The organism is Paraburkholderia sp. GAS32, assembly GCF_050434225.1.
Lineage (GTDB): Bacteria > Pseudomonadota > Gammaproteobacteria > Burkholderiales > Burkholderiaceae > Paraburkholderia > Paraburkholderia madseniana.
This window is the reverse complement of the sequence record NZ_JBNPVS010000026.1, coordinates 1-114614: the sequence shown is the minus strand read 5'-3', so window position 1 is coordinate 114614 and position 114614 is coordinate 1. Positions and strand designations below refer to the sequence as shown.

Here is a 114614-nt window from a genome sequence, read left to right as displayed (position 1 = left end):
GTCATGTAGCCGCGCACGCCGACAGGATGGAATTTGCGCAGAAAGCGCGTGGTTTCCTCGTCCATGTCCGACTGGTCACGCACACCGTTCCAGACGAGGAAGTCGAAGTGATCCATTACCTTGTCGAACTTCATCAGGAGCGCGAGCAGCCGCATCGAGAAGCGCGAGTAGGCTTCGACTGTGATATCGAGTGAAGGCTTGGTAACGGTCGGTGCAAAGATGACGTCGCCCTGCTCGCGCATCTTCGTTTCGGTCTTTTCGCGGAAGCCTTGCGCGACGCTTACCTGTTCGTCAACATAGGCCTCAAGCTCACCCACCTGCTTTTCGAAGAAAGCCGTCACCGCGGCCTGATCGTCGGCGCCGAACGTCGAGCGCCCGAAACGCTGCATGTTGATGCTCATGCGGTTCAGGTACGGCCACCACTGCTCGAAGAGCGGCTTCAGGCGAGTATGGTTCAGACGCACCGCGGCCTGTACGACAGCCGCGCCTGACAACTGTCGGCTCATCAGTTCGCGGCCGATTTCACGACGACGCTGCACGATTGCCGCGCGCTCTTCCGGTTTCAGTTCACGAAAAAGCTTGCGCGTACGTGCCACCTGCTCGCGCTTTTCCTGCGCTTCCGACTCGCTGATCATCCCCTCTTTCTGAAGGGTGTTTGCAGAGTCTTCCATCTGCTGAAGTTCGAGCTCGATCTCGCCGCCGTCGGCGCCGTCGGTCGTCGCAGGCGCGCCCGACGTGGGCGTTGCATCAGAAGCGTGTGCCTGGGCGTCGGCACCCGTTGCAGGCTGTCCGGCGGCGATCGGTTTCGCAGCTTCGAGGTTCGTCTCTTCCGTCATCGTGGTCATGGCTTATCCCTGTTGAAAGTACGCGCGCAATCGCGCGCGGCATAACCCTATTGTTACGACGCCATCAATTCACAGCGCCCCGAAACGTGGGCAATTTCGAGTCGCTTTCGCGGGAACGACAGACGGTTAGCGTCAAATCAGAGGGATGTCGACGGGACGATCGCCGCCGCTTCGCAGGCAGGGTGGAGAGCGGCCACGACAGACGGTTGCCGTGGGCCTGAAGAGTGGGATATTTTGGGGAGGAACCGCTCGAACCGGTTTAGCCGGTTCAGACACATAACCCGGAAAGCTGCAGTATTTGTCGAGCTTTCCGGGAAAGTTGTTACTGGAAGGAGGATGCGGCCTTCCACAGCAGCGTGCCGAGAACCGCAGCGATCGCGATCCAGTACTGCGCCAGCACAGGAAACGGCGCGGCGAGGACGGCAAAGGCTACCCCAAACACGAGAAGTATTCCGTGGCCAGCCAGATGAAACGAGAGCGGGCTTGCGAACCCTGCTGCCGATGCCTTGATCTTGCGCCTCGCAGAGCCATCGACAAACGCGGCAACGCAGAAGATGAACGTGCCCAGCAACCACAGTTTCATCACGCTCGCGCGGTAAATCGCGCGGTACAGCTCAAGCCAGAAGTTGTGCACCCAATAATGGGCGAACTCCGCTGTCCCGCCGTCACCGATGTCCCCTGAAGCTGATGCGTCGAGTGTCGCACGCACCGCCCCGGTTTCCACAAACCAGCGCTTGAACCGCTCGTTGGTCAGGCGCACCACTTCATCGGACTGTTCAACGCCGACGACGTGCTGTACGGACTCCACCTCTTCGGGCGGCACCGAGAACAGGGACCGGTCCGGGAGCGCCGGCATCACAAAGATGGCGAGTAGCGGCACAAAGAAGAACCACCACTTTATGTGCGAGACGAAACGGCTACCAGCCATATCTGTGCACTCCCCATTCGATGAGGACGGTCCCGAGTCGCACCAGCATGTACAACGGGAACACGATCAGGCCGGTTAATCCGAGGTAGAAGTGGACGGGCCGGCGGATGATGAACAGTGCCATGGCGTAGGCCATCGCCCCGGGCCCACGCGAGAACTCATCGGGGCGGGGTGCGTCAACTTCGTCCTGTGCCAGCGCGGTTGATAGCGCGCGGCGCGCCACCCCGGAGTCAACTCTCGAGAGCTTCGCAATCAGGAAAAGTCTGAGCGACATCATAGTCCTCGAAGTAGAGACGGAAGTTCTCACCTGTCAATGCGCGAGCGGCCAGCTGGAAGGCCGCTGAGCGCTGGGTGATGGATTCGGGGCACCGTTCGTCGACCATCTCGGTACCGCGCGCTTCATGGCGGACCTCGAACTCGGTGATGGGCTCGAACATCGGCGACCAGACGTAATAACGCTCGCCGTCACGCGCTACATAGCGGCGTGCATACAGCAGGTGCGCGTGGCAGAACAACCCCTGCATGAAGGCGATATGCGAGTTACCCGTCTTGCGGGTCTGCTTGTAGGCGGCAATGGCGCTATCCAGCATCTCCTTGATGAGCGGTTGCGATTCGCCCATGAATTTCTCCCCGATGAAGTCGGCCACGCGTGTGCAGGCGAGCTCCAGCTCCGGCGCCAGCGTGAACACAGGGATCAGGCGGGACGACAGTTTGTGCTCGCGAATGATTTTTTTGAATACGGCAGACATGCGTAGGTTTTCAGCCTTGAAGGATTGGAATGCGGCCCTGATACACGGCGGCGCCCGAGATGCGCATGAAGTACTGCAAATTGGGCAGACTATGAATCAGGCGGGTTGGTATGAGCGGAGCCTTCTCCAGTTGCAGGGAGCGCGAGATACCACCGGAGAATTCGCCGATGTGCGACTCGCTTCCCGTATTCGTACTGCCAGTGATCGTCAGATTACGGATGGCGGTCTCGCCAACCTTGTCCGAAAACCACTGTGCTGTATCCGTGTCTTCCAGTCTAAGAATGATCTGGTTGTTCAGGTTGCCCAAAACCTGCAGCATTTTTGCGGCGTTTCCAAGTTTTGCCTCCAGATCCGCCCGCGTCTGGAAAGCGACGAACGCCTTGAAGCCCGCGCCGCGCCCCTTGTTGAGAATCTGGATCACCTGTTCGTTGATCGCCTCTGCCACCTCGTCGATGATCAGCACGACGTCTGGCGGCACGTCATAGAAGTTGTAGATCGAGCCGCACACTGCCGAGACATCCGCGAGCAGCATGGAGGCAATAGCCTTCGCAACGATGCTGTTGGACAACGAATCGAGACCGATATGCAGGATCGCCTTCTGGCGGATCACCTTCTCGATGGTCCACACCTCCCGCTCATCGTCGAAGTCGTCGACCTTCGGCGCGAGCATGAGACCCGTCTCCCCGGTCGCCAGCATCTGAAGCATCGGCAGCGCCGACGCGATGATCCGCATGTAGTGCTCGCGATCGTGCGTATGCGTCGCGATCAGCCCGTCAATGGCTTCGTGACCTCGCTCCTGCGACGCGAACCGCGCGTTGTAGAGGCCAATCATTCCGTCAACGAGCGACGCCCCATTACTGCGCTGCGCCTGGCGGGTCGTTTCAACGGCAACTTCCTCTTCCCAGTTAGTCAGGCCGTTCTCGGCGAAGAAGCGCCGCAGGGCCTTTTCCAGCAAAGTTGCGATGCCCGACTGTGCGTATTTCAGGATCGAGCGCAGGTTCGGCTTGTCGCCGATGTAGAGCTCACCATTGACCGAGCGGCTGATGAAGAGGTATGCGAAGTCCCGGAACGGCCCCTCCTCCATCAACTGGGCGATCCGCGCCGGTATTTCGGATGGCTGCGACCAGCTATCGAGCGGTTCGAGTCGTACTGACTCCGAGGGCTTTGCCTGATTGAAGTACAGGAACTTGCGCCCCGTGCGCGCGGCCTCCTTCTCGGCACGCAGCTTCCAGTCCTTGTCATTCTTCGGGTCGACGTTGATCAGCACGTCGCCCATGTGGATGACCTGCGTCGAGATCACTTCGTACGTGCGCGTCTTGCCGGAGCCTGTCGTACCGCCCACGGCCGTGTGACCGCCCATCGACTTGTAGTGAAACGGCACAAGCGCCTTCTTCGGCTCGAGCCCGTGAATCCAAGACGCGCCTTGGGGCATGCGATCGCGGATGCTGTCCTTCGGTGCGAAGATATTCTCGATGGCCGCCTCGATCTTGCGGCCCGGCTTTGTCTTGTTGAGCCAGCGCGGCAATCCGGGAATGTCGGTTGTCGGCATGCGCAGAATGTCATGGGCAATCTGACAGTGCTTCTGCGTCCACTCATAGCCGATACCCAGGTACATCGAATTGGCTTCGTCGCGCATGCGCTTCTGGATCTGCAGCAGCTTGGGGATCGGCAGCGTGGTGAGCCATTTCGTCGAAATGGCCATGCGGAACTTCAGCGCACGCCAGATCTGAAGCGATCGCAGCAACAGGAAAGCAAGCCCGACGAGCGCGAACGCCCAGCCGTATGGCATGCCCGACAGCGGTAGAACGAGGATCGCCCCAAGCCACGCAACAGCCGCGCGGAATTCGTAGATCGGGCGAAAATGGTTGATGTAGCCTGTAGTCATGTCGGGCGATCCAGAATCAGTTGGCCAGCTCGCGCGATGAGCGTGATCTGGGTCGCCTCGTCGGCCACCATCAGGCTACGCTTGCGCATGTGTTCGACGAGGGTGCTGCTGGCCACGCCATAGCTGCCGATCAGCCGCTTCTGGATGACGAGCCCCTTGTCACTCCACTTCACCCCTTCCTTGCCTGCTGCAACGTCCTCACGCATCGCCTGGAAGAGTTCTCGGATGAGGTTCGGTACGCCTTTGAGCACTTCGTCAGCGGCCTGGGCAACCGATGTTTCAGGCGGGGTAGCGCGCGCCTCGCGACTCGTGGCCACCGGCCCCGACTTCATCGCGGAGGGGTCGACCGCAGGCGGTGCAGCGACGGCTGTGGAAGATGCCGGGCTGGCAGTAATGCCGACGGCCTCGTGCAGGGACTGCGGCCCGCGCCCGGTGGCCTGCTCGACATGGGGCACGGCCGTTGGCTCGGCTTGCGGCGCCAGTGCTGCCGGCACGGACGAGACGACCGGCGCCTGAGTTTCGGTTTGCCCCTGATGCGGTGTTGCTGTCGCACCTGTTTCGGGCCCGGCGGGAGGCGCCGGCGCTGCTGGCGCAGGAGACGCAGGTGCGGGTGACGGGGTCTGCGCGGGTGTCGTGACCGGTTCGAGCTCGGCGGCGACGTGAACGGCCGATGGCACGTCGAACTGTACGGGCGCAAATACCGCCCGCTGTGCCTTACGGTCAAATTCGTCGGCCGTCCCGACTCCCTGCCGGACCACCTTGTGCAGCAGCGACTCCGCGGCGAGCGGCTGCATGGAGGGGTTAATCGCGCCGAACAGGTCCGATAGCACTTCGGCGTCCAGACCGGAAAGCAGTTCCGAGCCGATCAGGACCTGCGCGAGCATGCCGGTGCGCATACGTTCGACAGGTAGCGGCCGCGCGCGTCGCGAGACGCGGTATTTGCCGTTCGCAAGCCACGCCGCGGCTTCCCCGTGCACCGACGGGTTCCATTGCTGGCGGTCGCTGTCCCGCTCGATCTCGAAATGGCGGTAAGGCTCATCAAGGCGCGAGCAGACAGCAGCGAGGAACACCGCATAGTTGTACTGCGGCTCGATTCTGCGGCGTCTTTCGGACGGCAGGTTGGTACCGAACTTCTGACCGCCGGCGAGCCGCATCGAGTAAAACGCCGTTTCGACGGTGCAGCGAAACGCACCGCCGGGCTCGCGATACAGATCCGGGTTCAGGGGTAAAGACGAGAACCACGATGCGCAGCGTTGCAGGATCGCGCGCCACTTGCGGTCAAACTCGGGCCGGCCGGTCTCGTTGGCGCATTGCGCAATCAGATCGACACGTCGCGCGTGTTCAGCGAGCAGAGCGTCGGCGGTCTTGGGCGTGTGCAGCGTCATACCACTGCTCCAACGGCCGCCTTCGAGATCTTGCCAACTACCGCGCCGCTCGCGCTTGCGCCACCACCGAACATGCCGGCAATCTTCGGAATCTCGAATGACACGAGAAACACGAAGAATGCGAGATCGAACACCTGCGCTCCGGCTCCAGGCGTTGAGAGGCCCAGGGTCGCGGCGTCCTGCACCGCATGAATCATGTTCTGCGTGACCAGCCGCATGAGAATCGCAGCAACGACCACGTACATGCCAGCGCTGATCATCCAGTCAAGCCACGTCTTGAAGTAACCACGCGTGAATGACGAAAAGCCGAGCGCGAAGGCAATCTGCCCCATGACGGTGCCCGCCGCGAACTGCAACTGACCGATGTTGATAAAGAAGACGAAAATGATGGCCGTCACGGATAGCAGCGCCCATGCGAGCAGCAAGGGTATGACCGCCATGAGAACGTTAAAAACCGTCGAAACCGAAAATCCGACGCCTGAGAAGGCTTTCACCGCCGAATCGAACAGTTGCCCGGCCGCATTGCCCATGATGCTGAGGGCACTCGACATGTTTGCGCCACTGATGGTGTTGGCAAGCGACAGGAACCATTTATAGAAGCCCGGCGCCCATTGAGCGAAACCCACATAGCACGCCGCAAAGATCCCGAGCACGCCGAGCTCCTCGAACAGCGCAACCCAAGCCATAACCGGATCTTTGGTGGCGGCAAAGCGTACCGCAGCAAGCACGACCGTTATCACCGCAAGTCCGAAGGCAAACTTGTCCGATTCGGGCTTGATCTGGTTGCTCGCATCAACCGCAGTGTTCATGACGGAAGAGAACAGTGCCGTGATCTTATCCATCGCGCGCTGATTGCCCTGCGCGATTTCCCCGGGCTTGACGTAAGAGGAGGCGGTGGTCGTCGACGCGCTACTGGCTGAGTCATCGGCAAACGCTGCTGCAGGCGCACCGATGAGAAGCGCCGCCATCAGGAACACCCTGAGGATTGTCTTTATGATCCTAGGCATACGGCGTCCTCTCTACTTGACGCCGTACGCTGCGCGCTCGGCGTCCTGCTGGTCCAGGAAGTCCTTGGCATTCGCCGCGCGCTGCTTTTCGTCCGCGTTATTCGCCGTCTGCTGCTGCGCATCCTTCTGCGCCTTGCCTGCTGTCATCTGCAGCAGATCGCTCATCTGGCTGGACACGATGTCGAGGTAATGCGTGGTCAGCTCGGCGGTCGCCTGCGCGGTCGGTGTCAGCGACATCTGCGACTGGAGGTCCTGACGCCGCTTCGAGAGCGTCTGGATATGCTGCATGACGTTGTTGCCCGTCTGCATCAGCTGCGTGGCCTGCTTGTCGCGCTGGTTGTAGAGCGTTGCCATGTCGGCGAACCACTGCGCATTCGATTTGCCCGAGCGGGAAATCAGCGTCTGCACGTGCGAAAGCCACTGGTTGCCGTCCTGCAGGTCGCCGTACAGGTCTGTCGCCGTACTGGCCAGCTTCTTGTAGCTGTCGATATCGCCCGTGATCTGGTCGTACTGCGCCTTCATGGCCGCCGGGTCCAGATTCGTCGCCTGCAGCAGCTGATTCGCCATCATCTGGTACTGGTAGGCGATGTTGCTGTCCTGATAGACCTCGGTCTTCACTGCCTTGAGGGCCGTGATCGTGTTCTGGATCAGGTTCGACGGGTCAATGACCACCCACTGCGCGTACGCGGCGTGCGACACGCAGAAGGTCATACCCGCCATCAGGACAAGCCGCGCGAGGTTCGTTTTCATTCCATTGTTTCCTTCGGTATCAATCGAGCGTCATCATTTCAGCGAGATAGGCCTCGGCCCACCTGGCCGCGCCTGACGTGTAGTGCCTGTCGAGGACGGCCTGTGCGCGGCCGTCGGAGCGCAGAACGGCGAGCGTTTCTTTCGGGAAACTCGCCTGCAGCATGCGGGTCTGGTCAGGCGTGACCCACAGGTAGTCCCGGTTGGGTGCCGCGTCGGCGATCATCTGGATCTGATCGAGCGTCAGGCCGAACTTGTCGCGGTACAGGTGCAGGTTGTTTTTCGCGTCCGGATTGGGCAGATAGATGATGTTCGGGATGTTTTCCTTGAGCACCTCAAAATCCGCTATGCGCGCGACCTGCGCGAGCGATTGCGTCGCCATCATCAGCGTGGCATTCAGCTTCCGGATCGTCACAGCCCAGATCTCAAGACGCTTGTAGAAGCGCTCGTTCTGGAAGAAGAACCCAGCCTCCTCCACTTCGATCACGGTGTACCGTTTTCCGTCCAGCCACTGCGCGATCCGGTAGAAGGCGTAGTCCATGAACAGTGCCGCCGCAACGGGGAAGTTCTGGAACAGATCGCCCATCTCAATCGACAGGTCGTCCGACAGCGCAAACGCGTCTTCGGCGTGGTCAAAGAACCGGCCGTTCTTTTCGCCCTTGGTCCAGACCGCGAGGCGGTCCCGCAACTCGATCGGCAGCAGCGTGTTCAGATGGGAAAGCGTCCAGAGTTCAGGACCGTAGCCATCTCCGAGCGTCACCACCGCCTCAAAAATCTCGCGCTCCTGCGGCTTGGTGCAACGGAATGTGTCGTCCTCAATCGCCATCTGCACCCACTCGGCGACATACGGGTAGTGTTTGCTGTCGTGCAGAAGCGAGAGCGGATTTACCGACGTCGCCGCTTCAAAGCGGCCCGTCGCATCGATGAAGCGGCCGCCTGCCAGTACCGTGGGAATGCGCGTCGAGCGGTCCTTGTCGAAGCGCACCCGGCGCGCGCCATGGCGGCCCGTCTGCGACATCAGGAAGTTGAGCATGATCGACTTGCCCATGCCGATCGGCCCCAGCACCAGCAGGTGCGAGGCGCCGCCTGGACGGTGCAGGTTCACCCGCTGCAACGTCTTGTGACGCGTGGGCAGCAGCGTGAGCGGTCCGGTCTTCTGGCCCGACTGCTGCGTGAGCCACGCGTTGACCGCGCTGCCTTCAGCCACGCTTCGCACGGGCGCGATGTCGGACACGGCGGGCGTCTCGACAAACTGCAGCCGCTTCTGCTTGTCCCACCGGCCGGGAAGTGTCGTGTTCCATGCTGCGGCAAGATTGTCGCGCTCGAGCACGACGCCAAAGCCTGCGTTGCCAATGCGGCCGACGACTTCGCGCGTCGCATCGTCGCATTCCTGCATCGTCTCACCGTAGACGATCACCGAGATGTTCGCGAAGCCGTACTGCTGCCCCTGCGCCGTGAGTTTCGCCAGCGCATCTTCCGCTTCTTCAGCAAGCAGCATGCGGCCCTTGTCGTTCTTCTGTTCTTCCTTCGAGAAGAACGCCTTGATGATCGCCCAGGGGTTGAACGCCGCGATCTTGTAAAAGCTACGGATCTTTTCGATGTACTGCTTGGCCTTGCTCGTATCCAGGAACCGGAACATCACGCAAACGTCGAGCTCCGCATCGACCTCCGAGAGCACGTCCAGCGCCGCTTCTTGAAAGCCCATCCATTCCTTCACGGCGACGATCTTCGCGAAACGGGTGCCGTAGGCGGATTCAAACTGCAGATGCTCGGCACCGTAGGTCACGGTCGATTCCGTCAAATGGGTGTCGAGCATCGTGACGGGATAGCGAACGCGGCGCGGCGGAACCGATGGATTCGCCGTCTGGTGCAGATACGCGAGCGCGTTCTGCAACTCCAGGCGTTTCATCTTCATCCGGGTAACACCGCCCTTGAAGGCGTCGAGGATGGACTCGAAGCGTTTGATGTCCGCCGTCATACGCTCAAGGTCAAAAACAAACGCACTGCGGGCGAACATCATGTCCTTGGCCGTTTCGATGATGGCCTGGAACATTGATTTGCCGCCGACGGTCATGTGGTAGGCGATCTTGTCGAACACCTTGTTGATGCCGGTCTCAGGCGTATACGCGAGCGACAGCGAGTGCATGTTGCGGAAGTACTTGCCGCTGCTCACGTGCCGGCGGTTGATCTCGTCGACGTAAGCATCGATGTTCGCAGTGAACGCGCCGTCGATCGCGCCGCGCACGCGCCGGTGCGACAGGCGCCACCACGCCGTCACCCGGTGATCGAAGTTCTTGCAAGCGTTATCGAGGTTGGTGCGGACCGCCGAAATGTCGTCTGCATTGGGCGAGTCCGCGTCGACGCCGGCGAAGGTGAACGACGTAAGGAGCGACCCGTCCTTGTCAAGGACGAGCTCGGGCGTAACCATCGTCGCCCAGGGCGCAATTTCCTGCACCGGCCGCCGGATAAGCTTTCTTTTTAGCATGGAAGATCCTGATCGAACCCGTAGGGCCGTTTGAACCGTGCCGAAAACCGTGACGACGGTAGCGGCTCATGCATGTCCGGATAGTGGTTGTAGACGAGCATCACGTCGCGCCACCACGGATCGCGATTGCTCTTCCAGCGCAGCAGCCAGTGAACGCCGATACCAATGACGAGGAATGTCGGTGTCATGCTTGAGTAGCAGAGCAGCAGCGTCATCGTGCCGTTCAGGATCGCAAGAGCCCGGTCCGCCCCGCCCATCTGGCGAGGCAGCGACAACCCGCGGCTGACCGTGGTTTGCTTACGTGCAGACATTGGACAGGTGCATGTGATTCTTCACGATGTTCACGGCACACGCGGCGATGCCGAGGCCAACGAACACCGAAGAAATGATCTTGCCAATCGTGCTCTCCGAGTTGGCGATGGCGATTGCGCCAACGATGATCAGCACGATGCCGATGCCGTAGAGCCACGGGCCGCTGATGTAGGCCTGGATCAGACAGATAAGGTCCGTTGCCGAGCCAAGGTCCGTCAGGTCAACCGCGCTTGCGAGCGGCGCGAATGAGGCGAGGCCTGCGGCGACCAGCGTTGAGCGGATTTCCCGGCGCGACAGGAAGCGCCGGAACGCGCTCGCCGCCTTCTGGCGCATGCGCGATTGGATTGCGTTAATGGACTTCTTCAATTTCAGCTCCGGTTGCATTTAAAAAACACGGTTGAGGACGTAGTCCCCATCCTTGAACCCCTTGATCTGGATGATCTCGGAAACGTGACGCAGCTCGCCGGTACGGCGCAGATGGATGACGTAGTGGAAGCAGTCGGCGATGGCCTTGCGCATATCGGCAAGGTCCCACCGGCTGCCGGGAGGAATGCCCAGCATCGCGAGGCTTTCAAGACGGCTCAGGCCACCGCGTGCGTCGTTCGAGTGGATTGACCCGAGGCCGCCGTCGTGCCCCGTGCTCAGCGCCTGAATGAAGTGGAACGCTTCACCGCTGCGCACTTCGCCGACGATGATCCGGTCGGGACGAAAGCGCAGGCACAGCGCGACGAGCGCCTCGGTTGTCACCCCTTTGTCCGGGTTGGAAAGGAAGCGAACGAGGTTCGGCGCGCGCAGCTTCAGTTCCATCGTGTCTTCGATGGTGATCACTCGCTGATCGGCGGGAACCTGCGCGGCCAGGGCGTTAAGAAAGGTCGTTTTACCGGTCGAGGTGCCGCCGGCCACCAGCACGTTCTTGCGACGTACCACCAGCTCGCGGACGGCCTGCATCAACTCGTCGTTTTCGATGCCCGGCGCGAAGATCTGTTCGTCGTGATCCTCCTGCCGCGCATGGACCCGCGAGAACGCACCCATTGCCACGTAGTCGGTCAGATCCAGATGACGTTCGCTGTGCTTGCGGATAGACAGTGCGTGACCGTCGATGGCAGTCGGCCGCATGACTGCGGCAATACGCAGACCCTTGTGGCCCGCGTTGATGATGCCCTGTGACGTGCCGGCCCTCGCCGACTTTTCAACCGACGACGCAAGCGACAGGATTGCGCCGTTGAGCGTCGCCTGGTTGAGCGTAAGGTCGAGCCGATGCATCTCGCCGCGCCGTTCGACCCAGACATTATTGAAGTTGTTGACCATGATTTCGGCGACATCGGGCGCTTCGAAATGTGCGCGCAACGGGGCCATCGATTCAAAGAAGACCTGCACCGCGCTCTCTTCGAGCGGGCGGATCTTGAGCAGCGGATTTTCGGTAGCTTCGGACATGCAGCTATTGTTCCGGCTGTCTATGCCGGTGGCAGTCCAAAAGGAGGATCAAATCGATGAGCTTTCGCGCTCGCTCATCGTGCGCGTAGGCGGGAACATGTCCTGCCGTCGTACGCCGGGCATACGAACACCGGACGACGGTTTAGCCGGTTCAGACACCCAGCCCGGAAAGCTGCTGAAAATCAGGTAGCTTTCTGCCCAGCCCCGAGTCTGCTTCGTTGATATAGCATCTTTGTTCCGCTCTCCAGACATCATCCCCACCGCGAATGGCAAGAACAGCCCGATTTGGAAATAGCGCGCAGGCAGTGCGTGCCCGACGAAACAAGATCCTTTTGCTGCCCATGCCCCGCAACGAAGCAGACCGGCTGTGTCTGGAGGTTCATATCGCGCTCGACGCCATGCGGCGCCGGCAGGGAAACGCGCTTGCTGCGCAGACCCTTTGTCAGGCCATGATCCTGACCGGGTTGCTCGCCGAAGCTGGATACGGAGAGGCGACGTTCGAACAGATGCGCTCGGCCGAGACGGTCATCGTCGCTGCGTCGGATCGTGGCCGCGAGTGCGGTGAGTGGTCTCTGGACGATCACGGATTTGCCCAGTTCGCGGTGATTGCGACAACCTATGACGCGCAGCTTCGTCGCGCGCCCCTTGCTGCGATCGCCAACGCCCATGAGCGGCTAACGCGGTTCCGGTCAGGAGACGGGTTCCATCAGGCCTGATCGGTACGCGGAAGAACAGCGCCGGTTGGACCAGATTGTGAGGTCAAACGCTCGCTGCAATTTCGATGCTTGGTTGCCAGGTTTTTCTTAGGTTGTGCGGACTTTTCCTGGCTGATTTATTCGCACACTGCGATAAATCCGCGCTCGCGTCTGGCTTTGCGGTCTTATTCGGACATTTTTCGCAAAAGGTGTCTGAACCGGTTCAGACACCGGTGCTCCGGCCACAGTGACTTAACCCTCTGTTTTTAAACACAAGCGCCCTTTCGATATGGGATGTTTGCGCGCGCAAACTCGCAGTTCGCGCACGCCGGCTTTTCCGGTTGGTCGTATCGGCGGGGGAAAAAAAAGCCCGGCAAATGCCGGGCGTGGGTTTCAGGGAAAAAGGCGCGTGTTCCGCCATCAGCAAATCACTTCAACCGTCTCACCGAATGGCGCCTTCCTCGCCCGTTTCAGCGGCGTCGTCGACGCCCACAGGACGGGATACGACGGAGCCTCATCGGGAAAGCGGCCGTCCATGTCGGTGAGATACACAAGAAATGCCGGGTGAATGCCCTCCTCTGCGAGCCGCCTGAACGGCTCAACAAACGAAGTGCCGCCACCGCCGCGAACAGGTTGCAGTTCGAAATCGACCGCGTCGCCGCGCTCAAAGACCTGCAACTGTGTCACACACGTATCGCAATCCATCACGATCAGCCGTCGCGGCCGCACGCCGTCATTTACAGCGATTATTTCCGCTGCGAACTGTGCCTGCGTTTCGTCCCATACCGAGCCGCTTGAATCGCGGACAAACACCGCGTCGCCAACCGCCCGTTCATGCAGCGAGGGCAGATACAAACCCAGGTGCAGATAACGGCGATTCGGCATCACGTAGCTGTAGTCCGTCGGCGACGAATCCTGCGCGAAGCGATGCAGGATCGGTCGCCAGTCGACGGCAGGCTCGACCGCCTGCGCGATCATCCCCTGCAGGGCACCCGGCATGCCGCCGCGCATCTGGGCCGCCTTCGCGGCCTGATGCACGGCAACCTTCCACTCGGCCTCCTGCCTTGCACGATCATCCGCAACATACTGACGGACCTCGCCACACGAGAAAGAGCTCTCGGGAGAAGGTGGCGAAGCACCTGGGTCAGGGTTTGCGGACGGTGTGTTCGCGCCGTTCGCGGATTGCGGCGGGCTGCTGCCCCCGTTCGGGACGCCTGGCTGCGAGCCAGACTCCCCTGCCGGTGTGCCACTACCCTTCTGCCCGTTACCTTGCTGCACCTGCCGTTGCTTCTCCCTGCTCCGTTTCTCCTGCGCGAGGATGCCGTAGATCTCCTCGGCCGACTTGCCAGTAAAGCGCGCGTCAATCAACACACCCTTGGGCAACTGCATGCCCGCATCGATGATGATTGGATTGATCGCGTAGTCGCACGCGTCGTTCCAGAGATCCGGGTCACGATCGCCCTGGCGCCAGCAGTGGCCACCGGCCACGTGCAGCACTTCGTGCGCCAGAACCCCGCGCGTCTGAAGATCGTTCAGCTGCGATAGAAACGCAGGGTTGTAGCCGATCGAAACCGAGTCGGTCCAGAACGTCTTGCACGTCGGATCTTCGACCACCTTGAGCCGCAGCGCCAGTGCCCCGAAAAACGGCTGGTCCAGCACAAGCGCGGTACGCTGCTTCGAGATACGAGGGTCCATAGCCACCTCACGCGACCAGACGCAGAAGCGGCGTCTGGTCCTGAGTCGCCGGCTCCTGATCGATCATCGGCTCCGGCGTGCTGCCCATGAAGGCCGCCATCAGGCCTTCGATTTCCTGGGCCTTTGCCGCCACCTGCGAGCGCAGCACTCGCGACTCCTTCAGATCCGCTCCGGTGTGCACTGCAAGGTGCTTCTTTGCCTGCTCGAGGATGTGCGTGAGCTTCGGGTCGTTGCTGAAATTCAGCTTCGGCAGGAGCTCACACAGTTCGCGCACCTGATTGGTCACGTCCAGCCGCACATTGCCTTCCGCGTACAGCCGGTCGGCAAGCTTCGAAGTGGCTTCGTAAAGGCGACCGACCAGATCGTTGTTGGCCGTCGAGATACTGGCCAGCACGTGCTGGTCGATATCGGTGCGCAAAGCTGACAGAACGTCGTCCGGCAGGTCGATCCCAAACTGGCTCGCGTCCGGAAACGGAAGCACGGCCATCTTGATCCCGAACTTCCCGGACATCTGCGCGAGGCTCGGGTAGTCCGCCTCGTTGAACAGCCCGTTCAGCTCAGCACGTGCCTTTTCCTTCAGGTCCAGATAGTCCGTCAGGAATACGGACACGGCCAGTTCGAATTCGTCCTTCAGCTTGCGCATATGGTCCGAGAAGTCCATATAGACCATCGTCGGCAGAAGGCGCACGCCCAGCTGATCGTACTTGAGCGAGTGGTCATAGTAGTACGAGCGGATGCGGTTGCCGATCGACACCACCTCCTTGTAGCTCGGCGCATGTTCAGGCATCAGACGCTTGTTGAAACGGCCGATACCCTTCGTCTCGTGCGACTTCTCAACTTCTTCGGTCGCCTTGACGTCGAAACAGCGTGCCTGCCAGGTCGAGATCGTGACCGACGACAGCATGACTTTAGACTTGATATTGGTGATGTTCATGGAATGACTCCGACAGATAGATGAATGGATGAGGCAGAAAGAAAAAAGCCACGGCGCGCGCGAAGCGGGCCGTGGCAAGGAACAACGGATGAAGCGTGAAAAGGACGGCCGATCAGCCGCGGATGATTGATCCGAGCGGACCGCTCTGGGCACGAATGAACGCGTGAGTGTTCTGCAACGTCGGCGTGCGCCGGATGGCGTCACGCGCGAGCAGTGCGCCGAACTCGCGATGTCCGGCGTCAATGAGCCGGTCGTTGTAGGTCAGCACACGATCGAAGTTGCCTTCGGTTGCATGCGCTGCCAGCGCGGTTGTCGTTGCGAACAGCGCCGCCGGTGTTTCCGGAATGGGCGCCGTGTCAGGCGACAGCAGGATCGCGTCCGGCGAGGGCAACTCGCGATAAATGCCGAGGAATGCAAGCAGCTCCGTCGCCGCTCCCTCTCCCACCGTTCCGGCGTAGGAGGTCAACTCGAGCGACTTGGGAACCACGTTCATCGTCTTGCCGACGAATCCCCAACTGCGCGGGCTCGGCGAATTCTCGATGTCTCGCGTCGTTTTGCGCACGGACAGCAGATCCGGCCTGAACCGTAGAAACGCAATCAGCTCGGCGGGTACGTTGTGGCGCACCGCCCAGTCCGACCAGTCATGGATCGTCGGAATCAGTTGCACGACAGTCGCGAAACGCGAAATGACGGGGTCAAGAATGCCTGTCACGCCCGCGTTGTCATTGCGCCGGTTAGACGCAGCAACGAACGTGACGTGATCCGGCAGGACGTGGGTTCCGATACGCCGCGCCAGCAGCAACTGCATCTTTGCTGCCTGAACCGCGGGCGACGCCTGCCCCAGGTCATCGAGAAACCAGATCAGGGGCGTGCTGCTGTTGACGGCCACCTCAAGATCGCCAAACGGCAGGTGGCGCGCTGTCGTGCCGTCGACAGACGGAAACGGCAGCCCCTTCGAATCCGTCGGATCCTCGACCACCGGATGGCTGATGAGTAGAGCGTGACCGGTTGCTCGCGCAACCTGTTCGACGATATCGCTCTTGCCGATACCCGGACTCCCGGTAATGAGCACCGGCAACCGTTCCGGAACATAGGCCGTGAGCAGTTCGGTCAACTGCGCTGCAGTGACCTGGTTGGCAGGTGCCTGATCGGCGACTGCAATAGATGCGGCGGCGTTATTACGTGCGTTCATGGGGTTCTCGCAGAAAAGAAAAGCCCCACGAACCAGCGCCCCAGGGGACGTGGTCCCTGTGGGGCGAGTTAGATGTGCCGCTATCGCGGCGGGTCGATGCGTCGGATGACGCGAAAAAATGGGGAGTAGCTTACGTCTGCGCGCCAGCCAGAGCGGCCAGTTGCGCGTCGTTCAGTGCTTCACGGGGCACGTCGGTCTCGCGAAGGAAAATCATCCTGCCGTAGAGATTGGCAAGGCAACGTGCTTCGGCACACAGCACCAGCACATCCGTTTCGAACATCGAAGGATTGCGGTTGCGCCACACATTGATCGCGGTCTCGATCTGTGCGACCGGGATGCGAGCGGTTTCTGAATCGCTGTTCAGCACAGTCATGGGGTTCTCACTGGGAAGTGCCCCGGCTATCGCCCATAGGGATCGCGTTCCCCGGGGCAGAGTTGTTGCCCACACAGGGGCGGTTCGATGCGTCAGGGACGCGGGTGATAAGGACAGTTTATGCAGCCGTCGTTACCGGAGAGGTCCGTATGCTGCACAAAATCACCCCCCTTAGACCGCGCCCGACTCAGGTTCCATCTCAGCGCGGACGAAAAAAAACCGGCGCATAGCGCCGGTTCGTGAGAGAGAAATGTCGAATCAGGACAACAACAACGAGGACTGCGCCGACAGCATCGCATCGATGCGAGCTTTCATCGCGCGTTCGCGTTCACGAAAGACGCGCGATTTTTCTTCACCGACACCGTTGTGCTTCTCGATCACGTAGAAGAATGCGGACGGTCTTGCGGGTCCTGGCCAGCGCCTCCATTCCTCCATGATCTGCGCCCGCTGCTCCAGTGTGCACGCGAAGTACTCCCGACGCGTGCGCCGCCATTGCTGCGCGTACAGATCCCGCATTCGCTGCTCGGCCTGCAGGAACAGCCTCTCGCGACGCGCCTGCTCTTCGTCGAGCGTGCGTGCGGGCGGAAGCTCAAGCTGGTCGCTGAACAGTGGATACGCTTGCGCCAGCTTTTCGCGCTGTCGCTGCTCACGACTGAGGAACAGTGCCTGACGGCGACTCGTCCAGGAGAAACCTTCCGGTCGAGCCTGACGGTCAAATCGCATACGCCCTCCCCTTACGCAGCACGGCGTTCGAGGACCGCTCGCGCATAGGCGAGCGTGCCGTCCTTCGCCTGCAGGCGCCGTCCCTCGTTAAGCGTCGGGTTCACAAGTGCGTACTGAAGAATCGCACCGGCGCGCCAGTTGCGGATCTCGCTGAAGCCCGATGCGATCGCGTCGTCGACGTGCTTGACGCCATCGATCACCACACCGTCGTTGCGCTTGTAGCGGGCCGTAAGCGCCGCTTCCTTAGCGCGCCTAGCTTCATCCTCCCGGCGCTCTTGGAGCTCGCGATCGGCATCGGCCTTTTCCCATTGCGCCTGGGCCGGTTCGTCGAAGCCACACAACGCGAAGACAGCACGGCGCCGCGCTTTCGCTTTGGCACCGCGCAGCTTCACGCCATGAAACTCCTCGACGGCCCGCTTGCTGCTCTGGTTTCGCTCATCCGTCGTGTCCAGAATGTCCAGCAGTTTCGCGATGCCGCGTTCCTCGATGGCTGCAGCCAGGCGATTAGCCCACTCGTACGACTCGCGCCCGTGTGAGAGAACCGCTATTTCGCATTCGAGCTTGTGCCGGCGCGCACTCATCCGGCCTTGCGCGCGCTCCATGTCGGTCCGATCCACTGCCTTGTCGCGCCGCGAGTCCGCCTGCAACTGGCGCAGCCTCGCTGCGAAGTCGTTGACCGGCCGCCCGATTGCGACAGGCGTGTCGAACATTGCCGGCAACGGCTCGGCGTTCACGATCTGCGCATCGAACAAGGCATCTTCGACCTCGATATAACCTGCCGTTTCAGGCAAGCCCGCCGTCGCGGCAACGATCGTGTCGATGTTTTCCGCCGTGAGCGACTGCTTCGCGTGACCAAGGCGCCGGCGCAAGCCCCGGAGTTCAGTCCGGGGTAAGCCGGGAATTTGGTAGTTAGTGTGGGGCCTGCTGCTGCTCAATGTACTGGCGCAGGATATCCAGCGGAGCCCCGCCGCACGACGCCGCGAAGTAGGACGGAGACCAAAGCACACCGCGCCGCTTCAGCCACGGATGAAAGTCCCCAAACTGCTGCCGCAGCAATCTGCTCGACACGCCCTTGAGCGATGCGACGAGCGCTGATAGTGCGACCTTCGGCGGGTAGTTCACCAGCAGATGGACGTGGTCGTGCTCGCCGTTGAACTCCACCAACTCGGCCTCGAAGTCCTTGCATACGCTGGCAAGGATGGCCTGCATCGCCTCAAGGTGCTCCTTCCTGAACACGTTGCGCCGATATTTTGTCACGAAGACCAAGTGAACGTGCAGGGCAAAGACGCAGTGCCGTCCGTGCCGCAAATCGCTATCGTTATTGCGTGGCCGCCCCATTCTTACCTCTTGCCGTGTTTGGAAGACCAAGCGTACTATACGGGCATGGAAACCGTAAAGACACTGAAGCTGCGTATCAAGGACAAGCACGCGAAGGCGATGCTTGCGATGGCGCGCGACGTGAACACGGTTTGGAATTTCGCGAACGAGACCCAGTACCGCAGTCTCAAGCGCTACTGCAACCGGCCTAAGGTCTGGCTGTCAGGGTTCGACCTTCAGAAGCTCACCGCCGGCTTCAGCAGGTGCGAAGGCGTCCGCGTCGATTCCCGAACGGTCCAGGAGACGTGCAAGGAATTTGCGACGCGGCTCAAACAGTTCAGGCGCCAGAAGCTCAATTGGCGCGTGAGCAACCGTAAGTCGCCGAAGTATTCGCTCGGATGGGTCCCGTTCAAGGGCGAAGGCATCAGGTACAAGAACGGGCAACTGCACTTCAACGGGCTCCAGATCGGCCTGTGGGACTCCTATGGCCTGTCGGGGTACGAGCTTGGCGCGGGCAGCTTCAACGAGGACTCGCGCGGGCGCTGGTACGTCAACATCGCCGTCAAGGTGGAGGTCGAAGAAAAACGCGTGCCGGACGGTTCAGCCGTGCTCGGCATCGACCTCGGCCTGAAGACCATGGCGACTTACTGCAACGGCGAGAAGTTCGCGCCGAAGAAGTGGTATCGCGAGTCTGAGCAGGCACTTGGTATCGCGCAGCGGGCTCGCAAGAAGCGACGCGTGAAGGCAATCCACGCCAGAATCGCGAACCAGCGCAAGGACGCCATCCATAAGGAAACGTCGGCGCTGGTGAAGAAACATGCAGCAATCTTCGTAGGCAACGTGAACGCGAAAGCGCTGGTAAAAACGAGTATGGCGAAGTCCGTACACGATGCCGCGTGGACCACGTTCCGGACACAACTCAAGTACAAGGCCATCAGGCAATGTGTGGTGTTCGCAGAAGTTAACGAAGCGTTTTCAACCCAAACGTGCTCGTGCTGCGGAGTCATATCCGCGAGCAGTCCGAAAGGTAGGGCCGGACTTGGAATAAGACAGTGGACGTGCTGTTCGTGCGGGTCGTTACACGACCGCGACACGAACGCGGCCCGGAACATTGTCCGCCTGGGACTTCAGGCGCTCGCTGGAGGAATCTCCGGAGTTTAGCCCGGAGAGGAAGTCAAGAGTTCAATCAGGTCGACCCGGATAATCCAGCCTTCCGAATTGCCGCGCTCGACTGAGAGGGTCAAACGACGGTTTGACTGCTCGACAGGCCACGGCGCCGAGGGCGGCAGGCCGAACCGGTCCGGGCAGTCCGCGCCGATGAAATTCGCGTGCGCAACCCACTCCGGCTCGATCTCCGTACGCCGCAATGCACGGGAAATCTGCTCCACAACGCTGCCACCGGTCGCGCCGAGCGTTTCAAAGGGTGCGGCCGCCAATGCAACCGGCAAATCAAGGGTTTCATACATAGAAAAATGGCAATAAAAAAGGCCGCACCGAAGGTGCGGCCTTTGACGCATGTTGGATCGGAGATCCGATCCCTGGAAATATCTTTAACGTGGAACGCGAGGATGCCGCCGTTCACGCTCGTGCTTACGGCCCCGGTTGGTCATGTAACCACCATAGACCAGGATCGGTGCCATCAGCAAAAGGACGAACAATCCTAGATTCATTGTCAGTCTCCGTTCATGGAATTCATGCCTAAAAGGAAGGTTACCACAACGGCAAATATCAGCACCGCCTCCGTCAGAAGCTCGCCGGCGGACCAGGTCTTCGTCGAATGGAGAATACCCGCCGCGCCCACCAACGACACAACAGTGAACGAATGACACAACCGACCGAACTGCTGGCGTTGATCCGTGGTCCAGTCGTGCCCGAACAGCCGTTGCAACGCCGTTGGCCGACGCCCAGCATTTTCTACTTCGTTGGAGCGAAGTTCGAAATTACCGTCAATTCGCACGTCGGCGCGAACCTCCGCCCCCGCAAGTAGTATGGTGACCGTTGGGGGTGCCTCGCTTTCGGCCAGTTGTTGGAGCAGCAACGACAATCTTTCTGATGGCTGGACCTGACCGACTTCCGGAAAGTACGTGGCACGGTCGGATACGACCATACCGGAGGGAAACTCGATCAAAACCTGGACGATTTCCATCCCGCCCCCTACCGTCGTTCGCTGTCCAGACCGGCGGCAAGCCGCAAGCCTGCGAGCAGCGCGTCGTATCCTTCACGCGATGACAGCTGGTCGAGCCCAACTGCATTGTCAGCACCGCCAGACAGATCCGAGCGGCCGCGACGGGTGCGAAATGACACGGCGACCTTGTGGCGTGTCGGCGTGTCAGCGACCTCCAGCATGAGAGCCGGAGTACGGAGCGTGACGCGGCACCCGCGATTGCGCCGAGCCGATTCAGTGACGATCTCGTGGTCCGAAGGACGCAAACGCAAGTCGCGAGCCACGCGACGCAACATGCGCGTCGCGTGATCCGTTATCGCGGCGTCCGTTGCCGCGCCCGCGCTACGGCGGTCGGCATAGAACACCTTGGGAACTTTCAACATACGGACCTCAAAAAAGAAAAAGCGAGGTGCCCTTTCGGGACACCTCGCGATGAAGAATTGAGCCGGCGACTGCCGGCGCGCGAAGGAGATATGACGGGTCAGTGCGTAACGCGCAGACCCGAGTTGGTGGAGATAAGCAGAACGTGATCGCCCGGCGCAAACTGCTGGTCGTCCGGTTGGGCGACAACAATGTTGCGTCCCGTGCTCGTGCGCACGATGATTTCGAGGCCCGCGTGATGCGACAGCGCCTGCGAAACCTTCTGCGTGACGAAACCCGATGCAGCGCCAGACAATGCGCCGGCGATGTAGCGGCCGGTGCCATTGCCAATGGTGCGTGAGCCGAGGAATGCACCTACGCCTGCGCTGATGAGCGACGTCAGCCCGGAGTTATCCTGGCTGGCTTCGATCGTGATCGCGCGAGTGCGGAGAACCGTGCCCTCCTCAACCGTACCGCTGTACTGGACGTCATAACGCTGGTATGTATTCGGCGAACCGAAGTCGATACCGGCGCAGGCGGACAGCACGGAAACGAGAAAAATGCTGAAGAGAAGTTTGAGCGAAGCAACAGCGTTGTTTCGGTTTGACATGGTATGGCTCCAGAAAAAAGGGAGCCGGTCCCGTTGGGATGGCTCCCAACAGGGTGACAGACGGGTGTGGCCCGTCGTTAAGACTGGCAATGGCCAGTCAAAGATATTCACACTCCGGCAAGCCAGAGTGTTCGGTCGATGCGCAAAAGCGCGGGTGATAGAGTGAGTCTAATCGTACCCATAGCGCACGCAGCGCCGAAACATCGGGAAAACGCCCCCCCTTTCAACATTAGTTGCTGGTCCTGCGACGGCAGCAGCGACGCAAAAAAATAGCGCCGCCCCTATTGGGTGCGGCGCTGGTTACAAGCTCCTCAACGTGGCCCTTCCGGCGCCTGCGTCGTATTAACGGGCGAATCGCTGCTGGTCAAGCAGGCGAACGGAGTACGCCTGCGCGATGCTGCGTTCCATCGCGGAGACAAGTGCCGCGACAGTTTGCTCGATCTGGTCCTGAGCCATGCCCATGGGAAAGATCGCAAAGCTACCTGCCAGTACGTTTTCGCCGGCACTTGTGAAGTCGCCGTCCTTAAGCCACCAGCGATCGCACTCGCGATCAAATTTCAGCCAGATGCTCGCACGTTTTGGCGCGACCACCGTCTCAAAAGTTTTACCGAAGGCATCGACAATCCGATCCTTAAGCCAGCCATGTTGCGCGAGGCAATCAGCGATCGCATGTTTCATGATTCTCCTGTGAAAAAAGCCGCTTCCCGAAGGAAGCGGCATATCAGAGTGCGGCGGATGTTTTCCGGCTCCTGCGAGCCTTCTTTTCCACCGGTTTCGGCGCCTCGTATCCGAAGCGCGCCCATGCAGCAGTGTCGGTCGCAACCGGATTCGTTCTTCCGGTTGCCAGGTTCACAAAAACGGCCGACCAGTCCAGCGACCCGGTGCGAAACAGCGTCCACAACAGATTGAACGCCTGCACCGAAATCGCCTGGTTGATGACCAGCGACTGCTTGCGCAGTGCGTCGGCCATCGAACAGGAAGGCGTGTCGTCGCCCTTGTCATTCTTCGCATTCAGAAGGTCGGGAAACAGATCGCCCACATGGGGCAGCCTGTCATGCCGTGCCTTTCCAAACTCGCCGAGAATGACCTGACCGCGGTCCGTCTCATTGCCGCAGTCGAGGTAGTAACCGCACGAGCCACGCTTCGCAGACTGCACGATTGCATGGCGGGCACGCCGCGTGTCAACGCACCCGATTACAAGGTCCGCGTGAAGCCGGACACTGGAATCGACGCGACGCGCCTCGGCGACCCACCGCGTACCCATGAGGTTGTTCAACCGGTTCACGAGTAGCAACGCCTTGTACTGGCCAACATCGTTCGGATAGAACCCCTGCCGGCCGACATTCGTCTCGCTGACGGTGTCATCGTCGTAGACCGTGCATTCGATCCCGCCCGGATGCCCCAGCTCGATCATTGCGTGGTGAAGGCGCGCCAGGCTCGGCAGCAACGCACTGCCGGTGCCGCCAGCGCCAACGACAACCACCCGCCAGGGCTGCGTGAGCATGTGTTGCGGAATGCGGTGTTTGATGGCTGTACTCATGCCGTCACCTCCGCATCCAGCGCCGCCTGCCACGTGCCGGGGATACCGTCATGCTTCTCGAATATCCCTTTGGCGCACAGTCGAAGCGCGACCGATGGTGCACGGTCGCAATGTCCAAGCACCAATGCCAGTTTCACATCATGCCGGTCGTCGTCGTTGTCAGTACGCGAGAAATACGCGGCGCCCGCGCCATGCGAATGACAGTCCAGCACGACGCTTTCGCCGTCACGCAGCACCGGCCGCTCATACACGAGATGGCCGGGACCATGTGACAACGAAGGCAACGGCACGATCCGGAATTCCCGTGTGTGGTTGTTCCAGACGATCCACGCCCCCGCTTCGTTCGGCAAAGCAGCGCGTGCCATCCGGTAGAACGCGGCCACGTGCGCTCCCGGTACAGCGCCGCACAGCAGTTCCGTTAATTCGGCAACGCGGCCGTACGGAATCGCCGTGCGCACGTCGTAACGGGCAACGCAGCGGACCACCCGGATCCACGGACGGAACACTTCCAGCCAGATTCCGTTAGCGGCGACCAGCAGCCGCTCGCCTGCGGCCATCAGCGGCGGCACCGCCTCATTGCGCGGAACCATCACGGACGGAAACGATTTCTGCAGTACCGCGTCCAGTGCGTTCATGCTGTACCTCCGACGCGACAGCTCACCAGCGCCTGCACCGTGAATTTCGTCGGCACGAGGCACTCCAGCGGAAACGACTCGCAGAACTTCCCGTCGAGCATGTCACGCCAGAAGGCGTATTCACCGTCCGTATAGCTCAGGCGCTTGCCGCCCGCGTTCGGATGCGTGAAAGCCGATTCGAAAAACCCTGCTTCCCAGCGGGGAATCGATGCGATATCGACGCGCTTGGGCACACGCGCCGTTCCGATGCAGATACCGCCCTGATCCCACGTGTTGAAGTACGGCGGCTCGAACAGCTTCGTTCCCGCCGTGGGCCTCTCGCCGTCTGCGAGCGCGAAGACGCGAAATCCCAGATTGGACGCCTGGAATACGAGCCCCGGATGCGGCACGACGGCAGAGCGCTCGCCAAGGTTAGAGCACTTGAAGAACACCCGGCGCATGCCGCCCGGGCACCACCACGTCACTGCCGCCGGCGAGACACCTAACACCGTCGGCGGAAGGAACTCCGCCTTCGGCGCGGCGTGCTCCGCCAGTTTCGTGAGCGCAGAAATCAGCGCATCGCGTTGCAGCGGCCGACCAGCGCCGACCGTGGGGCGCCCGTTCACCAACGCGATCGGGTGCGCCGTTGCGAACACGGTGCTGTCGTCCTTCGCGCCATACAACAGCAGCGCCGACTGCAATGCAACATCTGCACCGGCGCGGCCAGTTGAAATACCAGACATAAGAAAACTCCTAGATGATGTGCGTCACCAACGCCAGCAGACGGTCAAGACGCTTCAGAATGGAAAATGCGAGCTCCCAGTCGGCGTACTGCCGACGGATCGCGCGCGCGTTGTCGCCCAATGCGATAAAGCCGTGATAAGTCGTGGCCTCACCGCTCTGGGACTCGCTATCAAAATGGGCGTCGAGAAGGTCGCCAATGATTTCGCTGCCGTCGTAGACGATTCCGCATCCTGCGTACACAGGGTTGGTCTCGTAGCACGCGTTGAAGAGCCGGCGACGCCGTGTGCCATGCATCAGGCGGTTCAACCGGAGCAGCTCAGTACACACACGACGAACCGTCCCGCTGCTTCTGGAACGCAGCACGAGCAGTTCTTCTTCCGTCAATGCCGGGCGAAGCCGCCAGCGGCCGCCCGAGAAAACAGAAGCATCAGCGTCTTGCGGAGCCAGCATGGGTCTGACGATCGACGGCAGGTAAGCCTTGCGCGCCTCCTCGTCTTCGCCAAACCGTTCCTTAAGCATCTCCTCCGCATGCGCGTCGGTGATGCTTTCGTCGCCGTCCCAGTACCAGCACGAGAACTCGTACATGAACCAGTCCGGCGTTCGCAGCCAGATCGTGCGCATGGACGCACGGTGGATAGTCGACATGAGGGTTCGCAGCAGCAGCGGATGGGCGGCGCGCAACTTCGCGGTCGTCGCCCCGAACGAACAGATCCATTCCTCCGGTGACTCCAGCGCGAAGAACAGTGGCGAAGGATCCTCGTCATTGCTTGCCGTGCCGGTGTACCGCAGGATGTCGCTCACTGCGTGGCTGTCGAACAGGCACGGCTTAACCGTGATGCGCTCCAGCCGGCCTGTGTGACGCCTTGCCCAGGCAAAGAACGCCTGCTGGAAGGCATCGCCAGCGTCGACCGGCTCGCTTACGTCTGCCGCGCGCAGCGGTCCATACAGGAAGTGCTTCGTTACGAGAGACGCGAGCGACACGTCCTCGCGCCACTTCACGCGTGCATCGACGGGGACGTCGTCCGCGACGCTGGGCAGCGTCAAAAAATCAGCGGCAGATCCACGTCGGGCAACGGCAACGCGTGGCGGTTGCCACGACCCACCGGCGCCGAGAGTGAAGTGCGAATCAGCTGTTGAAGGATCGAAGAGCATGAGCGGGCTTCCTCGTCATAAAGAAAAACCGCCCTTTCGGGCGGTGCCTGGTTGAATGCCGTGTCCGGACCGGACAAGGCTTTGAGCAAAGCGTCCTTACGCATGGGAGCCCTTGGCACCCGCTGCGCGGACGAACGTGTAGCGCATCACCGTCTCCTTGATCTCGGGCCCGTCTACGGCGGCCGTCGTCAGTTCCGGATACTGCGCGGTGTAAAGATCGCGAACCTGGTCAGGCGTGAACGCCGGCCCGGGATCGAGCAGGTTCATGCCGTTGTAGGCGAATTCGCGAATTACCGCCGAAATGGAAATCGACATGGCAAGCCCCTTATCCGAGAAGCGAAAGAAGGTCCGTGCCTTTCGGCTCGGCGGGCGCGGACGGCGCTACAGCGGGTGCGGGAGCCGATGCTTGCGCATCGTCATGCTCATCGCTGTCTTCGCTTTCCGCGGAGCCGTTCGATGCTGGCGCGGGAAGCGCCTTCTTCGAATTGCCCTGTAACGCCTTCTGCGCCTTGCCGACCTGCGACTTCTTCGCTTCGTCGAGAATCGCCGCGGTGACGGCGACCTGTTCCTCGAGCGACTTGTGCGAACCCGTGTAGGTCAGCAGCGCGGCCGCGAAACCCTCGTCGAGCTCCGCCGGTGTGGCAGTGAGCACGAGAGGCTGACGCAGCGCCGGGTCGCTTGCACCTTGCGGCACGACGAACACGGCAAGCTGATCACCTGCCGCCTGCAAAGTCATGACGACCTTACCCGCGGAACGCACGAGCGCTTCCAGTTGCTGAAACATGATTGACTCCTGAAATGGGGAAAGCCGCGCAAACGCGGCGTACATAAAGAGAGGGAACGGGACACAGAGCGTGTCCCAGACTTTCAGAACTTCAGTACCTTCGGCAGCTTGCCCTCGTAGTCGAAACCTTCGACCTTGAGCAGTGCCTCGATGAGTTCGGGCTTCGATTTCGCGAAAACCTTCTTGAAGTTATCGCCGAGCGCGGTGCGAATGCCGATCTCGTCAGCCAGCACCAGCATTTCGGACTTCGTGATCAGCTCGAGAAACTCCTTATCGAGCTTCCAGTGCTTCTTCAGATCCAGCTTGTGCGACTTGCACAACTGCGTGAGCCGCGTGACGTCCAGACCCTCGATCGCCGCAAACAGCATGGCGATCATGAGGTCCGCCTGAATCTTCTCGCTGGTCGCCTGAACTGCGCTGACCGACTTCGGAAGGTCCGCCATCGGCACATCAACATCGCCACCGACCATTCGCTCGAAGAACTTGCGAAACGCTCCATCTTCGATGTGCCGCGCGTTGCCGCTGAGCACAACCGCGATCAGATACTGGCGCGCCAGATCGTGATCCATGCCGATGTCCACCCGCAGCGCCTTGCGCCAGAGCTTCACGCGATACGCCTTGACCTTCTCGGACTCGGCAATAGCCGTGACCGACTGGTTCGTCGACGCTGGGGCACCCGCAGATTTGCTGCCGGTGCCGCCCGCGCTCTTCGCGGCCGGGGCCGACTTCGCCCCTTCAGCCTTCTCTGGTTGCGCTGCGGCCTTCTCTGCCTGGATGCGAGCGGCCACCTTCTTCATATTGCAGACGGTGTCAAAGCATTGACCGCGATAGACCTTGCCGACTGAATCCGGCAGGCCGCTCACGGCCGCGCCGTAGTTCCTGCAGGCATGACAGGCTTTCGCCTGTTCAAGCCCGACGCCTTTCGACCCGTCAACGGCCAGTTGCACACGGGTGTTGTTGTCGCCAGCCCGCACGATCCGCACGGTCTGGAACTCATCGCGCAAGCCTGCGGCTGTCGTCTCAAGCTGCTTTTCCGTTTTGTCGTTGAAGCAGCTACGGTTCGTGCAGTTGCCCGTACCAATCGCTTCGCCAAACATCTGGGCCTGCGTCGACGAGTTGTGCGGGCATGCCGCACAATCGGTCTTGTCGAAGATTGCCGAGGCCAGCGCACACGAAGCCTGCTCAACCAGCTTGCGAACGTCCGCGACCGACCGCTTCTCAGCGACGACGACGGGCAGGACCTTGTCCTGGTTCTCTTTCGAGAGCGCCGCCAGCAGTTCAGCGTGAGCGATGTTGATCTTTCGCTCACTCAGCGCATCGAGCACCGCTTTTGAACAGTTGAGCAGGGCGAGGCGGCCGTCGAGCGTGGAGCGTGACCAGCCAATCATTTTGGCCACCACATCACGATCGCCGCCATGCAGCCCAAGAAGTTCGGCCGCGTCAACGGCTTCCTCCGCGGGCGACAGGTTGTCGCGCTGGATGTTTTCGGTGAGCGCAATACGTCGCGCCTGGACGTCGTCGACGTCCTTTACAACGATGGGCATCGCATAGTCTCCACCATGCGCGTCCCAGGCTGCGCGATGACGGCGGCCACCCGCGATCACCTCGTAGTCAAAGTCGTCGAAAACGACCGGGCGGACGATGATCGGCGTATCGACACCGTGCTCGCGAATCGACTCGGTAAGTTCCGCAAGAGCCTTCGGATCAAAGTATGTCCGGGGGTTGCGGCCGAGCTTGATACGCTTGAGGGGAGCAGTTAGTTGCTGTTGCATTGCAGGTTCTCCAGAAAGGGAACCCGCCCCCGCTCGGGAGAGGTTCCCGATGGGGTCAAAGATAGCGGCCGGACTGGCCGGCGGTTGAATGCGTCAACGACGCGAAGGATTAGTCAACGAGGTGGGGACACTGCCAGATCTCGTGACCCTTGAAGCATCACGAGCACATACCCGACGTCTCTTCTTCTGACTCCTGAGTCACGACGCCGCCTTGCCATGCCTCTGCGAGGCGGGGTTCGTCGGCGAAGTAGACGGGCACCGGAAGTTGACTGGTTGGGCTGAAAGCAGCGTCGCGATAGCCTAAGGCCTGCGCGTCTGCCAGAACGAGCCTGAGCCGGTCGGTTGAGGGATGGGTGATGCTGGCGACTTTCGCGAGCGCGAACGCTGCACGAACATCGAGATAGGCATTTGCCATACAGGTTCTCCGGAAGGGAACCTGCCCCCGTTCGGGAGTGGTTCCCGATGGGGTCTAAAGATAGATGCCGGGTAGCCGGCGATTCGATGCGTCATGGACGCGGGTGATTTGCTAAAGATACCGCCACGAAATGCTGTGAAAGCCCGGAAAGCTGCAAGAATCCATGCGTCTAAAAAAGAAAGGCCCACCGTCTTCGGGTGGGCCTTGCGTCAAAAGAGCGTCAGCTGGTCAATCGTGTCGAACACGGTACGCTCCCGGGTACCGCTCGCGAGCGATTCTTCAAAAAGCTCGGCCACCGACATTGCATCGGGGACGACTGCGGCGGCCACCGGCGCGGCCTCGCGCTCCAGCACTGCCACGTCGGACGCCTCGATCTCCGACGCTTGCGCTACATCAGTCCTGACCGCCAGCGGTTGCGGCTCGTCGGCTTCCGGGCTGCATTCAAGCGCCACAGCCTCACGAAGCAGATCCGCCTCGAGCCGTCGCCTTAGCCTGAATGTCCAGCCGCCCAGAATATGTGCCGGCGTGTACCACGTGCCCCACACCTGAATCGACAGCGCATTGCCGTGCACGATCGTAGCCGGAATGTGCAGCAGGGACAGTTGCACATACGCCATGTGAACGCAGCACTGGTCAATATCGATGCACGTGGCGTGCATCGCCTGCTGATAGTTGTGACCCGAGGCGAGCAAAGCGTCGGCTGCTGCGATCACCATACCGCCGGCGCCGCAAGCTGGCTCCTGCACGCGGATGAAGCCGCGGCTCTCGACCTCTGCGCCGCTATCGCCCATCAGCATCATGGCCATCATCCGCGACACGCTGTACGGGGTGAAAAACTGCCCCGCCCGATCATTCCCGAGCCCGAGCATCATGTAGGTTTCCCCGAGCACGTCCGTCAAGCCGCCGCTCACCACATGAGAATCAGATGCCGAATTGCGGACTATCGCGACGCGCTGCTCGAACGACTCCACGAGCAGGCCCATCATCTGCGGAAACTTCGCAACTTCCTCCCGCTTGTACTTGCCGACGATATCGAGGTAACGCTTCTCGCGCGCGTCGAATTGTGCGCGATCGACGCTGTTGCTGATCGCCAGTGCGCTCAACTCGACAAAGTCCGAAAAGACCGTATGCAGGTGGTATCCATGCGAAAAGGACTCGATGAGCTTCACGAGCTCCTTTTGTGCGGCGTCGGCTGTCAGGTCGTGTTTGCGTTGCGCAGACTTTCGGCTCACAGCAGATCTCCCGCTGCGCCCAGACTGGCCTGAACCGCCGCATACAGCCGGTCGAAGTCAGGTACTTCTCCCAACGCTATCGAACCCTCGATATCGAAGCCCGCCATCTGGAAAACCGCAGCCCGATCGACCACGGGCCGCCCTGATCCAGCAGCGAACTGGTCACGTGCCTTCCAGATGATGCGGGTGGCCAGCGTCTCGTACGTGCGTCGAAGCTCGTTGACCACCTGTGCGGTCGACGGCACACGGACAGCGGGGTCAGGAGTCTCGCCGAACAGGCGCTTTTCGGTCGCAGCGACAGCACTGTAGTGACGCCATGCTGCGGTCTGCGCATCAATGAATGTCTGAATGAAATGATTAAACATGCCGGATTCCATATAGGTGATCCGGGGTACATCCCCATCGGGGGTGCGCCCCCGGCGGGTAAGTGAATGCTGGTTATCAGATGCCGTAGTACTGGCGCACAAGCCGGCGTCGCGCCGCAAACGGGCGACCGCAGGTGATCGAGACAGGGGCCTGAGCTACAAGATGACGCAGCGCTGCTGCGCGGTAGCGGGTTGAATACCGGTTTTTTGATCTGACGATGCGCAGCAGCTCCTCTTTCGAGAGGCCGTACGTCTGCCAGACCATCACGCCAAAGCGGAAGATACGATCACGGTTCATGGTGCATCCCGTCGAAGTTGACGGGAGCACGCCCGCAACGGGTGTGAGCCCGTCGGGGTGAATGAGGAACGCCTGTGTACACCGGCGTTCGGTCGATGCGTCATGGACGCGGAAGATGATCAGATGGTAGCGCCCGCACCCCAGCGCCTTTCAGCGGAATGGCAGCGCATTTGATGCGGCTTTTGCCGACACGATGCGAGCGAACCGCCGTCAAACTTATCCACAGATTCGCTGCATAACCCTGTGGATTACCACTCGCCGTGTCGTCCGAATAGCACGTCCCGCCTTTCGTTCGCCTGGATGGGCCGCTTCCGGGTCACATCGCAAGTCGGTTTAGCCGGTTCAGACACCTAACCCGGAATGCTCGACAAAACCGTATAGCTTTCGCGTCCAACACGTCATCAGCCAGACAACATGCTTCTTAACCCTCTCCCGGCCCTCGTCACGATCCTGCTAGTCGGCTGTGCAGCCTGGAATCTCCTCAGGCTCGTGGCTTCCAGATTCCACCTGCCGTCATGGACGCCAACCGTGGTCATGGCAGCGGTCCTGTATGCGCTGGTGACCGTCCACCTCGTCGCCGGGCTCATTTCCACGATCCGGAAAAGCCGCGAAGAGCGGGAGCTGGCGATGATGGCCGCGCGCTATCCCCAGTGCAACGTCATACGGCTACGGTCCGGCGAATGGTTCCTGACCGACAAGGCAACGGGACGAGAGTATTCGCCCAGTGAAGTCCATGGCGGGCAGACGTGATCCGCGATTTGTACAACTCCTTCCACGGCGGCCTTTTTCTATGGTGCAGAGGCAACCATGTCCCAGGTATCTTTCGATGGCGGTGAGTTTCCGCTCAGTGACGTACAGGAAAATCCGGCCCGCTACGTGAAGCGCCTCGAGCGCGCAAAGGTCACGCCCGGCTACGCGGTCTGCCTCTGCGAGACCCACGCCGCGCCGCTGCAGCTCGTGATACGCCGTTACGGCTCGCTTCTTCACCTGGCCGGTTGGCCCGATGACGGCCACCGTCACAAGCGCGGCTGCGCATTTTTCAAGGATCCCGACGTAACGAAGCCGGCCAGCGGCGCGGACACGAAGGCCGCGATCTTTGCGACGCCCACCGGCCTGAATGTCAAACTCGACGCCTCGCTCACCCTGCGGGAAACGACCACAGGCTCACGCGGCTCGCCCGCGAAGCCGTCCAGCCGCGCCAGTCGCCGCTCAGCCAGCCTGCTTGCATTCCTGCAGACGCTCTGGGTCGAGGCTGGCCTTAACCAGTGGACTGGCTCGAGCACGTCAAGGCACTGGGGGCAATGCAATGCCCAGCTCCTCGCCGAAGTCGGCACCGCGCTTATCAATGGCGTCGACGCGCAGGATGTCCTGCACATCATGCGTCGATTCGATGAAGCCGATCGCGCCGCGATCAACGCGGAATTCGACGCATTCATTGGTCGCCTGACTGTTGAAAAAGGGACAACGAGGCGAGGACTGGTCATCGGTGAGATGAACGAGGTTTCGCCCACGCAGTATGGTCACGCGCTTAGCCTCAGACAGAGCGCACGTAAGTACTACGCTAGCACCAACCTGATCGACCACGCTGCGCGAACCTATCCGCACGCATGGCGCGCGCTCGGCGATCGCGCCGCTCGGGTCATCGCCCTCCTTCTCGTTGAACGCACACCCAAGGGTCACCTGAAGCTTGTCGATCTAGCGGTGATGCTGTGCTCCCGCGCGTTCCTGCCATGCGATTCCATGCCCGAAGTTGCCATGGCCAACAGGCTGGTCATGGAGGGCCGGGATTTTCAGAAACCTGTTCGCATGAGCGACGGCGACGACATGCTGCCCGACTTCGTGTTGTGTGATACGGCCATTGACACCCACGTCGAGGTCTATGGAATGAATGGGGTTGACCACTACGAAGCTCGCAAGCAAGAAAAGCGCGCTCTGCGATCTGCACGGCAGATCCCGGTCGTTGAATGGAACGTGGATCGCGAGGTCCTCGATGCTGTCCGGCTTCCACCCGCCTGCAAACGTCGGTAGCCACTATGGCCAACGCCGGTCGCTTGACTTCCCTGTGAACGAGGCACACTCAGTGCATACCCGTCCCTGAGCGGGCGACATATCATCGGAGTTCGTATGCAAGGCAAGACGTTCTTTCTGGAACGCGCGATCTCGCGCTCGCTCGACTGGGTCGGTCGCTACCCGGCACTCAGCTGCGCATGTCATGATCCGCAGTCCATTTCCGGCGGTCGGCAGGTGGTGGTGGCATCTCTGTGCGGCGACGGCGTGCGCTGTGTCTTCTTCAGCGCCGTCGGCTCAGTGCTCGATTTCACAGCGACATGGACGGAACTCGAGCGCGCAAAGACATGGTGGTACTTTGTCCAGCGCTGGTATTTCTGGATCGTTCCCGATCAAGAAACCATCGTCAGCATCAACCTGACGGCGGCACCCCTGGATCACGTCATCGCCCCTTTCGTCTCCGACCTGGCCAGCGACGATACGTACCTGCGGTGGCTCGACAGAATCGAGGCCCGCGCCCGGCAGTCTGGGACGCTCGCCGCCTCGGCGCTCGCCACTGAAGCAGTTTGACCGGGAGCGGACAATGGGCGCGAATACTGCAATTGAATGGACCGACATGACATGGAGCCCTTGGGAGGGTTGCCAGAAGGTCGGTCCGGGCTGCGACCACTGCTATGCCGAGTCCATGAACCGTTGGTTGCGCCATGGGGAAAACTGGGGACCGGGAGCCCCTCGCCGTGTCTACAGCGACGCGCATTGGGAAAAACCTGTGCGCTGGAACGATGCCGCGGCGAAGGCGGGCCAATACCGGAAGGTCTTCCCGAGCGTATGCGATCCGTTCGACAACGCCGCACCCGACGGTCAACGCGAACGCTTCGCCCGGCTCATTCGCGAGACGCCGCATCTCGTCTGGATGTTGCTCACAAAGCGGATCGGGAATGCCGGCGCGATGCTCGCCGATATGTTTCCGCAAGGCACGCCGGAGAACGTCTGGCTCGGCGCGACCATCGTCAATCAGGAAGAAGCCGACCGCGATATTCGCAAACTCGTCGACGCACCGGCGAGCGTGCGCTTTCTGTCGATGGAGCCTCTACTCGGCCCGGTCAACCTTTACGACTGGATCGGTCCGTGGGGCAGCCCGGGCGAACTTCAGGCACCCCCGATGATCGACGGAATCTTCGTTGGGGGTGAAAGCGGCCGCGGTGCGCGGCCGATTCACCCTGCCTGGGTTCGGTCCCTGCGTGATCAATGTCACGCTGCTGGTGTCAATTTCCATTTCAAGCAATGGGGCGAGTGGGCACCGGGAAATAGTTGCGCAGGCAACGATCTGATTGAACGTGATCGTCGCAATATTCGCAGCGGGTTCTTTGATTACAACGACCACTGGAATGCTCACGGACCCAATCCCTTTCGCCAGACGCTGGACCGGATCGGCAAGCGCAAGGCCGGGCGCGAGCTCGACGGGCAGTTGCACGACGACTTTCCTCCGATTATTGCAGTAAATGAATAATACCTTTCAGGTTGTAACTCCTGCTTTTCGCGCGTCCGATGTCCAACGATAATCACACTAGGTAATGACGCGCGAAAACCCAAAATGTACGAACAGCTCTATCCATGCGATCACTGCGGCGGACGCGGCACCGCTGGATTTTCACAACGTGTCGTCGCGGACATTGGCGAAGCCGGGTTTGACTACGGGCAATTCGGCCGCCAGGCTGGACCGCCCAAGATTGGCGACACGCTGGCTCGCCCGGCTTACGCCCCGAAAACCGAGAAGCTCGCGTGCATCTATTGCGCGGACTGTGGGATGAGCACGCCGTGGATCGCAGTCGGCAGCGACGAGCACGCGGCCCTTGATGAGTGTGGGAAGATCTGGAATCGTCGGCTCAATCGCCCGAAAGTGACGGCCGGCGACTTACGCCAGCTCATCGAGAAGGAAGTCGGTGCCTGCGACGCACAGATGATCATCAATCTGCTCGCGCGCAATGAAGAAGATTGGGAGACACGCGGCCCGATTTTCGCGATGCTCGCGCAGAGGCTTGTCGACGCTTCCATATCGACCAACGATTGCTGGCCGATCCAGCCACTTTTGAATGACGCTGCGCGCTGGCGCAAGCTGATGCAACTCGTAAAGTGGGTGGATATCGACGGCGAGCGCTATGCCCAGTTTCCGAGGATTCCCACGCCTTCCGGACATTCGGATCTGGTGTTCGAAGACCGCGTAGCACTCGCGGTCGATGCGATGCCCGATCGGGACCGTTGGTGAGACTTCCTCCGACGCCCGGCCGGACAAAGGCGTGGACATCGGCCAGTCTCGCCACAGCGCCCGCAAATGCCAACGCCAGCGAACGACGTTGGCCCAATACTCCTCGAAACACACACCGTGGATCGCGGCACGGGTGTTGCGATTCTTTGATCCCCACCCAAAGGCTTCGGAGGCTTGCAACGGTGTATAGCTCTCGCTGAAGGCTTTAGTCGGCCAGGAACAGGCACTCGAGCGCCACGTGAGAATTGGCGACAATCTGGTGGAGTATGGGTACCTCGTTTCGCTCTAGGGTCTTTTATGCCGAATGATCGCTCTGAAACTGCCGTAGGCGGGTCCGACATTGAGTCGGCGTTGGCGATATCGAACCGGACGCCGTATCATGAACTGGCTGGCCAATACCGTTCTGGTGTTGCACGCGCTGATCGTCCTGTTTATCGTCGGCGGGTTAACCGCTATCTGGACGGGCGCATGGTTGAAACGCGACTGGGTACGCAACCGCGTGTTCCGGATAGCGCATCTCACAGCAATAGGCGTCGTCGCGATTCTCGCTGTTCTTGACATACCGTGCCCGCTGACGGACCTCGAGGACTGGCTTCGTACCGGACGCGTCGGCCCGCAGGGGTTCGTGCAGCGCTGGGTAAGCTACTGGCTTTACTACAACTTGCCGGGCTGGGTATTCGCGATGGCCTACGCGGTGTTCTTGCTGGTCGTGGCGGTCACGTGGTTTCGCGTCCCGCCGCGCTCATGAGGCGTCGGCATGGAGACCGTTTCCGCTGTTGCGCCCTGGCCGCCCCACGTGCTACTTGCCGATCTTCTCGCCGACCGTCACCACGATCCGCTTGCCTAAGGAACTTTGGCTTTCGATGAGGTCGGCGTTGTTTGCGCCAACCGCTACTTCCGGCTTCGGCCAGTTTCAGACATTCGTCCGCGCGATCGACAGGACACTCGAGCGACCGTTCCGCGTCGGTGAACTGTCTTTCGGCCACCGCTGTAAGCCGCGTCACTTGGTGCTGTGACCATTTCGCACCAATTTCGCACCGCGAGTGACTGGACTTGCGCCGCCCTTTCGTTTAGCCGCCCGTGTGTGCGGTTGTTCACCGACGTCAGGTGGTATTGCGAATAACCTGAGCAAGACTGCGGGTTGGCACGTCGAGCCGTGCGCTGGGGAAGCATCTGTTTTATTTGCTTCAAGGAAAGTAAATGAAATCGGAAATGCCACGATACGTAGCCTTTATTAGCTACCGGCATATGCCGCGCGACCGGCAATGGGCGATTCGCGTCATGCGGGAGCTGGAGTCCTACAGAACGCCCACGGCCCTTCAGCGCGAGGCCTACCCCAAGCGTCTCGGACAATTGTTTCGTGACGAAGATGAAATCCCCGCGTCGTCCGATCTTTCTGATCAGATCAAGATTGCGCTGGCGCGAAGCGATTACCTGATCGTCATCTGCTCGCCGGATACGCCGGGCTCGCGCTGGGTTCGGCGCGAGATCGAGCTGTTCCAGGAGATGGACAAGGGGGATCGGATCATCCCCTTGCTGATCGCTGGAGAGCCGGACCAGTCGTTTCCGCCGGAACTGCGGCGGCGACGGATCACGGTGAAACAGCCGGACGGCACCGAGGCGATGGCGTGGGAGGAAGTCGAGCCGATCGCAGCTGACGTCCGTCCACGCAAGGACGAACGCATGAGCCGAACGGAGCGGCGCGCCGTGCTGCGTTTGGTCTCCGCGCTGCTCGGTTGCCGCTACGACGATCTCGCGCGGCGTGAGGCCGAACGGATGCGGGCGAAGCGTCGCAATCGGTTTGCCGTCGCCGCTCTTTTGCTGCTTACCACGGCGATAGGCGGGACTTGGTGGTGGGACGCGAATCTGCGAGTCAAGACCGAATATTGTGCGAATTACGGTCAACGCTGGGAGGTGCCGTATTGCGTGGGGCGGCTGACCGATGCGCAGCAGGCGGGGCGCAACGTCAGCTATCGCTTCCGCATGCAGGGCGGCCGCGTGCTGGAACTGGCCCGGGTCAACGGGTCCGGCGCCTTGGCCGATAACAAGAGCACGTCGGGCAACAGCGGGTTGGTCGCCTTGATGCATAGCGAAGTCTTGGGCCGCGAATACCAGATCGATGAACCTTGGACGCAAGGCGTGGCGCAATGGAGATTCAGCTATTTGTCCAAGGGCGGTAGCGCGGAATCCGTCATTTCTTCGGTCACACTCACCGACAGAACCGGCAAGCCGGTCCGCCAAATCAGTTATCAATTCTCAGACGACCGCCGACAGTCGATCGCGAGGTTCGATCGCGGTTTGGGTGTCGCCGAGCGCCAGTCGGCATCCGGAAGCGAGTTGGAAGGGTTAGCGGGCAACATCGGGATCGAGAGCAAAAAATCCAGCATAGGCCAACACCGTCTCTTCTTCGATACACAAGGGCGGCTCCAGCGCCGGGACTTCGAGCCTGTCGGCGGTGGCGAGACTGTTGCCGATGCCGAGGGTGCTTACGGCCGCAGCTATGGCTATGGGAGCCTCGGCCTCATTACGCAGATTCGCAATCTGGACGCGAAGGGAAAGATTCTGATCGAAAAATCCGGTGTCGCCGGTGCGCGGCTCGGCTACGACGCCACGGGCGATTTGGTCAGCGTCGAATGGATCGATGCCGGTGGCAAGTTGCGGCCGAACGAACAACTGATCGCTCGCGTGGTTTGGCGGATCGACGAGTATGGAAATCGGTTGGATGAAGCCTATTTGGGTGCCGACGGCCGGCCCGTTATTAGCAAGGACATGGGAGTTGCCCGTAGAGCCATGCGTTACGACCAGCATGGGAACGAGGTGGACGACGCTTATTTCGGCATCGATGGCAAGCCCGCTCTAAGCCTGAGCAGGGGAGTCGCCCATATCGTCAGCCATTATGACGAGCGCGGGAACTATGTGGAAACGGCTTATTTGGGCATTGACGGCAAGCCGGTTCTCGACAAGACCTTTGGAATTGCTCGAGCGACCTATCGCTATGACGAACAGGAAAATCTGGTGGAGGAGGCTTATTTCGGTATCGATGGCGAGCCGGTTCTAGACAAGGTCTCAGCAGTTGCTCGCATGACCTATCGCTATGACGAGCAAGGAAACCTGGTGAGGGAGGCCTATTTCGGAATCGATGGCAAGCCCGTTTCCGACAAGCTCGGTGGTGCCGCCCTAGAGACCTATCGTTACGACGGGCGGGGCAACGAGGTGGAGGATGCGTTTTTCGGTATCGATGGCAATCCGGTTCTCGACAAGGTCTCCGGAGCCGCTCGCACGACCTATCGCTACGACGAGCGGGGCAACGAGGTGGAGGAAGCCTATTTCGGCATTGACGGCAAGCCCGTACTCGACAAAAGCACAGGTGCCGCCAGAATGACCCAGCGCTTTGACGAACGGGGGAACATCGTGGAGCAGGCTTATTTCGCCGTTGATGGCGAGCCAGTGCTCGACAAGAAGTCAGGCACGACGCGAGAAACGTTTCGCTACGACGAGCATGGGAACGTGGTGGAGGCTGCGTTTTTCGGCATCGATGGCAAGCCTGCACTCAACCGGAGCTATGGCGTTGCCCGCGTCGACACTCGCTACGACGAGCGGGGGAATCAGGTGTCGCAAGCATACTTTGGCCTCGACGGCAACCCTGCCATTTTCCGGGACTCGAATACCGCCAAGGTGATTTCGCGCTACGACGAGCGGGGGAATCAGGTGGCGGAAGAGTTTTTCGGCATCGACGGCAGACCCGTTTGTGATAAGGGCGGTCCGGCCATGCTGACCCGTCGCTACGACAAGCTGGGGAAAATGGTCGAGGAAGCGTACTTCGGCGTCGACGGCAAGCCGGTGGTGCGCAAGGATTCGGGTGTCGCGGGGTTTACGCGTCGCTACGACAAAGATGGGAACTTGGTGGAGGATGCGAACTTCGGAACTGACGGCAAACCCGTTTTGCGCAGCGACTTTGGGTTTGCCCGAATTACCTATCGGCACGACCAGTGGGCGCACGTCGTGTCTGAAACGTATTTCGGCATCGATGGCAAGCCTATTCTCCTCAGGGGCGTGGACATCGCTCGAAGGACCCGTCGCTACGACGAGCGCGGAAACGAGGTGGAGGAATCCTATTGGGGTATTGCTGGCAGGCCCGCTATCCGTCAAGACTGGGGCGTCGCCCGAATCGTTCGCCGCTACGACGAGCGCGGAAATCAGGTGGAGGAAGCCTATTGGGGCATCGATGGAAGGTCCGCTCTGCGTCAAGACACAGGTGTCGCCCGGATCGTACGCCGCCACGACGCGCGGGGGAACTTGGCAGAGGAGGCGTACTTCGGCACTAATGGCGAGCCTATTCTCGACAAGCAATTGGGTGCTGCCGGCGGGATCGTTCGCTATGACGATCGGGATGACCCTGTGTCCATCGTGTATTTCGGCGTCGACGGCAAACCCATTCTGAAATGAGTCGTCTTTTGCGATTTACCCCATTGCTCTTTTGCGCCATGCAGGTCAACGGCCACTTCCAGAGCGTTCCGTGTTTTCGTACACTGAAGAAAGCCACCGCTCTGCCGAACCAGCGTCCCGGCGCATTACGCTAATCTTGACCGTCTTGGCGTGTGCTACGCTGATTTTCGGTGCACGATCCCCTGATGGGCGATGTCGCGGCGCTCGAGATGGCTTACCACACGGCTGAACTCAAGCGCCTTCTGGCGCAACGCTCCGAACTTCGGGACGATGGCGACGGACTCTTCAGCAAGCTAAGAGTGCAACTCACCATGCGTATTGAGGACGTCAAGAAGCAATTGAAAGACGTCTCGCTTGAGGTCGAGCGGGAATCACACTGCGGAGACGATCCGTATTGAAGAGCCACTCGGTCCGTGACAGATCACGCTCGCGCAACGTTCCGCGGAATCATGAATCCGGTGCCGGTGGCGCAAGACCGGATACGATCAGAGCACCGAATCCACGAAGGGCGGCGAGTCGCGCTCAGTCATGTTGCTCGCTGCTAGCGGATTCCGCCGCCAGCCCCAACGGTCGGCGGGAACTTGGCAAAGTGCTCCGGTTTGACCTGCAACCGGCCGACTGCCTCGCCTATTTCAGAACAGGCTGCCATTGCATTGACGTCATCCAGCCTGAAAGCATTATTTGCCAGGTGCGCGCAGCCAATCGCTTCCAGTCCCTTGGGGGTCAAGAGGGCGTTATAGCGCATGTAGGAAAAAAGCGGCGTGCCGCCGATCGATGCCTGGCCGCTCAAGTTTCCCACCTCACCATCGATGTCGTCGCCGGCCAGAACACGCGCGAAGCCACGGCATTGCATATCGACCTCGGTGGTGCCGGCGAACATCAGCGATTGCATAGCAATCAACATGGTCGATGCAACCTGCTTTTCGGCCAGCGTCTGGTTGTGTATTTCCTTGGGGAAAAGGCCAGTACCGACCGACACCAACAGCATCCGATCCTCACCGGTGGGCCATGCGAGCCGATAACACGGCAGGGTGGCCATCTGGAACAGCTTGAAAGCCGGATTGTTTAGCGATGACAGCGCGCCGTCGTAAAAGAGGTAATCCTGAGTTCCGATGCAAATCCGTTCCGGTTCGAAAAAATACGGTGCAGCGGTGCTGGCCCGAACCAATTGCCAAAGCGGAAAATTCAGGTTGCTTTCCATCCCGTACCGCGCGTCGTTGTATTTGGCCTTAGGATTACTGCTAACGGGCCACGGCGAGTTCGTGCGTGCGTTGAGCATGACCAGCATCAGCAGGGTTCTGAGTTTGTTCGATCCGAGTGTTGTGTCGATACCGAAAATTTCTTGCAGGCAATCCCGCAGCGCCGAGGCGTCATAGCGGGCAAAAAGCATGCGCTTAACTATATTGGCTGTTGGCGCAAACATCGCGCGTGCATCGCTGGTGAAAAGCGCATTCAGTTGCTGCATGCTCATTCCGAGTGCCAGACCCGCGGCAAGAATGGCGCCGGCACTGGTCCCGGCAACGTAGTCGAAATAGTCGGCCAGTACGAGGTCGGGACGACCGCTCTGATCGCGCAAAATGGCTTCGATGCGACTCAACACGCGGACGGCGAGCAAGCCGCGAATGCCGCCGCCGTCGATGGCGAGCAACTTCTTTTGATTCAGGGCGTCCATCCGTCAATCAGCTCTTTATGTCATACGTCTTCTGGAAGATGTCACTGGTCACGACCCACCGATGGCCGTCGTTTGAGGTGACGATCCAGTCGCCCGGCTTCGCGCGCAACGTGCCCTGGCTCGGGCCAAGATCGATCTCGACCTCAGTGGCGGTTTGCTGCGCGTCGACGGTCTCGATCTTTTTCAGGTATGCGCCGTTCTCGCCCATCCGGGTTGGTGCGACGGGCTCATAGGTTGCTTCAAACCGGCTGCGCTCGATTGGCCAACGCTCGCCGGCCGCCCCTGTCATCAACGCGTCGCCGCTTGCGCACTGGACCGGCCCTTCTTCAGTTTGAATTTCCCCTGATACCGACGCGAATTCGACCTGAACCGGAATCGGTTTCTTGACGGCTTTCATGATGCCACCGCTATATCGCTTGCGGTCGGCAACGCCGGTAAGCAAACACCGGTAGGCGGCTCGGAATCAGGCAACTCGTTAAGAATCATGTGCAGGTTTCCCATCGCCCTCAGCCCCATTAATTCCCCACCGGAACCTCGAATGGACGATCCCGATGAAGTAGTAGCCATTCGGCGTTTTCCGCCAGCGCCTCACGTCCGATCGCGGTCAAACAGTGCCTGGCTCTGGACACGTCGGCGGCGCCCATCGCGGCGTTGAATTCTTTCAGCGCAAGGTCATAGAGTCGCCCCATGCGCAGGTAACGCAGGCTCGTTTCTTTATGCGCATTCACTTTTTCGACGGCCTTGAAGATGCCGGCAAGGCCAATTGCGAGTGTCGACGCTACCAGTAGCCATTCCCGCGCTGGATGGTCAAGTTTGATGATATCGCTAATCAGGCACGGCGATATCACCGCAAGCCCGATGAAGAAGGCCACGAGCGCCGCCCGGTTCCAGCTTTTGGCCCGCGCATCGTGAAAGTGTGCCTTGCCCAATTTTGAGTCGCGACCGACAAAGTAATTGCGCTGGTCTTCAAGCCAGCGTTTGCGGATCTCGCCGAAGCGGCTTGTTTCGCTGCCGGAATCCGTGGACGGAGGAATCGACAGCGCAATGTTACGTAGCGTCACGCGTATCCAGCCGAGCTCGGTGGCTTGATGGAGCAAGTAGTGATCCGAGACTTTGGTCTCTTCTCCGGCAATGGACCAGAACAGTTGTACGCGCAATCCTTCGGCAAGCGCACGATAGTCGAGGTAGCGTTCGTCGCAACGACGATGCTTGAACGCCCAGCGGTGCACCGCAAATGCGCCGAGCAAGGCGGCCAGATAGGCCAGCACCATCCACTGCGTGGGTACGAGGCCGGTATAGAACTCGTGACTCAATACTGCCAATAAAACGATGCCGAGAATCACGAAAACAGAATTGCGGCGTAATGATTGCGCCATGATCGCGTCGGTATCGGCAAGTCCGTACAGCTCGACGAGCGGTTCCAACGACTCTGGCAGGCGCATCGCGTGAGGCGGCTTGCCCAATAAGTGTTGCTTGCTCGTTTCAACTACGTCGCGCCATTTTCGTGAACAGTCATGGGCAGACCCAACGAATTTCCGCATCGATTCAATCACGCGTCGATTCGGCTCCACTACGCCGGCATACAGGCCAATTTCGTCCTGGACTGCGCCGGATGGATTCTGGCGGGACCGGCAAAGAATGTGCGATACCGGTGCGCAGTCCTCCGAGGGCAGTCCACGGCTAACCGGATTGGTCACGCCTTCGCGCGCAAAACGCACAACTTCGGCCGGTTCTCCTGGCTCGCCGTCTTCGGCGCAGCCATCCCACAGCGCGATGACGATCTGGGCATGCCGGACGAAAAACCTCCCGAGATCACGATACTGTTGTCCACGCTGTCCCGAAACGTCAGCATCGATCACGGCCGGCGCAGGCAGCTCAAGGCGCTGTGAACATTGCGCCAGCAGCGCCCGGAAACGTGTCAAGGATGCCGGCGTGGCGAATTCGCGCTCATAGTCGCTCAAGGCCATCGGCAATATCGCCATCACCCTCCAGCCTAACTTCAACGCGACATCGGCGGCCAATTGGCTGGTTCCATCGGCCAGGCTGGTCAGGAGGCAAGGGTGAAGGGAGGTCGCGCACCTCGCCAGCCTGTGGAGTTCGGTTTCGACGGCATCCCGCAGGCGTGGTTCGTCTTCAGTCAGAACGTCGCGGCACCCAATGGCTGCGACCAGGAAGGGAACTTGGACCGTCTTCATATGGTGATCCTTGGCGATTCAGGGTTTCACTAAGTGCGACATCCTTTATCGAAGCAGACGACACTTCGCGTTCTGAGTACAACGTCCAGCCTATGACTTGTGACGGTAACGAAATGAAATGCGCTGCAAAACAATGCGACCTGTTCGCAGGAATAGTCATTTTATAGATCGACTGAATGCTATATCTGCTGGCGTTCGCACGAAGACCCAGAGCGATTTACTGGCCGCCCGATGTCAGACGATATCAGCCGGCGAAATTCTGATCGATTCGTAGCGCGCCAGCAGACTGTTTGCTAGCGTCATGCCACGTCTGCGTGGTCGATGCGACGCCTGCCGATACGGCTGAAAGGCAGGCTGCTGGTCGATCACCGGGCCGCATCTCTACAAAGCGCGCTGCGACGACTGATTATCCGCGACGATCCGCCCCCCCGTTGCCAATTCGGACGACATCGCCCCAACGATCAGCGAATCGGCCACTCGCTGGGCGCGAAACCGGATGAGGTATGGGTGACGGCTGTGGCCGATCAGTTGCAGTGCGACGTGCCAGATGAATGGTCATTGCACTCGAAACTAGCCATTGACACGACGCCGTGTCCAACGACCGGAACGGATCGGAAGTGTGGGTTCACTGACGCTGGAAGCTGCCGTCCGGCCGCTCGACGCCACCACCGTCAGCAATCCACCCCATTGCTGACGTACAGCCAAGACCGCCTCGATGACGGTAATGGCCGATAACTTACCGACCAACTCGGCGGGGCGAGCGTCCGTTGCACCCCGGAAGCTGTCATTGGGGCGTCAGGAATCCGAACGGCAGTTGTGGGTCGAACTGGGCCGTTAAAATCAGTTTGCAGGGTTTTCTCGCCCTGCCGATAATTCCTCAACGGCGAGATCCGTTTTCTGATGCGGGGTTCAGCGCATACAGCGGGGCGCTGAAAGCACGTTCGGATGGTCCGCTGGTCCTGGAGATAACTCAGATCCTCGCTAACTTCAGGTGCGGCTGATGATTACATGGAGGTGCTTCTGGCGCGGAATCGCCCCGATGGCGGTTCACCCGTTACTGACGGCCGGCTCTTGAAGCTGACTTCAAATGCACCCAGCTGCAGCAACAGGCTGTCGAGCGCGCAAAGCTGGACCCGCGTCAGGTACGGTGCGTCCAGGAGCCCGTGTAGTCGCCAGCGCCAGTATTGCGCAGGCAGTATAGGACCGAAAGGGCCGCCAACCAGCGACGGTCTCATCACCCGCGCGATGTGCGCTATCTCCTCGTCGATCAACGTTTCCATAAGCCCCCCGGCTTCCTGTTTTCGTTTTCGCGTACGGCCATTGACGATTCATATTACGAATACTATAGGCCGGTTTTCGCCGCGCGCCCAATTAGTGAGAAATGAAATTCCCGGCGTGCGGCGGAACGGCCGATTTGGACAGCGGTGGTGACGTGCGCGGAAACCAACTGAGGTAGGAACGATGCGGCCTCTGCCGTCGGCATCGGGCAGTAGGCGGCCAGTTTCGGTCGGTCGACCAATGGTGACCAATGACAGAATTGGCTGAACAACGACCGTCCAACTCACAAATCCGGATTCGCGTTCCCGAACTGAAGCGGTCCACAGCCTTGCGCCGCGAAGGACCGCTATGCAGCGCATTCAGCCCGCGCTGCCGACCCTTTGGAGTTCTTCGCGGTTGAGCGAAGCAGACGGCTGAGTCACTGCCCCTGCACTTGACGCAAGGCTTCGACAATGAGGGCCAATGCAGGGGACGAACTGCGGCTGGCGTAGTACAGGTGGTATCCGGGGAAGGTCTGCGACCAATCGTCCAGAACCGAGACGAGGTGCCCTGCGGCGATGTGCTCGCCGACGGCGTCGTCGGGAACCCACGCAAACCCGTGCCCGGCCAACGCTGCCGCGACGACCATGTCTCTCGAATTGAACACCAGCCGCCCCGTGACGTGCACGTGGATACTCTTGCCGCGCCGCTTGAACTCCCACGGCAGCAGCCCGCCGTGGGAAGGCAGGCGCAGGCAGAGGCAATCGTGCGCGGTGAGATCCTGCGGAGTACGGGGTCGAGGATGGCGCACGAAGTAGTCGGGACTTCCGACCACAACCATGCGCATGTCCGGCGCAATGCGTATCGCGATCATGTCTTTAGCCACATCGCCGCCCAGACGCACACCGATATCGAAGCGCTCCGCCACGATGTCGATGAAACGGTTGTCGCTGCTGATTTCGACCTTGATGTCGGGGTACTGCGGCAGCCACGGCTGCAGCCTGGGCCAGAGCAGCGTGCGCACCGCGTGCTCGGTCGCAGTGATGCGGACGGTGCCAGCCGGCTTCCCGCGCAGTTCGCCCAGCACCGCCAGCTCGGCTTCGATGTCCGCGAAGCGCGGGCCGACAGTCAGGTAGAGCCGCTCCCCCGCCTCGGTGGGCGACACGCTGCGCGTGGTTCGGTTAAGCAACTTCAGGTCAAGCCTGCGCTCCAGCGCGCGAACAGTCTGACTAAGTGCGGACTGCGTCACGCCCATCTGCGCAGCAGCGCGCGTGAAGCTGCCAACGCGCACGACGGCTGCGAACGCCGCCAGGTCGTCGTATCGTGGCATTGATTAGCCAGCCTTATAACCCCATGTAATTTAAGCAGTATAGTCAATCAGTGTCTCTCCGCCTAGAGTTCACGTCATCGATTCACGGCAGGCAGACCCACAATGAAGACACGTCTCTCGAAGGAAATTCACATGAAGCAACGCACACTCGGCCGCACCGGCCTGTTTGTCTCCGAACTCTGCCTGGGCACCATGACCTTCGGTGGCAGCGGCGTCATCGGGAGCCAGATCGGTGACCTGCAGCAGTCCGACGCCGAACGCCTCGTGGGCCAGGCGATTGACGCCGGCATCAACTTCATCGACACCGCCGACGCCTACGCGGGGGGTATGTCGGAGCAGATCATCGGCCAGGCGCTGAAGAACCTGAAGGTGCCACGCGAGAACGTGGTTGTCGCGACCAAGGTCTTCAACGAAACCGGGCCCGGACCGAACTCCCGCGGCGCGTCGCGCGGCCACATCCTCGACGGCGTCAAGGCCAGCCTGAAGCGGCTGCAACTCGACCACATTGACCTGTACCAGATCCACGGCTTCGACCCGGCTACGCCGATCGAGGAAACCGTGCGCGCGCTCGACCAGTTGGTACGCCACGGTTATGTCCGCTACGTCGGCGTGTCGAACTGGGCGGCCTGGCAGATCGCCAAGGCGCTGGGCATCGCCGAACGGCTGGGCCTGTCACGCTTCGAGTCGCTGCAGGCGTACTACACCGTTGCCGGGCGCGACCTCGAACGCGAGCTGATCCCGATGCTGAAGAGCGAAGGTGTTGGCCTGATGGTGTGGAGCCCGCTGGCCGGCGGCCTGCTCAGCGGCAAGTACGGGCGCGAGCAGCGAGGCGAGGAAGGCAGCCGCCGTACCACATTCGATTTCCCGCCGGTGAACCGCGACCGGGCCTACAACTGCATCGACGCGATGCGCCTGATCGCGCAGGCGCATCGCGTCTCGGTGGCCCAAGTGGCACTGGCCTGGCTGCTGCACCAACCGCAGGTCACCAGCGTGATCGTTGGTGCCAGGCGGCCCGAACAGCTCGCCGACAACCTGGTGGCCACAAACGTAACGCTGAGCGCCGACGAGCTTGCGGCCCTGGACGAAGTGAGCCACCTACCGGCCGAGTACCCCGGCTGGATGTTCGAGCGTCAAGGCGAAGTTCGACGCAAGCAGTTGCTGGAGGCGCGCGTGCACCCGTGACGCTCGACGCCGCCGCGGCGAGCACGCTGTCCGTCGCGGGCTTGACTACGTCGTTTGCGCTCGTTGAACTCGCAAGGATCCGGGCCGGTCCCGCAACCTGCCTCGCGGTTCATCATGGGCGCCGACAGTTAGACGGCGATCATGGTGAAGCTGGATGCGCTGCGGACAGAGTACGAAAAGTGGAAGGACGTGGCCTGCCGCACGTACTTCTCAAGAGGGAGAGAGGACGTTGGAACGCAGACGTGGCGTGGCCCTTGTGGTCGACATGACCGAGCAGAAGAGTGCAGAAGATGTGCGCGAGGAACACCTATGGTTCCTCGAGTGCATGGACCGCATCAACTGCGCCATGCAGCAAACGAACGAGGTCGATGGCATAACGCGCGGCGTGGTCGAGGAGGCGCTGGCGATCTTCAATTGCGATAAGGCCTGGCTGGTATATCCCTGTGATCCCGATGCGCCGGCTTGTCGCTCGGTGATGGAGTACACGCATCCTGACTATCCGGGCGCCTTCGCACTCGACGAGGAGTTGCCGGTGGACGCCCGAGGAGCCGATTTTTTGCGTGGCATCTTGCGTGCCCCAGGGGCGGTGGTGGATCCAGACATGCCACCGGAGATTTGCGACCGATTCAACATCCTGTCAACGATCGCGATCGCGGTACGGCCCAAGGGCGACCGGCCGTACCTGTTCGGGTTGCACCAGTGCTCGCGCCTGCGCGCCTGGACCACCGTGGAGCGGCGGCTGTTCGAGGAGATTGCCAGGCGCCTGGAAAATGCGTTGACGAGCGCGCTCGCGCACCGCGACCTGCTCGCAAGCCAGGACGCGCTGCGCGCAAGCGAGGAGCGCTTCCGAACCCTGGTCGACCACGCGACGGATGCCATTTTCCTGTACGACGAGGACGGTACCGTGCTCGACGTTAACCGTCAGGCATGCGACACGCTGGGTTATGCGCGCGAAGAACTTATCGGCATGCACGCCCGCAATTTCGACCGCGACATCACGCCGGAAAAGATCCAGTGGGCCAGGCAGCGGCTGCGGGAAGATGGAAATGTGACGCTCAACGGCCGGCGCCAGCGAAAGGACGGAAGTCTCTTTCCCGTCGAGGTGCGTGCACGAGCGTTCAACCGCAGCGGCCGCCTTTTCGCCATCGCGCTCGCCAGTGACATCACCAATCGCAGGCGCCGCGAGCAGCGGCTGCTCGCGCAATTCAGCGTCACGCGGACGCTATCGGAAGTGGGCTCGCTCGAAGAGGCGGCACCGCGCCTTCTGCGCGAAATGTGTGAGGCACTTGAGTGGGATCACGGCGAATTCTGGCGCGTCGATCAGGAAGCGGACGTGCTGGTGTGCGTGCAGGCATGGCCCTCGGCCGCCATCGCGCGGGCCGGTTCCGAGCTGTCGGGGACGGCCGGTATCGGCATGGGGCTTCCCGGGCGAGCATGGTCGAGCGGCGCACCAGTATGCATACCCGACATGGCGCTCAATCCTGGGTTCCAGCGGCCGGAATCTGCCGCGAATGCGGGGTTCCACACCGCCTTCGCCTTCCCGGTCACGCTCAGGAGCGGTGTAGTGGGCGTGTTCGAATTTTTCAGCCGCGAGGTCCGCGATGCCGATCCCGAGCTCTTGCAGATGATGACCAACGTCGGCTACCAGGTCGGGCAATTCATCGAGCGCATGCGAGTGGAAGACTCGCTGCGACACGCCCGGGAAGAGCTTGCGCAGGCATCGCAGATGGCGACAGTGGCCGAGTTGTCCGCGTCCATCGCGCACGAAATCAATCAGCCGCTACAGGCCGTGTTGGCCAATGGGCAGGCGTGCCGGCGCTGGCTCACTGCGACGCCGCCCGACATCGATAAAGCCCGACTCAGCGCAGAGGCTGTCGTCCGTGATGCTAAAGCCACGGCGGACGTGGTATGCCGCATTCGCGCGCTGTTCAGGCGCACGGCTCCCGCAAAGGTCCGACTTGACATGAACAAGCTGATTGTTCAGGTCTGCACGCTGATGGCTGACGACATTCACGGGAACGTGATCTCTCTGGAAACGCAGCTAGCACGGGACGTACCGATGATCAGAGCTGACGCGGTGCAGATTCAGCAGGTGATCGTCAACCTTTTGCGCAACGCCATCGAGGCATCGGCAGCGACGGCGGTACTACCGAAGTTGCTATTGATCCGCTCTCGGCGCGACGGGGACGACGTAGTGGTCGACGTTCAGGATGAAGGTACGGGGCTAGCGAATCTGGAGCCGGTCTTCGAGCCATTTGTCACCTCGAAGGAAACGGGCATGGGCATGGGGCTTGCAATTTGTCGATCAATTGTCGAAGCACACGCCGGGCGTATCTGGGTCGTGCGCAATGAGGTCCGTGGTGTGACCTTCAGCTTCAGCCTTCCGGGCAAGATTTCGGATGCAATATGAAGTCCTGTGGACCAAATTTTCTGCAGATGCGGTCGCTTCGGAAAACGGAAAATATTGCACGCTGAAGCGTTGTTATTTGCTAGCAGCGTGCGCGCACGCAAATGAATGACGGGCCCGTTATAGCTCCGCGTAAAGACGTGCTGAGAGCGCTTTCTTGGCCGCTAGCGACTGCGGAAAAGTATGTCCCTTCCCCCATGGGTTCGTTCATTCGTGCGCGTCGCCATCCGGCGGAACAGTCTGTCTCGTCAGTAGCCTTGTTTTCACATTTCATGTTGGCGGTCGTCGCGCGAGCGGTTTAGTCCATCGACTCGAAGCAGTCGCTCGTGGCTTTGCTTGGACGCCGCCTTGCAAGTGTAGGTGAAGCCGTGTGACAGCTTTCGATCATTCTGTCAGACTGACTATCCCTAACCCCCACGCTGTGCATTTCAATAATGAGAAGAACTGTTTTCTGGTCGTAGCAGAGTGACCTTCCTACAACCGTCACGAAAGACTTTATTAAGGGAGCACTCAGCCAAGCGCTGAAGAAGGTTGCCTCAGAGCTGCAATTGGAGTCGGCCGATCGGGTTGAACTCGATCACGACACCAAGGGCGAGGCCGGGCTTGTTGAGATTGTCGCAACAATCTTCAAAAAGATTGACGATTGCGAAGTGTTCGTCGCGGACATCACGCCGGTAGCTGCCATTTCATCGAATGATCGAGAGAAAAAAATCCCCAATCCGAACGTGATGATCGAGCTCGGATACGCACTTCGCGAGTTGGGACATCAACGGGTCATCGCAGTCGAAAACTTGGCGTTCGGAGGGGAGCCCGAAGAGCTCCCATTCGACTTGAGGCATCGACGCGGTGCCATCACCTACTCGCTTATGGAGATCGATGATCCATCGGTAGAGGATAAGCGAACGGCACTCGTCCAGGAGTTGGCAGCGGCTCTGAAAACCAACTTGGCGGCTCCTAGAGAGGACCGAATGATTAAGAACCCGCAGCCGGTTTTGTCGTTAGAGGCTAGCGAGGAAATGCCCGCAGTCGCACTCGTCGAGCAGAATGCGACTCTGGAAGGGATTCGCACTCTCGCCGACATTATGAATGAAACACCAGTGCAATCGAAAGCCGACCAAGCGAAGCCGGAATCGGCCTTTCAAATTCCCATCTATGAAGACATTTTTAGTAGGCCCCGCACTCGGCGCAAGCCATTCCGAGAATGGACGGAAGAAGAGCTCGATGGCTACAACAAGCGAGTGCAGCGTTACTATGAGCGGTACACAGAGTACCTCGAAGCCGTCAAACAACATGGCCTTCATCTGCAACGCGCCATTACTGTGAAGCTAGTCTTGGCGAACCGAGGGACGCTGTCGGCGACCGATGTGAGATCGTGCATTCAGTTCCCGCCGGGCGTCTTGGCCTATGAGGACGGTGCCTTGCCCATGCCACCCGAGCCACCATCTCCGCCTCCCTTTGTGCCAAACGGATTTAGCACCACGACTGTGGTCCAGAGCGGGTACTCCTGGAACCCGGAACCTCATAGAACGGCTTCTCGGATTGCCAATGATCACAAGTCAGTAGTCTTCCACACTTCGAAGCTTCAGCACCACTATCAACAGGGATTCGACTCGTTCACTCTTCTATTTAGTTCGAAGGATGACATCAAGAGCTTCGACGCAGAGTACTACATTACGACCGATCAGTTACCGACCCCACAGAAAGGCAAGTTGCATTTTGAAGTTGAGCTATCTGGCCGGTAATTAGATCGGAAGGCGTAATGGAGAGTTGGAGCAAGACCGGGTAATGCCTTGGGAGTATCGGCTTCTGGCCGATAGCACCAGTTCGATGAAGCTGCCGCCGTGAGGATGTTGGAGTTTTCAAGGCAGCTTCCCGGCGGTTTGTGCGAACGCGTACTTCCGGCCAACTTGAGTCACTCAAGGTAAAGTTGCGAAGGGCGGCTCGTTGAGCACGAGCGGACGATCAGGCAAATGGGGCTTGATGGCAGCGTTCGAACAAAAGTATCGCTTTGCTATGTGTTCTCCGCCATCTCGCGAACCGTCTGAATGATCTTCGTCTTCATATGGAAGAACGTTTCGCTATCCCTCAACGCCAGTGTGCGGGTGGTGCCCAAATGGGACGTGACATCGATGTCCTCGAGCACCCGTGCGGGTCGTCGTGAAAACACGATGATCCTGTCAGCAAGGAAGACTGCTTCTTCGACATCGTGAGTGACAAAGATGACGGTACGCGATTCCTCACTTTGAATGCGGCGCAACTCCACCTGGAGCCGCTCGCGCCGCTGCGCGTCAAGAGCGCCGAATGGCTCATCCATCAGAAGCACTTCGGAACCCGCAGCAAGCGTCCGTGCGATTGCGACGCGCTGGCGCATGCCTCCCGATATCCGGTTTGGGTAAGTGCTTGCGAATTCATGAAGGCCGACAAGGCGAAGATAGTGATCGGTGCGACGGCGCTTTTCGTCCTTGCCAAGGTCGGCCCTGTAGCGCATGCCAAAGGCCACGTTCTGGCTGACGGTCAGCCAGGGAAACGACGAGTACGATTGAAACACCATGCCACGTCGCTGGTCGGGCTTGCCGACCGGCTCGCCCTCAAGCCGGATTTCGCCGGCGCTCGGCGTATCGAGTCCACCTGACATTCGCATTAGTGTCGTCTTGCCGCAACCGGAGGGCCCTAGAAATACGACGAACTGGCCTCGCGGGATCGTCAGATCAAATGGCGTTTCCACGACGGGCAACCCGCCAAAGAGCTTGGTGACCCCGTCGAAAACAAGATACTCGGTAGTTCGTATGTTCATCAATCAGTACTCTTTAGGTAGCGGAACAGCCGCCGATGAAGCGCGCGAATGACCTGGTCGCTGACAAGTCCGATCATGCCGATCACAAACACTCCAGCCATGACCTGGTCTGTCTGCATGTAACGGCGTGCGTTCCATATGACGAAGCCCAAGCCGCTGTCGGAGGCCACGATTTCAGCAATGATCAGGTAGGTCCAGCACCAGCCTAGCGTAATGCGCAGATTGTCGACCAGATTGGGCAGCATCGATCGCCAGGCGATATCCATAAGAATCTGGAACGGGCGGCCACCGAGCGTACGCGCGATCTCGATGTACTCGTGAGGAACGCGATTTGCGTCGTCGACCACCAGCAAGACTAGCTGGAAGAACGTTCCTAGCCACAACAGGAAGATCTTTGTTTCCTCTCCGACACCGAACCAGATGATACTGATCGGCACCAGCGCCGGCGTCGGCAGGTACCGGATGAAATCCACGATCGGTTCGAGCGCGGCGTTAACCGGACGATAGCTGCTCATCAACAGGCCGATGGGAATCGCCATCGCCGCCGACAGCGCAAATGCAGCGAGAATGCGCCCGATCGAGACCAGCGCGTTGCCGACGATTTGCCCTTCGAGGGTCATGGTCAAGAGGCTTTGGGCGATCTCGACGGGCGACGGCAGAAAGGTCGGATCGATCCACCCGGCCCATGACGACACCTGCCACGTCAGCAAGACAGCGAAGCTGGCGCCGAGGCCAATAAGAATGTTGGCCCGGCGACTGATGCTTCCTCGAAACGAGAAGGCGTTCTGAAGCGGTTTGTTCACTTGAGGTCGGTAGCCGAGATGGATTGCAAAAGCGAACCGTCGAATGAGCCGGCGGCCGACAGCGTGTGGTCCGATGCACCGTTCGCCAGATTTAGCTTCATCAGCGTATCGAAGGTCTTATAGATGGAGCCGGGCTTGTCAGTGGCGCCAAAATAATGCTTCGCGGTGTCGAGCGATGTGTAGGAAAGGCTTCCGTCGATGCTTGCCTTGAAGTCCTTGTCGCTCTGGTTGAAGTGAGGCGCGGCAAGACGGATGAAGTCGGCCGGCTCGGCGTTGTAATACGCAATCGCCTTGTACAAGCCGATCAGGAAGTTCTTGTAGGCGAGCGGGTCGGCTTTGAGTTTTGACTGGTTGACGATGATCGCGTCTACAATCGTACCCGGGTAGCTTGCCGATGAAACCAGAATATGAGCGCCGCGTTTCGCGTCGAGCGTGATTGCCTTGTTCATGAACGGCTGGAACGTCCCGATCGCCGCAACGTTGCGGTCTGAGAATACCGATAGCGCGTCAGATCCCGCAGTTTGCTTGATCGTCATGTCCTTATAGCTGAGCCCGGCCTTGTTCAGTTCAAGTTGCAGGAGGAGATAGGCAGGAATATCCGTCTCCATTGCCACCACCTTTCCCTTCAGATCGCTGACCTTCTGGATCGAACCGTCCGCTACCACGCCGTCTCCACCGTTGGACTCGTCGATGGTGCCGATCATGACCCCCGGCGTCGAGGGGCTGCGCGGGCGACGCTGATAGTCGTCGACAGTGCGCATGTCTACTTCAATATCGCCATGGGCAATCCCTGCCAGCGCGTCCGCCTGCTCGTCGTCGAACTTGACGGAGACCTTCAGCCCGAGCTGTTTGAAGTAACCAAGGTCGCTCGCCACGAAGACCGGTGCGAATCCGGACCAGTTGTTACATATCACGCGAATCGTTTTGTCTTCCGCGTGGGCGGCCTGAGTGGCTGCGATCAGACCGAACGAAAATATAGCCGCCCGAGCGGCGGATTTATAGGTGAAATGGTGTGACATAGAATGTACCCCTAACGAATGAGCAAGATGGAAACTGCGACGAGGAAGAATCAGCTACGAGCGGGATTGGCGTCGCCAACCCACCGGTTCATGCGGACATCGACAGCGAGTGACTTCTGGTACATGGCGCGGTAGTGCGGAAGCCATTCGGCGGCTTCGCGCGTCAAGGTTTCGCGCTGACCGGCGGCGGCCGCCATGATGGCGCGTGCTTCCTGCCGCAGCGCGGGTTCATCGATGGTCAGAAGCTTGCCGTCTCGCATGACCACGCGACCCGCGACCATCGTCATGACGACTGCGCGGCTTGCATCCGCATACACGAGCTGGCGGGCGATATCGTTGAGCGGGGTGATCGGCAGCGTATCCAGATCGAGGATGACCAGATCGGCCTGAAACCCCGGCGCGATACGCCCGAGCTGGTGACGCTGACGCATCGCCGTGGCGCCGCCCTCGAACATGCACTGAAGGATTTCGTCAGCCACGGGCCAGCGTTGGGGATCTGGATCGCCGATCGTATGGATCAGCGCGGCCGTCTTCATGACCGACCACAGGTTGACCGCGTCGTCCGCGATGATTTCGTCGGACCCCAGCGCAATCGGAACGCCCGCTTGTGCGAGCCGCCGGAACGGCATGACGCCGCTACCGAGCCGCAGGTTGCTGATCGGGTTGTGAATCACCTGGGCACGGGCGCGCGCAAGCAGAGCAATGTCGTCGTCGTCGATCCACACGGCGTGGATGACATTCATGCGTTCAGACAGAAGCGCGAGGTCGTCGACATACTGGATCAGCGAGCGGCCATTCAGACACACTTCGCCAAAAACGCGCTGAAGGCGAGTCTCAAGCATGTGGATGTAAAACGGCAGATCGTGGGCACGGCTGAGCGTGTCCAGCTCTCGCAGATATTCGACGCTGACGCGCTGCGGTGCCGAACAGGAAACGGCGGCGCGCAGGCGTCCATCGCTGGACCGATGCCACGTATCGATCAGATAGCGATAGTGACGCAGCAGGTCGTCCGTCTGCATGGGCGCGGGTGCTTCGAGCCGCGCTCTGAGTTCATCGGGAACGAGGTCGCCGAGAAACGGAAGTTTGGCGATTTCAGGCAGGTTGGGCTGGTCGAGCGCCACAGTCGCCCGAATACCAATATCGCGGTATGCGCTCATCACCGCGTCGATTTCGGCGTGGCTCGGCGCCGGCAGGAAGAACGCATCGTCCTGCACCGACGTGACGCCGAGCTTCAGCATTTCGGCGGCGCCAATCTGCGTGCGGACGTAGGCGCTGCGAGCGGATACCGCTGCGTCAGGGGTCGCAGGCACTTCATAGAGCATGAAGAGTTCGAGCGGCAGACTGTCCAGCGCGCCCTTCAGAAAATTGGTCGGCGAATGGAAATGCGCGTTGATCAGACCCGGCATTACGAGGTGCCCGGCGCCGTCTATTACGACGTGCGCATCGCCAATGCCTAGAGACGCATCTGGGGCAATTTCGCGGATCCTGCCGTGCTCGATGACGATGTCCGCACATGCATGCTGCGGGCATGTGGGATCCATCGTCAGTACGCAGGCATTCCTGATGACGGTCAGGGGTGCCACACCGTCGCTTGTCTGGGCCGAAGAAGTGTTCGCCGGCCCAACAGGGTTGTCGCTCATCGCGATCACCTTTCTGCTGGACGGGCACGCCAACCCGATATCCTCTGTGAGATCAGAGGAGCGCTGCCTTCAACGGTTTCGAAGTTAAAGGGAAAATTTTTTGTCGTCAACGCGTCAAAAATCGCGCTGTCATCGAAGCGGAATCGCGCCCGCTGGTCGCGGGGCTTCCGCATGGACGCGCAAATCATCTGCCATGGCGCGGCCAATTTCCCGCTGGTCGCATTCGTCGATGGGCCTGTTGTAGACGATCTCGCCGTCGCTCATCACGGCGACGTGATTGGCAAGCGGGATCAGCATGCGTCAACGAACGTAGACGAAATGTGATCCAGGATGATGTCACGTTGACGGAATATCGGCCGAAGCGTACTTCGCTTGCCTTCTGCGTCGAATCCGGGGAAGCACGAGCGACCGCTGTTAACCCTCGAGCGGTCTTTGACCCGTTGCAGGCGAATGGCGCTTCAGGGTCGATTCCAGCCTTCAGGGCGCGGAACCGATAAAAAAATAGCCGGCTACGAGAGCCGGCTTTGAAAGGATTCTGGCGTTTTCCGAGGGCCATCACCAGAACCTGAGAGACAATTCATTGTGCCTGTTCCGCTCCTGCGTCGAGAGGCATATGAGACGCTGTTTTGGGTGTCATTTGTCGGCGCGACCCGTGTCCTGTGGGGAAGATGCGTTTGCACCAAGGATCCGATACAGCGCCTGCCTTGAAATGCCCAGTGCCGTCGCAGCGTGACTCTTGTTACCGTTGCCGGTCGCCAGCGCAGCGCGCACCTGCTCTACCGTTGGCAGCTTCTTTTGCAGGCGATCCTGCTTCGCGAAAGTGGACAGATACGCGTTCGCCTTGGTCACGCGGCTATGCCCGGCCGCTTCGACCACGCGCCGCATCGCTTCCAGGTGATCCTCGCGATCGGGTTTTTCGCCGGAGCGCTTCACAGGTGCTGGGACGCCAGCCACCCGCGCATAAAGCGATTGAAGAAACCCATGTCGCAAGCCGTGACTGGTAACACCGAGGCCCTTTCGCGTCACACCGTGCTTGTCCAGCACGTAGTAGTACCAGTCCCGCCACTGCTTGAGCGTCCGGTCAGCCGGCACAGTTGAGCCAGTGAAGCCATTACTCAGACGCGCTGCTTCTTCCAGGATATCCAGCCTCGCCTCGATAGGCACTTCGCGCGGTCGACCGCCCTTCGTGCCGCGCGTGACAGCGAGTGTCTGCGGATTGCGAGCCGCTTCAGCGGGCCGGAGCATGAAACTTTCTTCAACCCGTAGACCAAACGCAGCCTGCAACTTCAGCTGAACCGCAGTGTACGGGCAGGTTCGCGCAATCTCCTCGATCTTTGCCACCACATCAATGCCATGCGCTTCCCATGATTTGTCCTCGGTCGCGATATAGCTGCGCACGAGGCCGTGCTCGCGACGATCAACATAGTCCGCCAAGGTGCCGACGAGGTTCGGCTTGGCCATCCAGTTCGCGAGTGCACGTAGATACGTCAGCTTGTTTTCGATCGTGCCTCCGCTTTGCTTGCACGCCACCCAATGCGTGACGAGAAATCTGATGTGCTTGTGCTTCAGCGACCACGGCGTCTGCAACGCGTAGCCGTTCTCCCTGAGTTCCGTGAAAGCCTTGCACAGCGCTGTCGCTCTCCTCTCCTGCGTTTTGATCGACAACGCCTTGTTGCTGATCCGACTCGTGCTGTGGATTTCAGCGACATGCCTGTCGAACAGGCCCAGCAGTGCGTCCCGGAATTCCGGGGTGAACCGGTAAGCGCTAACCACCGCACGTACATTCAGGATTGCTGCCATCGTTGACGCTCCGCGCGACGATACCGCCGCAATGTTGTTTATCGCCCCTGGAATCGCAGCATCCCTACCTGATGCCGTACTTCGATCCAGCGGCCATCCGTTTTTTCCGCTCTGGCGGCTGCGCCTTAACCCCGGCGTGGGGTACTGCCTTCCTGACCTTTAGCGATTTCCACCGATCAGCCAGATGCATGGGAAGAACATGCGGTCCGACCGTCCAACCTGCTGCGTGCCGGCGTGAAGTGCGCTTCGCGCAACCCACCACCGAGCTATCGCGCTCGACCTCCCGGTCGTGGCGCTGCGAATCGCTTCGCGTGATGCAGCTTCGTGGCTACCCTGCCAGCGTGACGCATTGCGCGTGTGGGCCGCTCTCCGCTTCGCGGTAACGCACCCCCGCTATGTGCCGGACAATACTTGATACGCGTTTGTGTACGGCCGCGCGCGCCGTGTCCTCTTCCGTCAGGGAATCGCGGTTCTCCGGTGTATTCCGGACCGCAGGAGTTCCCCCGCCCCCAAGCACGTTCATCTCTGCCGCGGTGTATCGGGCTTCGTGAACGCACCCAGCATTCGCTGAAAGGGCGTGTGCAGACGCTCATGAGCATGCGGAAAGTGTCCGGTGTCCGGTCTCTCCACATGTCCTCATTGCGTCACATCGCGGCAAACCGCCGCCGATCGTATGGATATCGCACTGTCCAGGGGTCCTCATGGTGGACCATCATGGACTTGATCTGATTCAGAAAAAGGCCGCATCACTGTGCGGCCCGGTCACTTGCTGTTTTTTGGCCCATTGCGAGCCCGAAGGTATGGACGTGCGAGTGCCCAGCACTCTGTATCGATGCGTCATGGACGCGGTAGGTATGCACAGGATACGACTGCGCCCGCCGGGTGTTCGACCAAAAGGTGGGCTGAACCTGCTGGCTTTCGTCGACTTGACTTCGCTGGGGGCTCGCTAGACTGGAAACCAGGCAGAACTGACAGAAAAGTGTCAGTTCGACCAGTAAACCCGTCGAACCATCCGACCTGACACTTATCTGTCAGATATCTGATAGTTCGGCGGCTTATGCCGATGTGAAGCTGCAAGCTGATACTTATCTGTCAGTTTTCTGTCACTTCGGCGCGGACCTCTCATATCGAATGGAGTCATCTTGAAAACTTCCGTCTTCGCAGTCGACGTCGGCTATGGCAATACCAAGTACGCTCATCGCGCGGCGAGCGGCACCATCGCGACCGGCATGTTTCCCTCGCTCGCGCCGCTTGCGGCAAGCCGCGCGCTGTCTGGCTACGGCGACGGTGTCCTCGTCTCGCGCAAGGTCGCGACAGTTGTGATCGACCAGATAGAGTACGAAGTGGGTCCCGACGTATCGCTCACGGCGGCCTATGGCAACACCGGCCGCGCATTGTCGAATGACTTCGTTCTCTCCGACAACTATGCCGCCCTGCTGGCAGGTGCGATCCACTTCGCTGGCGTCACGCACATCGAGCGCCTCGTGCTCGGCCTGCCGGTCCATAACATGAAGAAGTACGGTACGGCGCTGCGGGACCGCTTTACGGGAGCGTTCGACTACGGCCCGGGTCGGGTCACCATCGAGAAGGTCGTTGTCATACCGCAGCCGCTCGGCTCCCTCGTCGCTGCGTCGGCCAACCGTCAGAGCGAGTTTGGCCGCGACAGCGCGCACCTGGTCATTGACGTGGGCTACTTCACGACCGACTGGGTATACGCGAATGGCTTCACGATGGACGACAAGCGTAGCGACGGCATTCCGGGCGGCGCATCACAGATCTACCAGCGCATTGCTGCGCTCATATCGCGCGACCAGGACGAACAGGTCGAAGATATCGAGCGCATCGACAAGGCCGTGCGCGAGCGCAAGCCTTTCTTCTTTTACGGCAACGATATCCATCTCGACCCCTATCTCGAACAGTCGCAGCCGGTGATCGCAGGGGTCGTGAAGGAAATGCAGAACAACGTCGGGCAACTGACGAGCGTGCGATCGATCATCCTGTCCGGCGGCGGTGGCGCCCTGTACGCGCCCGCGATACGCAAGGCGTTCCCGCGCGTATCGCTCGAAGTCATCGACTCGCCGTGCATGGCCAACGCCAAGGGCTTCCTGATTGTCGGCGAAGCTGGCCTGACCCGCGAGCGTGCGACAGCAAAAGCATGAGCGAGAAGTTCGACATGAAGGTGGTCATCGATCCGGTGACCACGCCGCTTCTGCACGCGCGGCTGGCTCAGGCGAAGTCGTATCGCGAGCGTGCTGCCGTGTTGCGGCACCTCGCCGAAGCCGCGCTACGGGGTGTGCCGGCGCAGACTGCGAGCAGCATTGTCGAGACAGCGGCGACTGCTTCGACGGCTGCATCGACGCCCGCCATGTCATCGCCCTATACAACGTTACCGTTAACTGCCAGTAGGAATCGTCCGCCAGCGGAGCCGGCTGTGTCCATGTTGCCGGTCGCTGCCGGCGCCGAGCCCAGCAACGAGCAAGGGAGCCTCGATGGACACAACGTCGAGGCGCTCGCCGACGCCTTCGGGGGGTATTTTTGAACTGATGTCGGGAGTCGCTTGACTTCAGTTTGCAGATGGCAAGATAGGTCATGACTTCGGTGTTCATCGCACGACGTGCGGTGCACCGAGGCAAATATAAAAGGAGAATCACATGCTCGAACTGATCCAGATCGTTCGCAATGGCCTGCCCCTGAACGAAGCCCACACGTGGCTCTTTTTCGCGACCGTGCTCGCCGCGGCCATCGCAGGTGCCTACGCCGGAACGGCCGCGTACGCATCGTATGAAAAGAAGGGAGGCTAACATGACGCTGATGAACCGGGCTTCGGCGTGGTACGTGAAATTCAACGCCCTGTCCTTCTTCGCGCGTCGCGCGATCATCTTTTGCGCATCGCTCGCGCTGTGGTGGTTCGCTGCGATGCTGGAAAGCATGCACTTCGACAATGACCTTTGTGTCGTGATGCTGCTTGTCGGCGCGGCGGGCGTGCTGTGGTCCAGCGAGCTATGGCGACTTTGGAAAGTGTTTGCTGCGATCGTCGTCGTCTGCCTTGCGATCATGCGATGAGCAGCGTGCCGGCGGACAAAAAAAAGCGGCTCCCCCATCACTGGGGGAGCCGCTTTGCTTTCAGGGTTTCAGTGCGGCCGTGAGGCAGCTGTAACAAGGAGACGATGCGTGCAGAAATCCCACGCCTCCGAAAACGACTGATCCCGGGCAGCGAACTGCGTGTTGCCCTGCGAACGACGGTCAATCACATCGAACGCGACGGCGTCTGACTTTCCGACGGGTTGCCGGCCGCCACTTGCACCGTTCGTCGCGATGATCGAGTATTTACCCACGAGAATCTTGAACGAGGCCATTTTTCCACTCCAGAAAAAAGCCCGGCGAAATACTGCCCGGCGGGGAGTATCCCCACCGGGCGAGTTGATAGTCAGCGGCGCGATGCCGCGTTCAGGTTAAAGAGATATCAGGCGGTTGCTGCCAGCTGTGCAACGGTCCGGCTGATCCCTTGCGAGGCCGATAGCGGAACATTGTTTCTGCAGCGCGTCATCCACTCGTCAGCGAAGTCGGTTCCCCGCAGACGCGGACGATGAACGATTGCGGTAAAGCCTTCTGCCCGCAAACGCTTCGCCAGCTCGATCCCGCCAGCGACGCCGACGGACTTGCCCGTACGGGCATCGACAGCGTCAAAGTCGACAAAGATGTGCACCACGCGAATGCCAAGGCCTTCCGGCACCACGAACTGCCGCAGCAGTCCGATGTTCAGGCAATACCACATGCGTACGCCGGTCAGCATGTGCGCGGCGCACGCCGTTTCCAGTCCTTCGGCGACGCCGATCTCTCCGTTCTTCGGCTCCATCAATCGGACAGCACCTCCCGCGAGTGGATTGAGTGTCATGTCGTTGAGCTTCGAATCGAGGATCTCACCGTCGCCAGAAACGATCGACGCCTTTGAAGGGCTCAAGCGCTCGAGAAAGGTCCGGTGCAACGTGCCAAGGCTTCCGTCTGGCAATTCAAACCGCGCGAGAATGCCCGGCCAGCTGCCGATCACCTTCCTGTCGTGCCAGTACTCGAGCATGCCAAGGCGCAACGCCCGGGAGGGAGCCATACGCAATCCCGGCACTCGCGCTGAGAGATAGCCCATTGCAAGATCGTTACAGGACATCGGCGACGCCGCATCCCACATCGAGTTGAGCCGGTTCGAAATAAACTTCCGGTCAGGCTTGCGTTTAGGTTTCGGCGCTGAGCCTGCAACGGCCGGGCGCGCTGCGCGCGGTGCGGGGCCCCCATCCAGTTGACGCATCAGCCGGTACAGCCCCATCCGGTTCACACGCGTGATCAGCTGAAGGCCGTCGCCAGCCATCGCCTCACCGTTATTGCATTTGCGGCAGAACCAGTTTCCCCGCCCACGCTTGTTATCGTAGGTGAAGCGATCGGTGCCACCGCAGACAGGACATGAACAGGCGTTCCCGGTGAGACGGTCCGCAGGCACGCCGTAGCTCACGAGGAGCGAAATCCATTGCTCCGGGGAGAGCGAAAATTCGCGAAGCTTTCGCTGAAGCCACTCGTACTGCTCGGGCGTCAGCTCTCTTGCTCTTACAGTCATGAATCACTCTCCTTGAAGTGAGTGGGTTTGGTCGGTGCCTGAGACAGGCGTGAAAATGCGTGCTCAAAAAAACGGTCCGCGCGTGAGCGAACGGCTTTTTTCAGCAGACGTGCCTTTCAGAACAGGAGGGGACGGCGTATGAAAAGGGCGGAAGACCCGTCGCAACGACACACCCGGGGGTGTGCCGTGCGAAGGTGAGGGGTTACGGGAGAGGCATCAGGAAACGGTGAGACTTTCCGGGATGCCAGATTCCCTTATCGGGTAATAGACCAGAGCCACTTGTCCCACATGACCTGCTTTCCGTCGACGATCTTCGGCGAGCCGTCGGCCCGAATGGCAGGCACCTGGATCTTGCGCAGACGGCGAACTGAAACGACATCACCAACGGAGCAACGGCACTCGGCAATCGCTTCCTTGAGACCTTCTCCCTGGAGCGTCCTTTCGCCGGTCGCGGTTTCGACATGCATCGCGAACGAATCGTAGAAGCGCCCGGGCCGCTTGCGATCCGGAAACTTCTCTTCGCCCCACGACACAATGCGGCCTCTGACGCTCGCCCCATCCTGACCAGAAGGACGTCGCTCGCGCGGGGGCTTGACGCCAGATGTTTCGAACGGCTCGTCGCTTTCGTTTGCCGCGACTTGCGGGACTACGCGGCCAGCCTGCGGAACGCTCGCCACAGGCTGGCTGACACCTGTACTGGTCCCACGGATCGCTGCGGCCAGTGCTTCCTTGAGCGCACAGCGATGGATACGCAGCTGAGACCAGTGCGGGATCAGGTCCGGAACGATCTTCATGCCGAATTCGGTCTGTTCAGCATGATCGTCAAAGGCCGGCGCGAACTCGACAACATGATCGCCCTCGTCGACAAAAAGATGCGGGACATCACCGATCGTGATGACGGTTTCATTCTCGGCGCCCTGCCCGACTACATGAGCCGGAGCGTCGGGGCGCGCCGCTGGTGCCGATGCGTCGGACGTTTCAGGTGCCGTCGGATGCAGCTCCTGACGAGGACGGGGGGCGGCTTGATGAGAGGTGGCACTGTTGCCAGGGAACAGATCCGCGAGAACGCGGGAAAAGAGGGTTGCTGGATTGGGCATTGCGTTTCTCCTACAGCAGCGTGCCAAAACACATCTGTCGCAGCTCGCGCAGATCGCGTGCAAGCAACGGCGTACTGAGAATGACGTCCTGCAGCGTCTCGGGATCGACCCCGTTGACCTTGCACACGAAGACGTAAGGCAACGCACCGTTCCAGTAGCCCATGATCCATCCGAGCGTCGCGCGGTAATCGTCCGTGTCGATCTTGCGGTTGCGCAGACGCTCCGACAGGAGGTCGGCACAGTCCATCAGCGACTCGGGCATGCTGTCCCCCCGGCGGCTATCGCATGCAAGCGAAATCAATGCATCGACCATCCTGTCGCGCACCGCCTCGCTCCACAGGTGTGGATCGGGCAGAGGGTCGGGCCTGGCCGGAGTGATGACTATCGGCGAGGACTCGCCGAAGATATCGAGCTGCCATGCAGCTACCTGGGTTTCCATGGGATTGCTCCTCGATGCCGGCAATCTCATGGCCCGTGCTCGGGAATGGGATTCCCGGCGGGGTTCAGATGCCGTCACCTGGGCGATAAAGCCCAGGGTGACGGTAAGGACTGGCGATAGCCTGACGAGATCAGGTACCGGTCTTAAAGGGGATAACGACGGCCGACTTCGCGTACTGCTTCACCGGCGCCGGTTTGATACTGCTGTCGTTCGATGCGGCCATACCCGTCATTGCAGCAGCCTGTGCCTTCGCCTGGGCTGCGACACGCGCGGACGCGGCGAGCTTTTCAGCTTCGACGCGCGCAGCTTCGGCTTCCGCTTCTGCTGCGAGGATGGCCTTGGCCTTCTTCTTCATTGCCGACACGAGCCAGGCGACGCCTAGCAGGAAGAGAAAGAGCCCAATGACAAACGACTTCGATGCGAAGTACACGATGAGACACAGGGCGAGCAGCTTGCCCGGCGTTTTGATCGCGTCTTTGAACAGGACTTGCACCATTTTTCTCTCCAGAAAAATTCAACAGGGAATGTCCGGACCAACGTCCGGTGGTTTCGATGCTCGATGAGCAAGGAAACACGGCGCGAAGCGCTTTCGTGCGGACCCGTTAAAGGCGCGCACGAAAGCACTGGCAGACCGGCATGAGCGGGAGCGTAAGAGACAGAAGGACGCGCGCGATCACTCGCGGCAGATCGATGCGTCAGTAGACGCGGTTGAACAGGATCAGATTAGCCGTATCGGCTCCAGCGGAGAAGCCGAATGCTTGCGAAAGTCGTGCAGCTTTGATGCGGGGCCGAGCGCTCGAGCACGGGTCGCCTTAGCCGGTTCAGACACCTAACCCTTAATGCTCGACAAAACCATATAGCTTTCCGGACTTCCGGTGACTTGACTTCACCGCGATCCTGGCAGACTGAACCTGTTACTTCTTCAGGAGCAGGGACATGCACTGGATCATTCTTGCGGTGGCGGGTTATGTGGCGTGGCGTTTCGTGTCGAAGCAGACGAGCGCACCCGTCGCGCGCCCTGCTTCCTCCTCTGATCCGACACTTCGAAGCGAGCAGAGCGGCGACGAAGGCGAGGCGAACGTCCAAGCGGAACTTCGCGCAGCGCTGTCGTGGTTATGCGGACATGACTTCTATCTCCATGACGGCCCTCTTCTTCTGAATCACGCGCCCGGCACCGAATTTCCGACAGCCGAGGTCGATCACCTTGTCATTACGCCATTCGGCATTTTTGTCGTCGAAACGAAGAACTGGACAGGCCTGATCATGCCCGGGCACGACGACTCTTCTGTCGAGCGTGTGGGCTCCGATGGACGTAGCGAGGCACGCCGTTCGACACTGGCCCAGAACCGGTCGAAGGTCCGCTTTCTTCGCTCCATCCTGCCCGCGGTCTGGCCGGTGGAAAGCATCGCCGTCTTTCCCAACAGGAACTGCGAGTTGTCCCCGGAACTGCCCGTCAACCTCATGGGCATCCACGATCTCCGGCAGTGGTTACGCGTCCGTATGGCGTTGCACGAGCAGCGAGGCCGAGTACGAATTAACGTGATTTCCGCCCGCGCCGCGCTATTAACGCTCGCCGAAACGGCGCCGGGTGCCATACAGCGCCACCGGGATAAATTGAGGAAAACCCCTATAAAAGTTACCTGCTCTTACTAAAGTTTCAGCAATTGTTGCCGTATCAAACTCTTTCGGAGCTAAGCGGCCAGTGTCGGTTACCGAAGAAAGCTATACGAATCTGTGCTTCTTAGCGACTTTTCTGCCTGAAAAGGACGCTTATCCTAGGGCGTGCGCGTGACGAAGACAGTTTCCTGCTAGTCGAGTCTGCAACGCCAGGGCCAGAGCGTGAACAAGAACCAAAACACGAAAGGAGTTCGTTGTATGAAAACTGTAGTGCAATCGAAGTTGTTGTGTAAGCGCTCTCACCGCGCGGGATCATCTGACCGCCTGGGCACCCGACTGAATCCGCGTGGCCTGCTCCCGTTGGCTCGGCGCTGATCACGCCCTGGCGCTATCCCACGACAATTTTCTCCGAGAGCAACATGAGCAATCGCAACGACATTGCAACGGCAGCCGACGACGACTTCGATCCGACGCGCCCCGAAGGTAACGAAAACAACAGCGGCAACGACAGCAACCGGATCGAGCGGGAGCTACCCCTCGCCTTCGCGCACGTGCCGTCCGAGATAGAAATCAGCCAGTTGGTCAAGCAGTTCTTTGGTGGCGCGGAAATCGGCGATGCGCTGCGCGCTGCGATCGCCGAAGAGGCTGAGGAGGTCGCACACTCCACTCGCAAGATCCTGCTCGAGCACATGCGCATCGGCGGCTCGTTCTATCACATCCGGACCCGCGTCGAAGCGCACTTCGTGAACACCCTCGGCGACACCAAGCAGGTCCGGCGAAAGGCAGCCGAACTCGTCTACAGCTTCCTCGAGGCCACCTTCCGCAAAAAACGGGATTCGGTCTACCTGTACATCCGTTGCTACGAGCGTTTCAGCACGAACAGCGGCGCGATCGAAATGCTCTCGATCAGCGACATGCAGTTGCTGGTCAACAAGGATGACGATGTCGTCGCGATGGTTATTGAAGCGAAGCGTGAAAATGCTGATCTAAGCAAGCGCGACGTCGCAAAGCTTATCGCCCAGTTCGAGGATCGCCTCTCCGAAAAGGACAGCGCTCTCGCAACCGTGACAAGCCAGCTCGCTGAAATCTATGGCCAGCTTGATGACGCCAACAACGACAACGAACGCCTGACGGCCGAGGCCCGGCGTCTGACCCAGGAATTGCAGCAGGGCAAGGAGTCTTTGCGCAAGACGATGGTCGATCTGAACAATGCAGAACAGGCGACGAGCGGCCTTCAGAGTGAAATCGCGAAGCTTGAACGAGAAGTCACGAACAAGACGCGCGAACTTGCCGATGCGCACGCGAAGGTGCAGATCAAGGAAGTGCAGGTCGAAGTCACGCCTGAGGCCATCAGGAATCTGGAAAGCGCGACCGAAGACAAACTCACGGAACTCAAGCGCGTGTCGGCCGAATGCGACGCTGCGAAGGCACGTCTTGCCGAACTCGCGGAACGTCGGGCGAAAGAAGAGTCCGAAATCCAGCAGATGGAAGCCGTCGATAAGCGGGTATCGGTACTGATCGAGAAGTTCGGCTCGTTCATTCAGGACTACCACAGCACCCAGCTGATAGTGACAGCCGACGGTTCGGTCAAGCGCTACAAGGGCCTGCTAGGCGGCCTTGCCGATCTCGTCGGCAAGTTTCACGGGGAATTGGTGGCCGCCGTTCGCACCTGACGTCGCGGCCATTCAGTACAGAGAGATAACAAGGAAAAAGCAGTGAATAACAAAGAGAATTTTCGGGCAATCGACCGGCTCCACGTGCCTGACTGGCTCATCGACCAGATTCAGGTCGTCAACTTCAACCTCGTCGACCATCTCAAATGGATGCTCAAACACGACGGGCGCTTTAACGAGGTGTTCAACGTAGAGCGAAAGGAAATCGAGCAACTGCAACTGAACCAGTCTTCCCTGCGAAGCCTGCTGCGCGCTCCGTTCCTGATGGTCGAGCCAACCCTGCAGTCAGTCGAAGACTGGCGCTGCTTTGTGGACAGCACCGCGACGACCGTGGCCGTCGACGAGCTGCGCCGCAAGACGCCTCCACTGGATTCGTTGTTGGCCTATGCCGTGAACCAGCAGAACGTTGTGTTCGTGTCGTTGATGACGCAGGTACTGAGCGTGAGCGTCCTGAGCGCTCCCCTGCTTGGCATTTCCACGGAACTGGCCCGGTATCTGATGTCGGTGCCGACCCATAAGCTCAACCTTGCCGTGACGCGCATGAAGGAGCTTCCCCTCTTCCGCTGGCGCTTTGACAGCCCGACTTTCTGGTACGAGTTCACCGCAAGTACTCTGACGGACGAGATCGTCGCCCACCAGATCATGCTGACGTCGCCCTCGCGCGTGGGCAATCTGCCGTATGCAGCACAGTGGGGGGAACTGCGTCTCGGCCGGATGAGAAACGAAACACTCGCATACGGGATGATGGCATACGGCCTTCGCGCCTCCACCGCATCGAACCTGTTCAGCCTGAACCAGCATCAGATGCGTATCCGGTATTTCGAGATCAACGGCAAAAGCTCGCCATGCGGCAACACGGCAACGTCGCTCTCATGGTTTGTCGAGACGCCGGTCCACCGCCTCCATGCGACCGTCTACGCGTGGCTGTATCGTTCAGCGACAGCCATGGGCGCCAATCCCGCTGAAGCGCTGCTCGCGACCAACGATGTCTATGACCGTCTCTTTGGCGGCAACAGGCTCATCATGCCCGACCGCGGCTGGAACCTGATCCGCTCGATGGCCGCGGACACGCGCCTGACGGTCGCACCTTGCCGTGGATGCGGAACGCACTATGTCGTCTCGAACACCGACGCGAGGATCGAGATGCACAGCCGCTTCCACTGTCCCGCCTGTATGCAGCAGCTCGGTGCGCGCAAGCGTGCTGCCCGGAGAAGCCGTGCAGACGCCTGAGAAAAACACTGCTCGGGAACTGCCAGCGGGGCTGGTCGTTTTCGACGCCGATGGACATGCGCAATTCGGATGGCAGAACCCGGAGACCGGCGCTTATTACGCCGAGGCCGACGGCCGGATCATCGCCAACGCGGTTGGCGCAGTGGCCTGGCATGCGGGTCGTATTCACTAGGCATATGGACGACTTCGACTACATGGCGCCGGAGAGCAGCGCGGCGTGGCTGGAAGGGCGCGGGGACGGTCGTTTTGAACGGTATGAACGCTTCTATCAGAGCGAGCGTGCCATCGATGCGACTGCCTTCGACCTTGAACAGACCAACGAGGGATATGGCAAGTGGGCGAGCGAACAGCGCTCCCGTTTCGTTTCCCTGCTTGCCCAGCCATGGGTCGGCCGCGTCGCCATCGCGCTATTCACAATCTACATGGCCGGGCGACTGGTGCCGGAACTCGCCCGACTTCTCCCCGAAGCGACTGGCTTCGGGCTCGTCGTCGCGTTCATCGGGTTGAGGATTTTTCATCGACGACGCAAGCGTAACCGTCGTTGACACCCCTACCCTTCGGCCTCTATCGCGAAGGCCTAATCTTCGGCCGGTATTTGCCGTTATCACTAAAATGTCGACGCCGGAAAATGGGCTAACGGTATTAGCCGCGGCAGTCCGGAACACGGCGGTGAACGTCGACTTGACTTCACTCAGCGCCAGATAAGATGAAATCAAGGTCGCGCAAGGGGCACGGCCATATGAAAATCGAGGAAGCAGAATAATGAAACACAAGAATATTGCAGCACTGACCGCCGTTTCGATCGCCGTCGCCGCGGCGCTTTCAGCATGTGGCGGCGGTGGTGGTGGCGGAAGCAGCTCGGCCGGCGCAGCAAGTCCGGCAAGCGCCCCGAGCTCGGCCAGTTCCCCGGTAACAGGGACGCAGTCCACTCCGCAATACACGGCCAGTAGCGCGCAGCTGGCTATGTTCAACCAGGTGAATTCTTACCGGCAGCAATGCGGGTTTCCTGCGGTCCAGCAAAACACTGTTCTGGACCAAGCTGCCCAAGCGCACGCCCAGTACCTAGGCTTGAACAATACCGTCACGGACTCGGAAACGTCCGGGAAACAGGGCTTCATCGGGGTAGGTTACGCCGAACGCGCGGCCCACTTCGGCTTTCCGTCGAACGTCATCGGCGGCGGTGTAAGCGCAGAGTACTACACCACGTCGACGCTCTCAGAATCGCAGTACGGCCAGAACCTTGTGTACGAGTGGATCTCCGGGGTCTATCACGCTCCGATCCTGCTGACCCCGGTGACAACGATGGGCGTAGGCGAGTATGAGACGACGACGAACGGCTTCCCGGATGCATGGGGCTCACTGAGCCTGATCAACACGTCCATGCTACAGCTGTCCTCTAATGGGCCTCTGACTTTCCCGTGCCAAGGCACCGCTGGCGTTCCTTACAAGGCCGTTGCGGAATCACCGACCCCGCCGAACACGTCAGGATCGTGGGGCACGCCGGTTGTAGTGATGAGCAACGCTTCAGACACCGTGTTGCTTCAGTCCGGCACAATGACGGACACATCGGGCACCGTCATCACGCTGCAATTGCTGGATTCGGCGAAAGACCCGAACAAGCTCATGCAGGCGTATGAGGGCGTGGCGTACCCAAGCACGCCGTTGTCGCCGAACACGACGTACACGGTTTCGATCGTTGGGACCGTAAACGGCACTGCTTTCTCGCGCAGCTTCACCTTCACAACCGGCAACATCGTAGGCTAATCTTGGCCGGTAGGAGCAGCAGATAGAAAAAAGCGCCCTCGGGCGTCCGCCTTGAGCGGGGCTTTTTTTGTTGCAGATTTAGTTCACCCCGCTACACTCCGAAGCACTTTGCGCACCATTTGGATATCCCGTGAGCTGCCCAAGAACGCTCCCGTCCGTGGGACTGACTGAGCAATACAAGATGTATGCGGTGCCGGTGTTAGCGCAAACGTCGTTCCACACCGGCCCGTTTGCCCCATACTTGACTTGGTTGTACGTGCCATAGCCATACGAGCCGTCGAATTTTGTATAGTATCCCGTGAAGGGTCCCGATATGCCATAGCCGTTGGTTAGCGTGTATCCCTGCGACTGTGCTTCGCTGGCGCACGTTACTGTCGGTGCCGAATTGCAACTATAGATCCACGTGCTGCCATTCCATACGGGACCACTGGCAAAACCGTACGGACAGACGTTCTGAGGAGCGGACGGGATCTGGCAAGCCTGTCCCACCCAAGCCGAGCCGTTCCACGATGGAGGGACCGCCTCAACCCTCCCCGGGGGGCACGAAGGAGGCGCTTGGTAGTTGCATTGCGGCGCCGAATATTGCGACCCAATCCATTGCGCCGATGCGACGGTCGTCCAGCCTGGCTGGTTGGGGCACGTCGGCGCGGTTTGCCACGCCGTCGTAAGGTGACCAACGCACGTCGAATCCTGGTTGTTCACGGAACATCTCACCGGCCCCGCCAATGCGTCACGGCCGGCCAGAAACACGCCAACTATCAAGGCTATTCTGACAAAGATACTGACGAACCTCATTTCACTCCCCTCAATAGGTACAGTAGCTGACAGCGACGGCCGTCCCTTGAATGACGGACCCTGACCCATCTGTGATGTAGACCGTCCACGGCCCCGTTCCCGCCGTCGGATAATTGATCACCGCAGTCGGATCGGTGTACATGCTCTGGCCGGACATGACGAGTTGCGGCGTCCCGCCCGCAGGGCAGTTGGGGTTCGGCACAAACGTGCCGTTGCCGTTAGGAATTTGCGTGTAGCCGTACCACAGCTTGGGACCGCCGACCGGCATCCATTGCAGGACGCCCGACACGTTCTGACACGACAGCATGAGACCCGAGTTGTCGCTCGCGCCGGTCATCGCACTGACCTTCGGGCACGCCACGCGGGGCCACCCCACATTTCCCGTCGTAACAGTTGTGCCGGCGCTAACCGTCGTCCCGGCTGAAACCGCGCCGCTCGCGGCTACTGCTCCGGTCGCGCCGACGTTGGCGGCGCTGACTGTTCCCTCGGCGTCGAGGTTATGGACGTTGTGGAGGCTGACGTGGTTGACGTTCTGGTCGCCGGTCCACGTCAACGCGCCATCGCGCCGGATGTAGACCGAGTTGCCATCCGAAGCCGGGCCGTTCGTCGCGAGAACAGCACCAGCCGGACTGCCCGGCAGCGGATTGGTCGCGTTCCACGAACCGTTGAGCCCCGTTATGGTCCCGGGATTCGGCAATTTGGAGAAGCCGAAAGCGTTACCGCCAGCCTGCGCGATGATCGAAGCGCCGATCACGTCGGGATTGCCACCACGGGTTAATGGCATTGACGGGTACAGGACGTAGGTGACATGGCAATCACCCGCACTCACCGAACAGGTCGATGGACCGACGCTCATGCTCACCACGTACACGCCACCCCAGAACGGACCGTTGGCGTGCGGTTGCTGGAGATTGCCCTGCGTGAACAGCTGATTGAGCGTGGGCAGTTCGGTGGCGGGCACGACATCCACCGGGCCGTTCTGCGTGAGCGTCGCGTAATTGCTGGTCACCCAGTTGCCGAGCGCTGCGTTGATGACCGCCTCATTCTGCCCTTCTGCCGTCAACACCTGTACCCGCCGCTTCGCGGCATCTTCCTTGATGCCGACGACCGTCATCAATGCGGCAGCCACCAGCACAACCACCATCTCAACGATGCTGAACATGCCCAGCGTCCTTAATTGTTGTGCGTTGCGTACATGCCAATGCTGGCCGTCGCCCCCGCCGAACTGCACACGGTGCCGGCCATCGCCCCGTTGAATGCGGTGTTCGCGTCGGCGATGGTCGTCCCATTGACGGTGACCTTCGCGTAAGCGCCCGCCACCGCGCCGATCGACAGCGAACAAACCGTGCTCGGCACCGGGTAGGTCACGATCATGGCGTCGTCAGTCGACGAGATTGTGCCTGGGACAGCGGTCACCGCACCTCCAAAAATGCCCGTGAGCGCGCCCGTCGACGTGTTCACGCGCGAATTCGCCGAGTCGAACGCGTGATTCTTCGCAAGGCTCTGCTGGGTCTCACCGGAGAAGTCCACATCGCTCGAAGTGGCGTCCTGGATGCCGCTGCGAAAGAGTTGTGCCTCGCTCTTGAACTGATGCGCGTGGATACGATCCATCACGAATCCGCGGCCCTGATACACGACAAGCGCGAGCAGCGCCGCGCCCGCCATGACGGCCGCGCCTTCGATGAGCGACAGTTCACCCGACTGCCGACGACGCCGTGCCATTATGATGAACGCCGACTTCCGGTCGGCCAGCGCCGGCAGGGCAGCAGGCATGGAAGAGTTGGTTTTGAGAATCGCGGTGTTCTTGTTCATTTCTTTCTTTCCTCAGTAATTGGCGCCAGCAGACGATGACGAGTCGAAGCTGACAGCACCGGTCGCGACATACGACCCGATGCCAAAAACGAAAAACAGGGCGACGGCAAATCCCAGCAGCACGTAATGCGTAATCCGGGCGTTGCGCCGGACAGTCGCTACCACGCGATCAAGCGAATTGCGTCCGAGCGACTTGATGGCCTGCACGAACTGGTCACGGCCCGCAGCGTCGGCGATGGTGTCCATCACCGTCTCGGAAAAGATTCCAGTGTCCAGCGCGCGCATCGTTTTGTCGGGATGCTGGGTGAGCCTGCGGCCCATGCGTATCAGATGCCATTTGAGCCACGGATCTGCCGTCTTCGTGAGCCGGTCGAGCGAAGCGCGCAGCGTCAGGTTCGAGTCGAATAGGCCTGCGAGCGAGACGATCAGCAATGCGGCGCGCAGATCACGCCGATTGCGCCACATCAGCGGCATCGCATCGATGCGGTTGCGCAGATGGCCGGTCCAGCGCCTGAGCGTGTGGAAATAGCCGAAAACGAGGCCTCCTACGATCGAGCCGCTCAACCACCAGTAGTGGTAGGCGAACGAGTCGAACGCATACAGCGCCTGCGCAAACGGTGACCATTCCGAGACGGGCTTTGTGTCGGCGACGGCGGGAAAGATGGTGCCGCCGAACAGCATCGCGTACAGATACATGTAGACAATGAGCAGCGCCGGATACGCCATCTGCAACGATGTTGTGCTCGCCAGCACAGCCTTCGCGTTGGCCGCCATTTCCGCGAGCTCGAGGCCGCGCACGGCTGCGTCCTGTTGGGTCGATGCGCCGGCGATTTCCAGCAGCGCGTACTCATCGGTCGGGATGTATGGCCTCATCGCATTCGCGAAGTTCTCGCCCGCCACCATCCGTTTGCCGATCGCCTGGAAGACAGGCCACGCGAGGCCCTTGCGGTCGCGGTGACGCTTCTCGAGCGTCGTGAGCCGCTCAAGCAGCGTCTCACGATTGCGCAGCCCTTTGGCGGCCACATCGAGCCGCGTTTCACGGTAAAAGTTTTCGCGCAGCTTGCCGAAGCGCCACGTTGCCACGCGCATACGTTCCTTTTGCGGCAGCATCATGAAGAGCGCATAAACGAGTCCCTTCATCACGACGGCATCCTCCCGTCACGGTCTGCGTAGATCCTGTAGTCGTCGAACGAGCGCATCGCCGTATCGATGAAACGCGGGTCGATGATTCCCTGCGACGCCTTGTAAAGCGCGTGCTCGTAGATCGTCTTGCCGGTCATGTCTTCATCAGCGAAGCCGGACACGCGGGTCGAGCGCCACACCTTCTCTGCACCACGCCAGTCGCGCACCGCCACCAGGTCGAGAAACTCCAGCGTCGGCCGGAAGATCTCCATGGCGAGCGTCTGACCTTTCGTGCCCGCTGCCACCTTTCCCGCCCGCGTGAAGAGGCCTTTGAGCCGGCAGTGCTCGCAGCCAGCGTCATCGCGGCATGCCATCGTCGACGTGTCGAGACCGAACTTCGTCTCGAGCCTCTGGACCTGATGCGCCGTCAACACGTCGCGCGCCGGCACCTTGCAGTGCGCACACAGCAACGGAATCAGCTTTTGGTTGGCGACGGCGTTCACGAACTTTTCGGATGAGACCTCGTCCATCGGCAGCTGCAGACGCCCGCCGGCGAGCCGCATGAACGCGCCAATTGCGCTGTCGGCATGCAGGGTCGTTCTGACCGGGTGACCGGTCAGCGCCAGTTCCGCTACCAGTGCCGCCATCACGCGGTCACGGATCTCGTTGACGGTCAGGTCATCCGGGTCCATCCGCATCAGTGTGCGGATCACCTCGGCCCCTTTGCGACTCGCGTCATCATCGGATTCGTCCGGCCGACGCGGTATCGAGATTTCCGAAAGCCAGGGATGCGGGAATTCGGATGGTTCGCTCACGACATACTGTTTGCGCAGATCGCGCGACGAGAGCATGTACGAGAGCGCGCGCAGCAGCGTCGATTTGGCTGACCCCGTCTCACCCGTGAAGATCGATACCCCGCCACTCACGTTGCACAGTGAGCCGAGTATCTTCAACTGGCTGCGTGTGAGGCCCATCTGTTCCGGCATCAACAGCTTCAGGTTCCGGAAATTGCCGTCGAGCAGTCGCAACGCCACATCGAAGCCGCCGACGACCGGTGAACTCTGCCAGCGGATGTTCAGAATGTCCGTGTTGACGACGAGCGGGATCATGGCCGACTGAGGCGCGCTCGGCTGGAATGTCTCACCCGAATTCGTGTTGCGTGCGACGAGATCCTGATAGGAGGCAGACAGGGCGCGACGCACCAGCGACTTCGACAGTTTGCGATACGTGTACAGGTCACCGTTCACGCGAAAACGCACTTCGACATCGTCGTTGAAGTCGCGGTACTCGTAGTGAACATCGCCCGCGCCGTATTCATGGGCAGCTTCTGACACATCGCGAAACGTTCCGATCGCGCGCGACGTTTCCGGGATGATGGCCGCCGACCGGTTTCGCTCGCGAGCGTAGATCGCGGCGATGACCTCCGCGTCGGCGATCATCTCCTCATGCACCTTGATGTCGGCGCGCTCGAGATCCTTCAGGTACGTCGGATAGAGCGCGGACTCATGAAACGATTGAGTCGTGATGACAATCGCCATGCCCGCCTGGACCTCTACGGCCACGAACTCAGCGCGAGCGGCGTCAGTGACGCGCAAGGTTGCGTCGGCGCCGCGTTCGCTCAGGATTCGCTTGAAGAGGAGTGCATCAGCCGAGGCGAGCTGAGGTAATCCAGGAGCGAAGTACTCTTCACCCAGTTCCACGACCGGTGTGGAAACCGCGTGAGCCTCGTGAACTTCGCTGGCGGGCGACGCGGTGGCGTCCGCTACATCTTCTGCAGGCGTTGCCGTTGTCGCGTCCTGCTCAGCCTCAGCAGCCACGGACGGCTGCGCGTCCTCCGCGAGTCCGGCCTCACCAGCAGCGGTAGATACTGACGCTACAGAGGCATTGACCGTTTCGGCCGCTCGGTCGCCAGCTTCCTTTACCCCCTGTTCGGCTCGTTCTGCAAACGCATTGAGGTCCGGCACAGGCGATCGACCACGCAACTCGTCGTCATCGTGCACGTCGACGTCACTGATGTCGGCCGACCGCAGTCGCATGCCGAGGGTCATCGGCTGCCCGTGCTTTGTCTCAAGTGGTTCGGCTTTTACCCTGGTGCTTTTGCCCGTGAAACGCGGCTCACGGTCGCCAGAGTCCAGTTTCTCCGAGCCGGCGATCGGCATGGCCGAAGCGGAGTCTTCCGAAAAGCCAGCCCGGAACGCGCGGAAGCGACCGAAGATGCCGCCCGTGGACGGCTCGTTCTTTTCAATGCCAGAAAACATGCTCATGGTTAGCGTCCCTGAATTAGCGACCAACAGCGGAAAGAGGCATCGACGGCGGCAGCGGACCCGACAGGTCGGGCAATCCACGACCCGCCATCCCGATCACCGCCGGTTGCTGCGTATCCTGTGCTGGCGTGCCACCGCTGATCGTTTCCGTCCACGTGCGCGCGCCCTTGCCCGACCCTTCCGCAACGGTGACAACAAAACCATCGACGCGGGTGACTGTCCATCCATTGAGCAGCTTTGCTCCGACGTGTGCTGGATACGATGCGTTGCGGTACTCGTATAGAACCGAAGGCCCGCTCATATCGCTGAATGCACCGACGAAACGCACAGGTTCCGCACGTGTCCGTGCGGGCGCCAGCTTTGGTACCGGGGCGGCCACGGCCGGAGTCGCAGGAGGAACAAGCTGCGCCGGGTTGGCACTCGCGGTCGGTGCTCCCACGTTTGACCCGCCAACGAGTTGGCGCAGCAATTGCGATCGCGTGACCTTGTCGGCCTCGTCGATCGAGAGATGAGATTCCCCTGGCACCGACGCGCCGACGACGGGCGTGGACTGTGGGGCTGCGGACTGGGGGGGTGCGGACTGTGAGGCTGCGCCCATGCGCGCGGATGCACCGCTGGCCGGCGATTCTGCGCCAAGGTCAAGATCTGCCGAGGGCAGGTGCGAACTGACCGTTTGCGTATGTGGCGGCGTCGCTTTTGGCTGGGCATGTGCCGCGCCTGACGCAAGCACCAGGGCGCACGCAAGCGCCGGCAGGCTTTTAGTTGAGAACATAGTATTTGCCCTTCGCTGTGAAATGGATACCGTTCTGGATGTTTGTCCCGCCGCTTTGCGATCTGCTCGCGCCGGGTTCTCCCAGCTTCAGTTCGACGGTCATTGTGTCCAGCGTCATGTTCGACGGAAGCCTCGCCAGTAATGGCGACTGCCATCGGTAGCCGCTGATCGTCCATTCGCCCACGCGGATCATCTGCGCCGGGCGGGAATCGGTTGTGCCCATCGGGACCGCGAGAAGCGGTTTTGGGGGATCGAGGTGCACGGTGTAGCCGTAGCTGTCGAGCTCGAACGGTTTTGCCGAAAGCTGTTGTGGCGGTGTCTGCAAGGCGTCGATCAACCCCTGTTCAGTGAGCCACGTGCGCTGGTCCCTGGCACTCACGAATGCGACGGCAGGAACCTGGGGGCCGCGCGCCCCCGCATGCAGACCGTCGGGATCAAAATGCAGCGGCCGCATCGCCTCGGGCGCCGCCTGGCGAAGATCATCGAAGCTGCCGCCATACCGGCGCAGGGTCTCCGCGCAATAGCCCTGTGTGCCACACACCACCTTTTCGAACACCCAGCCCGCGACGACCGTCTCGCTGTTACCAAGCGTCGCAAGCAGAGCCGGCGCGAGCAGATTTGCGCGCGGCATCTTTGCGGCAAACGTCTGCTGCACAGCGGCCGCGTACTTTTCTTCGAACGACGGTTCGCGTGGTGCGGGCGGCGCAGGCGGATTGAGGATGTCGGCCAGTTGCATCCCGCCGAAAACGAGCGCGGCACCGATGACGAAGACCGGCACAATCGTTGGAACGCTGGCCGGGACCTTGCCGACCCGGGCGGTTCTGCGCGCATCGAGTAACGCTGCCGCACCAAAGTTCTCGTCAACATCACCTACAGCCGGACCAGAGCCGAGCGTCGTGAGCGGGAGGTTCAGCTTCAGACATTCCTGCTCGATGGCAAGCTTTCTGTCCCGTGCCTGCAGGACTGTGAGCACCTCATCGCTGCGCACGACACCGCGCACCACGAAGACCACGTGCACGCGCTGATCGTCCTGCAGCAGAACGACCACGGCGGCTTTGCCCTTGACCCGGTCATGCTGGGCGATGCGCGCGGCAGCCGAGTACAGTTTCGCGCCCTTGATCTCCGCCATTTCTGGCGCACAGAAGCCACCGATGACGTCCTTCCCGATCCTGTATTCGACGTAATGGGTCGCGCCGAAATCATCGGCATAGCGACGGCGTTCGGCCCGCATCTGACGCGATGGATAGGCGCGCCACTCCAGTCCGAAGACGAGACGCGCGTTCTTTTCGCGCGGCAGTGGTTCGGTAATGTGCATGCCGCTGCTCACATCGACGGGACGACCGAAGCCGTCAGCATGATGACCTGGAAGGTCTTTGCCTTGTTCCAAAGCCCGGTGATACCGGCGATCCCGCCATTGGTCGTGCTGTCAGCGTGGTCGGTCATCTCCCCGTACAGCACAACCGTCTGTCCGTCCGAGAGCGCGACGATCTGATCGTCCTTGCTGCCGACCGTATGTGCGAGCTGGATCGTCTGCTGGGTCTGGCCAGAGCCGACCGACTTCTCGGTGAAGGGGCCGTTCAGCTTCGAACTGTCGCTCCAGTAAGCCAGCACGATCTGGTTGTGATCGTTCACCGACGGCAGGATATTCACGAAGTCGCCGGTCGTCACGGTGCCCGGATTCAGACCTGGCACGCCACCGGACGTTGCCGTCAGGCTACCTGCGGAAGACGTCGTCGATCGCAGGTAGTCGTCGCTCTGGAACGACGCGATCGACACCGGCAGGCCATTCAGCGTCAGCTTGGTCTGCGTGTTGTCCTGCACCGTGCGACCGTACTGGTTCAGCGCGTTGATGACCGCATTGGTGCCGGAGAACGGTGCATTCGGGCGCAGCACCGACATACCAAGCGTGCCACCACCGGACGAAAGCGACGTGGGTGAGACAAAGGTGATCGCGTACTTTGCAAGACCACCCTGAATCGCGTTAAACACAACATCGGCATTCGCACCCGCCTGGCTACCGCGATTCAGCGCAATCTGCAATGTGCGCACGCGGATCGCGACCTGACGCGTGGATACCGCGTTTTCCTGTGCGAGCAGCTTGCCCATCGCATCGGCGGCCTCGCGTGTGTCGTGCACCATCACCAGTCGGCTTTGGGGATTGACGTTGACGCGGCCCATCGGCGAGCGGAGTTTGTTCAGTGCGTCCGTGATCGACTGGATCTGGTCGAACTCACCTTGACGGCCGGTCGAGGTCTGCGCGGAGAACGAACCCGTGTCGCCGCTTCCGCCTCCACCGCTGCCGTTGGCCTGATTGCCGGTGGACGTGTCCATGCCCTTGGACATGGTCGACTTGATGGAGACCTTGCCCGGAATCGCGGCGATCTGGTACATCCGCGTCACGAAGCGCGTGATATTGATGGTCGAACCATCGAACGACCAGTCAAGGCCGAGATCCTGCGTCATCCGGGTCAGGTACTCGCCCGCCGATCCGTCGAAGACCTGCGCATAGACCGGCTTTTCATAACTGCTGCCGCCGGCGCCGCCGCCCGATGTGGACGAGGCACCCTCACGTGGCACCAGTGAACTACGCGGCACAAAAACGTCGGGGCTCAGGTGAACGGCATAGCCCGTCGCGCCGGAAACGAGATTAGCGATCTGGTTGATGTCGAGGTTCGCCGGCATCGTGATGCGCTTTTCGCGAAACGTCGCCGGCAGCGTCGCTTCATAGGCGACGGGCACGAGGCGATCGCCGAGGAACGCTGTCGGCACATCTTCAACGAGTGCCATCGAGCCAGGCAGATTGTTCATGGCCGCACTCGCCGCACCATTCGCCGCGTCGTAGGCCGAGTTCACATCGCCCTGCGTGACAGCGCAGCCAGCAATAACAAGCGAGCACGCAGCGGCAATCGCAGTCTTTAAAATCGAAGCGTGGCGCATCGGTTACTCCTGACAGTTGGCCGCGCGTGCCACGACGCGGATGACGTTGTTCGAATGACGGCATACGCGTGTGGGCACCCGCATATGGTTGGTGGCCTTCATCACCTGCGTGAGGACGGACGTGAAGTCGCCTGAGAACGTTGCGTTGAATTCGAGCGGCAGATCGTCGTCGACCTTCCATGCAAGTTGCCAGCCCTGCGTCTGCAACCAGCGATCGAGGGCGTTGCGCAGATTGCGGTCCGCCGGCGACACAGAAAACGTGAGCACACCGCTGGAAGGCGCTGTTGCAGAGGGGAGTACAACGGGAGCCACCGCCATCGACGCGGGTGCAGTGGAAAGGGGCAACGCCGAGGCGCCCGCAGCCGGGACGAAAGGTTCGCCAGACACATTGCCAGCCGGAACACCGGACAGGACCTGCCAGCCATCGCCCGCGGGCCCACCGCCGTGCGATTGATTGAGATCGGTCGCCGCGCGCGTCCATGCGGGCCCGGCGACGAGCAGTACGGCGGCGAGTACGCGCGCGAAAATGCGCACCCGGTCATTTCGTTCGATGGTCACATTCATTGTTGTTGCCCCAGCCGCTGCAGGCGGCGATAAATGGCGTTTGCGTAGATCAGTTGTTTCTGCGTCGAGACCGCGTTATAGGCGCCGACGGCCTTCCACGTCGGCCCGAACTGCCGGATATTCGATGCAAGAATCCACGTGCCGACGTAGCCGTTCACGCATGGGTTGAAGAGGTCCTGACGATGGATTCCGTAGCGCGCCAGCCTGGGCAGCCACGACGAATTGATCTGCATCAGGCCGATGTCTTCGGTGCCGTTGCTGTTCAGGTTCACCGCGTTCGCACGCATGCCCGACTCGTGCTGTGCGATCGCATGGACGAGCTGCGTACTCACATGCTGGTACGCGGCCGCGTCGTCGAGGCAGTCTGCGTGCGCGAGCGGCACGCAGAGCGCAGCCACGGCACCTGCGAAGACGTGGGTCGTCCGCATCACGATTTCGCCACCGTTGTGGCGGACGTCGTGGCCGGCGCGGGGCGCTCGAAATACTTCACGTCGTGACGGCGCGTGACATTGACGGTGGTGCCGTCAGCCGTGACGATGAACTGGTCCGCCGTGCCGTTGAACATGTAGTAGCGGCCCTTCTGCTCGCCTGAGCCGAGGTGCTTCACATCGCTCACATGGACCTGGACGACCGAGTCGGCGAACTTGAAGTACGTCTGGCCGTCGCGGTCGAACACAGCCTCAAGATGGGCAGCACTGGCCGTGTCAAAGTCGTACACCGTGCCCGCCGACCGGCCCACCTCCACCGTGCGCGTACCGTCGGAAACCAGCATACGTTCGGCCCGCTCGACGGTCATGACGCCGGTGTCGTTGTCCCATTTCGGGTGCAGCGAACGGTCGTCGAGCGTCTTGAACGTCAACTCCGTCACCGGTTTCGCCGCAAAGCGGATCTGCGTATGCGTGTCGTCGCCGTCCCGGATCGCCTGCGCGCCGAAGTACTGGGCGAGCAACGACGCTGACGGCGCACCGGCTGCCGATCCGCCTGCCGCGCCTTCCCGCGCCGCAACCGTCTGCGCGATTGCGTCCGGTTGCGATTTCTGGCCGGCAGCGTAATTGAGCGCGCCCGACTTCGGCGCGTCCCGGTGCAAGCGGATATGACGCGTCGTGAAGTCCACGTCGGCGTAGAGACCGCATTGCGTCAGCAGGCGGTCCAGCGCCTGCATCCAGTTCTCGCCGGAGCGCGTGGCGAAGCTGCTGCTTTCGGTCAGATCCACGTCTTTCTGCGCCGATCCGGTCCAGCCTTGCGGAGCGAGCGCTTTCACGACTGCCGCGACAGGCATCGTGGCTTTGAGCACACGCACGGGCTCGAGTGACCCATGCGTGCCGATTAGGACCAGTCGATTCGTAAAACCGTCGAACGCAGCGGGCTGGTCGTCGCGCAACGATGCGAGCGGGCCGGGCGCGCCAGCACCGATAAACGCGTTTGCCTTCGTCCAACGTGCGCTTGCCGCGCGTCCGGCGACCGTGTAGGTGATCGTCTCCGGTGTGCCGTCGACAACGACATACGGCCCTTCCTGATGACCGCCTGTTGCCGTGATGACCTGGCCGGCACGAGGCTGGATGTACGTCTTCGATCCGTCGTTGAAGATCAGCGCGGGGCGCTCGGCGATGCCACCCGCGATCTCGTAGTCGAAATCGAACGGGTCAGTGTTTGCGGCGTGCGACGCCAGGACCACCGACAGCGTGGCGCAGGCGAAAACGATGCGGGAAACAGCGTGCTTCATAGTCCGGCCTGAATCTGGTTGAGGTGCCGCGCAAAGCGCGCGAGATACGCCTGGCCCGGGACCGGATTGGCGCTGTGGTAGTAGGCGATCGCCTTCGCAACCGAATGCGTCTTGCTGTAGTTCTCGTTGAGAATGTCTTCAGCGACACGGATGCTCGTCGCGGGTGCGAGCGCATCCCAGGGCGAGGCAAACCGGTGGGAGTGATACCCCCAATTTATCTGCATGATGCCGACGTCGAAGTCGCTGCGGCCGTGGGCAATCAGTGACTGCACAACGCGATAGGCGTCCTCGCGCGTACGAAAGAAAAAGCCCTGCCCTGCGATGTTCAGCGTCCACGGCCAGGCGCGACCGTTGCGGCCCGACTCGTTCAGCGCGATGCCCGCCAGCACCTTTGGATCGACGGTCCTGTGCATCAGCTCGAAAGGCGCGGTCACGCTGGCGCAAGCCCAGCCGCCCCGCCCTTCCGCGATCGCCGCCTGCGCTTCGTCATCGAGCGCTGCCGGCTGCAGCCAGCCTTTCGACACGAGCAGGCGCTCAAGCGGCACCTCGCGGGCATCGACCGATACTGTGATGCCGGTGTCCGGGCTGCTCCCGACCGGCTGGCCAACAAGGGGCGCCGCCCACGACTCGAATGCGCGCAGGCCGCACCAGACCACGGGCTTCCCGTCGAATGAGGCGAGCGCGCGCGCGTTGCCGTGCGCGAGCACCACGTTCGTGGGACTGATCACCTCGGCGATCGTCGAGGCCGACGCGACGTTCACGGTCGCGCACAGCAGCGTGCAGAGAAAGAGCCGCGCAGCAGGTTGCTTATTCATCGCGGTACGGCTCCAGCACGATGTCGCGATTGACCTTCAGCATGAAGCGGCGCTTGCCCGGATCGTCGGTGATCGTCGGCGGGATGTTCTTGTAACGCTCCAGTATCGATTGCGCGGTCTGTGCGGCGACCTGCCCGCCCGTGCTGCCCACCTGGGTGACGCCAAGCGGGCCGGTCGTCGTGCTGGTGTCGCCGCCATCGTACTTACGCAGCAGGATCGCGACGAGAAACGAGGTCCCGAAGATCTTGAGGAAGTGGTTGTTGACGTCGCCCGAGAAGCCCGCCGCGCCGTCACCGTCCGCACCCTGTGCGCCATAAAGCGGCACATGCTTGCCGTTAGGCAGTCGCAGTTCGCTGGCAGCAACAAGAATGCTTTCCTGGCCGGGCTGGATGTCGGAACTGTAGGGTGCGGTGATGAGACTGCCCTTCGGGATCATCAGGCAGTCGCCACGCACGCTGTCGTACACGTCGCGCTCGACAACGAGTGCGGCCGTGCCCGGGCGGTCGGAATTCAGCTTCTCGGTCGCGAGCACGCCAATGTGATGTGGCGGTGACAGCACGCAACCGCGCGCCTGGCCCACAAAGCCACCACGCGGAAAATCGCGCCCGTTCTCCGACTGCGCCGAGACGTTTTTCATGAAGGTGCTGTCATGATCCTGCGTCGAATAGGGCCGTGCGCCGCCCTGCTGACCACCGACTCCGGCAGCGGAAAGCGCGGCCGCAACCCGGTCACCTACCGAGCCGGCCGCAGCCTGCTGCGCAGCAGCCTGTTGCGCTGCGACCTGCGCAGGCGTGGGGATGCCGGCAAGCTGGTTAGGCTGCTGCATGCCGGGATCCTTGACCTTCAGGCCAGCCTTGAAAATAGGCGAGGCATAGATTGCGTCCTCATCCGATTTCGCCTTCATCGACTGCGTGCCCTGATCGTTGAGAAAGCCGTCGGCTGTCAGCGACGGATCGGCGCCCGAGCCCGGCGCCGAAGCCGGCGACTGGCCTGAAGCGCGCGCCGCTGCCGCCGCACGTGCTTCGGACGCCGCCAGCTTGTGCGCTGCACTGAGCTGGTCGTCGATCGTTTTGTCGAGATCCTGCGTGCTGTTGGACCGGTCCACCACTTCGGCGGCCTTCGCCTTCTTCTGCAGTGCGGTTTCCTCGTCGGCCTTGGCGTTCTCCTTGACCTGGTAGTAGAAACCGAGCGCGCCGATAATCAGCGACGTGATGAGGCCCGCCGCAATGAGCGCGTTACGAGGCGACTTGCCTTTGAACAGGGCGGCCTGTACGCCCGATTGATCGTTCTGCTGTCCGTTCTGCTGGTTCATCGTCAGCCTCAGAAGCCGAACAGACCCGGACGGCGCCGCTTCACCGTCACTTCTTCATTGGGCGCACGCAGCACGATCTCGCTCGCGAGCTCCTGTACCACGATGTACTGGCCGCGTCGGATGAAGTTCGGGCTGACGGTGTCGCCGTGGTCCTTGACCAGCGGCACCGCAAAGGGTGCGTCGGCGGGCAGTCGCAGCCACACCGACTTGCCGTCGTCGAATACCGTCTCAGGCCGGAACGAGGCCGAGCCGGATACCGAGTAATCAAAATTCAGCTTGTCCGGCGAAACGCCAATCGGACCGGAATCGGTGCCAACGCTGCCGTCGTCACTTCGGAAGCCGCCGGCGTCGCTGGCCTGTTCGCGCGCGCGGACCTTGGCCATGACCGATCCAGGGTAGTTGAAGCGGACCGTCTGATAGAACAGGCCGCCCATTGGAGACGACACGAGCGTCATGTCGTACTCTCGGAAATTCGTCGTCAGGTGCAGCGTATTAACGAGCCCCGGCTTCACGGGCTTCACGAAAACGTGGTTTTCACCATCGGTATCGATCACCCACTGGATAGAGTCGCCCATGGCTGGATCGGTCGTGAGCTTCTCGCCCTTCGCCAGTTCGATTGTGGTGTTCTTCAGCGGCGCGGTCATGATCCGGTAGATCTGGTCGCGGCTGTACGGAAACACCGCCATGCGCGCGTCGCCCGGCATGGTCACCGGGTCTGAACCGGCGTTGTAGGGATTAACGGGGCTCATCGGATCGCTCACCGCCGTGGCAAGATCGAAAGAGGCCGGCGAGCCGCCTTTCCTCGCGGCGAAGACGGGCGACGTGGCGGAGGCCGCGCACGCAAAGGCGGCGACCCACAGGGCGAGCGTGCGGGAGGCGATCATCATTGGGTCTTCTGGATGGAGAACAGCGGATAGAACAGGCCGAACGGGTTCGAGCCGAGCGCATCTTCGGACGCTGGCGGCACGATCTGATAGCGGAAGGTCAGCGCGTACTTCTGGACGACCGGCTTGTCCGTCGGCTGCTGGCTTGTGCTCGTGCTGAATTCGACGACCGCTGTGGAGTCTTCGAGCAGCGCGACGTTGGTCACGCGTGGCTCCCGCACGAGCTTAGGGTTAAGCGTGATCGCCTGGAATGGCGCGTCGGCTTTGATCCAGTCTGCGAACTGGTTGCGCGCATTCCCAGTCATCATGGCCTTCACGCCGTTGACGTTGCGGGCCATGCGCGATGACTGGATGTCGTCGGTCAGCACCGGCTCGATCGTGAACCAGCGCTCGACGGTTTCACGCAGCGCCGTGCGAATCGCCTGATCGTCAGGCTTGTACGAGGTCAGCTGCGTGACGACAGGATGTCCATTGACGTCAGAGGAGACGCCATACGATTTCACCACCGACGGCGCGGGGTTTCGCGTGTAGACAGCCCCGCCTGCAACGAAAACAAGAAGGAAAGCGAACGTCTTCCAGTGATTCGCTTCGACGCGCAGGCGCGTGCCCATGTCGAAGATGATCTTTTCGGGATCTTCTTCGGAATAACCGCCTGGTGCGGTGGAGAGAGCTACCTGTTTCTTGCTGCGGAATAAGCGCATGACGAACGATCCATTGAGGCCGACTCAATTGAATCAGTCCGGAGGGGAATCGGGTCATGCGAAAGATGAGCGTTTTACGTCCGCTTTCCACCATTCAAGGGGTTGGCAGCGCAACGGTTTAGCCGGTTCAGACACACTTCCCGCAAAGCTGCGGTATTTCGTCGGCTTTTAGGGGTCACTTCGTGGTGAGAGCCGTGTAAGGTCACTTGAGAGTGGTCCCGTTGAAAAATATTTTGCACGTGCAAAACTAGGGGAATTCGCGCCATCTTCGAGACGAAGACCAAGAGAAATTGTTGTGCATTCAAAGATTTAGTCCGCCCATTGGGTGCTGCGACGCCGGTGACGGGTGTCTGAACCGGTTCAGACTCCTTTTGCTGATTTTGCAATAAACGACCGCGGCATACCGACCCGTCGGGGCCGATTGTTACGAATCAATAGTGACAACAAGACTCGCCGAGTTACAACGCGCCACAAAAGCCCGGCGCATGGGTGCCCCTCTGCATTCGGCTGCACATCCGCGCCCTGATGTCTTGGCTTGGTCGTTCTGCTTTGTTGCAGCGAGGAGGATCTTAAGGCGGTGCAGATAAGCGGGAAGTCTGCAAGTTTAGAAACCTGGCAGCGGATCGTGGAACGAGTAGTGGACGGATGCCGAGATTTCGCGCCTGCTTCTGCTTGGCACGGGGGGCCAGAAAGTAAGCACCGGCCAAGCGCTTTTATAATCCTCTGCAATTCGCGAAGCATTTCGACTCCGGCCAGCACCCGTGGCGCTGGCCCATATTTTTTAGTTGACACAGCAGCCAAGGCCTAAATTGGAAATAAATAATCTTCCACATCGTGACGTTCTGACTCGCCACACGGCGGCTGCGTATCATCGGCGGCTGAAGCAGGACCATGCGCCCATCTTAGAAATGGGTCGATTCTATCTTTCCATGGTTGAGCGAAATGTCTGGCCAAGCCAGACCGCTATGGCTTTGGAACTAGGCGTCTCGATATTCCAGATCTCGCGCAGGATTAGCGCGGCCCGCTTGCCTGAATCGGTACTCGCCTTGTTTGCCACAAAGACAGCCCTCTCGTTTTCGCATGTAGCGACACTGCAAAAGCTACTAAAAGAATTCGGAGAAGCCGAGATCGTTAATCGATCGAACTCGGTATCGTCGGGGGCCTCAACAAGCGAGATTTTGTCGATCCTTGCGACCGAAAAAGGATCTTCGCCCAACGGAGTCAGGATAAGCAGGGTCAAAGGCCAACGTTATCTTCGACTTGACATCCCCAACGTGGCGGAGATCGCGCCATACCTGGAAAAAATCGAGCAGATGCTGAATCTCTTGCTGTCGGCCGGCGGAGCGAGTACTTGGGGACACAGGTCGAAACTCGACAGAAGCGCCGGCGCTTCAGCGAGAACTGCCGGAAGCGAACGCAAAAGCCAGTAAGGCTAGTTAGTGCGCCTTTACGTCTACTTGCGTTGCACACGTCCGGCTTTTCTAAGTTCGCCGGCAACAAAGGAGCCAAAGGTATTGGCGATATCCGGAAAGGTCAGGATGTTCGCCTCTGTTACCTGGGCAGGTCTAAGCATCTGACGTTCAATCGCCCGGAGTCCCATCGTGCTCGATGCGACAAACTTGCGGACAAGGTCCTCCCGTTTCTTCTTGTCTGCCGTGTCAAAGTATTCGCGCGCGAGGCGGATCTCTTCGTGTCGACGCTGTTCGGCTGCGGCGTTAGCTGCCGCTAAGTTGGCCGCTACTGCTTTTTGAATGTCGGACTTGGACTCCTGTTGAACCGACGCCGCGTCAACCAGTTGAGCCTGAATCAACTCAACCTGCTTATCGGCTTCGGACACTCGGTAGTTGTCCGAAAGGGCTTTCATCATGTACCCCGCAGCCGTTTTAATCTTGTCGCCCTGTCGGATTCTCCACCGGGTGTATTCGATGGCGTGTTGAATGCGCTCATCGGTCCACACTGCCCGGTTCTGCGCGATTGTCTCAAACTGTTTTTCGGACAGAGCGAATTCCTTCTGCAGCGTCATGAAAAGCGCTACCGAATTGAGCATATCCGCCTTGGAGGCCACAGCTGCCTCCTTGCGCTTGAGCCTGAAGCGAATCTGGTCTTTCTTTCGCGAACCCGGTGTCCCTGCCCGGGTTTCATACGACAGCTCGATGTCAGACAGCTCGTTGATTTGGCTCACGGCTGGCTCTAGGTAATCACGCTTGAAGTATTTAAATTCAGCGTTGTTTGCCCATGACTTTCCAGGCAGGTTTCTAACGAGGTCCAGCGGCAGCCACTCCGTTACCGCATGCGGAACGAAAGGCAGGACATGGTCGTAGATTGCGCGCGCATAGATGAGCGTAAATCTCGAGGTGATTAACAGGCTAGTCCAGTAAGAGTTCTCGGGGTCCTTGATGAGGCGTTGCAGTTCAACCGGCACCCTGAATCGAATCCGACCGTTTCTGACACTGACGCGGCCTATCAGCTCAAGCCAGTCGCCATCCTCATTCTCGACCACCAAGTCTTGGTCATCCGCCTCTTCATCGACTGCCCTGCCCTTTTCGCCACCGCTTTCAACGGACTCTTCCACCATCCGTCCAGCCGAATCGACGGACACGACTGGGGCGCTTGTCACTTCGAGCATGGAAGATTTGACGCTACGAATGACGCTGGAAAAATGCTTCTTGTTTTTACTGTCATAGCGCATCAGCCATTTGAAAAAGCTGAGCGTGACATCGTAGGCTTCTTGAATCTCAGGGTCCTGCGCGACGATAAAGTACGCGGCGTCGACGAAACGCCTAGCGGATAGACCGAGGCCAATAATGCGAGCAAAGACCCGGTTCTTTTGATAGCCGATATCCTTGTCAGAGACGGCCTCATTGATAGACCCTCGTGTCGGCGCCATTTCGACGAAAAGGTCAAGCGCATATTGAAGCGGGGTCACTCGCCGTTCGACGCTGCTGGCCATGCATGTTCCCTGAAAAATGCAGCTATTCTTCTACCAAAATTTCAGCAGACTCTAAGCATATAAAGGTGAGATGTCAATGGATGCGTCTCACCTTTCGCGCCGTCGACGACCGCAGGTACAACATCTCTCACCTTCCGTACAACAAGTCTCACCGCCAATTCAGACACGTGGCGCTCAAACCTCTGTGCGGCCGGGGTTCCGCCCGTTTATCCACAGACCTGCCGCCAAATCTCTCACCTCAGGACGGGCTATTGCACCTTCTCTCACCTCCCGGTCCAACGAGTCTCACTTTTACCCTTCAGATTTCTCACCTGAGAGGTACATTTTCTCTCACCTGTGACACATCAACTCTCACCCTACACGCCTTAACTTATTGATATTAAAGAATTCTGATTTTCCCTGTTGGTTTGTAGGTCGGTTTTTTTTTATAAAACAACCTACAAACCGGGGCGCAGGTCATCGCGCGAATCAAGCTCCCGCCCCACGGGGCGCCGTATCAACTGCAGCTTTCCCAACTGCCGATCTTCGATCGGCTTGCGTCGCAAGCGCCGGGGAATCCGACCCGAAGAGATTGAGAGCGCGTGATGCGGATGAAAGTGGGCGTCGTCAAGCTGGCAGTGAGGCCAAAACAGCTAAAACAGATGCCGGACGGACCAAGCTGCAGTTGCTCTACGAAAGGTGAGAGATTTTGTACGCGTGGCCTTGCTTTGAGATTCCTCGAGGAGCGTACGCTACAGAATCTCCCACCTATTCAGTGGACTGGCGATGGCCAATGGAAGTGCGCTTCCGTGGGGAGCCTTCGTGCATCGGTAGGGTGAGAAACTTTGTGCCCAATAAGCTGTTACATGGGCAACCGGACAAACCGAGTACACAATCTCTCACCTATAGCTCTGGTTCGTGGTTAGTGAAAGGGGAACGTGAGATGTCCGCGGTGTCGAGCCGCGATTCTCGTGCCGCAGGTCCGCTTTCCTGCCTCGACATGTCTGTTTTTTCCCAACTACGGCAGCAGCCTGATTACGTCGTTTCTTACATCGCGACCGGAACACGGTCACCTCGGCTCGTGTAGCTTGGCAAAGGTGAGAGATTTTGTACCTGTAGCGGCGGCGACTCGTTGGCCGTCTGTCGCTGGGGCTGGGCGTTGAACATATAGAAAACAGTGGTTTAGGCGCGACTCTTCAGATTTCAGGCGATGAAACAAGCATGTTTTTGCGTTTTTCCTGTATTCTCCGTTTAGCTTCAATTTCCAGGGAAAACTCAGAAATGGCCAATGTCAGTCAACCGATGCCGATAGACCGAACCGTGACGCTTGAGGAAATCTCCGATTTCGCGGACGTCGTCACCGATTATGCAACTGAATTGCGAGACCAGATTCTGGCGCCGCGCCCGCGTAAGGAAGCACCGGTGTTCACTACGGGTGAGGTCGCCGAGCTGTGTGGGCTGACGCGCCAGCAAGTGCAATACCTTGCAACGAAGGGGGACGGTGTCTTGCCGGAGGGGCAGTCCACGGGAACTGGCCGAAGCCGTAGTCGGCTGTTCACATTGGTTGAAGCTCGAAACTGGGTGCAGAAGGTATCGAACATTTACCAGACGCCGCTGGTAGTTGGTCCGAGTGACTTTGAGGGCAAAGTGGTCGTTACCTCGCAGCTCAAGGGCGGTTCGGCCAAAACTACGTCAGCTATGTGTCTTGCCCAAGGGCTGAGCTTGCGCGGGAGAAAGGTTGCGGTAGTTGACCTCGACCCCCAGGCTTCCCTTTCGGAGCTGTGTGGCTTGTATGCCGAGAAGGAAGTCTTTGCTGACGACACGGTGCTCCCTTATATCTATGACCAGAAGGTAGAGGGCGGCCTGCTGGCGAAAGTGCAGAAGACTTATTGGGATGGGCTAGACATCATCCCCGCTCATACTGAGCTGGTCGGCGCCGAGTATCACCTTCCAGCAATGCAGATGAAGATTCCCGGCTTCAAATTCTGGCAGGTGCTGCGCGACGGGCTTGCGCCTTTGCGCAAGCACTACGACTACATCATTCTCGACACGTCGCCTTCTCTTTCGTACCTGAATCTGAATGCTCTGTTAGCCGCGGACGCGATGGTGATGCCCATGGTCCCGGAGAATCTCGACTTTTTTAGTTCACTTTCGTTCTGGCGGCTTTTCTCCGACGTTGCCAAGTCCTTTATCAAATACGAATCCAACAAAAAGTATGACTTCGTGTCCGTCTTGCTGACTCGTGTGAATTACAGCACCACTTCCGCGGCTCCTGTCGTACGCACTTGGGCGCAGGGCGCTTACCGGCACTGGCTGTCGCAGTTCGAGGTTCCAGCTAGTTCCGTGATGAGTTCGGGCGCGCTCGCGTTCACTACCGTATTTGACATCAGCAGCTCACACAGCCAAGCCAAGTCCTTGGCGCGGGTAAGACAGCCGCTCGTCGACTACTGCCAATGGGTTGACGACATGTTCGTCCAACAATGGAGGCCAGCACAATGAGCAACGGCAATATTCGTGACCAGATGCTGGCCAAGACCGCCGGTCTTCGGTCGACAGCGGAAAGAACCCCCGACGCCGGCCGGCGCGCGAGTCGCACAGAGACCGCGCCGGGTATGGCCGGGGCATTGGCGGCCGCGCAATTAAGGGTGCAGGAACTGGAGTCGACGGGCACGTCGTCGCAATTGCCTGTTTCCGCCATCGTCCCGAATCCTTGGCAGCCACGGCGAGTATTCAATGAAGCCAAACTGTCTGAGCTGGCGGAATCGATTCGAGAAGTGGGGCTAATGCAGCCCATCGTTGTTCGGCGCGTCGAGTCGGCGTACCAGATTGTCGCCGGGGAACGCCGCTGGCGGTCACATAAGATGCTCGGGCTTGAGAACATCAAGACAGTAGTGATCGAATGCTCCGACCAGGACATGATTGTCTTGGCGCTTGTCGAGAATCTGGGACGGGACGACCTGTCTGACTATGAGGTGGCCATCTCCATCCGGCGGTCTGAGACTGAGTTTCCGAGCCGCAAGCGGTTGGCGGAATCACTTGGCCTGTCACGCACTGGCCTGTACCAGTTTCTCGCGTTTCAAAATTTGCCTGACTTCATCAAGAACGACCTCGATTTGCAGCCTGGTCTTCTCGGCTGCAACGCTGCTGAGGAGGTTGTTTCTGCTCTGAAGAAACACGGGGCGGACGCCGAATTGGCAGCGCGAGAACTGTGGCCAGACGTTGTGAAAGGCGAGTTGGCTCAAGGCAAATTCGCTCCGGCAATTGTCGCCATGGTCACACGTCGCGCGACCGGGACGGCGGCTCGGGAGCGCCTCATTGAGAAGTTTTTCGCCGGCAAGGACCAAGCTGGAAGTATTACCAAGGACGTCAACAATTTCACGGTCAAAATCAAGACCGGGTCCTTGAACGAGGCGCAGGAGACTCGAATACGGCAGCTCATTAGTGAGCTGTACAAGGGTGAGCCTCGCTGAACGTCAGGCGTGTCCCGCATAGAAAGGCCCGCTTCGAGCGGGCATTTTTATATCCAGTCGAGGCTATGCTCGGTGTCAGTAATACTGACACTCTAGCGAGCAGCACAGAACTGAAGCTGTGGACCGGCCGGTTTGGAGGATGTGTCAGTATTACTGACACATTCAAACTGCCGTCGGCGTATCAATAAAACTGCCAAGCGACAAGCTGCTTTTGAATCTTGCGCCGCTGAGAAATCAGCGACCGTTTAGGCCGAACTATGAACACCCAGAGCGTTTACTTGCCGCGCGCTCAGATTCTTGTCGACGGCATCGGATCTGGCGCTGGCGGTTCTGGGCACCCTGAAGGCGCGTGGCCGCGGTGGTTAGACTATTTCTGCGTCCGCGCAAACGACTCGGCACATGAATATCTCTACCAAACGGGGCTTCTGCCTCGTCCCCCTTTAAGGTGTTGCTTCAAGTGGGTGAAGTGAGCCCAGAAGAGGCCCAAACACAAGCGAGTGCACAACCGGTCGAGAGTCGACTTGGGATCAGCCAGGGACTCCGCATCAATGATGGTTCGTGACTGGCGCGCCGCTACGCCCCGTGTTTCGGCGGAGCACTGGCGAGCGGCGTTGGTGAGCGCCCTACGTGCCGTCAGTGTCCGCCACGCCAATCGCGCTGACAAGGGCCTTCACGGCACGGCGGCGCCCGATAGTCGCGGTATGTCGACTGTTAGCGGGTCGCGCGTTCGCGTGCCAGGTGCGTTGCAAGCGCGCGCTTCAGCGGCTCGTCGACGTACTAGTTGAAGGTCCGTTGATCGGCGTGGCCCATGTTCTCGAGCGCCGATCGGGCGTCAAGCCCGTATTTGAGCGCCTCTGGGAGCCCTTTCGCGTAGCTGTGCCGCCGCCAGTGGGTGGAGGCTCCGGCAAACTGCTTCAGCTCCTTTTCGTCGACGTCGCGCCCGGTCGCCCGGGCATGCGCGAAGGCTTCATCCCACTGGCCGGTGATCGCGTCCCAGATCGCCACGCGGTGCCGGACGCCCTTCCACTGACCAAAGCGGGTACGGCGGGCCGACAGCACCAGCGGCAGAGGGGCGCCCGGCGCCGGGACGGGCGGCAGACTGAAGGCGAGCCGGTAGCGACAGGGCGCCCTCGTTACACGGTACCCAGCGTTCCTTGCCACCCTTGCCACTTTCCACATGGAGCAGCCACTGGAACTCGGGTGCGTCCGGGAATTCCCGGCGCAACACCCCGGAAACACGGTGGATCTCGACATGGTGCATCCGGCACTTCACCGCTTCGGTGGTGCGTAGCCCCGTGCGCGAGAACGGTTCCACCAGAAACCGGTCGCCAGCCTTGAGCAGTTCCCTTGGGCGGGTGCCTTCTGCGCGGCTGTCGATTGCGTCGCACGGCAGGGTGCACAAGTCGGGAGGCGCGAATCGCACCTGCTATCCTGGTATGCGCCGGCCGACGGCGGGATTGATCTTTAGGTAGCCGACGTTGCGCGGCCACTCGAACAGAGACGTGACGATTTTCTGGGCCTGGCCGGACGAGCGGTCAGTGAGCGGCCCGAGGAACGGCGGCCAGTCCGGTGAACCGCGCCGGACTGCGCGCGTGCGGATGGCACACGGCGCCGGCCGCTTGCAGGAAGGCGATGAAGCCGGCGAAGTCGTCTAGGGTCCACGCGGAAGTCGGCGCGCCCGTCTGCCGGGCATACCAGAAGAGGCGCTCCGCCTTGATCCTGTACTGCGCCAGCTAGTGGTGGCCAGCCGCCCGCGGCCGGTTGCCTTGGCGGTCAGCCAGCGGGCGACGATCTCCTCGCCGGTCATGGCTGGTGGGAGGACCGGGCTCTCCTACCGATTCGCAGGCGTGCCGGCGCGGGCGGCGGCGCCGCCTTCACGCTGAAGCGGCAAGGTATCGCGCGCGCTCATGTCATGTCCTCCGGAAAGCCCGTAGCATAGGGCGCGGCAACGGCTTCTGCGTTGGGTGAATCGTCGTGCGCGACGATCAGGAATTCGTCCACGACGACGACCGGTAGGGCCAGCACGGGGAAGGGTAGAGGGCAGCGGAGGAACGAGAAAAATAGGAGTCCGACCCTAAATAATTCAGAGAACGGAGCGGCTGCGGCGCGCGGACAGCGTCACGTCGTGTGGCCGTGCGCGGCTGGCTGCATGAGCCGTTCGCGGACCTGCCCCACCGGCTCGTCGCACATACGCTGGTGCGCACCGCGGCCGGCGCGCTCATCGCTGGCTGGCACCGGTCGACGTACACCGGCCCGGCCGGCAGCTGGCCCACTAGCGTGTTGAGCAGTGCGCGGAGCATGCCAGCCGACGGTTGCGGGGAGGGCGGGACGCTCATACCGCGTTGCTGGCCGATGCATGCGCCGTGCTTGACGGTCGCGCCTGCCGAAGCGATCCCCCTGGCAGTGCTCCAGCACGACGGCCGGTGGGCGTTTTTTGACGCTGGGGACGATCCGCAGTACGCCGAACTCGGCACCGCCTTGCGCCGACGGGAGGTGCTCGCGGTGCGGGCAGGAGCCGCCACTGCTGCCCGGCTGGAAACCGGTGCCGGCAGACTGCCACGGCAATGCCGATCGCTGGGTGGCGGCACACTCGGGCGATGAACTCAGACGGAATACTGTGTTCCTTCGATGCGCACGCCGTCGAAGTCGCGGTGAACGGTGGCCACCGATGCTCCGAAGTTTAAGGGTAAACCCTCGGCTAATTTGAGTGAGGGCTGTATAAGCCCCATACAAGTTAGCGGACATTATGGCGGTAATGTCCGGTTGTTCGACGTAGCCGCATGCGGGCGTGGTGGAGGCCAGTTGCCGCACAATCGCGACGTCAGTGCACCGCAGACGCTGACCAAGATGGGCGCGACGGCCGGCGAACCGGTCGCCATTCCATGCCGACGTGCGAGAAGTGGTCGCCAGCCGCGCCGGTCGGCGATGCTCGTGCTGCGGCATGACGAAGATCTGCATCCCGATGCACGACCGTGAAACACTCGGCAGTTAAAGGGGGGCGGACGGAAAACCAGATAGAGCGGGGCTTTACAGCGATTTTGGTCGGAATGTTTCACGAAAAGCGGCGCCATTTCTAGCCAGGCGCGTTTCATCAGCGCGTTTTCCATCGACCGGACGTTGCGCACCACGCTCGTTCGCTCGTTTGTATTGATTCGAATGCTAAACGTATCAAACGCTACGTAATGAATCGAAGCGTTGCTGTCCGCGTAAGGCGACATCGACCAGCAAATTTCCGTGACTGATGTGGTGGATCACAAGTTAACACCATTAAACGTAACCCTGATACGTGGAGTATCAGGGTTGGAAGGGCGAAAAAAAATGGCCCGCACCTTCGCGGACCCGGTTCTGGCGGAGCAAGGACGGGCGGCCAGTCTCCCGCCAGCCCCGCCTTGCCCCGTTTTGCGGTCGGGTATCGCTAGCACGGACCACAACTACGTCATAGTCATTGCGCCGGCACGCGGCGGGGTTTTTCAGCCGTGCCGCGAGCGGGCGCCGACTGTACCCGGTCATATGGCACGAGGACTTGCGGAGCACGCGAGGGCGATCTGGGCGCGAGGCCGAAGGCGACCGGATTTGTGGACACACAGGCACGACCAGCGCGGACGCAGAAAGGCGGAGGGCCTTGGCGGGCTGTGCAGCTTTGACGCTGGAACGTCCGAAAAGTCAGCGGACGTCTGCGGCGCAGAACCAAAGCCTTTGGCCTTTCGCTGAGCCGCCGAACTTTGCACGTGCAAAGTCCTCACGCGACAGACAGGACCGGAACGCATACACGGCTAAAGATAGTGGGTTGCATTGGCTGGCCGAGGGCTGCGCTGTTGCGCGCCAATTGCGCGGCGGTGCGTCGATCGGGTAGGGTGACGGGATTTCAACCACAACGAGGCAAAAACAATGAACAAGCAGGAACTGGTGGATGCGGTCGCCGCGAAGACCGGCGAGAGCAAGGCGGCAACCGGCGAGGCGATCGATGCGGTGATCGCGGCGATCACCGGCGAAGTGACGAAGGGCGGCACGGTGCAACTGGTCGGCTTCGGTTCGTTTTCGACGGGCGCGCGCGCCGCGCGGGTGGGCCGCAATCCGGCGACTGGCGCCGAAATCCAGATCCCGGCCGCGAAGACGGTGAAATTCACGGCGGGCAAGGCGTTCAAGGATGCCGTGAACGGGCACTGATAGCGAGCTTCAGTGCCGCCGGCAGCACAACGCTGGCGGCCTGACGTTGCGAGATACGGAGACAGCACCGGCAGGAACAGGCAGGCAAGCACAAGGTTGAACATCGTATGAAAATCGGCCACCACCGGGCATTGTCCGGTGCGATCGTGACCATGAGCCGGCCAAGCGGCCCGAGCGCGGCGAGCGCCATCACAACGCCCACGGCCCGCGAGGGCGGATTGCCCACCGGCAACCGCTTCGACGTCGGATCACCCGCGGTGGCCCCCTCCAGCAGCGGGTTGATTGCAGTGCCAAGATTCGCGCCCAGCACCAGTGCGAATGCGGCTTCGGGCGGCACCACGTTCTGCGCACACAGCGACACGATGAGCAGGATGATCGCCACGCTCGAATGCGCCGCCCAGGTCAGACCCGCTGCCAGCAGCACATCCATCAGCGGCACGGTGGATGCGGCGCCCAGCGGCATGCGCAGACTGGGCGCGTCCTCGTAGTCCGTCATCAGCCCGAGCAACTGGTGCAGCGCGAGCAGCATCAGGCCCAGGCCAATCAGGACGCGGCCCAGATCGTGTGCCCGTGTGTTTGAAGCCTTCCGGAACATCAGCACGCCGACGAGTATCACCGCTGGCGAGGCCGCTGCAACATCGAACGACAGCACCTGCACGATCAGTGTCGTGCCGACGTTCGCGCCGGGCATGACGGCGAGCGCGGGGACCAGATCGACCAGGCCGCCGGCGGCGAAACCGGCCGTCATGAGTCCGGTCGCCGTGCTGCTCCGCAATACTGCGGTGACGCCGATCCCGGCCAGGAAGGCGCCGAGTCGCCTGCGTAGCGTCCGACCGAGCAGTGAGCGAAGGGTGGCACCGAACGCGCGCTGGATGCCGGTCTGCACCATGTGGGTACCCCACAGGAGCAGCGCAACGGATCCGGCCAGGTCGATCAGCGTGAACGTCAATGTCATGATTCAGGGCCCTCCGTGCCGAACGACTGGTCATGTGACTCTTCGTGCGGGCGCGTCGCGCCTTACCTGCACATTCGCATCGGACCTGAACCATTACCGGCTGAGCCCCGGAGCCGGGACAGGGTAAGCGCGAGGTCCTCTCGCAAGCCCCGGGTTTTGCCGCTATATGGCGCGACTATCAGGCCCCGCACGCGGCTCACTTCGATTTTGGTGGCCGGCCAGTCTTGACCGGCTCGACCGCCGTGACGGCCGCGAGAAGGCGTTTCGTTGGTTCAGACTCCAGCAGAAGCAGGCCCGCCCGCACGAGCTCGCTCTTTTTCACGGCGACGCCCGCATCGAGGCACCGCTGTTTGAGCGCCGCGATCTTTTCGTAGTCCGACCTCGGCATCGTGAAGGTGTCCCGCACGACCTTTTCCCGTTTGACGTGCTCCCTGCCGTGCCCGGCGACGCGCGGGGGAGGCTCTTCAACGGGCGTTGCCTTCCGGGTCTTCGCCTTCGTCGCCGAACGTCGAACCTTCGTCGTATCAACCGCCTCCTTGCCAGCAGCTGCCTTATTGCCACCTGCAGCCGTGTGCACATACGGTCGTTTGCCGCTTCTGTTCCTGGTGGCCTGTGGCTTCATGATTTTGCGCAGGTTTGACAAATCGTACAAACAGTTTATCTTCTTTCGGGTAAGAGGAGTTTTCAATGCCAGACAAGCACATTTCCAGCGGGTTCGACGCTGACCTTGAACACCTGTCGTCGAGGTTTTTCGAGATGGGGGGACTGGTTGAATCACAGTTGACCGATGCGATGGAGGCGCTCAGCCGCTTCGACATGGGCCTGGTCGAGAAGGTGGTTGATGAGGAGCATCGACTCAATGCGATGGAAGTCGAGATCGATGCCGAGTGCGGCAACATCATCGCGCGACGCCAGCCCGCCGCATCCGACCTGCGTCGACTGATGGCCATCTCAAAGGGCATTACCAATCTCGAGCGCGCCGGCGATGAGGCACGCAAGATCGCGAAGCGGACGCGACGAATCGCGAATGACGGTGCAGGCAGGAACGTCAATACTGCCGAGATCCAGTCATCCGGTCAGATGGCGGCAACCATCCTCCATCACGCGCTCGCTGCATTCGCCCGACTCGATACGGTTGCGGCAGCCCGGATCATGCGCGAGGATGAGGCGATCGATGACCTTTACCGCGCTTTTGTGCGCAAGCTGCCAACGTACATGGCCGAGAATCCTCGCCTCATCGCTTCTGCGCTCGACTACCTGTTCATTGCATCGGCCATCGAACGGATCGGGGATCACGCGAAGAATCTGGCGGAGCTCGTCATTTATGTTGTCAAGGGCACGGATGTACGCCACGTTTCGCGCGAGCGACTTGAGCGCGAAGCCCTCGATGATTGAAAACCGGACAGCAGGGGCACGAAGACTCAACGATGGTGCGAAGCCCTTGGATGATTGCCGGGGCTTCCTTGCACATTTGTAGAACCACAGTCGATTCCGCTGGAGCGGGTCGGATTCTGGATCAGGCGCCCCAGAGTCACACCCGGCGGGGGGCGCCTTTTCGGGCCGTTTCGCGCGTTCGCTGGGGGGCAGCAATACCCCGGGGAAGGTAGCGTAACCGGGGACTGCCACAATGGCATGACGATGGAGTCGGCAATGTCCTGGCCTAAAAGGTCGTCCACGATCGTGCGCGCTGCGATGTACCCGCCATTCAGGGCGTCGGCCTCGCTATCGAACGGGTGGCCGCCTGCTTCACCCAGTCTGAGTTGCGACAATCGGGGCACTGCGCTGCCTGCCTCGCAAATCCGAACGACCGCGACATAGCCCGGATGTGCCGACGCGCGTTTTGCCGGGCGGCTGCGGCAATCGGATTCGACTGCGACCTGCAGGCTGAACCCGTTGTATTCGTACGTCCGTGTCATGGCATGCTCCATTTACTTGCCGTGCTTGCAGGCTCGCATGCCTGACATGGCTTTCGGCCGCGCGCGGGTCTCGGAGAACCCGCTTGCAGTCATGCGCGACAGTGCTTCATCGTCCGTGTCGCCATAAAATCGGCGCCTCGCACAAGAGGTCAGACTGCTATGAAAGACAGGGCAACGGTGCTGTGTATCCGTGATGGCCGGGTACTGCTGGTCGCGAGGGCACGCTCACGGTGGGGGCTGCCCAATGGCAGGATCAGGCGCCATTCAGGATTCCATCCATGCACATCACGAAGGCCGACACGATGGTGCGCCGATCATGTCAATCCGATTGTGAAGGCTGTTCGATGAAGGATCACTGCGTCACCTTGTTAAGTCTTCGCGCTGATCCAAATGTGGGCAGCGTAGCAAATTCAAGCGCGCTGTAATAAATATTTCGCAATGCCGGGCTAAGGATAACCGCTTGAAATTGACGTTAGCCCATAAATACAATCTTCAAATATAAACTCGCCCAATGACCTCAAATGGACTGGCATCATTACTTGAGTCATTGATTCAAACATTGGGGTGTAGTCCGGATCAGCCGATGGGCCTTGCCAGCCGGGCGTCCACTGCGATCGGCGGTGGCGTTGGCGACGACACCGCGCTGTCATGCAATACACATAAATATTCAACAGACAAAATGGATGTGCCCATAAAAAGTATCCCGTATATTGCATTTAACAATTGAGCGGTTATGATGACGTCTCGGTAAGGATTTCCTGAACGTGCTTTGCAAAGGCCGAGGAAACATTTGCCGCCATTCGGCGCGGAGAGGGTAATTAATGCTCGCGGCGCAGAAAGACCAAATCGAGGAGACGATATGCTGAGTCCCCATGAATTCGCTACCTTAATGCTCATCAAGGCCTCGCCGGATCAGATTGATCTAGGCCGCGCCGAGCTCGACACGCTGTTCGAGCAGCAACTCATATCACTGGAAAACCTCGCTTCAGGACGTTCGCGTCCTCATGTCACAAGCGACGGCGATTCCATTCTCAAGGCCGTCGCCCGGATACGCTAGACATCCGCGGCTTCCACCTCCCGACCCAGAATGAAACTGCGGCGTTTGCTGTTCCCATGTTCGACGCGAGCGTTGCTGCACCACACGGCGAGCGCGCCGAAGCAACAGTCATGAACGAAGCGTCGCAGTTGGGGTTGGGTTCTCAGTTGGGGTTTGGTTTGCAGTGCCTGTTGATGTAACGACCGTCCGAAGTCCTTGCGACGCGCGCTGCCTGGCAGGCGTCCTTGCACTTCGATTTATCCATCATGACGATCCGCCGCAACACATCCGTTCGATCGGGGTTTCGCGCGCCGGACCGGATTTTGAGGAATTCAACAATGATTCTATCGAGTCCCGAGCAAGTCGCTGCCGCGAAGGCCAACCTCGACGCTTTCTTCGGGTTCACCGGAAAGGTCTTTGAAGGCGTCGAAAAACTGGTCGCGTTGAACCTGCAGGTCGTCAGGTCCACGCTGGCCGAGGCGCAGGAGAACGTGACGAAGGTGCCCGGCACGACAGACCCGCAGCAGTGGTTCGCGCTGCAAGCAGGTTTCACCGGACCCTTCGCGGAAAAATCAATGTCATATGGCCGGCAAGTGTTCGACATCGCGTCGACCACGCAGGCTGAGGTCACACAGCTCGCACAGGCGCACTACGAGCGGTATAACGGTCGCGTGCAGGCACTCGTCGAGGACGCGGCGAAGAATGCTCCCGCAGGATCCGAAGCAGCGATTGCTGCGTGGAAATCCGCGATTTCCGCCACCACGACCCTGTACGAAACGCTGCAGAAAACGGGACAACAGGCCGTGCAGGTTGCCGGGAGTAATTTTGATGCACTCACAGCTTCAGCGTCAAAGGCCGTGCGAAGCAACTCCGGACAGGCTCCCGTAGCGGCGGGCGCGAAGCGTTAGAACTGGCGCGGGCAGCGATGCCCGTGGTATGGTTTCTGTAATATATGAAGGATTCCTTATGGATAGGGAATCCCGCCTTCCAGTACATCCAGTTCCAGGACTGAAGGCAGTGTTGCTCCAGATGAGCATGACGCCAGCTTTTGTGAGGACGATTCGATGGCAAAGCAGATCGCGGTGGTGACGGGTGGAATGGGCGGACTTGGCGAAGCGATCAGCATCAAGCTGCACGACGCCGGGTATGCGGTCGTGGTTACCTGTTCGCCGGGCAACACCGGTGCGAACGAGTGGCTCGAACGCATGGAGGCACAGGGACGACAATTCCGCGCATACGCGGTCGACGTCGCCGACTACGACTCGTGCGAACGATGCATGGCGCAAATCAGCGCGGAAGTCGGACCGGTCGACATCCTGATCAACAACGCCGGCATCACGCGCGACGCCAGCTTCAGGAAGCTCGACAAGGTCAATTGGGACGCGGTCATCCGGACCAACCTCGACTCAGTGTTCAACATGACGAAGCCGGTGTGCGACAGCATGGTCGAGCGTGGCTGGGGCCGCATCATCAACGTGTCGTCGATCATCGGCTCCAAGGGCGGGTTCGGTCAGACCAACTATGCCGCGGCGAAGGCCGGCATGCATGGCTTCACGAAATCACTGGCGCTTGAGGTGGCGAAAAAAGGCGTCACCGTCAACACGATCTCGCCCGGCTATATCGCGACGAAGATGGTGATGGCGGTGCCCGAGGAGCTCCGCGAGACGAAGATCATTCCGCAGATTCCGGTCGGCCGGCTCGGACAGCCCGACGAAGTCGCCGCACTCGTCCTGTACCTGTGCTCGCGCGAAGCGGGCTTCGTGACTGGAGCCAACATTGCGATCAACGGAGGGCAGCACCTGCAATGAACCGGAGAGCGCAGCCATGGAGGTTCCGATGAGCGAAACAGTGACAATCGTCGTAGGTTCATTCGTGCTGGTGATGGCAGCCGTGTTCGTCGCCGCTCACTATCACCGGGAGCAAATGCGCCGGAGACAGCTGAGAGAGCTGGATTACCGGCACGACTGGCGAGACCGGAGCAGCGCGCCGCATTGAACTTCTGCGCTCCCTTCCCTGTTGTTGCGGTACCCAGGTCGATCGCATCATTGCCTGAATGGATGGACACGTGGGTTTCATCAGGAAACGCGCATTGGCAACACCTACGCAATAGCTACTGTTGCAGTTTCGTATGCCACGGCGGTAAACATTGATTCACGCGACGCTGAAACGGCGATATCTTGAGACTGGGCTGCGGCGCTCTCAGGCGCGGTGGCCACCCTCGGATTCCGCTGGTCCTCTCAACCAGCAGCATCCCCTCGGCCAGGGCTTCACCGCCCTGGCTTTTTTGTGCGCCTGGCACGGGCGCGCTCTTGTGGGTGCAAGGCAATGTAAGAAACAGGGGGATGGCAGTTCTCTGGATGCTGCCACCCGCCTTGGGCCGACTGCGGAAGTTCGAAGCAGGCTTGGGTTCGGCCAAACCGCTTCGACATCGAACTTCCGGGTTCGCCCAACGAGAGATGGTCGCGGGGTGTCGACGAACGACGGATCATCCGCCCGCCCACAGCAGTCACTCGTTATTGAATCATCAGTGGATGAAAGGCTTTGTTTCCAGGGCGGCGTAGACGCGTATCATGAACTGAACAAATCATCGACGATACGTCGCCCCGCGCTATAGCCGCCCATGAGCGCATCAGCTTCGCTTAAAAATGGCTTGCCTTGCGATTCGCCAAAACGCAACGGCGAGAAAACGGCAAGAGCGGCACCGGCCTTGCAGATCCTCACGACCGCGACATATCCCGCGCTGGACAACGCACTGCGTCCGACCTGCCAGCTGAAGTCAGCCTCGACGGCCACCTCAACATCGAATCCGTGATAGTGATAAGTGCGGTTCATGGGCTCACCTGTTCCGCCTGCTGCGAAATCGGCTGGACGTTGTCCGATTCCAGAGTGCGGATATACCGGAAGAAAAGCTCCACGATTCCACGAGTGGGGATGCTGGCGGAAAGCGTCGCTATCTTGACCGGGGCAAACCACCTGCACTTCGCGATTTCGTTGCTGGGCTGCACCCTTGCATGATGCGCGATGTCAGCGAAAAAGACATGGTGCAAGGTATTGAAACCGGTAAATTGAAAGAGGTATGTCAAATCATCAGCCACAAGCGTTGTTTCTTCCACCAGTTCACGTCGCGCAGCTTCCAGGGGCGCCTCGTCCCGACGGATTCTCCCGCCAGGCAACGCCCATCTTGATCGTTCTCTGGCCACCAGCAGAATCTGGTTTTCCCGCACGCAGACCACGGTCGCTCTGTCTTTCATTCTCTCCCTGCACGCTTCATTTCTTGAGAATCAGTCGAAACCGGCGGTGATGTAACGCCGGCAGACCTTTATCGGGCATTGTAAGTCCTGTCCAAAATACCCCGTAGCGGTCTCACAGGCGCAATACCGACGGGCCCCCGATGCCGAATCCGGGAATCCGTGAAGAATTGTTGTTTTCCCCTCCAACAGTCGGGAAGATATCGCGTTAGACTGGCTCACTACGCGATCGGGCACTTTTTTGCTTATGCAACTTTGGCGTGCTGACCACACGCCGGGGTAGTGGAGTGCGGGGCGGGGCAGTGGCGAAGTCGCATGGGCAACGGTTGGACGCCAGGAGTCCGAATCATGATAACGACGTTCACGCTGATCGATCTCGCTGGCTCCGTTGCTCTGCTGCTGCTGGGCACCCAGATGGTCCAAACCGGCATGCACCGGGCATTCGGCGCCGGTCTTCGGTCACTCCTCGGCAGGTCGCTGCGCGGGGGCTTCCGGGCTTTCCTGGCCGGGACGGGCACGACCGCGGTACTGCAAAGCAGCGCGACGACCGGACTCATGATTGAGGGCTTCGCTGCTGAGGGGGGCGTCGGGCTTGTGCCGGCGCTTGCGGTCATGCTTGGCGCAAACGTCGGCGTGACATTGACCGTGCAGGTACTGTCATTCGACCTCGCGGCCGCCGTCTCGCCGGCCCTGATCCTTGTCGGCGCGCTGATGTTCCGCAAGGTATCGAACACACGTGCACACGACCTGGGACGCATGTTCATTGGTCTGGGCCTGATGCTGCTCGCGCTGCACCATCTGCTCGAGCTGATGACCGATTACGAGGATGCCCCCAGCCTGCGCATGCTGTTGGGCGCTGCTTCCACCGTACCGGTCGTCGATGTTCTGCTCGCTGCGGGCTTGACGTGGGCCGCGGATTCGAACGTCGCGGCTGTTCTGCTCATCACCTCGCTTTGCGCGCGGAACGTGGTTCCTCCCAATACGGCTTTTGCACTGGTGATGGGTGCGAACCTCGGCACCGCCATCAACCCCGTGCTGGCGGGCACGGGACCATACGATCCCGCATCGAAGCGGCTTCCGGTCGGAAACCTGCTCACGCGATTAATCGGCGTTGTGGCGGCCCTCGCGGCGCTCGGACCAGTCGGCCGCCTCATGGTTACCATGGAACCGGACAACGCACGTGTGGTTGCGGATTTCCACACGCTATTCAACCTGGTTCTCGCCGGTGTATTCCTGCCAATACTCCCCCTCTGTGCGAGCCTCTTAACCCGGCTACTGCCTTCACTTGTGGCGGTCGCTGATCCGCAGCAGCCGCCTGGCACCGATCCTACCGCGAGGCAGATTCCGAAAGGGGTGCCCGAAACCGCGTCACCCAACGCACTTCGACTCGCAGATCGTTTTGGCGAGATCCTGTCAGGCACCCGTGCGGCACCGACAGATCGCGAGCGGCAGCTCATTGTGGAGATCCGCCAGCGTGGCGATATTCTGGATAGCCTGAACGGCGCGGCAAGGACTTACCTGACACCTCGTGATCCGGAGCAACTCGCGGCGGGCGCCCATCCGCGCCTCGATGAAAAAGTACGCGTGGCCTATCGCGAGGGGAGCCGTGGAATTGGTGTGAGAGAGGGCAGTGGCCACTCGCTCGAGCACGTCGGGCCTGATGGCAACGCAACGACGTATTACCCAGCAAGCTCACTCTGGCTTACCTTGCAGGATCTCCAGGTCGTTCAGCAACTGGAACCCGCAGAGGGAGAAACGCAATCCACCCTGACTACCTGTGTCCGTGGGACCGCTTCCTTCGATGACGTTCGCCTGTCAATTATTGGCGAACCCGGAAACAGCACGCGCATGGTCCAGATCTCCTTTGCGGCCAGGGAAATCCGTTCGGCAGACCGGCATGGCCTTCGCGAATGGCAAGACGCACTCGGCACAACTTTCTCGGACGTCCCACTGGGCACTGCAAGGCTCGGCTATAACCGCCCGGATCGGGAGATGCAGGAACCCGATCAGTGGTGGGCGTCTTGCCACGTGCCGGAAAGCAGCATGAAGGCGCTCATTGAGGGCGCTGAGGCCGGCCGACTCGCTGCGGTCAAGGTCGGCCTGTGTCTGAGGAACGTTTATACGTCGAGGCAGGTGTTTGCTGACTTCCCTGGGCAAGCGTATCTGTTCCTCCGGCCGGGCAAGGAAGACAGCACGGGGGAATCGCCGGAAACAGCAAGCGGATACGTTGTTCATCTCGCACTCGACTTCGGGAAAGTCAGCTTCAGTCCGCTCGACCACAGCGAGAGATCGCCCGAGGGGCAACAGCAAACAACCGGTAGCGAGGCGAATTCGATTAGTGCACTGGTGGATAAGCTCAGCAAGCTTGTCGCCAGTTTGACATGGCTTGCAGTGCTTGTTGCGGTCCTCGTTGCCGTTTTCGCATTCAAGAATCGATGATCGAACGGTAGCTCCCATTGCGCCTGGTTGCACCGAGCTGCCCGCGTTGTGGTCCATATATGGCGGACGTCCCGGTCGGGAGTAAGCTGAAAGTCGGCTCGATTCTGAATGGGAGAACAGGGCGTGAGAACGCGTTCGACACTCGAGATCTGTTTGCCGCTTGCCCTGTTCGCTGTGGCCTGCCTCCTGTCGCTTCCAACCCTGCTGATCGCGTTCGCGTGGATGACGGTTGGCGTTATGTCGCTTGGACATCGCTCACTGGAGGGTTTCCCAACAGACGGAATCCGCCCTGAGTGGCTCAGGGGATACCGCGGAGCTTGCCTCTGGTTCTACCACATTGCCTGGTGGCCCTGGTACATGCGGTCCTCTCTTCGGGGCATCGGTGATCGAATCGGACGGCGGCTGTTCACGAAGGAGAAATCGCCGCATGACAAGTCGGAGCATATGCCGGACAAACCGTCTGACGGTGAGCGCGAGGAAGGCAACGCCGGCGACGCCCATCGAGGCAAGCGAGATTGACTGGACCGTAACCGACCGGAGTGTTGAACTATCGGGAGGCGTAAAGGCTGTGCGACCCAGATCTGAGGCGCTCCAGCCAAAGAGACCAACGCAACGGCGACTGGTATCGTCTCATTCCACGCTAAAAGCCGCCTTGCACTGATTTAACGTTAGCGGTGCTTGTGGGTCGATCAGCGATATTCGAAGCGCCCCACCTGGTGGCCTAGGTAACGAAAAAGTCCGAATCTCAAGGGCACCCCGTCTCGTTCGAGGAGCTTGAAGAGCTGGTCGAGTATGCCATCGCGAGTTACACCGGTACGCCACACGGCGGCCTGAACAACGTCACGCCTCTTGACGCGGTCGGGTATTTCGCGCGCGGCAAGCAGATGCCGGTAACGTGGCTGGCCGAGCGTCACCGTCGCACCCTTTACCTGATGCAGTCGGCGCGGCGGTGTCGCGTGCGGGCGTATCTCGACCAGGGCGTGCGTCCCCACATCAATCTGCATGGTGCCCGCTACACCAACCGCGTGCTGGCGACAAGTACACACCTCATCGGCCAGCAGCTGCTCGTCTATATGAACACGGACGATCTGCGTTGCGTCCGGGCATTTCTGTCCGATGGCGCTGAACTCGGTGTGCTCGATGTGCAAGGGTCATGGCGCCTGATCCCACACAATCTCAAGCTCCGCCAGCAAATCCTGAAGCAGGCAGGCGAACGCCGCCAACCTGGAACGGGCGCGTCAGACCCCATCGGAGCCTATGTTCAGGAGAAGCTGGCAGGTGCAAAGACAGCGCGGAAGGCGGCGACGGAACTTGCCAACGTCAGCCGATTGATAGCGTCGTCGGCCGCTGTTGATGTTCGTTAATTTCTAGCGCGTCCAAAGTGTCCTTTAATTCCGCTAATGCGGCTGTTGAGCCACGCAACAGGTGAGCGGGGGTAAGGCCGCGGCGGTCGAAAATATCAACAGTCGTTCCTGCGATCATACGACGCCTCTGGCCTTCGGGCGCAGACGATAAGCGACGTACTGTAGGGCACTTTAGGTGTTGCTCGGCGGTCTTCTACATTCCGCAGGTGGATGTCCGAAACCGCACTCTCGCACTGCGCTTCATCGTCCGTGCCGGACAGTGAGTGCGCGTCGAGCGTCGACAGGTGCGCTAGCGGAAATGGCGGACATCCATTAGCGCCTCTGTGGACACGGCTAGCGGAATCAACGAACTTCAACACATGCTGTAGACTATGGAGTCCTGATGAAATGGATCTCCCCGACTTTTGCACGCTCTCTCGGCGCCCGTCGTGCGTCAACGCCATTCGCGACGGTAATGATCCGTTGCTTACCGCTATCCAGCAGGTGATAGCCTGGCAGATCGATGATCGGCTTCACCCTGACGCACGATACCGGCCGTGACTAGCGTATCGCGTGAAATCTCGCCGCCGAAGCGGCACAGCAATGCGGCGATGGGATATAGCGAGCCGTCGATAAACTTTGACACCACGAAACAGGCGAGCGCTGCTTCGGCATACAGTCGCCTTCGCGATGATGTTGCGAAAGCCGCCGACCTGCCGCGCCTTGCTGCAACCCTCTCTCCGCGCGACTACCGCGATCATTTGCACGGAAAGGCCGATGACCTCCTGCCGGACAGGCAGCGGCGGGGTCAATTACCCGACAACAATCACGACGGAGCGATAGCCATGGGTGTGGGTGCCAATTTGTCCGGCATCAAATTTCTGAGCTGCCTGTCCGGCAGTGAAGGTGGCGTGCAATGCACATAAGCCCCTATCTTTTCTGAGCTGCCTGTCCGGCAGTGAAGTACAGAACTTTGGTTGTAACAGCCTGATTTCTGAAAGGCGCAATTGCATCCGCTGACCAAAATCGCAACGGGTTTTGCAAGTGTGTCATTTATAATGAGGTACATGATAGTCGCGAAAAGTGTTCAAAACCACGGAACTGTCGCTATGGCGCTGAGGCCGTAGGCGCTGAACTCACCCTCCACTGCCTGTTGCTGAATGGGCAGGTGTTCTACGAACAGGCGGAACTGCTCGCCGGTACTCTTGCTTGTCAGAATGAGGTAGGGCAGGTTAAGACGCTCTGCCGCGCAGTCCGGGATGGTCTGCCGTGCCACTTCCGCATCAATTCCCTTTCGGGCCATCAACCTGCGCCGCTGTCGCTCAGGACTGCTCTTGGCCTGAACGCGCCTGACGACCCGATGCCTTGCATCGGTCGGCACCTGAGTGATTTCCCCAACCTCTATGTGGTCGAGCAGTCCAGCCGTGCAGCCGGACATAGTCAGTGCGCGAAGGCTTGATGCATCGCCGTGGATGCGCAGACGCGTGCCCAGCGACCGGCTGTTCTCCCTGACGTCCGGAAAGCTCACGCCAATGTTCCGTCTCCCATGGGCGGCCAGCGCGTGATGCAGTTTGCCGAACAGGATATTCATGAGAGTGGTTGGAATGAATTCCGGGTCCGGCCGTATGCTTATTTCAAGATAGGCGTTCATCCACTAGTCCTTCTGTCCGAATACCCCACCCCGAATCAGGGTAGCCATCACGTAATGCTGATTTCCTTCATCCGGGGCGCTGTCCTTGAGCACCCAGTTATCGAGCAGACTGTAGAAGTCCATCTTCTGTTGGGGCGGGCGGTAGGCTTTTCCTTGCGATGTTACCGAGCCATACGGTTCGACTGAGATCGGGCCGATGAGAGGGCCGCCGTCATCCGGATACCAGGTATCTATGGTGCGCAGAGCGTTGCCGATCTTCTGACTGTGGATTCCAGCGACCTCTCCGACGGCGTACAGCGTTTTGCTTTTCTGGCCTTTTTTGTCAGCACGGTCGAGGATCAGTTCCTGCGAAGGGAAGACTTCTTGACCGTCGCCGACTCGGGCGTAGGCAACGACTTCTAGCAACCCATACGCTTTGCTAGCCAAGCTGTGCTCAATCACCAGCGCCAGCGCTTTCAGCGACTGTTCCGCATCGGTCGGCACCTCGAAATCACGTAGAGAAAAGCTCAGGGCATCAAAGATCCAGATCTTATTCGCACTGCCTCGGGACAAGTGGCGAACGTGCACCTCGATCTGCTCCGCACCGACCCGGTTGCGCCACAGGAAACGTCCATTGGCCAGGTTGACGGCATAGCGGCGTGCCAGTTCGGCAAAACCGGTCTGGTCCACATACTGCTGGATAGTAGTTTGTAATTTTTCATGGTAGTCGGTGTTATTGCACGCTGAGGGCATTCCCGCGCCACCGAGCACGCGAAGAGTAAACCGGACGCGCAGCGTATCGACATCGTTCGGCAGGGTTGCGACATCGACGGTGTGAAGGTTCGGGGACTGGATGGCCGCATCCAGCTTTGCCGGGTCTTGATCCCTGCTGGCGCGCCGGTCTGAAATGGTGCCGCGCACGGACTTTTCTCTCACGCCGACGGGAGACCACTTGTCGCCATTTTCGCGGTCATTCCAGCGCCCGGCGGTGAAACACGCATCCGAAGGGTCCAGTTTGCGGGCGAACGCCAGCACCGAGGCGGTTTTCAGTTCATTTTTTGCCATCTCATTCCTCCTTGTCCAACGCAATCAGTCTATTGCGAAGGGGGTTGAATAATGGTTGATGCAGCGGTAAATACCGTTATCGGGATCGGTGTCAGAATGCCAGAGTATTTGCCGCACGTTTTCCATTCGGTGGAGGCCGACCCATTCGCCCAGCGAGTAAAGACCTTCGACGAAGCGGAACGGGGTGACGCCGTCTCGCGCGTTCCTGACTTTGCCAGGCCCATAAAGCGGTGACAACGCGCTGTAGCCGACCGGTAACGGCACCAGCCAGCCGGGCTCTTTGCGAACTCCCCATTGCTGTTCTCCTGGTTTATCAGGACTGGGTCTGTCGGGCTCTATGTTTAGCCGGCACAAATCCAGCAGTGCATCCAGCGCATTGCCCTCCGGGTGCTGCAGACGTATTTCCGCCAAGCGCTCGGCCAACAGGTCCTCTCGTTGCACCAGCGCGAAACCGGGCAGTAGTTGGCGGCGCAGCTTACGGAATGCTTCGGCTTGACCTTCTGGGTTGTTAGCGAGTGGCCACCACTGCGCCGAAAAGCGCTCGCCGTCGCGAGTCGGGAGGATGCTTCCGCCCGCAAGACGCATTCCTTGGGCCGTCACTAACAGGTCTTCCGCAAAATACGCACCGCTCCTGACAGGCATATGGTCTTTCACCACAATCACTAGACTGATTTCCATGTGCGCGCGGCCCTCTTCAACCAGCGCAGTGGCGTCGCCATTCTCTCCCGCTGGGTTGCGCCTGAGGCGGAAAACGTGGGTCCGCAGCCCCGGCGACTGGCAAACCTGCGGGTGAAACTGATGGCAGATGATTCCGACTCCGCCAAAGCCTTCCCGCAGTTCAGAGGAAAATTTGCGCTCAAGCGCATGGGCGAAGCCGACAAAGGCGGTGGGGGACGGAAAGCCCCAACAGATCGAGCCGGAGATGGCGTTGGCGTTTTGCACCTGCAAACGTGGCAGGACCACGAGAGAAGCGGGTTCATTCATCGATGTCGATTTCCATACGAATCATCCGTAGTTCTTTTTCAAGAACGTCTGCCCAATGCGCAGCCTCGGCTTGGCCCATTGGCGTGCGGGGCGTAGTGAGCGTTGTATTCAACCAGTTGCCAAAGCGCCTGCAGACGCCATCCCGCCAGTCTCCGCGGCGACGCAGGAAAGCAAAGACTTCGTCGCTCTCCGCCCGCCGTGGGTCGAGCCAGCACTGTTCATTCGCGTTCAGACGGCAGTGAGGCAGCAGACTCCAGCCCGCTTCAAGCTCGTGTATTTCTGCGCTGAACTGCAGCAACTCATCGCGGACGTAGCCAACCAGTTCGGCCCGCTTGATGCGAATCCGGAGACTGCTATCTGCGTTTTCAGCGCTCACGCGAATTTCCCACAGGCTGCGCGTTACTTCACGGACGCGCGGGCGACGACCGAACAGACGATGAAATACACTCGTCATTCCCAGTGGCGGGCGTGTTGGCTCGCGATGCCACAACGGGGGCAGGGAAGGCATGAGGTAGTTCTCCCCGTGACGCTCGTTATTCAGCTGGCTAATGTTCTGTGGTTTCGATCCGCCGAATTTCTGCACGACCACATCAGGGTATTCACGATAACCCTGAGGATGCGATACGCTCGCCCGACGCGCGTCCCGAGCCGCTTTGGCGGCATCGGAAAAGCGATCCTCGCGAAGCGTGTTCCAGACAACATGTGCAAGCGAGGTTGGGAAAAGCGGCGCAAGAAGATGGTACTGACCGCCACCAAGCGGCCAATAGATCTGCTTGGCTAACTCATGCGAGGTGGGTTGACCTTTAGGTTGTCTTAATGACGCGAAAGCCGCCATCCATTGCCTTGCATGCTCTGGATGGTCGGAAAGCGCAGCGGCGAGAGCCGGGTCGTTGGCGATCGCACGCTCGAGTAGCGATCTGCCGTCAACGGTCAGACGCAGGAATTTGTAGACGTCCAGAGCGGCGGCGCCGCCCACTACATCCGGCACGATTGTGCCGCCGAGGGTATGGGTGCCCACGTGGAGCTCGCCGGCCTGCGGGTTCCCCGCAACGCTCAAGCTTGAGCCCTTTGCATCAGGGTGGCTGAACTTGAGTGCGTGTGTCGCCTGCTGAATCTGAATGACGCGGCGCGCCGCATCAGATATCCAGTTTTCCGGCAGGAAGTCCGTCAGCAATTTCTCGCGCTGATCGGTATCGTCGTCCTTGAGCTTGTCCAGCTTGGACTGGAGCCGCTCCCGTAGGAAAATTGAGATCGTCTCGCGGAGTTGCTTGCTGGAGGCCCCGAGCGAAAGCGCATAAGTGGCAGCATCCATTGCGTAAGGCTCCCTGTGGATAGCAGGATGTCCGGTCGTGTTGTCCCACGAAGGAATGTTACCCGAGGAATTGTTGTAGTTTCGCCTTCTTCTTCATCTCTTTCATGGCTTGCCGCGCGCGAAGCGCCCGGCTCCCCTCGGCCTCTAAATTTTCCGCGGCTGTTCTCACACTTCAGCTGGCATGTCGGCGGACTTTTGCAGCCCGCCCAGGATCAGTTCTTTCGCGCGCTCGATGCGCCACGCCTTGACCCGGCACTGCAACGTTCGCAACGGTGGATTGCTTGGATACGCGTCCGGAACCGTCGCGGCCAACCGATCCACCAATACGTTGGCCGGCGCGGAGGGCACGGTGATCAACCAAGGCGTCGTGCGGCGAACGCATGTCCCCAGGTCCGCGCGACCACCATGCGATAACCCAGTGCCGCGGCAGCGCGGCGGTCCGAAACGAGGACATTCACGCGTCACACTTTTTTCGTGTACGCGCTGCACCAGCCTTTCGCGTTGACCTGCTTGCCACCGTAGATCTGACAGGATCCCGCAGCGTCGTCGGCTTTTCCCTGAAAGAACAGGCAATTCGAACAAGCCTGGCCGGCCTGATACTTAGGGTATTTCGCTTTGTCGGCTTTCGTTGCATCGGTGTTGTAGCCGAGCGCCTGCGCGGTCGCATCCGAATCGGAGACTGGCACGGCATCCGCCAGCGCGCCGCGCGAAAGGGCCAACGATGATGCAAAACCAGCGGTCATGAGGATGAAGCTACGGCGGGACGATTTCATGACATTACTCACTTGATGGCTGGCTCGCCCGAACGCCTGGACGCGTATCCCTGGTTTCATTCGCTGCCGAGGCAAGCAGGGCACCAGCAAAGCGTTGCAGTGCCTGTATGGATCCGTACACACTCCGATACTCCTCGGAGCCGATTCGATCGTTGAGGGTGACTATCATTCCCAAGTTTGCCGCGATTTCCAAGATGTCCATGACAGTCTTCCTATTCACCTCTCATGCGGTCGGTACATGACGTCAACTGGCGTTGTCCGTCACGTTGGATCCCCCTTGATCCGTCCTGCCACCGAATCCAGCGAGATCTTCAATCAGAGCATCCAGCCGCGTGCCTCAGCTAGCCGCCGGGGATTTCCATGTATGGCCATGAGCTTGACCGGAAATCGAACGCTGCCTCAAGCAACTGCACCTATCCCGCGTACCCGACATGATCGATGCGCGCATCCAGCAAGCTCAGCGCGCCAGCCCGCTGTTTCTGGAACCGTTCTGCCTGATCCTGCAGCATAGTAGGTGCGTGCGGCTGTCGAGACCGGCTGGTTGTACGGGGCATCACCGAGGCGCACGCTTACCAGGTGAACTACTGTTTCACCTCGTCGTTCTTGGTTCCATCTTTGGCCGCGCTGTCCTGGCTCATCGCGTCTTCCTTCATCCCTTCTTCGGCCATGCTGTCGGCGCTCGTCGCATCGTGCTCGGTTGCCGTGGTCTCCAGACTCATTGCGTCTTTTGACACCGGGTCATTAGACGGACTATCGGCGGCGAAGGCGCCCGCGGTTGCGAGCGTTACACAACTCGCGAGAATGGTGGCAGTTAGCTTGTTCATGATGTGATCCTTCGGCAATTCAATGGGGAGGCCGGAAATCTCAAGAGCAGTAGCTCGACGGTGCGGACCTCATCTTGCCCTCAACCTGTTGTAACCCCGGCACTTTCCAGTGCCCGCCAGTCGGGGACTGTTTTCACATTCTTGCCTCGATAGACATAAAGGAAAGTCGGAATCCTCGCCGAACGGTATGGGTAAAGACCCGCAATGTAAGCAAAGTGGAATGCTGCGCTGCACATGGAGTTCGATCGCTGTCTCTCCCGAAGAAATAGCGTTTCGATTTGACCTGAGGAGCGTCGCTGGGTTTGCCCTACTGCAAGTGTAGGGGGGTGACCCATCCCAGGCTACGTCGCTCTTGTTCAGAATCCACATACGGGCTGAAGTAGAAACATAGTCAGCCCGCATTCGCAGTAGAGCATGACGTCCAGCGCGTATGGCGCTGGCTGACCCCTGGGACGGAGGTCATATGTTCAGTACCCGCGCTTATCGCAGCAGTGTTGCCGCGCTGCTGTTCCTGCTATTTGCAGTTCCTTCGTTCGGGCAGTCGTTCCGGGTGCAATGCCCGCCGACCACGCCGGCGCATCCGACGGCGCTGCCGCCAGGTACGGGGGAGCCCGCCTACACCGGGCCGTCCTACACCGGACAGACCTCCACGTCGACCGGCGTCATCAACGGCGCGGTCAAGTGCCAGCAGATCTCGGGCGGTGATGGTTACGCCACGATGGCGAACGGTGTGCAGACCTACCTGTTCGCTTTCGGCCCGTTGTCCGGGCTTGCCGACATCAAGGCCGGTCTTCCCGGCACCGAGTTCGCCTCGGTGTTCAACGC

Annotated in this window: 111 protein-coding genes and 3 pseudogenes (1 of these 114 running past the window's edge); 37 read left to right on the top strand and 77 right to left on the bottom strand. The window is 60.3% G+C overall.

Features of this window, described 5'->3' with window-relative positions; all coding sequences use genetic code 11:
- The 11 genes from P3T25_RS28255 to P3T25_RS28205 all read right to left on the bottom strand — a co-directional run.
- Positions 1 to 845, bottom strand: partial view of an ATPase gene (locus P3T25_RS28255; protein ID WP_429360070.1) — the 5' portion only. It extends 37 nt beyond the left edge of the window; 845 of the gene's 882 nt are visible here — the first part of the coding sequence; its start codon is at positions 843 to 845; the stop codon falls past the left edge of the window.
- A gap of 322 nt (positions 846 to 1167) precedes the next feature.
- On the bottom strand, positions 1168 to 1773 hold the full coding sequence (locus P3T25_RS28250) for a DUF4400 domain-containing protein (RefSeq protein WP_200568082.1): 606 nt from the start codon (positions 1771 to 1773) through the stop codon (positions 1168 to 1170).
- A gap of 230 nt (positions 1774 to 2003) precedes the next feature.
- Positions 2004 to 2522, bottom strand: coding sequence for a hypothetical protein (locus P3T25_RS28245; RefSeq protein WP_429360069.1), 519 nt, complete (start codon positions 2520 to 2522; stop codon positions 2004 to 2006).
- A 10-nt stretch (positions 2523 to 2532) separates the two neighbouring features.
- Entirely contained in the window at positions 2533 to 4407 is a 1875-nt protein-coding gene (gene traD, locus P3T25_RS28240) for a conjugative transfer system coupling protein TraD (protein WP_429360068.1), read from the bottom strand.
- Positions 4404 to 5792, bottom strand: coding sequence for a TraI domain-containing protein (locus tag P3T25_RS28235; protein WP_429360067.1), 1389 nt, complete (start codon positions 5790 to 5792; stop codon positions 4404 to 4406). The genes traD and P3T25_RS28235 overlap by 4 nt, the downstream gene beginning before the upstream one ends.
- On the bottom strand, positions 5789 to 6799 hold the full coding sequence (locus tag P3T25_RS28230; protein ID WP_429360066.1) for a type IV secretion system protein: 1011 nt from the start codon (positions 6797 to 6799) through the stop codon (positions 5789 to 5791). Before P3T25_RS28230 ends, P3T25_RS28235 begins: the two co-directional genes overlap by 4 nt.
- Before the next feature lie 12 nt (positions 6800 to 6811).
- Entirely contained in the window at positions 6812 to 7549 is a 738-nt protein-coding gene (locus tag P3T25_RS28225; RefSeq protein ID WP_429360064.1) for a DUF4141 domain-containing protein, read from the bottom strand.
- A gap of 19 nt (positions 7550 to 7568) precedes the next feature.
- Entirely contained in the window at positions 7569 to 10031 is a 2463-nt protein-coding gene (locus P3T25_RS28220; protein WP_429360062.1) for a VirB4 family type IV secretion system protein, read from the bottom strand.
- Entirely contained in the window at positions 10025 to 10288 is a 264-nt protein-coding gene (locus P3T25_RS28215) for a conjugal transfer protein (protein WP_234480896.1), read from the bottom strand. Before P3T25_RS28215 ends, P3T25_RS28220 begins: the two co-directional genes overlap by 7 nt.
- A gap of 40 nt (positions 10289 to 10328) precedes the next feature.
- The gene (locus tag P3T25_RS28210; protein WP_429360060.1) at positions 10329 to 10709 is read right to left on the bottom strand and encodes a TrbC/VirB2 family protein; all 381 of its coding nucleotides are present in this window, start codon (positions 10707 to 10709) and stop codon (positions 10329 to 10331) included.
- Positions 10710 to 10727: 18 nt separating this feature from the next.
- A complete protein-coding gene (locus P3T25_RS28205) occupies positions 10728 to 11777 on the bottom strand; it encodes a CpaF family protein (protein WP_429360058.1) in 1050 nt (349 codons plus the stop codon).
- A gap of 266 nt (positions 11778 to 12043) precedes the next feature.
- Here P3T25_RS28205 and P3T25_RS28200 point away from each other — a divergent pair, with 266 nt between their 5' ends.
- Positions 12044 to 12493: a hypothetical protein gene (locus P3T25_RS28200; protein ID WP_429360056.1), complete on the top strand. Its 450-nt coding sequence runs from the start codon at positions 12044 to 12046 to the stop codon at positions 12491 to 12493.
- A gap of 399 nt (positions 12494 to 12892) precedes the next feature.
- On the opposite strand, the gene P3T25_RS28195 is transcribed toward P3T25_RS28200, so the two are convergent.
- The 7 genes from P3T25_RS28195 to tnpA form a co-directional block, all read right to left on the bottom strand.
- Positions 12893 to 14167: a vWA domain-containing protein gene (locus P3T25_RS28195; RefSeq protein ID WP_429360054.1), complete on the bottom strand. Its 1275-nt coding sequence runs from the start codon at positions 14165 to 14167 to the stop codon at positions 12893 to 12895.
- Positions 14168 to 14174: 7 nt separating this feature from the next.
- Entirely contained in the window at positions 14175 to 15101 is a 927-nt protein-coding gene (locus P3T25_RS28190) for a hypothetical protein (RefSeq protein WP_429360052.1), read from the bottom strand.
- 112 nt (positions 15102 to 15213) lie between these two features.
- Positions 15214 to 16293: an ATP-binding protein gene (locus P3T25_RS28185; protein ID WP_429360050.1), complete on the bottom strand. Its 1080-nt coding sequence runs from the start codon at positions 16291 to 16293 to the stop codon at positions 15214 to 15216.
- A 130-nt stretch (positions 16294 to 16423) separates the two neighbouring features.
- Positions 16424 to 16666 carry a DUF3717 domain-containing protein gene (locus tag P3T25_RS28180; RefSeq protein WP_429360048.1) on the bottom strand — a complete coding sequence of 81 codons (243 nt, stop codon included), beginning with the start codon at positions 16664 to 16666 and terminating at the stop codon, positions 16424 to 16426.
- A 258-nt stretch (positions 16667 to 16924) separates the two neighbouring features.
- Positions 16925 to 17389 carry a hypothetical protein gene (locus P3T25_RS28175; protein WP_429360046.1) on the bottom strand — a complete coding sequence of 155 codons (465 nt, stop codon included), beginning with the start codon at positions 17387 to 17389 and terminating at the stop codon, positions 16925 to 16927.
- Between the two features lie 11 nt (positions 17390 to 17400).
- The gene (locus tag P3T25_RS28170) at positions 17401 to 18258 is read right to left on the bottom strand and encodes a hypothetical protein (protein WP_429360044.1); all 858 of its coding nucleotides are present in this window, start codon (positions 18256 to 18258) and stop codon (positions 17401 to 17403) included.
- Between the two features lie 40 nt (positions 18259 to 18298).
- The gene (gene tnpA / locus P3T25_RS28165) at positions 18299 to 18727 is read right to left on the bottom strand and encodes an IS200/IS605 family transposase (protein ID WP_429360042.1); all 429 of its coding nucleotides are present in this window, start codon (positions 18725 to 18727) and stop codon (positions 18299 to 18301) included.
- A gap of 45 nt (positions 18728 to 18772) precedes the next feature.
- Here tnpA and P3T25_RS28160 point away from each other — a divergent pair, with 45 nt between their 5' ends.
- Positions 18773 to 19867: an RNA-guided endonuclease InsQ/TnpB family protein gene (locus P3T25_RS28160; RefSeq protein ID WP_429360040.1), complete on the top strand. Its 1095-nt coding sequence runs from the start codon at positions 18773 to 18775 to the stop codon at positions 19865 to 19867.
- On the opposite strand, the gene P3T25_RS28155 is transcribed toward P3T25_RS28160, so the two are convergent.
- From P3T25_RS28155 to P3T25_RS28080, 16 genes are all read right to left on the bottom strand, one after another.
- Positions 19864 to 20172, bottom strand: a complete 309-nt coding sequence (locus P3T25_RS28155; protein ID WP_429360038.1) for a hypothetical protein — start codon at positions 20170 to 20172, stop codon at positions 19864 to 19866. The two genes, P3T25_RS28160 and P3T25_RS28155, sit on opposite strands and share 4 nt — an antisense overlap.
- A 206-nt stretch (positions 20173 to 20378) precedes the next feature.
- Positions 20379 to 20852 carry a hypothetical protein gene (locus P3T25_RS28150; RefSeq protein ID WP_429360036.1) on the bottom strand — a complete coding sequence of 158 codons (474 nt, stop codon included), beginning with the start codon at positions 20850 to 20852 and terminating at the stop codon, positions 20379 to 20381.
- An 8-nt stretch (positions 20853 to 20860) separates the two neighbouring features.
- On the bottom strand, positions 20861 to 21253 hold the full coding sequence (locus tag P3T25_RS28145) for a hypothetical protein (RefSeq protein ID WP_429360034.1): 393 nt from the start codon (positions 21251 to 21253) through the stop codon (positions 20861 to 20863).
- Between the two features lie 98 nt (positions 21254 to 21351).
- Positions 21352 to 21840 carry a glycine zipper 2TM domain-containing protein gene (locus P3T25_RS28140; protein WP_429360032.1) on the bottom strand — a complete coding sequence of 163 codons (489 nt, stop codon included), beginning with the start codon at positions 21838 to 21840 and terminating at the stop codon, positions 21352 to 21354.
- Between the two features lie 342 nt (positions 21841 to 22182).
- Entirely contained in the window at positions 22183 to 22518 is a 336-nt protein-coding gene (locus tag P3T25_RS28135; RefSeq protein ID WP_429360030.1) for a hypothetical protein, read from the bottom strand.
- Positions 22519 to 22561: 43 nt separating this feature from the next.
- Positions 22562 to 23380: a PRTRC system ThiF family protein gene (locus P3T25_RS28130; protein WP_429360028.1), complete on the bottom strand. Its 819-nt coding sequence runs from the start codon at positions 23378 to 23380 to the stop codon at positions 22562 to 22564.
- Positions 23377 to 24015 carry a PRTRC system protein A gene (locus P3T25_RS28125; protein ID WP_429360026.1) on the bottom strand — a complete coding sequence of 213 codons (639 nt, stop codon included), beginning with the start codon at positions 24013 to 24015 and terminating at the stop codon, positions 23377 to 23379. The genes P3T25_RS28130 and P3T25_RS28125 overlap by 4 nt, the downstream gene beginning before the upstream one ends.
- The gene (locus P3T25_RS28120) at positions 24012 to 24737 is read right to left on the bottom strand and encodes a PRTRC system protein B (protein ID WP_429360024.1); all 726 of its coding nucleotides are present in this window, start codon (positions 24735 to 24737) and stop codon (positions 24012 to 24014) included. Before P3T25_RS28120 ends, P3T25_RS28125 begins: the two co-directional genes overlap by 4 nt.
- Before the next feature lie 10 nt (positions 24738 to 24747).
- Positions 24748 to 25782: a PRTRC system protein F gene (locus tag P3T25_RS28115; RefSeq protein WP_429360022.1), complete on the bottom strand. Its 1035-nt coding sequence runs from the start codon at positions 25780 to 25782 to the stop codon at positions 24748 to 24750.
- A 204-nt stretch (positions 25783 to 25986) separates the two neighbouring features.
- Positions 25987 to 26205, bottom strand: coding sequence for a PRTRC system protein C (locus tag P3T25_RS28110; RefSeq protein ID WP_429360020.1), 219 nt, complete (start codon positions 26203 to 26205; stop codon positions 25987 to 25989).
- 10 nt (positions 26206 to 26215) lie between these two features.
- Positions 26216 to 26674, bottom strand: coding sequence for a PRTRC system protein E (locus tag P3T25_RS28105; RefSeq protein ID WP_429360019.1), 459 nt, complete (start codon positions 26672 to 26674; stop codon positions 26216 to 26218).
- Positions 26675 to 26757: 83 nt separating this feature from the next.
- Positions 26758 to 28446: a PRTRC system ParB family protein gene (locus P3T25_RS28100; protein WP_429360017.1), complete on the bottom strand. Its 1689-nt coding sequence runs from the start codon at positions 28444 to 28446 to the stop codon at positions 26758 to 26760.
- A 157-nt stretch (positions 28447 to 28603) separates the two neighbouring features.
- Positions 28604 to 28861: a hypothetical protein gene (locus tag P3T25_RS28095; protein ID WP_429360015.1), complete on the bottom strand. Its 258-nt coding sequence runs from the start codon at positions 28859 to 28861 to the stop codon at positions 28604 to 28606.
- A gap of 209 nt (positions 28862 to 29070) precedes the next feature.
- Positions 29071 to 30093 (bottom strand): N-6 DNA methylase, encoded by a 1023-nt coding sequence (locus P3T25_RS28090; RefSeq protein ID WP_429360013.1) that lies wholly within the window; start codon positions 30091 to 30093, stop codon positions 29071 to 29073.
- On the bottom strand, positions 30090 to 30458 hold the full coding sequence (locus P3T25_RS28085) for a hypothetical protein (protein WP_429360011.1): 369 nt from the start codon (positions 30456 to 30458) through the stop codon (positions 30090 to 30092). The genes P3T25_RS28090 and P3T25_RS28085 overlap by 4 nt, the downstream gene beginning before the upstream one ends.
- Positions 30459 to 30534: 76 nt before the next feature.
- The gene (locus P3T25_RS28080) at positions 30535 to 30756 is read right to left on the bottom strand and encodes a hypothetical protein (RefSeq protein ID WP_429360009.1); all 222 of its coding nucleotides are present in this window, start codon (positions 30754 to 30756) and stop codon (positions 30535 to 30537) included.
- A gap of 489 nt (positions 30757 to 31245) precedes the next feature.
- Here P3T25_RS28080 and P3T25_RS28075 point away from each other — a divergent pair, with 489 nt between their 5' ends.
- The 8 genes from P3T25_RS28075 to P3T25_RS28040 all read left to right on the top strand — a co-directional run bounded on the left by P3T25_RS28075 (position 31246) and on the right by P3T25_RS28040 (position 39873).
- On the top strand, positions 31246 to 31506 hold the full coding sequence (locus P3T25_RS28075; protein WP_429360007.1) for a hypothetical protein: 261 nt from the start codon (positions 31246 to 31248) through the stop codon (positions 31504 to 31506).
- 57 nt (positions 31507 to 31563) lie between these two features.
- Entirely contained in the window at positions 31564 to 32784 is a 1221-nt protein-coding gene (locus P3T25_RS28070; protein WP_429360005.1) for a DUF1173 family protein, read from the top strand.
- Positions 32785 to 32880: 96 nt separating this feature from the next.
- Positions 32881 to 33333, top strand: a complete 453-nt coding sequence (locus tag P3T25_RS28065; RefSeq protein ID WP_429360003.1) for a hypothetical protein — start codon at positions 32881 to 32883, stop codon at positions 33331 to 33333.
- Between the two features lie 13 nt (positions 33334 to 33346).
- A complete protein-coding gene (locus tag P3T25_RS28060) occupies positions 33347 to 34273 on the top strand; it encodes a phage Gp37/Gp68 family protein (RefSeq protein ID WP_429360001.1) in 927 nt (308 codons plus the stop codon).
- A gap of 84 nt (positions 34274 to 34357) precedes the next feature.
- Positions 34358 to 35029, top strand: coding sequence for a Lar family restriction alleviation protein (locus tag P3T25_RS28055; RefSeq protein WP_429359999.1), 672 nt, complete (start codon positions 34358 to 34360; stop codon positions 35027 to 35029).
- Positions 35030 to 35408: 379 nt separating this feature from the next.
- The gene (locus tag P3T25_RS28050) at positions 35409 to 35777 is read left to right on the top strand and encodes a DUF2784 domain-containing protein (protein WP_429359997.1); all 369 of its coding nucleotides are present in this window, start codon (positions 35409 to 35411) and stop codon (positions 35775 to 35777) included.
- Between the two features lie 452 nt (positions 35778 to 36229).
- Positions 36230 to 39475, top strand: a complete 3246-nt coding sequence (locus P3T25_RS28045) for a TIR domain-containing protein (protein WP_429359995.1) — start codon at positions 36230 to 36232, stop codon at positions 39473 to 39475.
- 185 nt (positions 39476 to 39660) lie between these two features.
- Positions 39661 to 39873: a hypothetical protein gene (locus P3T25_RS28040; RefSeq protein WP_429359993.1), complete on the top strand. Its 213-nt coding sequence runs from the start codon at positions 39661 to 39663 to the stop codon at positions 39871 to 39873.
- Between the two features lie 143 nt (positions 39874 to 40016).
- Here the strand turns inward: P3T25_RS28040 and P3T25_RS28035 are convergent, their stop codons facing one another.
- The 5 genes from P3T25_RS28035 to P3T25_RS28015 all read right to left on the bottom strand — a co-directional run bounded on the left by P3T25_RS28035 (position 40017) and on the right by P3T25_RS28015 (position 45929).
- Positions 40017 to 41147, bottom strand: a complete 1131-nt coding sequence (locus P3T25_RS28035; RefSeq protein WP_429359991.1) for a patatin-like phospholipase family protein — start codon at positions 41145 to 41147, stop codon at positions 40017 to 40019.
- A 7-nt stretch (positions 41148 to 41154) separates the two neighbouring features.
- The gene (locus tag P3T25_RS28030) at positions 41155 to 41544 is read right to left on the bottom strand and encodes a PGDYG domain-containing protein (protein ID WP_429359989.1); all 390 of its coding nucleotides are present in this window, start codon (positions 41542 to 41544) and stop codon (positions 41155 to 41157) included.
- Positions 41545 to 41662: 118 nt separating this feature from the next.
- A complete protein-coding gene (locus P3T25_RS28025) occupies positions 41663 to 43342 on the bottom strand; it encodes a hypothetical protein (RefSeq protein ID WP_429359987.1) in 1680 nt (559 codons plus the stop codon).
- Between the two features lie 1004 nt (positions 43343 to 44346).
- The gene (locus P3T25_RS28020) at positions 44347 to 44622 is read right to left on the bottom strand and encodes a hypothetical protein (protein ID WP_429359985.1); all 276 of its coding nucleotides are present in this window, start codon (positions 44620 to 44622) and stop codon (positions 44347 to 44349) included.
- 416 nt (positions 44623 to 45038) lie between these two features.
- On the bottom strand, positions 45039 to 45929 hold the full coding sequence (locus P3T25_RS28015) for a LysR family transcriptional regulator (protein ID WP_429359983.1): 891 nt from the start codon (positions 45927 to 45929) through the stop codon (positions 45039 to 45041).
- 132 nt (positions 45930 to 46061) lie between these two features.
- Here P3T25_RS28015 and P3T25_RS28010 point away from each other — a divergent pair, with 132 nt between their 5' ends.
- From P3T25_RS28010 to P3T25_RS28000, 3 genes are all read left to right on the top strand, one after another.
- Complete coding sequence (locus P3T25_RS28010; RefSeq protein WP_429359981.1) at positions 46062 to 47111, top strand: aldo/keto reductase; 1050 nt, start codon at positions 46062 to 46064, stop codon at positions 47109 to 47111.
- A 229-nt stretch (positions 47112 to 47340) separates the two neighbouring features.
- A complete protein-coding gene (locus tag P3T25_RS28005) occupies positions 47341 to 49521 on the top strand; it encodes a PAS domain S-box protein (protein WP_429359979.1) in 2181 nt (726 codons plus the stop codon).
- Between the two features lie 545 nt (positions 49522 to 50066).
- On the top strand, positions 50067 to 51260 hold the full coding sequence (locus P3T25_RS28000; RefSeq protein ID WP_429359977.1) for a hypothetical protein: 1194 nt from the start codon (positions 50067 to 50069) through the stop codon (positions 51258 to 51260).
- Positions 51261 to 51529: 269 nt separating this feature from the next.
- Here P3T25_RS28000 and P3T25_RS27995 read toward each other — a convergent pair whose 3' ends face one another.
- The 6 genes from P3T25_RS27995 to P3T25_RS27970 form a co-directional block, all read right to left on the bottom strand.
- On the bottom strand, positions 51530 to 52312 hold the full coding sequence (locus P3T25_RS27995; protein WP_429359975.1) for an ABC transporter ATP-binding protein: 783 nt from the start codon (positions 52310 to 52312) through the stop codon (positions 51530 to 51532).
- Positions 52312 to 53115 carry an ABC transporter permease gene (locus P3T25_RS27990; protein WP_429359973.1) on the bottom strand — a complete coding sequence of 268 codons (804 nt, stop codon included), beginning with the start codon at positions 53113 to 53115 and terminating at the stop codon, positions 52312 to 52314. Before P3T25_RS27990 ends, P3T25_RS27995 begins: the two co-directional genes overlap by 1 nt.
- A complete protein-coding gene (locus tag P3T25_RS27985; protein ID WP_429359971.1) occupies positions 53112 to 54134 on the bottom strand; it encodes an ABC transporter substrate-binding protein in 1023 nt (340 codons plus the stop codon). The genes P3T25_RS27990 and P3T25_RS27985 overlap by 4 nt, the downstream gene beginning before the upstream one ends.
- Positions 54135 to 54184: 50 nt before the next feature.
- Positions 54185 to 55774 (bottom strand): amidohydrolase family protein, encoded by a 1590-nt coding sequence (locus P3T25_RS27980; RefSeq protein ID WP_429359969.1) that lies wholly within the window; start codon positions 55772 to 55774, stop codon positions 54185 to 54187.
- 129 nt (positions 55775 to 55903) lie between these two features.
- Positions 55904 to 56071, bottom strand: coding sequence for a hypothetical protein (locus P3T25_RS27975; RefSeq protein ID WP_429359967.1), 168 nt, complete (start codon positions 56069 to 56071; stop codon positions 55904 to 55906).
- A 336-nt stretch (positions 56072 to 56407) separates the two neighbouring features.
- Positions 56408 to 57574, bottom strand: a complete 1167-nt coding sequence (locus P3T25_RS27970) for an integrase domain-containing protein (RefSeq protein ID WP_429359965.1) — start codon at positions 57572 to 57574, stop codon at positions 56408 to 56410.
- 1142 nt (positions 57575 to 58716) lie between these two features.
- Here P3T25_RS27970 and P3T25_RS27965 point away from each other — a divergent pair.
- The 4 genes from P3T25_RS27965 (at position 58717) to P3T25_RS27950 (ending at position 60637) form a co-directional block, all read left to right on the top strand.
- Complete coding sequence (locus P3T25_RS27965) at positions 58717 to 59733, top strand: PRTRC system protein D (protein WP_429359963.1); 1017 nt, start codon at positions 58717 to 58719, stop codon at positions 59731 to 59733.
- Positions 59730 to 60113, top strand: a complete 384-nt coding sequence (locus tag P3T25_RS27960; RefSeq protein WP_200567638.1) for a hypothetical protein — start codon at positions 59730 to 59732, stop codon at positions 60111 to 60113. Before P3T25_RS27965 ends, P3T25_RS27960 begins: the two co-directional genes overlap by 4 nt.
- Positions 60114 to 60225: 112 nt before the next feature.
- Positions 60226 to 60375: a hypothetical protein gene (locus tag P3T25_RS27955; RefSeq protein ID WP_429359961.1), complete on the top strand. Its 150-nt coding sequence runs from the start codon at positions 60226 to 60228 to the stop codon at positions 60373 to 60375.
- Position 60376: 1 nt separating this feature from the next.
- Positions 60377 to 60637: a hypothetical protein gene (locus tag P3T25_RS27950; RefSeq protein WP_429359959.1), complete on the top strand. Its 261-nt coding sequence runs from the start codon at positions 60377 to 60379 to the stop codon at positions 60635 to 60637.
- 68 nt (positions 60638 to 60705) lie between these two features.
- Here the strand turns inward: P3T25_RS27950 and P3T25_RS27945 are convergent, their stop codons facing one another.
- The 5 genes from P3T25_RS27945 to P3T25_RS27925 all read right to left on the bottom strand — a co-directional run bounded on the left by P3T25_RS27945 (position 60706) and on the right by P3T25_RS27925 (position 64209).
- Complete coding sequence (locus tag P3T25_RS27945) at positions 60706 to 60930, bottom strand: hypothetical protein (protein ID WP_429359957.1); 225 nt, start codon at positions 60928 to 60930, stop codon at positions 60706 to 60708.
- 107 nt (positions 60931 to 61037) lie between these two features.
- Positions 61038 to 62177, bottom strand: a complete 1140-nt coding sequence (locus tag P3T25_RS27940; RefSeq protein ID WP_429359955.1) for a primase-helicase zinc-binding domain-containing protein — start codon at positions 62175 to 62177, stop codon at positions 61038 to 61040.
- A 254-nt stretch (positions 62178 to 62431) separates the two neighbouring features.
- Entirely contained in the window at positions 62432 to 63274 is an 843-nt protein-coding gene (locus P3T25_RS27935) for a hypothetical protein (RefSeq protein ID WP_429359953.1), read from the bottom strand.
- A 10-nt stretch (positions 63275 to 63284) separates the two neighbouring features.
- Entirely contained in the window at positions 63285 to 63713 is a 429-nt protein-coding gene (locus tag P3T25_RS27930; RefSeq protein WP_429359951.1) for a hypothetical protein, read from the bottom strand.
- A 130-nt stretch (positions 63714 to 63843) separates the two neighbouring features.
- The gene (locus P3T25_RS27925; RefSeq protein WP_429359949.1) at positions 63844 to 64209 is read right to left on the bottom strand and encodes a hypothetical protein; all 366 of its coding nucleotides are present in this window, start codon (positions 64207 to 64209) and stop codon (positions 63844 to 63846) included.
- A gap of 440 nt (positions 64210 to 64649) precedes the next feature.
- Here P3T25_RS27925 and P3T25_RS27920 point away from each other — a divergent pair, with 440 nt between their 5' ends.
- From P3T25_RS27920 to P3T25_RS27895, 6 genes are all read left to right on the top strand, one after another.
- Positions 64650 to 65366 carry a nuclease-related domain-containing protein gene (locus P3T25_RS27920; protein WP_429359947.1) on the top strand — a complete coding sequence of 239 codons (717 nt, stop codon included), beginning with the start codon at positions 64650 to 64652 and terminating at the stop codon, positions 65364 to 65366.
- A 383-nt stretch (positions 65367 to 65749) separates the two neighbouring features.
- The gene (locus P3T25_RS27915) at positions 65750 to 67003 is read left to right on the top strand and encodes a hypothetical protein (RefSeq protein ID WP_429359945.1); all 1254 of its coding nucleotides are present in this window, start codon (positions 65750 to 65752) and stop codon (positions 67001 to 67003) included.
- Positions 67004 to 67045: 42 nt separating this feature from the next.
- Complete coding sequence (locus P3T25_RS27910; protein ID WP_350357353.1) at positions 67046 to 68233, top strand: FlhC family transcriptional regulator; 1188 nt, start codon at positions 67046 to 67048, stop codon at positions 68231 to 68233.
- A complete protein-coding gene (locus P3T25_RS27905) occupies positions 68220 to 68405 on the top strand; it encodes a hypothetical protein (protein WP_429359943.1) in 186 nt (61 codons plus the stop codon). The genes P3T25_RS27910 and P3T25_RS27905 overlap by 14 nt, the downstream gene beginning before the upstream one ends.
- Positions 68406 to 68409: 4 nt before the next feature.
- Positions 68410 to 68778, top strand: coding sequence for a hypothetical protein (locus tag P3T25_RS27900; protein ID WP_429359941.1), 369 nt, complete (start codon positions 68410 to 68412; stop codon positions 68776 to 68778).
- A 217-nt stretch (positions 68779 to 68995) separates the two neighbouring features.
- Positions 68996 to 69997, top strand: coding sequence for a CAP domain-containing protein (locus P3T25_RS27895; protein ID WP_429359939.1), 1002 nt, complete (start codon positions 68996 to 68998; stop codon positions 69995 to 69997).
- Between the two features lie 805 nt (positions 69998 to 70802).
- Here P3T25_RS27895 and P3T25_RS27890 read toward each other — a convergent pair.
- From P3T25_RS27890 to P3T25_RS27825, 14 genes are all read right to left on the bottom strand, one after another.
- Positions 70803 to 71954 (bottom strand): hypothetical protein, encoded by a 1152-nt coding sequence (locus P3T25_RS27890; RefSeq protein ID WP_429359937.1) that lies wholly within the window; start codon positions 71952 to 71954, stop codon positions 70803 to 70805.
- An 11-nt stretch (positions 71955 to 71965) separates the two neighbouring features.
- Complete coding sequence (locus P3T25_RS27885; RefSeq protein WP_429359935.1) at positions 71966 to 72604, bottom strand: type 4 pilus major pilin; 639 nt, start codon at positions 72602 to 72604, stop codon at positions 71966 to 71968.
- A gap of 12 nt (positions 72605 to 72616) precedes the next feature.
- Positions 72617 to 73744: a type II secretion system protein gene (locus P3T25_RS27880; protein WP_429359933.1), complete on the bottom strand. Its 1128-nt coding sequence runs from the start codon at positions 73742 to 73744 to the stop codon at positions 72617 to 72619.
- Positions 73744 to 75990: an ATPase, T2SS/T4P/T4SS family gene (locus tag P3T25_RS27875; protein WP_429359931.1), complete on the bottom strand. Its 2247-nt coding sequence runs from the start codon at positions 75988 to 75990 to the stop codon at positions 73744 to 73746. Before P3T25_RS27875 ends, P3T25_RS27880 begins: the two co-directional genes overlap by 1 nt.
- 16 nt (positions 75991 to 76006) lie before the next feature.
- The gene (locus P3T25_RS27870) at positions 76007 to 76516 is read right to left on the bottom strand and encodes a hypothetical protein (protein WP_429359929.1); all 510 of its coding nucleotides are present in this window, start codon (positions 76514 to 76516) and stop codon (positions 76007 to 76009) included.
- 232 nt (positions 76517 to 76748) lie between these two features.
- A complete protein-coding gene (locus P3T25_RS27865; RefSeq protein ID WP_429359927.1) occupies positions 76749 to 77993 on the bottom strand; it encodes a hypothetical protein in 1245 nt (414 codons plus the stop codon).
- Positions 77994 to 78085: 92 nt separating this feature from the next.
- Positions 78086 to 79699 carry a type II secretory pathway protein gene (locus P3T25_RS27860; RefSeq protein WP_429359925.1) on the bottom strand — a complete coding sequence of 538 codons (1614 nt, stop codon included), beginning with the start codon at positions 79697 to 79699 and terminating at the stop codon, positions 78086 to 78088.
- 3 nt (positions 79700 to 79702) lie between these two features.
- Positions 79703 to 80263, bottom strand: coding sequence for a TcpQ domain-containing protein (locus P3T25_RS27855; RefSeq protein WP_429359923.1), 561 nt, complete (start codon positions 80261 to 80263; stop codon positions 79703 to 79705).
- A complete protein-coding gene (locus P3T25_RS27850) occupies positions 80260 to 80691 on the bottom strand; it encodes a lytic transglycosylase domain-containing protein (RefSeq protein ID WP_429359921.1) in 432 nt (143 codons plus the stop codon). The genes P3T25_RS27855 and P3T25_RS27850 overlap by 4 nt, the downstream gene beginning before the upstream one ends.
- Entirely contained in the window at positions 80691 to 81986 is a 1296-nt protein-coding gene (locus P3T25_RS27845; RefSeq protein WP_429359919.1) for a TrbG/VirB9 family P-type conjugative transfer protein, read from the bottom strand. The genes P3T25_RS27850 and P3T25_RS27845 overlap by 1 nt, the downstream gene beginning before the upstream one ends.
- A complete protein-coding gene (locus P3T25_RS27840) occupies positions 81983 to 82801 on the bottom strand; it encodes a transglycosylase SLT domain-containing protein (protein ID WP_429359917.1) in 819 nt (272 codons plus the stop codon). The genes P3T25_RS27845 and P3T25_RS27840 overlap by 4 nt, the downstream gene beginning before the upstream one ends.
- Complete coding sequence (locus P3T25_RS27835) at positions 82794 to 84113, bottom strand: TrbI/VirB10 family protein (RefSeq protein ID WP_429359915.1); 1320 nt, start codon at positions 84111 to 84113, stop codon at positions 82794 to 82796. Before P3T25_RS27835 ends, P3T25_RS27840 begins: the two co-directional genes overlap by 8 nt.
- Positions 84114 to 84121: 8 nt before the next feature.
- Positions 84122 to 84997 carry a TrbG/VirB9 family P-type conjugative transfer protein gene (locus P3T25_RS27830; RefSeq protein WP_429360103.1) on the bottom strand — a complete coding sequence of 292 codons (876 nt, stop codon included), beginning with the start codon at positions 84995 to 84997 and terminating at the stop codon, positions 84122 to 84124.
- Complete coding sequence (locus P3T25_RS27825) at positions 84997 to 85698, bottom strand: type IV secretion system protein (RefSeq protein WP_429359913.1); 702 nt, start codon at positions 85696 to 85698, stop codon at positions 84997 to 84999. Before P3T25_RS27825 ends, P3T25_RS27830 begins: the two co-directional genes overlap by 1 nt.
- A gap of 809 nt (positions 85699 to 86507) precedes the next feature.
- On the opposite strand from P3T25_RS27825, the gene P3T25_RS27820 reads away from it, so the two are divergent.
- Positions 86508 to 87128 (top strand): hypothetical protein, encoded by a 621-nt coding sequence (locus P3T25_RS27820; RefSeq protein WP_429359911.1) that lies wholly within the window; start codon positions 86508 to 86510, stop codon positions 87126 to 87128.
- 23 nt (positions 87129 to 87151) lie between these two features.
- Here the strand turns inward: P3T25_RS27820 and P3T25_RS27815 are convergent, their stop codons facing one another.
- Positions 87152 to 88648 carry a replication initiation protein gene (locus P3T25_RS27815; protein ID WP_429359909.1) on the bottom strand — a complete coding sequence of 499 codons (1497 nt, stop codon included), beginning with the start codon at positions 88646 to 88648 and terminating at the stop codon, positions 87152 to 87154.
- Between the two features lie 1260 nt (positions 88649 to 89908).
- Here P3T25_RS27815 and P3T25_RS27810 point away from each other — a divergent pair.
- Entirely contained in the window at positions 89909 to 91126 is a 1218-nt protein-coding gene (locus P3T25_RS27810; protein WP_035481676.1) for an AAA family ATPase, read from the top strand.
- The gene (locus tag P3T25_RS27805; RefSeq protein ID WP_429359907.1) at positions 91123 to 92097 is read left to right on the top strand and encodes a ParB/RepB/Spo0J family partition protein; all 975 of its coding nucleotides are present in this window, start codon (positions 91123 to 91125) and stop codon (positions 92095 to 92097) included. The genes P3T25_RS27810 and P3T25_RS27805 overlap by 4 nt, the downstream gene beginning before the upstream one ends.
- 777 nt (positions 92098 to 92874) lie before the next feature.
- Here P3T25_RS27805 and P3T25_RS27800 read toward each other — a convergent pair.
- Complete coding sequence (locus tag P3T25_RS27800) at positions 92875 to 93102, bottom strand: hypothetical protein (RefSeq protein ID WP_429359905.1); 228 nt, start codon at positions 93100 to 93102, stop codon at positions 92875 to 92877.
- Between the two features lie 2883 nt (positions 93103 to 95985).
- On the opposite strand from P3T25_RS27800, the gene P3T25_RS27795 reads away from it, so the two are divergent.
- On the top strand, positions 95986 to 96264 hold the full coding sequence (locus P3T25_RS27795) for an HU family DNA-binding protein (RefSeq protein WP_429360102.1): 279 nt from the start codon (positions 95986 to 95988) through the stop codon (positions 96262 to 96264).
- 47 nt (positions 96265 to 96311) lie between these two features.
- On the opposite strand, the pseudogene P3T25_RS27790 reads toward P3T25_RS27795, so the two are convergent.
- Both P3T25_RS27790 and P3T25_RS27785 read right to left on the bottom strand, forming a co-directional pair.
- Positions 96312 to 97219, bottom strand: a pseudogene (locus P3T25_RS27790) (Na/Pi cotransporter family protein); the annotation flags it as partial.
- A 196-nt stretch (positions 97220 to 97415) separates the two neighbouring features.
- A complete protein-coding gene (locus tag P3T25_RS27785) occupies positions 97416 to 97871 on the bottom strand; it encodes a hypothetical protein (RefSeq protein WP_429359903.1) in 456 nt (151 codons plus the stop codon).
- A gap of 35 nt (positions 97872 to 97906) precedes the next feature.
- Between P3T25_RS27785 and phoU the strand changes: the two genes are divergently transcribed.
- The 5 genes from phoU to P3T25_RS27760 all read left to right on the top strand — a co-directional run bounded on the left by phoU (position 97907) and on the right by P3T25_RS27760 (position 102166).
- Positions 97907 to 98614 (top strand): phosphate signaling complex protein PhoU, encoded by a 708-nt coding sequence (gene phoU / locus P3T25_RS27780; protein WP_429359901.1) that lies wholly within the window; start codon positions 97907 to 97909, stop codon positions 98612 to 98614.
- 1380 nt (positions 98615 to 99994) lie between these two features.
- On the top strand, positions 99995 to 100192 hold the full coding sequence (locus P3T25_RS27775) for a hypothetical protein (RefSeq protein WP_172167523.1): 198 nt from the start codon (positions 99995 to 99997) through the stop codon (positions 100190 to 100192).
- Between the two features lie 317 nt (positions 100193 to 100509).
- On the top strand, positions 100510 to 101079 hold the full coding sequence (locus P3T25_RS27770; protein WP_429359899.1) for a phasin family protein: 570 nt from the start codon (positions 100510 to 100512) through the stop codon (positions 101077 to 101079).
- 156 nt (positions 101080 to 101235) lie between these two features.
- The gene (gene phbB / locus P3T25_RS27765) at positions 101236 to 101979 is read left to right on the top strand and encodes an acetoacetyl-CoA reductase (RefSeq protein ID WP_429359897.1); all 744 of its coding nucleotides are present in this window, start codon (positions 101236 to 101238) and stop codon (positions 101977 to 101979) included.
- 28 nt (positions 101980 to 102007) lie between these two features.
- Positions 102008 to 102166 carry a hypothetical protein gene (locus P3T25_RS27760; RefSeq protein WP_429359895.1) on the top strand — a complete coding sequence of 53 codons (159 nt, stop codon included), beginning with the start codon at positions 102008 to 102010 and terminating at the stop codon, positions 102164 to 102166.
- 573 nt (positions 102167 to 102739) lie between these two features.
- Here P3T25_RS27760 and P3T25_RS27755 read toward each other — a convergent pair.
- Both P3T25_RS27755 and P3T25_RS27750 read right to left on the bottom strand, forming a co-directional pair.
- Positions 102740 to 103003: a hypothetical protein gene (locus tag P3T25_RS27755; protein WP_172170923.1), complete on the bottom strand. Its 264-nt coding sequence runs from the start codon at positions 103001 to 103003 to the stop codon at positions 102740 to 102742.
- Positions 103000 to 103422, bottom strand: coding sequence for an NUDIX hydrolase (locus P3T25_RS27750; RefSeq protein WP_429359892.1), 423 nt, complete (start codon positions 103420 to 103422; stop codon positions 103000 to 103002). The genes P3T25_RS27755 and P3T25_RS27750 overlap by 4 nt, the downstream gene beginning before the upstream one ends.
- Before the next feature lie 345 nt (positions 103423 to 103767).
- Between P3T25_RS27750 and P3T25_RS27745 the strand changes: the two genes are divergently transcribed.
- The 4 genes and pseudogenes from P3T25_RS27745 (at position 103768) to P3T25_RS27730 (ending at position 108127) form a co-directional block, all read left to right on the top strand.
- The gene (locus P3T25_RS27745; protein ID WP_429359890.1) at positions 103768 to 105858 is read left to right on the top strand and encodes a Na/Pi cotransporter family protein; all 2091 of its coding nucleotides are present in this window, start codon (positions 103768 to 103770) and stop codon (positions 105856 to 105858) included.
- 153 nt (positions 105859 to 106011) lie between these two features.
- Entirely contained in the window at positions 106012 to 106377 is a 366-nt protein-coding gene (locus P3T25_RS27740) for a hypothetical protein (protein ID WP_429359888.1), read from the top strand.
- A gap of 239 nt (positions 106378 to 106616) precedes the next feature.
- Positions 106617 to 107210: pseudogene (locus P3T25_RS27735) on the top strand (integrase); the annotation flags it as partial.
- Positions 107211 to 107812: 602 nt separating this feature from the next.
- A complete protein-coding gene (locus P3T25_RS27730; RefSeq protein ID WP_429359886.1) occupies positions 107813 to 108127 on the top strand; it encodes a hypothetical protein in 315 nt (104 codons plus the stop codon).
- A 161-nt stretch (positions 108128 to 108288) separates the two neighbouring features.
- Here P3T25_RS27730 and cas6f read toward each other — a convergent pair whose 3' ends face one another.
- From cas6f to P3T25_RS27695, 7 genes are all read right to left on the bottom strand, one after another.
- Positions 108289 to 108852, bottom strand: coding sequence for a type I-F CRISPR-associated endoribonuclease Cas6/Csy4 (gene cas6f, locus P3T25_RS27725; RefSeq protein WP_429359884.1), 564 nt, complete (start codon positions 108850 to 108852; stop codon positions 108289 to 108291).
- A gap of 3 nt (positions 108853 to 108855) precedes the next feature.
- Positions 108856 to 109896, bottom strand: coding sequence for a type I-F CRISPR-associated protein Csy3 (csy3, locus tag P3T25_RS27720; protein ID WP_429359882.1), 1041 nt, complete (start codon positions 109894 to 109896; stop codon positions 108856 to 108858).
- Positions 109897 to 109920: 24 nt separating this feature from the next.
- A complete protein-coding gene (gene csy2 / locus P3T25_RS27715; RefSeq protein WP_429359880.1) occupies positions 109921 to 110880 on the bottom strand; it encodes a type I-F CRISPR-associated protein Csy2 in 960 nt (319 codons plus the stop codon).
- On the bottom strand, positions 110873 to 112192 hold the full coding sequence (gene csy1, locus P3T25_RS27710) for a type I-F CRISPR-associated protein Csy1 (protein WP_429359878.1): 1320 nt from the start codon (positions 112190 to 112192) through the stop codon (positions 110873 to 110875). Before csy1 ends, csy2 begins: the two co-directional genes overlap by 8 nt.
- A 165-nt stretch (positions 112193 to 112357) precedes the next feature.
- Positions 112358 to 112549, bottom strand: coding sequence for a hypothetical protein (locus P3T25_RS27705; protein ID WP_429359876.1), 192 nt, complete (start codon positions 112547 to 112549; stop codon positions 112358 to 112360).
- Positions 112550 to 112653: 104 nt separating this feature from the next.
- Positions 112654 to 112965 carry a high-potential iron-sulfur protein gene (locus tag P3T25_RS27700; protein ID WP_429359874.1) on the bottom strand — a complete coding sequence of 104 codons (312 nt, stop codon included), beginning with the start codon at positions 112963 to 112965 and terminating at the stop codon, positions 112654 to 112656.
- Positions 112966 to 113546: 581 nt separating this feature from the next.
- Positions 113547 to 113789 carry a pentapeptide MXKDX repeat protein gene (locus P3T25_RS27695; protein ID WP_429359872.1) on the bottom strand — a complete coding sequence of 81 codons (243 nt, stop codon included), beginning with the start codon at positions 113787 to 113789 and terminating at the stop codon, positions 113547 to 113549.
- 463 nt (positions 113790 to 114252) lie between these two features.
- On the opposite strand from P3T25_RS27695, the pseudogene P3T25_RS27690 reads away from it, so the two are divergent.
- Positions 114253 to 114614: pseudogene (locus tag P3T25_RS27690) on the top strand (multicopper oxidase domain-containing protein); the annotation flags it as partial.

Bases quoted from the DNA above. Each gene is read 5' to 3' on its own strand.
- P3T25_RS28175 (WP_429360046.1), bottom strand. From the start codon at position 17,389: ATGCGATTTGACCGTCAGGCTCGACCGGAAGGTTTCTCCTGGACGAGT.
- P3T25_RS28145 (WP_429360034.1), bottom strand. From the start codon at position 21,253: ATGTTGAAAGTTCCCAAGGTGTTCTATGCCGACCGCCGTAGCGCGGGC.
- P3T25_RS28040 (WP_429359993.1), top strand. From the start codon at position 39,661: ATGGGCGATGTCGCGGCGCTCGAGATGGCTTACCACACGGCTGAACTC.
- P3T25_RS27960 (WP_200567638.1), top strand. From the start codon at position 59,730: ATGAGCGAGAAGTTCGACATGAAGGTGGTCATCGATCCGGTGACCACG.
- P3T25_RS28060 (WP_429360001.1), top strand. From the start codon at position 33,347: ATGGGCGCGAATACTGCAATTGAATGGACCGACATGACATGGAGCCCT.
- P3T25_RS28025 (WP_429359987.1), bottom strand. From the start codon at position 43,342: ATGAAGACGGTCCAAGTTCCCTTCCTGGTCGCAGCCATTGGGTGCCGC.
- P3T25_RS27750 (WP_429359892.1), bottom strand. From the start codon at position 103,422: ATGAAAGACAGAGCGACCGTGGTCTGCGTGCGGGAAAACCAGATTCTG.
- P3T25_RS27915 (WP_429359945.1), top strand. From the start codon at position 65,750: ATGAGCAATCGCAACGACATTGCAACGGCAGCCGACGACGACTTCGAT.
- P3T25_RS27700 (WP_429359874.1), bottom strand. From the start codon at position 112,965: ATGAAATCGTCCCGCCGTAGCTTCATCCTCATGACCGCTGGTTTTGCA.
- P3T25_RS27890 (WP_429359937.1), bottom strand. From the start codon at position 71,954: ATGTTCAGCATCGTTGAGATGGTGGTTGTGCTGGTGGCTGCCGCATTG.
- P3T25_RS27940 (WP_429359955.1), bottom strand. From the start codon at position 62,177: ATGACTGTAAGAGCAAGAGAGCTGACGCCCGAGCAGTACGAGTGGCTT.
- P3T25_RS27860 (WP_429359925.1), bottom strand. From the start codon at position 79,699: ATGCGCCACGCTTCGATTTTAAAGACTGCGATTGCCGCTGCGTGCTCG.
- csy2 (WP_429359880.1), bottom strand. From the start codon at position 110,880: ATGAATGAACCCGCTTCTCTCGTGGTCCTGCCACGTTTGCAGGTGCAA.
- P3T25_RS27775 (WP_172167523.1), top strand. From the start codon at position 99,995: ATGCTGAGTCCCCATGAATTCGCTACCTTAATGCTCATCAAGGCCTCG.
- P3T25_RS28065 (WP_429360003.1), top strand. From the start codon at position 32,881: ATGCAAGGCAAGACGTTCTTTCTGGAACGCGCGATCTCGCGCTCGCTC.
- P3T25_RS27830 (WP_429360103.1), bottom strand. From the start codon at position 84,997: ATGATCGCCTCCCGCACGCTCGCCCTGTGGGTCGCCGCCTTTGCGTGC.
- P3T25_RS28105 (WP_429360019.1), bottom strand. From the start codon at position 26,674: ATGTTTCAGCAACTGGAAGCGCTCGTGCGTTCCGCGGGTAAGGTCGTC.
- P3T25_RS28095 (WP_429360015.1), bottom strand. From the start codon at position 28,861: ATGGCAAATGCCTATCTCGATGTTCGTGCAGCGTTCGCGCTCGCGAAA.
- P3T25_RS28225 (WP_429360064.1), bottom strand. From the start codon at position 7,549: ATGAAAACGAACCTCGCGCGGCTTGTCCTGATGGCGGGTATGACCTTC.
- P3T25_RS27935 (WP_429359953.1), bottom strand. From the start codon at position 63,274: ATGCCCAATCCAGCAACCCTCTTTTCCCGCGTTCTCGCGGATCTGTTC.
- P3T25_RS28250 (WP_200568082.1), bottom strand. From the start codon at position 1,773: ATGGCTGGTAGCCGTTTCGTCTCGCACATAAAGTGGTGGTTCTTCTTT.
- P3T25_RS27825 (WP_429359913.1), bottom strand. From the start codon at position 85,698: ATGCGCTTATTCCGCAGCAAGAAACAGGTAGCTCTCTCCACCGCACCA.
- P3T25_RS28150 (WP_429360036.1), bottom strand. From the start codon at position 20,852: ATGGAAATCGTCCAGGTTTTGATCGAGTTTCCCTCCGGTATGGTCGTA.
- csy3 (WP_429359882.1), bottom strand. From the start codon at position 109,896: ATGGCAAAAAATGAACTGAAAACCGCCTCGGTGCTGGCGTTCGCCCGC.
- P3T25_RS28195 (WP_429360054.1), bottom strand. From the start codon at position 14,167: ATGGACCCTCGTATCTCGAAGCAGCGTACCGCGCTTGTGCTGGACCAG.
- P3T25_RS28185 (WP_429360050.1), bottom strand. From the start codon at position 16,293: ATGAACGCACGTAATAACGCCGCCGCATCTATTGCAGTCGCCGATCAG.
- csy1 (WP_429359878.1), bottom strand. From the start codon at position 112,192: ATGGATGCTGCCACTTATGCGCTTTCGCTCGGGGCCTCCAGCAAGCAA.
- P3T25_RS27770 (WP_429359899.1), top strand. From the start codon at position 100,510: ATGATTCTATCGAGTCCCGAGCAAGTCGCTGCCGCGAAGGCCAACCTC.
- P3T25_RS27850 (WP_429359921.1), bottom strand. From the start codon at position 80,691: ATGCGGACGACCCACGTCTTCGCAGGTGCCGTGGCTGCGCTCTGCGTG.
- cas6f (WP_429359884.1), bottom strand. From the start codon at position 108,852: ATGAACGCCTATCTTGAAATAAGCATACGGCCGGACCCGGAATTCATT.
- P3T25_RS27835 (WP_429359915.1), bottom strand. From the start codon at position 84,113: ATGAACCAGCAGAACGGACAGCAGAACGATCAATCGGGCGTACAGGCC.
- P3T25_RS27895 (WP_429359939.1), top strand. From the start codon at position 68,996: ATGAAACACAAGAATATTGCAGCACTGACCGCCGTTTCGATCGCCGTC.
- P3T25_RS28020 (WP_429359985.1), bottom strand. From the start codon at position 44,622: ATGGAAACGTTGATCGACGAGGAGATAGCGCACATCGCGCGGGTGATG.
- P3T25_RS28120 (WP_429360024.1), bottom strand. From the start codon at position 24,737: ATGTCTGGTATTTCAACTGGCCGCGCCGGTGCAGATGTTGCATTGCAG.
- traD (WP_429360068.1), bottom strand. From the start codon at position 4,407: ATGACTACAGGCTACATCAACCATTTTCGCCCGATCTACGAATTCCGC.
- P3T25_RS27925 (WP_429359949.1), bottom strand. From the start codon at position 64,209: ATGGTGCAAGTCCTGTTCAAAGACGCGATCAAAACGCCGGGCAAGCTG.
- P3T25_RS28160 (WP_429360040.1), top strand. From the start codon at position 18,773: ATGGAAACCGTAAAGACACTGAAGCTGCGTATCAAGGACAAGCACGCG.
- P3T25_RS27970 (WP_429359965.1), bottom strand. From the start codon at position 57,574: ATGGCAGCAATCCTGAATGTACGTGCGGTGGTTAGCGCTTACCGGTTC.
- P3T25_RS27885 (WP_429359935.1), bottom strand. From the start codon at position 72,604: ATGAACAAGAACACCGCGATTCTCAAAACCAACTCTTCCATGCCTGCT.
- P3T25_RS27985 (WP_429359971.1), bottom strand. From the start codon at position 54,134: ATGTCACACCATTTCACCTATAAATCCGCCGCTCGGGCGGCTATATTT.
- P3T25_RS28055 (WP_429359999.1), top strand. From the start codon at position 34,358: ATGTACGAACAGCTCTATCCATGCGATCACTGCGGCGGACGCGGCACC.
- P3T25_RS27975 (WP_429359967.1), bottom strand. From the start codon at position 56,071: ATGCTGATCCCGCTTGCCAATCACGTCGCCGTGATGAGCGACGGCGAG.
- P3T25_RS27760 (WP_429359895.1), top strand. From the start codon at position 102,008: ATGAGCGAAACAGTGACAATCGTCGTAGGTTCATTCGTGCTGGTGATG.
- P3T25_RS27795 (WP_429360102.1), top strand. From the start codon at position 95,986: ATGAACAAGCAGGAACTGGTGGATGCGGTCGCCGCGAAGACCGGCGAG.
- P3T25_RS27845 (WP_429359919.1), bottom strand. From the start codon at position 81,986: ATGAAGCACGCTGTTTCCCGCATCGTTTTCGCCTGCGCCACGCTGTCG.
- P3T25_RS28200 (WP_429360056.1), top strand. From the start codon at position 12,044: ATGGCAAGAACAGCCCGATTTGGAAATAGCGCGCAGGCAGTGCGTGCC.
- P3T25_RS27695 (WP_429359872.1), bottom strand. From the start codon at position 113,789: ATGAACAAGCTAACTGCCACCATTCTCGCGAGTTGTGTAACGCTCGCA.
- P3T25_RS28085 (WP_429360011.1), bottom strand. From the start codon at position 30,458: ATGTTTAATCATTTCATTCAGACATTCATTGATGCGCAGACCGCAGCA.
- P3T25_RS28015 (WP_429359983.1), bottom strand. From the start codon at position 45,929: ATGCCACGATACGACGACCTGGCGGCGTTCGCAGCCGTCGTGCGCGTT.
- phoU (WP_429359901.1), top strand. From the start codon at position 97,907: ATGCCAGACAAGCACATTTCCAGCGGGTTCGACGCTGACCTTGAACAC.
- P3T25_RS27875 (WP_429359931.1), bottom strand. From the start codon at position 75,990: ATGAGCATGTTTTCTGGCATTGAAAAGAACGAGCCGTCCACGGGCGGC.
- P3T25_RS28030 (WP_429359989.1), bottom strand. From the start codon at position 41,544: ATGAAAGCCGTCAAGAAACCGATTCCGGTTCAGGTCGAATTCGCGTCG.
- P3T25_RS27945 (WP_429359957.1), bottom strand. From the start codon at position 60,930: ATGGCCTCGTTCAAGATTCTCGTGGGTAAATACTCGATCATCGCGACG.
- P3T25_RS28155 (WP_429360038.1), bottom strand. From the start codon at position 20,172: ATGTATGAAACCCTTGATTTGCCGGTTGCATTGGCGGCCGCACCCTTT.
- P3T25_RS27995 (WP_429359975.1), bottom strand. From the start codon at position 52,312: ATGAACATACGAACTACCGAGTATCTTGTTTTCGACGGGGTCACCAAG.
- P3T25_RS27855 (WP_429359923.1), bottom strand. From the start codon at position 80,263: ATGAATGTGACCATCGAACGAAATGACCGGGTGCGCATTTTCGCGCGC.
- P3T25_RS27900 (WP_429359941.1), top strand. From the start codon at position 68,410: ATGGACGACTTCGACTACATGGCGCCGGAGAGCAGCGCGGCGTGGCTG.
- P3T25_RS28010 (WP_429359981.1), top strand. From the start codon at position 46,062: ATGAAGCAACGCACACTCGGCCGCACCGGCCTGTTTGTCTCCGAACTC.
- P3T25_RS28140 (WP_429360032.1), bottom strand. From the start codon at position 21,840: ATGTCAAACCGAAACAACGCTGTTGCTTCGCTCAAACTTCTCTTCAGC.
- P3T25_RS28045 (WP_429359995.1), top strand. From the start codon at position 36,230: ATGAAATCGGAAATGCCACGATACGTAGCCTTTATTAGCTACCGGCAT.
- P3T25_RS28130 (WP_429360028.1), bottom strand. From the start codon at position 23,380: ATGAGTACAGCCATCAAACACCGCATTCCGCAACACATGCTCACGCAG.
- P3T25_RS28230 (WP_429360066.1), bottom strand. From the start codon at position 6,799: ATGCCTAGGATCATAAAGACAATCCTCAGGGTGTTCCTGATGGCGGCG.
- P3T25_RS28215 (WP_234480896.1), bottom strand. From the start codon at position 10,288: ATGGGCGGGGCGGACCGGGCTCTTGCGATCCTGAACGGCACGATGACG.
- P3T25_RS28100 (WP_429360017.1), bottom strand. From the start codon at position 28,446: ATGCAACAGCAACTAACTGCTCCCCTCAAGCGTATCAAGCTCGGCCGC.
- P3T25_RS28080 (WP_429360009.1), bottom strand. From the start codon at position 30,756: ATGAACCGTGATCGTATCTTCCGCTTTGGCGTGATGGTCTGGCAGACG.
- P3T25_RS28190 (WP_429360052.1), bottom strand. From the start codon at position 15,101: ATGAACATCACCAATATCAAGTCTAAAGTCATGCTGTCGTCGGTCACG.
- P3T25_RS28180 (WP_429360048.1), bottom strand. From the start codon at position 16,666: ATGACTGTGCTGAACAGCGATTCAGAAACCGCTCGCATCCCGGTCGCA.
- P3T25_RS27880 (WP_429359933.1), bottom strand. From the start codon at position 73,744: ATGAAGGGACTCGTTTATGCGCTCTTCATGATGCTGCCGCAAAAGGAA.
- P3T25_RS28050 (WP_429359997.1), top strand. From the start codon at position 35,409: ATGAACTGGCTGGCCAATACCGTTCTGGTGTTGCACGCGCTGATCGTC.
- P3T25_RS27950 (WP_429359959.1), top strand. From the start codon at position 60,377: ATGACGCTGATGAACCGGGCTTCGGCGTGGTACGTGAAATTCAACGCC.
- P3T25_RS27810 (WP_035481676.1), top strand. From the start codon at position 89,909: ATGGCCAATGTCAGTCAACCGATGCCGATAGACCGAACCGTGACGCTT.
- P3T25_RS27730 (WP_429359886.1), top strand. From the start codon at position 107,813: ATGGGATATAGCGAGCCGTCGATAAACTTTGACACCACGAAACAGGCG.
- P3T25_RS28070 (WP_429360005.1), top strand. From the start codon at position 31,564: ATGTCCCAGGTATCTTTCGATGGCGGTGAGTTTCCGCTCAGTGACGTA.
- P3T25_RS28235 (WP_429360067.1), bottom strand. From the start codon at position 5,792: ATGACGCTGCACACGCCCAAGACCGCCGACGCTCTGCTCGCTGAACAC.
- P3T25_RS28245 (WP_429360069.1), bottom strand. From the start codon at position 2,522: ATGTCTGCCGTATTCAAAAAAATCATTCGCGAGCACAAACTGTCGTCC.
- P3T25_RS28125 (WP_429360026.1), bottom strand. From the start codon at position 24,015: ATGAACGCACTGGACGCGGTACTGCAGAAATCGTTTCCGTCCGTGATG.
- P3T25_RS27815 (WP_429359909.1), bottom strand. From the start codon at position 88,648: ATGGCCAGCAGCGTCGAACGGCGAGTGACCCCGCTTCAATATGCGCTT.
- P3T25_RS28220 (WP_429360062.1), bottom strand. From the start codon at position 10,031: ATGCTAAAAAGAAAGCTTATCCGGCGGCCGGTGCAGGAAATTGCGCCC.
- P3T25_RS27955 (WP_429359961.1), top strand. From the start codon at position 60,226: ATGCTCGAACTGATCCAGATCGTTCGCAATGGCCTGCCCCTGAACGAA.
- P3T25_RS27840 (WP_429359917.1), bottom strand. From the start codon at position 82,801: ATGAATAAGCAACCTGCTGCGCGGCTCTTTCTCTGCACGCTGCTGTGC.
- P3T25_RS28205 (WP_429360058.1), bottom strand. From the start codon at position 11,777: ATGTCCGAAGCTACCGAAAATCCGCTGCTCAAGATCCGCCCGCTCGAA.
- P3T25_RS27745 (WP_429359890.1), top strand. From the start codon at position 103,768: ATGATAACGACGTTCACGCTGATCGATCTCGCTGGCTCCGTTGCTCTG.
- tnpA (WP_429360042.1), bottom strand. From the start codon at position 18,727: ATGGGGCGGCCACGCAATAACGATAGCGATTTGCGGCACGGACGGCAC.
- P3T25_RS27755 (WP_172170923.1), bottom strand. From the start codon at position 103,003: ATGAACCGCACTTATCACTATCACGGATTCGATGTTGAGGTGGCCGTC.
- P3T25_RS28135 (WP_429360030.1), bottom strand. From the start codon at position 22,518: ATGAAACATGCGATCGCTGATTGCCTCGCGCAACATGGCTGGCTTAAG.
- P3T25_RS27805 (WP_429359907.1), top strand. From the start codon at position 91,123: ATGAGCAACGGCAATATTCGTGACCAGATGCTGGCCAAGACCGCCGGT.
- P3T25_RS27930 (WP_429359951.1), bottom strand. From the start codon at position 63,713: ATGGAAACCCAGGTAGCTGCATGGCAGCTCGATATCTTCGGCGAGTCC.
- P3T25_RS27865 (WP_429359927.1), bottom strand. From the start codon at position 77,993: ATGCGGGCCGAACGCCGTCGCTATGCCGATGATTTCGGCGCGACCCAT.
- P3T25_RS27920 (WP_429359947.1), top strand. From the start codon at position 64,650: ATGCACTGGATCATTCTTGCGGTGGCGGGTTATGTGGCGTGGCGTTTC.
- P3T25_RS28035 (WP_429359991.1), bottom strand. From the start codon at position 41,147: ATGGACGCCCTGAATCAAAAGAAGTTGCTCGCCATCGACGGCGGCGGC.
- P3T25_RS27980 (WP_429359969.1), bottom strand. From the start codon at position 55,774: ATGAGCGACAACCCTGTTGGGCCGGCGAACACTTCTTCGGCCCAGACA.
- P3T25_RS28110 (WP_429360020.1), bottom strand. From the start codon at position 26,205: ATGTCGATTTCCATTTCGGCGGTAATTCGCGAATTCGCCTACAACGGC.
- phbB (WP_429359897.1), top strand. From the start codon at position 101,236: ATGGCAAAGCAGATCGCGGTGGTGACGGGTGGAATGGGCGGACTTGGC.